This window comes from Acinetobacter sp. SFD, from assembly GCF_001647575.1.
Lineage (GTDB): Bacteria > Pseudomonadota > Gammaproteobacteria > Pseudomonadales > Moraxellaceae > Acinetobacter > Acinetobacter pecorum.
Genome location: NZ_LSZJ01000015.1, coordinates 141659 through 223308 on the forward strand (window position 1 = coordinate 141659; position 81650 = coordinate 223308).

68 protein-coding genes are annotated in these 81650 nt (G+C 41.5%); 48 read left to right on the forward strand and 20 right to left on the reverse strand.

Annotated elements, in window-relative coordinates; all coding sequences use genetic code 11:
* The 8 genes from AY605_RS12885 to AY605_RS12920 form a co-directional block, all read left to right on the forward strand.
* The coding region (locus AY605_RS12885) for a class II aldolase/adducin family protein (RefSeq protein ID WP_171254975.1) at positions 1-315 on the forward strand (315 nt) is incomplete at its 5' end.
* The gene (locus tag AY605_RS12890; RefSeq protein ID WP_064096777.1) at positions 312-1235 is read left to right on the forward strand and encodes a 2-hydroxyacid dehydrogenase; all 924 of its coding nucleotides are present in this window, start codon (positions 312-314) and stop codon (positions 1233-1235) included. The genes AY605_RS12885 and AY605_RS12890, both read left to right, overlap by 4 nt.
* Positions 1236-1271: 36 nt before the next feature.
* Positions 1272-2060 (forward strand): enoyl-CoA hydratase-related protein, encoded by a 789-nt coding sequence (locus tag AY605_RS12895; RefSeq protein WP_081406375.1) that lies wholly within the window; start codon positions 1272-1274, stop codon positions 2058-2060.
* A gap of 11 nt (positions 2061-2071) precedes the next feature.
* Positions 2072-3052, forward strand: a complete 981-nt coding sequence (locus AY605_RS12900) for an NAD(P)H-dependent flavin oxidoreductase (RefSeq protein WP_064096779.1) — start codon at positions 2072-2074, stop codon at positions 3050-3052.
* A gap of 212 nt (positions 3053-3264) precedes the next feature.
* Complete coding sequence (locus tag AY605_RS12905; RefSeq protein ID WP_064096780.1) at positions 3265-5067, forward strand: acyl-CoA dehydrogenase C-terminal domain-containing protein; 1803 nt, start codon at positions 3265-3267, stop codon at positions 5065-5067.
* Between the two features lie 129 nt (positions 5068-5196).
* Entirely contained in the window at positions 5197-6036 is an 840-nt protein-coding gene (locus tag AY605_RS12910; RefSeq protein WP_064096781.1) for an alpha/beta fold hydrolase, read from the forward strand.
* A gap of 12 nt (positions 6037-6048) precedes the next feature.
* Positions 6049-7545: a flavin-containing monooxygenase gene (locus AY605_RS12915; RefSeq protein WP_064096782.1), complete on the forward strand. Its 1497-nt coding sequence runs from the start codon at positions 6049-6051 to the stop codon at positions 7543-7545.
* Positions 7546-7620: 75 nt separating this feature from the next.
* A complete protein-coding gene (locus AY605_RS12920; RefSeq protein WP_064096783.1) occupies positions 7621-9303 on the forward strand; it encodes an AMP-binding protein in 1683 nt (560 codons plus the stop codon).
* Between the two features lie 70 nt (positions 9304-9373).
* Here the strand turns inward: AY605_RS12920 and AY605_RS12925 are convergent, their stop codons facing one another.
* Positions 9374-10597: a CaiB/BaiF CoA transferase family protein gene (locus tag AY605_RS12925; RefSeq protein ID WP_064096784.1), complete on the reverse strand. Its 1224-nt coding sequence runs from the start codon at positions 10595-10597 to the stop codon at positions 9374-9376.
* Positions 10598-10955: 358 nt separating this feature from the next.
* On the opposite strand from AY605_RS12925, the gene AY605_RS12930 reads away from it, so the two are divergent.
* Positions 10956-12227 (forward strand): MFS transporter, encoded by a 1272-nt coding sequence (locus tag AY605_RS12930; RefSeq protein WP_064096785.1) that lies wholly within the window; start codon positions 10956-10958, stop codon positions 12225-12227.
* A 75-nt stretch (positions 12228-12302) separates the two neighbouring features.
* Here AY605_RS12930 and AY605_RS12935 read toward each other — a convergent pair whose 3' ends face one another.
* Positions 12303-12794 carry a MarR family winged helix-turn-helix transcriptional regulator gene (locus AY605_RS12935; protein WP_064096841.1) on the reverse strand — a complete coding sequence of 164 codons (492 nt, stop codon included), beginning with the start codon at positions 12792-12794 and terminating at the stop codon, positions 12303-12305.
* A 503-nt stretch (positions 12795-13297) separates the two neighbouring features.
* On the opposite strand from AY605_RS12935, the gene badH reads away from it, so the two are divergent.
* The 4 genes from badH (at position 13298) to aliA (ending at position 17806) form a co-directional block, all read left to right on the forward strand.
* Positions 13298-14062, forward strand: a complete 765-nt coding sequence (badH, locus tag AY605_RS12940) for a 2-hydroxycyclohexanecarboxyl-CoA dehydrogenase (RefSeq protein ID WP_064096786.1) — start codon at positions 13298-13300, stop codon at positions 14060-14062.
* A 75-nt stretch (positions 14063-14137) separates the two neighbouring features.
* Positions 14138-14920: a 2-ketocyclohexanecarboxyl-CoA hydrolase gene (gene badI / locus AY605_RS12945; RefSeq protein WP_064096787.1), complete on the forward strand. Its 783-nt coding sequence runs from the start codon at positions 14138-14140 to the stop codon at positions 14918-14920.
* 12 nt (positions 14921-14932) lie between these two features.
* Positions 14933-16090: a cyclohexanecarboxyl-CoA dehydrogenase gene (gene aliB / locus AY605_RS12950; protein WP_064096788.1), complete on the forward strand. Its 1158-nt coding sequence runs from the start codon at positions 14933-14935 to the stop codon at positions 16088-16090.
* 48 nt (positions 16091-16138) lie between these two features.
* Positions 16139-17806 carry a cyclohexanecarboxylate-CoA ligase gene (aliA, locus tag AY605_RS12955; RefSeq protein WP_064096789.1) on the forward strand — a complete coding sequence of 556 codons (1668 nt, stop codon included), beginning with the start codon at positions 16139-16141 and terminating at the stop codon, positions 17804-17806.
* 110 nt (positions 17807-17916) lie between these two features.
* Here the strand turns inward: aliA and AY605_RS12960 are convergent, their stop codons facing one another.
* Both AY605_RS12960 and AY605_RS12965 read right to left on the reverse strand, forming a co-directional pair.
* Positions 17917-18594, reverse strand: coding sequence for a type 1 glutamine amidotransferase domain-containing protein (locus tag AY605_RS12960; protein ID WP_064096790.1), 678 nt, complete (start codon positions 18592-18594; stop codon positions 17917-17919).
* 169 nt (positions 18595-18763) lie between these two features.
* Positions 18764-19648 (reverse strand): LysR family transcriptional regulator, encoded by an 885-nt coding sequence (locus tag AY605_RS12965; protein WP_064096791.1) that lies wholly within the window; start codon positions 19646-19648, stop codon positions 18764-18766.
* 177 nt (positions 19649-19825) lie between these two features.
* Here AY605_RS12965 and AY605_RS12970 point away from each other — a divergent pair, with 177 nt between their 5' ends.
* The 6 genes from AY605_RS12970 to AY605_RS12995 all read left to right on the forward strand — a co-directional run bounded on the left by AY605_RS12970 (position 19826) and on the right by AY605_RS12995 (position 27061).
* Entirely contained in the window at positions 19826-21355 is a 1530-nt protein-coding gene (locus AY605_RS12970) for a CoA-acylating methylmalonate-semialdehyde dehydrogenase (RefSeq protein WP_064096792.1), read from the forward strand.
* 11 nt (positions 21356-21366) lie between these two features.
* Positions 21367-22257 carry a 3-hydroxyisobutyrate dehydrogenase gene (gene mmsB / locus AY605_RS12975; protein ID WP_064096793.1) on the forward strand — a complete coding sequence of 297 codons (891 nt, stop codon included), beginning with the start codon at positions 21367-21369 and terminating at the stop codon, positions 22255-22257.
* Between the two features lie 88 nt (positions 22258-22345).
* The gene (locus tag AY605_RS12980) at positions 22346-23995 is read left to right on the forward strand and encodes an AMP-binding protein (protein ID WP_064096794.1); all 1650 of its coding nucleotides are present in this window, start codon (positions 22346-22348) and stop codon (positions 23993-23995) included.
* Positions 23996-24053: 58 nt separating this feature from the next.
* Positions 24054-25181, forward strand: a complete 1128-nt coding sequence (locus AY605_RS12985; RefSeq protein WP_064096795.1) for an acyl-CoA dehydrogenase family protein — start codon at positions 24054-24056, stop codon at positions 25179-25181.
* Positions 25182-25200: 19 nt separating this feature from the next.
* On the forward strand, positions 25201-25974 hold the full coding sequence (locus AY605_RS12990) for an enoyl-CoA hydratase (protein WP_064096796.1): 774 nt from the start codon (positions 25201-25203) through the stop codon (positions 25972-25974).
* A gap of 25 nt (positions 25975-25999) precedes the next feature.
* Complete coding sequence (locus tag AY605_RS12995) at positions 26000-27061, forward strand: enoyl-CoA hydratase/isomerase family protein (protein ID WP_064096797.1); 1062 nt, start codon at positions 26000-26002, stop codon at positions 27059-27061.
* A gap of 82 nt (positions 27062-27143) precedes the next feature.
* On the opposite strand, the gene AY605_RS15130 is transcribed toward AY605_RS12995, so the two are convergent.
* Positions 27144-27314: a hypothetical protein gene (locus tag AY605_RS15130; RefSeq protein WP_004280276.1), complete on the reverse strand. Its 171-nt coding sequence runs from the start codon at positions 27312-27314 to the stop codon at positions 27144-27146.
* A gap of 168 nt (positions 27315-27482) precedes the next feature.
* Positions 27483-28352: an SDR family oxidoreductase gene (locus AY605_RS13000; RefSeq protein ID WP_064096842.1), complete on the reverse strand. Its 870-nt coding sequence runs from the start codon at positions 28350-28352 to the stop codon at positions 27483-27485.
* Between the two features lie 661 nt (positions 28353-29013).
* Between AY605_RS13000 and AY605_RS13005 the strand changes: the two genes are divergently transcribed.
* From AY605_RS13005 to AY605_RS13025, 5 genes are all read left to right on the forward strand, one after another.
* Entirely contained in the window at positions 29014-29787 is a 774-nt protein-coding gene (locus AY605_RS13005; protein ID WP_064096798.1) for a glucose 1-dehydrogenase, read from the forward strand.
* Positions 29788-30077: 290 nt separating this feature from the next.
* Entirely contained in the window at positions 30078-31130 is a 1053-nt protein-coding gene (locus AY605_RS13010; RefSeq protein WP_064096799.1) for an NAD(P)-dependent alcohol dehydrogenase, read from the forward strand.
* 267 nt (positions 31131-31397) lie between these two features.
* Positions 31398-33083 (forward strand): phosphoethanolamine transferase, encoded by a 1686-nt coding sequence (locus tag AY605_RS13015; RefSeq protein WP_064096800.1) that lies wholly within the window; start codon positions 31398-31400, stop codon positions 33081-33083.
* Between the two features lies 1 nt (position 33084).
* Entirely contained in the window at positions 33085-33756 is a 672-nt protein-coding gene (locus AY605_RS13020) for a response regulator transcription factor (protein ID WP_064096801.1), read from the forward strand.
* Positions 33757-33761: 5 nt separating this feature from the next.
* A complete protein-coding gene (locus tag AY605_RS13025; protein WP_064096843.1) occupies positions 33762-35081 on the forward strand; it encodes an ATP-binding protein in 1320 nt (439 codons plus the stop codon).
* 50 nt (positions 35082-35131) lie between these two features.
* On the opposite strand, the gene AY605_RS13030 is transcribed toward AY605_RS13025, so the two are convergent.
* The 4 genes from AY605_RS13030 to AY605_RS13045 all read right to left on the reverse strand — a co-directional run bounded on the left by AY605_RS13030 (position 35132) and on the right by AY605_RS13045 (position 39521).
* Positions 35132-35818 (reverse strand): phosphatase PAP2 family protein, encoded by a 687-nt coding sequence (locus AY605_RS13030; RefSeq protein ID WP_064096802.1) that lies wholly within the window; start codon positions 35816-35818, stop codon positions 35132-35134.
* Between the two features lie 38 nt (positions 35819-35856).
* Complete coding sequence (locus AY605_RS13035) at positions 35857-36243, reverse strand: diacylglycerol kinase (protein ID WP_064096803.1); 387 nt, start codon at positions 36241-36243, stop codon at positions 35857-35859.
* Between the two features lie 674 nt (positions 36244-36917).
* Positions 36918-37418, reverse strand: a complete 501-nt coding sequence (locus AY605_RS13040; protein ID WP_064096804.1) for an Hsp20 family protein — start codon at positions 37416-37418, stop codon at positions 36918-36920.
* A gap of 1044 nt (positions 37419-38462) precedes the next feature.
* Complete coding sequence (locus AY605_RS13045; RefSeq protein ID WP_064096805.1) at positions 38463-39521, reverse strand: aromatic ring-hydroxylating oxygenase subunit alpha; 1059 nt, start codon at positions 39519-39521, stop codon at positions 38463-38465.
* A gap of 312 nt (positions 39522-39833) precedes the next feature.
* Between AY605_RS13045 and puuE the strand changes: the two genes are divergently transcribed.
* From puuE to AY605_RS13070, 5 genes are all read left to right on the forward strand, one after another.
* Positions 39834-40796 (forward strand): allantoinase PuuE, encoded by a 963-nt coding sequence (gene puuE, locus AY605_RS13050; protein ID WP_064096806.1) that lies wholly within the window; start codon positions 39834-39836, stop codon positions 40794-40796.
* Between the two features lie 139 nt (positions 40797-40935).
* Positions 40936-41439 carry a 2-oxo-4-hydroxy-4-carboxy-5-ureidoimidazoline decarboxylase gene (gene uraD / locus AY605_RS13055; RefSeq protein WP_064096807.1) on the forward strand — a complete coding sequence of 168 codons (504 nt, stop codon included), beginning with the start codon at positions 40936-40938 and terminating at the stop codon, positions 41437-41439.
* Positions 41436-41756, forward strand: coding sequence for a hydroxyisourate hydrolase (uraH, locus tag AY605_RS13060; RefSeq protein WP_064096808.1), 321 nt, complete (start codon positions 41436-41438; stop codon positions 41754-41756). Before uraD ends, uraH begins: the two co-directional genes overlap by 4 nt.
* A gap of 30 nt (positions 41757-41786) precedes the next feature.
* Positions 41787-43145 carry a nucleobase:cation symporter-2 family protein gene (locus AY605_RS13065; protein WP_064096809.1) on the forward strand — a complete coding sequence of 453 codons (1359 nt, stop codon included), beginning with the start codon at positions 41787-41789 and terminating at the stop codon, positions 43143-43145.
* 126 nt (positions 43146-43271) lie between these two features.
* A complete protein-coding gene (locus tag AY605_RS13070) occupies positions 43272-43985 on the forward strand; it encodes an outer membrane protein OmpK (RefSeq protein WP_064096810.1) in 714 nt (237 codons plus the stop codon).
* Positions 43986-44041: 56 nt separating this feature from the next.
* Here the strand turns inward: AY605_RS13070 and AY605_RS13075 are convergent, their stop codons facing one another.
* The gene (locus AY605_RS13075) at positions 44042-44539 is read right to left on the reverse strand and encodes an ureidoglycolate lyase (RefSeq protein WP_064096844.1); all 498 of its coding nucleotides are present in this window, start codon (positions 44537-44539) and stop codon (positions 44042-44044) included.
* A gap of 12 nt (positions 44540-44551) precedes the next feature.
* Positions 44552-45556, reverse strand: coding sequence for an allantoicase (gene alc, locus AY605_RS13080; RefSeq protein WP_064096811.1), 1005 nt, complete (start codon positions 45554-45556; stop codon positions 44552-44554).
* A 212-nt stretch (positions 45557-45768) separates the two neighbouring features.
* On the opposite strand from alc, the gene hpxO reads away from it, so the two are divergent.
* The gene (gene hpxO / locus AY605_RS13085) at positions 45769-46926 is read left to right on the forward strand and encodes an FAD-dependent urate hydroxylase HpxO (protein WP_064096812.1); all 1158 of its coding nucleotides are present in this window, start codon (positions 45769-45771) and stop codon (positions 46924-46926) included.
* A 76-nt stretch (positions 46927-47002) separates the two neighbouring features.
* Here hpxO and AY605_RS13090 read toward each other — a convergent pair whose 3' ends face one another.
* A complete protein-coding gene (locus tag AY605_RS13090) occupies positions 47003-47926 on the reverse strand; it encodes a LysR family transcriptional regulator (protein ID WP_064096813.1) in 924 nt (307 codons plus the stop codon).
* Between the two features lie 279 nt (positions 47927-48205).
* On the opposite strand from AY605_RS13090, the gene AY605_RS13095 reads away from it, so the two are divergent.
* From AY605_RS13095 to AY605_RS13140, 10 genes are all read left to right on the forward strand, one after another.
* The gene (locus tag AY605_RS13095) at positions 48206-49261 is read left to right on the forward strand and encodes an aromatic ring-hydroxylating oxygenase subunit alpha (protein WP_064096814.1); all 1056 of its coding nucleotides are present in this window, start codon (positions 48206-48208) and stop codon (positions 49259-49261) included.
* 713 nt (positions 49262-49974) lie between these two features.
* Positions 49975-51075: a BMP family ABC transporter substrate-binding protein gene (locus AY605_RS13100; protein WP_064096815.1), complete on the forward strand. Its 1101-nt coding sequence runs from the start codon at positions 49975-49977 to the stop codon at positions 51073-51075.
* A 120-nt stretch (positions 51076-51195) separates the two neighbouring features.
* Complete coding sequence (locus tag AY605_RS13105; RefSeq protein WP_064096816.1) at positions 51196-52794, forward strand: ABC transporter ATP-binding protein; 1599 nt, start codon at positions 51196-51198, stop codon at positions 52792-52794.
* Between the two features lie 43 nt (positions 52795-52837).
* The gene (locus AY605_RS13110) at positions 52838-53935 is read left to right on the forward strand and encodes an ABC transporter permease (RefSeq protein WP_064096817.1); all 1098 of its coding nucleotides are present in this window, start codon (positions 52838-52840) and stop codon (positions 53933-53935) included.
* 33 nt (positions 53936-53968) lie between these two features.
* Entirely contained in the window at positions 53969-54889 is a 921-nt protein-coding gene (locus tag AY605_RS13115) for an ABC transporter permease (protein WP_064096818.1), read from the forward strand.
* A gap of 43 nt (positions 54890-54932) precedes the next feature.
* Positions 54933-56306: an amidohydrolase family protein gene (locus tag AY605_RS13120; protein WP_064096819.1), complete on the forward strand. Its 1374-nt coding sequence runs from the start codon at positions 54933-54935 to the stop codon at positions 56304-56306.
* Between the two features lie 152 nt (positions 56307-56458).
* Positions 56459-56815, forward strand: a complete 357-nt coding sequence (locus tag AY605_RS13125; protein WP_064096820.1) for a cation efflux protein, CzcI-like — start codon at positions 56459-56461, stop codon at positions 56813-56815.
* A gap of 48 nt (positions 56816-56863) precedes the next feature.
* A complete protein-coding gene (locus AY605_RS13130; protein WP_064096821.1) occupies positions 56864-58192 on the forward strand; it encodes a TolC family protein in 1329 nt (442 codons plus the stop codon).
* Between the two features lies 1 nt (position 58193).
* A complete protein-coding gene (locus tag AY605_RS13135; protein ID WP_064096822.1) occupies positions 58194-59429 on the forward strand; it encodes an efflux RND transporter periplasmic adaptor subunit in 1236 nt (411 codons plus the stop codon).
* On the forward strand, positions 59419-62580 hold the full coding sequence (locus AY605_RS13140) for an efflux RND transporter permease subunit (RefSeq protein WP_064096823.1): 3162 nt from the start codon (positions 59419-59421) through the stop codon (positions 62578-62580). The genes AY605_RS13135 and AY605_RS13140 overlap by 11 nt, the downstream gene beginning before the upstream one ends.
* Before the next feature lie 230 nt (positions 62581-62810).
* Here AY605_RS13140 and AY605_RS13145 read toward each other — a convergent pair whose 3' ends face one another.
* On the reverse strand, positions 62811-63755 hold the full coding sequence (locus AY605_RS13145; RefSeq protein ID WP_064096824.1) for a sensor domain-containing diguanylate cyclase: 945 nt from the start codon (positions 63753-63755) through the stop codon (positions 62811-62813).
* 130 nt (positions 63756-63885) lie between these two features.
* A complete protein-coding gene (locus tag AY605_RS13150; RefSeq protein ID WP_064096825.1) occupies positions 63886-64218 on the reverse strand; it encodes a hypothetical protein in 333 nt (110 codons plus the stop codon).
* A gap of 1017 nt (positions 64219-65235) precedes the next feature.
* Here AY605_RS13150 and AY605_RS13155 point away from each other — a divergent pair.
* Positions 65236-65487, forward strand: a complete 252-nt coding sequence (locus AY605_RS13155; RefSeq protein ID WP_228138657.1) for a hypothetical protein — start codon at positions 65236-65238, stop codon at positions 65485-65487.
* A 662-nt stretch (positions 65488-66149) separates the two neighbouring features.
* Here the strand turns inward: AY605_RS13155 and AY605_RS13165 are convergent.
* The 5 genes from AY605_RS13165 to AY605_RS13185 all read right to left on the reverse strand — a co-directional run bounded on the left by AY605_RS13165 (position 66150) and on the right by AY605_RS13185 (position 70568).
* Complete coding sequence (locus AY605_RS13165; protein ID WP_064096827.1) at positions 66150-66980, reverse strand: MetQ/NlpA family ABC transporter substrate-binding protein; 831 nt, start codon at positions 66978-66980, stop codon at positions 66150-66152.
* A gap of 83 nt (positions 66981-67063) precedes the next feature.
* Complete coding sequence (locus AY605_RS13170) at positions 67064-68272, reverse strand: acyl-CoA dehydrogenase family protein (RefSeq protein ID WP_081406377.1); 1209 nt, start codon at positions 68270-68272, stop codon at positions 67064-67066.
* A 21-nt stretch (positions 68273-68293) separates the two neighbouring features.
* Positions 68294-69121 (reverse strand): MetQ/NlpA family ABC transporter substrate-binding protein, encoded by an 828-nt coding sequence (locus AY605_RS13175; RefSeq protein WP_064096828.1) that lies wholly within the window; start codon positions 69119-69121, stop codon positions 68294-68296.
* A gap of 15 nt (positions 69122-69136) precedes the next feature.
* Positions 69137-69802, reverse strand: coding sequence for a methionine ABC transporter permease (locus AY605_RS13180; protein ID WP_064096829.1), 666 nt, complete (start codon positions 69800-69802; stop codon positions 69137-69139).
* Between the two features lies 1 nt (position 69803).
* Positions 69804-70568 (reverse strand): methionine ABC transporter ATP-binding protein, encoded by a 765-nt coding sequence (locus AY605_RS13185; protein ID WP_212839211.1) that lies wholly within the window; start codon positions 70566-70568, stop codon positions 69804-69806.
* Positions 70569-71270: 702 nt separating this feature from the next.
* Between AY605_RS13185 and AY605_RS13190 the strand changes: the two genes are divergently transcribed.
* The 7 genes from AY605_RS13190 to AY605_RS13220 all read left to right on the forward strand — a co-directional run bounded on the left by AY605_RS13190 (position 71271) and on the right by AY605_RS13220 (position 81342).
* Entirely contained in the window at positions 71271-72242 is a 972-nt protein-coding gene (locus tag AY605_RS13190; protein WP_081406378.1) for a LysR family transcriptional regulator, read from the forward strand.
* A 118-nt stretch (positions 72243-72360) separates the two neighbouring features.
* Entirely contained in the window at positions 72361-73449 is a 1089-nt protein-coding gene (locus AY605_RS13195) for an LLM class flavin-dependent oxidoreductase (protein ID WP_064096831.1), read from the forward strand.
* Between the two features lie 35 nt (positions 73450-73484).
* The gene (locus AY605_RS13200; RefSeq protein ID WP_064096847.1) at positions 73485-74480 is read left to right on the forward strand and encodes an ABC transporter substrate-binding protein; all 996 of its coding nucleotides are present in this window, start codon (positions 73485-73487) and stop codon (positions 74478-74480) included.
* A gap of 1 nt (position 74481) precedes the next feature.
* The gene (locus AY605_RS13205; RefSeq protein WP_064096832.1) at positions 74482-75036 is read left to right on the forward strand and encodes a cysteine dioxygenase; all 555 of its coding nucleotides are present in this window, start codon (positions 74482-74484) and stop codon (positions 75034-75036) included.
* A 17-nt stretch (positions 75037-75053) separates the two neighbouring features.
* Positions 75054-76637 carry a rhodanese-like domain-containing protein gene (locus tag AY605_RS13210; RefSeq protein ID WP_064096833.1) on the forward strand — a complete coding sequence of 528 codons (1584 nt, stop codon included), beginning with the start codon at positions 75054-75056 and terminating at the stop codon, positions 76635-76637.
* Positions 76638-77089: 452 nt separating this feature from the next.
* On the forward strand, positions 77090-78883 hold the full coding sequence (locus tag AY605_RS13215; protein ID WP_064096834.1) for a DUF262 domain-containing protein: 1794 nt from the start codon (positions 77090-77092) through the stop codon (positions 78881-78883).
* On the forward strand, positions 78880-81342 hold the full coding sequence (locus AY605_RS13220; RefSeq protein WP_064096835.1) for a DUF262 domain-containing protein: 2463 nt from the start codon (positions 78880-78882) through the stop codon (positions 81340-81342). Before AY605_RS13215 ends, AY605_RS13220 begins: the two co-directional genes overlap by 4 nt.
* Positions 81343-81650: the final 308 nt, after the last annotated feature.

Below are 81650 nucleotides of genomic sequence, written 5' to 3' on the forward strand. Positions count from 1 at the left end.
TTGTCAACAGATGAACAGGAACGCCTGATTGAGGACCTAGGCGGCCATCGCGCCATGATTTTACGCAATCACGGACTTTTAACGGCTGGCGAAACGATTGCACGGGCTTTTCATGAAATCTATTTTCTGGAGCGTGCCTGTCAGGCGCAGGTGAAGGCCTTAAGTGGCGGTGCCGAACTGCATTATCCAAGTGAAGATGTACGAATTAAAACTGCCAAGCAGTTCGCCAGTCCTTTAGTTGAACCGATTTTACAGCGTGCCTGGCAGGCTGCGTTATCCCTGATTGAGCATCAATATACGGAGTATGCATCATGATTGTGATATCCAGTACTGTGCCGAATATTGAAGCCATTCTGGTGAAGTCTTTTCAGAAATATGCGCCTGAGGGCAGTTTTTGTACACTGGACAGCCCGGAAGCTGAACAGGCGACCACAGCAGCTTCGTGGTTTCCAGATCTGGAAAAACTCCGGCAACTTCCAGAACTTGGTCTGATTCATTCGATTGCTGCAGGAGTCGAACATTTAAATTTAAACGAGATTAGAGCTGACCAGTCAGTCTGCCGGGTACTGGATCCACATCATCAAAAGGGCATGTTTGATTATCTGCTTTGGGGTGTGCTGTATTTTCAGCGTTATTTTGACCGCATGATCCAGCAGCAAAAGCAGCAGCTATGGAAACAGTATCGTCAAAGTTATAGTCATCATATCCAGATCGGGATTATGGGCCTTGGCCATATGGGTGGTTATGTGGCAAAACGTTTTGCCGACATGGGCTATCAGGTGTCTGGATGGTCCAATTCCCCAAAAGAGATTGCTCAGGTCAAAAGCTATGTAGGCCAAGAACAGCTTTCCGAGTTTTTGGCCCATAGCCAGATTTTGATTAATTTAATGCCTTTAACTGCAGACAATACTGGCATCTTATCTGAACAGCTATTTAAAAAATTACCCGACCAAGCTGCTCTTATTCAGGTGGGGCGTGGGCAGCATTTAATCGAGCAGGATCTACTCAATGCACTGGATTCCGGCCAGTTACGTGGTGCAATTGTCGACGTATTTGAAGAGGAGCCATTAGCTGCTGAACATCCATTCTGGCAGCATGAAAAGATCGTTGTTACACCACATGTCGCCTCACATGCGCCCATGTCTGTGGTGGTGGAACAGATTCTGGAAAATGACCGACGCTTAAATCTCGGGCTGGATTTATGCCATCAGGTAGATGTCAATAAAGGCTATTAATTGTAGGGATACAGGCAAAAAATAAGGAAATTGATGATGTGGGAAACGATTCAAACTCAGGTTCAGCAAGGCGTCGCAACCTTAAGCTTTAACCGCCCGGATTCACTCAACAGTTTTAACCGGCAAATGCATGAGGAAGTGCAGCAGGTGCTGAAAAACTGGAATACAGATCCGGATATTCGGGTGATTGTGATTCGCGGTAATGGCCGGGCGTTTTCAGCGGGACAGGATTTAAAAGAACGTGCTGGACAGCTCGGCAATGTGCCTTTGCCACCGCAAGGCTCACTGGCCAAATACTATAATCCCTTGATTAACCTGATCCGCCAGAGTCCCAAACCGGTAATCGCAGCAGTAAATGGTGTGGCTGCCGGTGCAGGTGCCAATATCGCACTGGCCTGTGATCTGGTCATTGCCAAGGAAAGTGCCCGATTTATTCAGGCTTTTTCTAAAATTGGCTTGATTCCTGATGCAGGTGGCACCTGGATGTTGCCACGTTTAATCGGTTATGCACGTGCCATGGCACTCACTTTTCTGGGGGAACCGGTGCATGCCAAAGAGGCCGCTGAAATGGGCATGATCTGGAAAATGCTTCCAGATATAGAATTTGATGCTTATATCGACGACATTGCACAGCGATTAGCTCAACAGCCGACCTATGCACTGGCTTTAACCAAACAGGCCTTGCAACGCAGTGCTGAAAATAACATGGACCAGCAACTGGAGCTGGAACAAAACCTGCAATATCTGGCTCTGAGCAGTCAGGACTACAAAGAAGGTGTACAGGCCTTTGTCGAAAAACGCCCCGCACAATTTACCGGACGCTAAGGAGAGCATTCATGAAAATTCAAACGCGTATTACCGAGCTTTTAGGCATTCGCTATCCGATTATTCAAGGCGGCATGATGTGGGTTGGTACCGCAGAAATGGCCAGTGCTGTATCTAATGCTGGTGGCTTGGGAACATTAACGGCATTGACTCAACCGACGCCTGAAGCCCTGGTCAAGGAAATTGCACGCTGCCGAGAAATGACCGATCAGCCTTTTGCAGTCAATCTGACTTTATTGCCCGCTGTAAATCCGCCGCCATATGCAGAATACCGACAGGCGATCATTGAAAGCGGTATCAAGATCGTAGAAACAGCAGGCAACAAGCCTCATGAACATATTGAGGCATTTAAGCAACATGGCATTATTGTCATTCATAAATGTACTTCCGTTCGTCATGCGCTTTCAGCACAAAGAATTGGTGCGGATGTTATTTCGATTGATGGTTTTGAATGTGCGGGCCATCCGGGTGAAGACGATATTCCTGGCCTGATTTTAATTCCTGCCGCTGCTGATCAGCTCACTGTGCCGATTGTGGCCAGTGGCGGTTTTGCTGATGGCCGTGGTCTGGTCGCAGCTTTGGCTTTAGGTGCTGAAGGCATCAATATGGGTACACGCTTTTGTGCCACTCAGGAAGCGCCGATCCATCCAAACATCAAGCAGTTCTATGTCGATAATGATGAAAGGGCGACACATCTGCTGTATCGACAGTTCAGGAATACCGCCCGTGTTGCCAAAAATGCAGTATCTGATCTAGTGGTTAAAATGAGTGAAGATCCAGATCTGGAATTTGAACAGATTCGTCCCTATGTCAGTGGCCTAAAAGGCAAGCTTGCTTTAGAAAATGGCGATATTGATGCAGGCGTACTGACTGCAGGCCAAGTGATGGGATTGATTCATGACATTCCGACTTGTCAGGCGCTGATCGATAATATCATGCAGGAAGCAGAGCAAATTGTTCAGCAACGTTTAGCTCAATTTTTTCCACGTTAATCAACTTTAGGGCAGTCGCTGAATAGAAAAGCCATTCCATCATGAATGGCTTTTTTTTCATCCTGTATAATTTTTATTTTTAAATGGGAAATTTCATCGAATGACTAGATTTTATTCTTTAAATTATATTATAGTGGATTTAAAACATAATTTCGTATTATGAAATTAATTGTCACAAATATACAAATTAGAACTCATACAAGGGAATTACGATGAGAAATTATATTGCGCCATTAAAAGACATGAAGTTTGTCCTAAAAGACCTGTTAAACGTTGAACAGAAATATCAGGGCTATGCAAAATTCGCTGACAAGGTTTCTATGGATATTATGGAGCAATATCTGGAAGTTGCTGCGGACTTTTGCCAAAACGAACTTCTACCGATTAATGCGATAGGCGACCAGCAGGGTTGCCGTTTGCAGGATGGTGTCGTAACTACTCCAGATGGGTTTAAAGCGGCTTATGACAAATATGTAGAACTTGGCTTTACCTCTTTAACCGGTGATGAACAATATGGCGGTCAGGGCTTCCCAACTTTATACCGGATTGCTATTTCTGAAATTATCACTGCAACTAACTGGTCGTGGGGGATGTACCCAGGCCTGTCCCATGGTGCCATGCGTACTTTAGAGCACCACGGTAGTGATGAACAGAAACAGAAGTTTCTGGTACCTTTAATTGCAGGTCGCTGGACTGGAACCATGTGCTTGACTGAATCTCATGCCGGTTCTGACCTAGGTTTAATCCGTACCAAAGCAGTGCCAAATGAAGACGGCAGTTACAGCCTCAGTGGTGAGAAAATCTTTATCTCAGCCGGTGAACATGATCTGGCTGAAAATATCGTGCATATCGTACTGGCACGTTTGCCAGATGCACCTGCGGGAACCAAGGGTATTTCGCTGTTTATTGTGCCGAAATACAATCTGGATGAAGCTGGCAATGTAGCTTCCCGTAATGGTGTGGTGTGTAGCGCCATTGAACACAAGATGGGCATTCACGGCAATGCGACCTGTGTGCTGAATTTTGATAATGCCAAAGGTTTCCTGATTGGGCCTGAAAATCGCGGCCTGAACTGCATGTTTACCTTTATGAACTCGGCACGTATCGGTACAGCCATTCAAGGCTTGGCAGCAGCAGAATCTTCTTATCAGGGGGCATTGGCTTATGCCAAAGACCGTCTGGCGATGCGTTCACTTGAAGGTGCAAAAGCGCCAGGCCAGCCTGCAGATCCGATTATCGTACATCCGGCAGTACGTAACATGCTTCTGACTCAAAAGGTGTTTGCAGAAGGTTCACGTGCACTTGCATATTATCTGGCGACCTATGCCGATATTGCTGAAGCCACTGACAGCCCGGAAGAAAAGAAAGCAGCTGAAGACCGTCTGGCATTATTAACCCCAATTGCCAAAGCATTAATGACTGAAACTGGCATAGAAGCGGCTAAACATGGTATGCAGATTTTCGGTGGTCACGGTTATATAGCTGAACATGGCATGGAACAGATTGCCCGTGATGCACGTATTGCCAGCCTCTATGAAGGAACCACTGAAATTCAGTCTATCGATTTACTGGCGCGTAAAGTTCTAGGTTCAAAACTGGGTCTGCTGACCGCATTAACCGATGAAATCCAAGCTTATGTGAAAGAGCACCAACAACATGTCCAGTTCAGCCAGCAAGTTGCACAAGTCAGCCAGTTGACTGAACAATGGCTGGAATTAACCAGAACCATTCAGGAGCAAGCTCAACAGTCTGCCAATGAAATTGGGGCAGCATCAGTTGACTACCTATATTTCTCTGGTTATGTCGTGTCCGCTTATCTGTGGCTGAAAATGGCAATTACTGCGCAGCAGAAAATTGAAGAAGGCAATACTGATCCGTTCTATGCAGCCAAGATCAAAACGGCACAATTCTTCTTTGCACGTATTTTGCCAAGAACTTCAACCCACTTTGCCAATATTCAGGCGGGTGGTGAAAGCCTGTTTTTACTTGAACCTGAAGAGTTCAAATTTGATTAAACCTTTTGACCCACGATACTCGTGTCGTGGGTCTTTTTTTAATAATTTTTGCATCTTCACTCCATTCAAATATTGAGATTTATTTTCGGGTGTTGAATAAACCATAAAACAACAAGATCAGGAGTCTATATGGATTTAGACATGATTACTCGACAGTTTCCTTATGCTGACCTGCAGCTTACTTTTCATGAAGTCGGACAGCGTTCTGCATTTCCCACCATTATTCTGATTCATGGCACCGGTGGAAATACCGACAAGCATTTCAGCTATATTTTTCCTATGCTGGGTATTCATCAGCGGGTTTTATCCATTGATTTGCATACCCCCGATAAAGCTGATCTAAAGGTGACTGATTTTAGCCAGCAGGTTGAAGCGCTGATTCAACATGTAGTTGCAGAAGATGAAACCATTACAGTGGTAGGCTATTCACTCGGTGCCGTGATTGCTGCACAAGTAGCAGCCAGTTTAAAACAGCGCATAGCGCGTTTGATCCTGTTAGCCGGTTGGGCCAAGACCAGCTCGGTGCAACAACTGCGTACGGTTATCTGGCAGCAATTATTTACTGAACAATCTGCGGCCTTGCCTCATTTTGTCAATTATTGCCTGTATAGCGATGATTATCTGTCTGCACGAAGCGAACAGCAGGTGTTGGATCTGGCACGTTTTGTTAAACCATCCCAGGATGCAGCCAAACAGCGTGAACTGAATTATCGCATTGATATTACATCGATCTTGCCTGAGATTCGTGCAGAGACGTTGATTGTGGCTTGCCGTGAAGACCGCATGGTGCCTGTAGCGCAAGCAAAACTGCTGTTTGCTTCAATTTTGAACAGTCGCTATATCGAAATTTCTTCAGGACATGCACTCAATATCGAAGCGCCAGCCGAAGTGGTGCAACTGGTAAACCAGTTTAGCCAGCATCCAGAACAGTATACTGCGAACCAAAAAATCCAGCCTTATATGCCTTAAAGGAGATAAATAATGCAAGCTCAAGGACAGCGCAGCAAGATTCTAATTGTAGGCAGTGGTTTTGGTGGATTAGGCATGGCAATCCGCCTTAAGCAGCAGGGCATCCACGATTTCAAAATCATTGAACGTGCAGCAGAAGTGGGCGGCACCTGGCGTGACAATACCTATCCCGGGGTCGCCTGTGATGTACCTTCCCATTTATATTCTTTCTCTTTTATTAAAAATCCGGACTGGTCTCGGGTCTTTCCGCAAGGAGCAGAAATCCAGCGTTATTTAATTCAATGCTGTGATCAGGAAAAGATCCGGCCACATATCGATTTTCATACCCAACTGGAAAAGGCCAGCTGGAATGCACGAGAGCGCATCTGGGAAATTCAAACCGCTACAGGTTTGTATCAGGCTGAGATCTTAATTACCGCAACCGGGCATCTGGCAGATGAGCATCTCCCACAAATTCCTGGGCTGGAAGAATTTGAAGGCCAGGTGATGCATTCTGCGCGCTGGAATCACGAAGTGAATCTGGAAAATCAGCGTGTCGTTGTGGTGGGTTCAGGGGCTTCGGCCATCCAGCTTGTACCGGAAATTGCCAAAACAGCAAAAAGTCTGACAGTATTGCAACGCAGTGCACCGTATATCTTGCCGCGACCAGACCGACCTTATTCTGAGTCAGAAAAACAGCTTTTCCGCAAAGATCCGGACAGTATGTCAGCCTTAAGACATTCCTTGTTCTGGGGTAATGAATACAATTTTGCCCAGCGCCGTAATCTGAAAAGCCAGATTGAGCGGGTCAAGAAAAACTGCCTGCAATTCCTAAAACATCAGATTTCAGATCCTGAATTACAGCAGAAACTCACACCGAATTATGAACCAGGCTGCAAGCGTTTATTGCTGTCTAATGATTATTATCCAACCTTTTTAAAACCGCATGTCACACTTGAAGACTCAGCTTTGGCCGAAATTACAAAAGACGGTGTAATCAGTAAGTCCGGTAATAAGTTTCCTGCAGATATCGTCGTCTTTGCTACCGGATTTGAAGCAGCACGACCACCTTATGCAGCAAAGGTCATGGGTAAACAGGGTTTAAGTCTGGAACAGCAATGGTCCAGCGGTATGCAGGGTTATCAGTCAACGACCGTACACAACTTTCCAAACCTGTTCATCCTGAATGGGCCAAATACAGGCAGTGGGCATAATTCAGCGCTTTATTTTCTGGAAACCCAGTTTGATCTGGTGCTGGATGCCTTGCAGTTTTTTGAGCAGCAACAGATTCAGGTCTTTGAAGCAGATCAAGAAGCTGAAAATAGCTATATGCAGGAGCTACAGCAGCTTTCCCAAGGTAGTGTCTGGTTATCGGAAAGCTGTAAAAGCTGGTATCTGGACCCGGTCAGTCGCAAGCTGACTTTGGTCTGGCCAGATTATGCTCATTCATTTAGGGATAAAAATCAGCATTTTATTCGTAGCAGTTATCACTACCAGTATGTTGAATCGAAACAGCAGAAAGTTGTTTAAAATATTTAATTAAAATCAAAATCTTATGGTTTAAATAATACAAAATAATTGTAAATCCAGGACAGGAGTATAGTCATGAGCAGTCAGCCATGGATGGAAGAATATAAAAAGTGGAATATCAATCCGGAGTTTACCCGGCCAGATCCTGAGAAAACGCTGAGCACGACAATTGCTGAGAATTTGGTGAAATTTCAGGATAAAACCGCATTTATTTATCTGGATCGTAAATTCAGCTATCACGATATCGATATGTATAGCCAGAAACTGGCAAGCTATTTACAGAGTCTTGGGCTGACTGCTGGCAGCCGTATTGCCGTGATGTTACCCAATATTATTCAGTATCCAATTGCGACCTTTGCCATTATTCGTGCCGGTTATGTGCTGGTCAATGTCAATCCCATGTACACCCAGCGCGAGCTCTATCATCAGCTACAGGATTCAGGTGCAGAAGCCTTGATTATCCTGGGGCAGACTTTGGAGCAATTAATAACATTAGATAAATGCCCTGAACTCAAGTATGTCATTTCAACGCATCCGCTGGATTTTATTCAAGAGCAGCCAAGTGCTATTTATAGTCAGGCAGCACAATATCCGGATAAACAGTTTTCTGACTTTAGACAGGCAATAAATCAGGTAGAGATTATTGATTTTGCACCGCCTGTACAGCATCAGGAAGATACGGTCATTCTGCAATACACGGGAGGAACCACAGGTGTTTCTAAAGGCGCAGAACTGAGCCATCGCAATATTTTATTTAATATCGCCCAGAACAGTACCGTATTTATCAGTCATTTTACTGACCGCTATGCCGCTGAAAATGAATATGTATTCTGTGCCTTGCCGCTGTATCACATTTATGGATTTACCATCTGCCTGTTCAGTTATGGTTTAAGCCGTGGTTTCGCCAATGTCTTGATTCCAAATCCGAGAGATCTGGATGCTTTGGCGGATCAATACCAGAAACATCCACCCACTGTTTTCCCCGGGGTGAATACCATGTTTAATGCCTTGGCGCATCATTCACGTTTTCGTGAACTCGATCACTCACGCCTGAAAACCACAACCGGCGGAGGGGCATCTATTCTGAAAAATACGGCTGAGTTATGGCATGAGGTCACAGGCTGCCAGATTTATGAGGGTTATGGACTTTCTGAAACATCACCGACTGCAACTTTTAACCCGCCTTTAAGCCGGCGATTTAGTGGCACGATTGGCTTGCCATTGGCAGGGACTGAAATTCTGATTCTGAATGATGAAGGAAAACCTGTAGAGCTTAATCAGGCTGGAGAAATCGCCATACGTGGTCCACAGGTGATGAAAGGATACTGGCAGCAATCCGAAGCAACAGCACAGGTATTTACCAAAGATGGATTCTTCCTGACAGGTGATATCGGTTGTATGGACGAACAAGGCTATATCACCATTCTGGACCGAAAAAAAGACATGATTCTGGTATCCGGATTTAATGTTTATCCCAATGAGCTGGAAGGCGTACTGTCCAGACATCCTAAAATACTGGAATGTGCAGTGATTGGTATTGATGATGAAAAATCTGGACAGGTACCCAAGGCATTTATTGTGAAACAGGATGAAAATCTGACCCAAGATGAAGTCATGACTTATCTGAGGCAGCAACTGACCAGTTATAAACTGCCCAAATACATTGAGTTTGTGGCTGGATTGCCAAAGTCAACAGTAGGCAAAATTCTGCGTCGTGAACTGCCTCGTACTGTTCAGCCGAGTGACAAAGCCTGCTAAGGAATAATCTAATTCATTAGATTTAAAATAAAAAAGGAATCGAAAGATTTCTTTTTTACTGCTTGCAGGCTTATCGCTGCTGGATGACTTTTTTGCTTTTTAGTTCTTCCATTTCAACAGGGCTTAAATATTGACTCAAAATGGCATCGGTATCTTCACCCAGACAAGGTGGGGCCTTTTTATATTCTACCGGTGTCTTGGAGAGTTTAATCGGTGAACCGATTGAGGTGTAATCTTCACGTAAGGTATGCGGCATCTGAATCACCATATCGCGTGCCAATACCTGTTCTTCTTGCAAAGTCTGTTTCAGGTCATTGATCATTCCTACCGGTACTTTAACCGCATGGATTAAATCCACCCAGGTTTTTGCAGGTCGAGTATAGAAATGAGCCTGTAGAACTGTGGTCAGTTCTTCACGATGTGTAACACGTCCTGAATTTTTCAAGAAGCGAGGATCTTCTGCCACCTTAGCCAGACCAACGGCCTGACACAAAGCTTGAAATTGCAGATCGTTGCCACAGGCAATAATAAATTCACCTTCCTGGGCTTTAAACACCTGATAGGGCACAATATTGGCATGCGCATTTCCAAAGCGACCGGGGACTTTGCCTGAGGTGAGATAATTCATGGCCAGAACAGAGAGGGAAGCTACCTGAGTATCTAACAGTGCCATATCAATATACTGACCTTCACCGGTTTTCTCACGGGACAACAAAGCCGCCTGAATGGCAATTGCGGCATATAAGCCGGTGGTCAAATCGGAAAAGGCCAGACCTGCTTTTTGCGGGCCACCACCGGGCAGGTCATCACGTTCGCCAGTGACACTCATCATGCCGCCCATTCCCTGAACGATAAAATCATAGCCCGGCTCTTGCGCACGCGGACCGTTCTGGCCAAAACCGGTAATAGAACAATATACCAGTCGCGGATTTAGCTGACTTAGACTTTCATAATCCAGCCCGTATCGTTTCAACGAACCGGCTTTATAGTTTTCAATGACTACATCGCTTTGTTCAGCAAGTTTTTTGATAATACTTTGACCTTCAGGTGTAGATAAATCGATTGCAACCGAATGCTTGCCACGGTTGGCTGACAGGTAATAAGCCGATTCATGGGTATCTTGCTGCTGATTGTTTTTAAGCCAGGGTGGTCCCCAGATACGGGTATCATCCCCATGATCCGGTTTTTCAATCTTGATCACTTCTGCACCCAGATCAGCCAGAATCTGGCTACACCAAGGCCCAGCCAAAATCCGGCTTAAATCCAGTACACGAAATCCTGTTAAGGCACCCATTATTACGCTCCCTGCTCGATCTTATTCAAATGACATATCGTTCTTATCCCTCTATTTAAAGCTATATGAAAATGAAAGAACAATCAACTTTATGATAATAAATTTCGCATAACAAAATAAAACATCTAAAATGATTGAATATTCATCTTATTTTCTTTAGCCTGATGCACATATAAGCATGAATGAGGAACAGGAGCTAACTGATAACAAGGAAAAAGGGATCTCCCAGACAAGATTAAAAAAGGAGTCAATCAGGTGAATTAAAAAAGGATTAGCCTTAAAGCATATTCATTAGCGGAATAGCTTTAAATATAAAAAGATCATGAAAACCTAAGGATAGGAAAACAGAGATTTAAATATGACGGATTTAGCTAGAGAATTAGAAAAGATTAAACCTACGACCAAACGAACCCAGCAAATTGCTTTTATTTTCGCCTTTCTGGCTTTACTGGTAGATGGCGCTGACATGTTGCTGTTGTCTTTCAGTTTAAATAGCCTGAAAGCAGAGTTTGGTCTCAGTAATCTGCAGGCGGGTACACTAGGCAGTTTTACCTTAGCAGGTATGGCGATTGGTGGCTTTATAGGTGGCTGGGCCTGTGACCATCTGGGCCGTGTACGTACCGTAGTCATTTCGATTCTGGTATTTTCCATATTGACCGCAGCCTTAGGCTTTGCACAAAACTTTGAACAATTTGCTGTTTTACGCTTTCTGTCTGCTTTCGGTATTGGCTCTTTATATATTGCAGCCAATACGCTCATGGCTGAATATGTTCCAACTGAATATCGCACCACGGTTTTAGGTACCTTACAGGCAGGATGGACCGTCGGTTATATTGTGGCCACTGTACTGGCAGGCTGGATCATTCCGGAATATGGCTGGCGAACCCTGTTTTTTATTGCCATTATTCCCTCGGTTATGGCGATTTTTATCCAGAAACTGGTTCCTGAGCCAGAATCCTGGCAGCGTGCACGTTTGCAGCGTCTATATGCCCCAGCTGAAATCACAGCACAGCAACCCGCCAAAAAAAGCACAGTCAAAGAGATTTTCGCGGATCCTGCGAATCGCAGAATGTTTATTTTATGGATCTTCACGGCCGGTTTTCTGCAATTTGGCTACTATGGGGTAAACAACTGGATGCCGGCATATCTGGAATCTGAATTGCACATGAATTTTAAATCCATGGCCGGCTATATGATTGGTACTTATGTGGCGATGATTTTCGGCAAAATTCTAGCGGGCTTTGCCGCAGACCGTCTGGGTAGACGCGCTGTCTTTGCGTTTGGAGCAATTGGAACGGCGATTTTCCTGCCCGTGATTGTGCTATTCAATACCCCAGATAACATTGCCTATCTGCTGATTTTCTTTGGCTTCCTGTATGGCATTCCATATGCGATTAATGCCACTTATATGACAGAAAGCTTCGCCACCTCGATTCGTGGTACTGCAGTAGGCGGTGCTTATAATGCAGGCCGTATTGGCGCCATGTTTGCACCTGCGATTATTGGTGCTGCAGCCAGCGGTGGTTCAATTGGCCTAGGCTTTCTGATTATGGGCGGTGCCTATTTCTTGTGTGGAGCAGTGTCCGGGATTTTCATCAAGGACCGTCAATACGATCCACAAAAGGCATAATTTCAACTTCAAAAAAAGAGCCTGAATACAGGCTCTTTTATTATATTCATCAATTAAAGCTGTATTTCTATTTGTTTATTCCTGATCTGTTTCTTTATGCAGATGAATACTTTTTAAACCATCATTTACTTTATTGAGCAGATGAATCAGTGTAATCACATCATCAAAAGCCAGCTTATTTAAGGCCTGACCATAAAAATCAAAGAAATCAGCTTGCAAATTGTCCCATGTTTCCAAGCCTTCAGCCGTCAGCGCAACAATTTTAGCGCGGCGGTCCTGTTCGCTAATGACCCGCTCCACCAGACCATCACGTTCCAGCCGTTTTAATACTGCGTCCAGGTTTTGCCGGCTCACCCCGAGATATTCAGTCAGATCAGAAAAGGACATTCCTGATTTAACTTTTGGACGGGACAAAGCACCCAGTACTGCCCAATGCACTGGGGATATTTTCAGCTCATTGAGGCATTTTCGGTCCAGGCTATTGCCCACCTGAAACAGCCGGAAAAAAAGCCGGTTATGAGCAGAGTATAAGGATTGATCATATTTTTTTGACAAAGTATCACTCACAATATTGGACATCCTCAAAACTGAAATAGCCGAGCCGCGCAGAGTATAGCCTAGCGCTTTTTCGCACAAATCAGTTTCTATTATAATTTGTTTTAAAAATCATAGTGTTTTTGCAGAAATTTTCCTATTTAAATTCTGAGTCAATCAGTTTTATGGTTTGGAAATCTCTCTTTTTCTCCTCACTTCCATTGCGCTCACTCGTCAAATATCTAAGGTTTTCTTCCTAATTTTAAAGGAATAAATTATCTGTCATGCAAAAGACATAATTTGGCCCTAGAGTGAAGTCGGATTCAAATTAATCTAAAGCCAAAAACCAATATAGGTCAATACATTGAATAAATAAAAATATTAAGTTAATGATAAATATATAAATAATAATTTATAAATATTATTTTATGTAAATATGTTGACATAAATTCAATCTCTTTCTATTTTAGATAAAACACACTGAATTAAAACAACAGCCGATTAAATTCGACAACAAAATAGCGTAAGGATGAGCAATGAAAGGATTAAAAGACAAGGTTGTGATTGTGACAGGCGGAGCAGGCGGAATTGGTTCAGCCACCTGCCGACGTCTGGCAGAGGAAGGCGCCAAAGTCGCCATTTTTGATATGAATCTGGAAGCGGCTGAAAAGCTGGCGAATGAAATCAATCAATACGGTCAGGCACTGGCAATTCAGTGTGATATTACCCAAAGTGATGTGGTTGAGCAGGCGGTTCAAAAAACAGAAACTGAACTCGGTCCAATTGATGGACTGGTCAACAATGCCGGCTGGGATATTTTTAAACCTTTTGTTAAAACCAATCCGCAGGAATGGGAAAAACTGATACAGATTAATCTGGTCGGTATGCTGAATATGCATTTTGCAGTGCTGAAAGGCATGGTGGAACGCAATTCCGGCAGCATTGTCAATATTGCTTCTGACGCAGCCCGGGTCGGTTCTTCAGGTGAAGCAGTCTATGCGGCCTGTAAAGGCGGCTTGTTATCTTTCTCTAAAACGCTGGCACGTGAGCATTCACGTCATAACATCAAAATTAATGTGATTTGCCCGGGACCCACCGATACGGCTTTGCTTGCAGGCGTGACTGAAGGCGCATCAAATCCGGAAAAATTACGTGAAGCCTTTATTCGTGCCATTCCACTGGGTCGCTTGGGTCAACCGGATGATTTGGCTTCTGCCATTGCCTTTTTCTTGAGTGATGACGCTAGCTTTATTACCGGGCAGGTACTCAGTGTCTCTGGCGGTTTAACCATGAACGGTTAAACGGACATCATCATTAAATCTCATAACAATCACAGTTCAACCAGATCGATAAAAACAGTACAGGATGTAAAGAAAATGAATTTTGAAGATATCTTATATGAAGTTAAAAACGGTGTTGCCTGGATCACGATTAACCGTCCAGAAAAAATGAATGCCTTCCGTGGCACCACCTGTGACGAACTGATCAAGGCATTGAATAAATCGGGCTATGACCGTAACGTGGGCGCAATTGTGCTGGCAGGCGCGGGTGAGAAAGCTTTCTGTACCGGTGGTGACCAGTCCGCGCATGATGGCAATTATGATGGCCGTGGCACGATTGGCTTGCCGATGGAAGAATTGCATACCGCCATCCGTGATGTACCTAAACCGGTAATTGCACGCGTACAAGGCTATGCCATTGGCGGTGGCAATGTGCTGGCAACCATTTGTGATTTGACCATCTGTTCAGACAAAGCCATTTTTGGCCAGGTTGGTCCAAAAATGGGATCGGTTGATCCGGGCTATGGTACGGCATTTTTAGCGCGTGTGGTAGGTGAGAAGAAAGCCCGTGAAATCTGGTATATGTGCCGTCGTTATTCTGGGCAGGAAGCTGTGGAAATGGGTTTGGCGAATAAATGCGTGCCTGCCGATCAACTGGATGCAGAAGTCCAGGCCTGGGCTGAAGAAATCTGTCAGCGTAGTCCGACTGCCATAGCAATTGCCAAACGCAGTTTCAATATGGATACCGCACATCAGGCGGGTATTGCTGGTATGGGGATGTATGCGCTGAAACTTTATTATGATACTGAAGAGTCTCGAGAGGGAGTCAATGCACTGAAAGAAAAACGTCAGCCTGAATTCCGTAAATATGCCAAATAAGGAGACTGATCCATGAAAAAGAATCCTTATATCACTGAAGAACTCGAGTTTCTGGCAGAAACGGCAGAAAAATTTGCCCAGAAATATATTGCTCCCGGCTTTCTGGAACGCGACCAAAGCCGAGTCTTTGACCGTGATCTGGTCAAAAAGATGGGCGAAATGGGCTTTATTGCACCTGAACTTCCGGAACAGTACGGCGGTCAGGGCATGGGCCGACTGGCGGCTGGAATTATCCATGAAGCGATTGCCAAGGCGGATTTAAGTTTCTCCTATATCAACCTGCTTGCTTCCCTAAATGGGCAGATTCTGGCCGAACATGGTCAGCCTGAAGTGGTTGAGCCTTGGCTGAAAAAACTCACTGCAGGCGAGGCTATCTTTTCAATTGCCTTGACCGAGCCACGAGGCGGTTCTGATGCAGCGAATTTACGTTTAAAGATTGAACGTGATGGCGATGAATATGTCATTAATGGCGAAAAGACCTCAATTTCTGCAGCCGATCAGGCAGATGCTTCTGTAGTGTTTGGCCGTACTGGTGCCAATGAAGATGGTGCGCATGGCGTGACAGCGCTCTTGGTTCCGATGAATTTACCGGGCATCAGTACCACACGATTTGACTGTCATGGTCAGCGCACCATTGGTCGCGGTTCAATCTTCTTTGACAATGTTCGTGTGCCAGTCAATCACCGTCTAGGGGATGAAAACAAAGGTTTTGTGCAGGTGATGCAGGGCTTTGATTTTTCTCGTGCTCTGATCGGTTTACAGGTTTTGGCCGTTGCCCGGGTGAGTCTGGATGAAGCTTGGGAATATGCTGCCCAACGTGAAGCTTTTGGTCAGCCATTGACTGCTTTTCAGGGAGTTTCGCATCCACTCGCGGAATACGAAACTCAGGTTGAAGCTGCACGCTTACTTTGCCTGCAAACCTTATGGCTGAAAGACAATCATCTCCCACATACCTCTGAAGCGGGCATGTGTAAATGGTGGGGGCCAAAACTGGCCTATGATGTGATTCATCAATGTCTGCTGACTTTTGGCCATGCCGGTTATGACCGTGGTGTGATGGAACAGCGGATGCGGGATGTACTCGGTTTCCAGATTGGCGATGGAACAGCACAAATCATGAAAACCATTATTGCGCGGCATAAGGCAGGACGTAAGGCTGTACCAGCTTAAGGAAAATAAGCACAGGCCTGAACTAAAATTATAATGAGGAGTAAGCGAATGGATTTCGATGCGGTTCTGATCCCGGCCAGAAAAGAGGCCATGCTTAAACAGGGATACTGGTTAAATCAAACGATTCTTGATTTTTTACGTAGTGCCGTAGAAAAGAATCCGGACAAAATAGCGTTGGTAAGCGTTAAGGTTGAGAATCAAACTGAACAGACTTTCAGCTATCAGCAGCTTTGGGACATGACCAATAACATTGCGCTGGGTCTGAAACAGCTGGGTGTAGCAAAAAATGACGTGGTGTCTTGCCAGCTACCGAACTGGTGGGAACTTACCTTGCTTTACCTGGCTTGTAGCCGTATCGGTGCCGTGCTCAATCCGCTTATGCCGATCTTCCGTGAACGTGAACTGGAATTCATGCTCAAACATGGTGAATCCAAAGTTTTTGTTGTACCGAAAATGTTCCGCAATTTTAATCATGAACAGCTGGCCAATCAGCTGCAAAACAAACTGGAAAGCTTGAAGCATGTAGTGGTGGTCAATGGTGAAGGCGAAAATAATTTTGATCGCCTGTTGCTCAATCATGGACTGGAACAAGATGCTTCAGCAGTTGCTGCGCTGGATGGACTGGAATCTGGCCCGGATGACATTACCCAACTGATCTTTACCTCAGGCACGACCGGTGAACCGAAAGGGGTGATGCATACCGCCAATACTTTATTTTCCAATATTGTGCCTTATGCGAAGCGGCTACATTTAACTGAAAATGATGTGGTGTTAATGGCGTCACCTATGGCGCACCAGACCGGTTTTATGTATGGCCTGATGATGCCAATTCAGCTGAATACCAAAGTGGTGTTACAGGATGTCTGGGACGTAGCCAAAGCCGTAGATTTGATTCATCAGCATCAGGTGAATTTCACCATGGCCTCGACCCCATTCTTGAATGACCTGTCCAATACCGTGGCGGAACAGCATGACAAGGTTGATTCACTGAAAATTTTCCTGTGTGCCGGCGCACCCATTCCAGGTCCATTGGTGCAAAAAGCCCGGGAAATTCTGGGTGTTAAAGTCATATCAGCCTGGGGTATGACTGAATGTGGTGCGGTGACGCTAACCCGACCTAAAGATGAAGATGAGCGCTCTTTCAATACTGATGGCATCGCTTTACCAGGTGTAGAAATCAAGATCGTGGATAAAAAAGGTCAGAGCAAAGCCCTGAATGAATCCGGTCGTTTGATGATCCGTACCTGTTCAAATTTTGGCGGATATCTAAAACGCCCCCATTTAAATGATACAGATGCCGAAGGTTGGTTCGATACTGGCGATATTGCCTATCAGGACGAGCAGGGCTATATCCGGATTTGTGGACGTAAGAAAGATGTGATTATTCGGGGCGGGGAAAATATTCCGGTCGCAGAAATTGAATCATTGCTGTATAAACATCCGAATATTGCAACAGTGGCTTTAGTGGCTTATGCAGATGAGCGAATGGGCGAGCGTGCCTGTGCAATCATCAAGCTGAAAGATCCGGCTCAACCTTTGAGCTTCAATGAACTGGTAGAGTTCCTGAAAACCCATAATCTGACTATGCAATATCTTCCAGAACGTTTGGAGATCTGGGCTGAAATTCCGATGACGCCATCCGGGAAAATCCAGAAATTTAAACTCAGAGAATTACTGGCTCAGCATATTGCCTCAACGGCAGTTGAAGCGAACTAAATCTGGGAATAAATAGATAAATTAAACCCTGAATAATATTGCTTTATTCAGGGTTTTTCTTATTCAAAAAGAAGCGATCTAAAAGGTTAATACGAATTTTAGATTAACTTCTACTTTAATAATTTTAATAAAGCTTCAGCCGTTGCAGCAGAAGAGGCCGGGTTTTGTCCAGTAATGAGCAGACCATCTTGTTGCACGTATACCTGCCAGTCCTCAGCTTTGGAATATTTCCCACCTTTTTCTTTCAGCATGTCTTCAACTAGAAACGGAACTATATCTGTCAAACCCACGCCGTCTTCTTCAGTATTACTGAAACCGGTGACTGTCTTGCCTTCTACAATCGAACGGCCTTCGGCATCTTTCACATCACGCAGGACACCTGGTGCATGACAGACCAGCGCAACAGGTTTATCTGCCTGCAAGGTTTGCTCAATTAAAGAAATGGAATTCTGGTCTTTGGCCAGATCCCATAGTGGTCCATGACCACCCGGATAGAATACGGCATCAAAATCCTGATTTAAGACTTCACTCAACTTATGTGTATTGGCAAGAGCCTGCATAGCCACTTCATCTGCTTCAAAGCGTTTGGTGGTTTCGGTTTGCGCATCCGGCTCATTACTTTTCGGATCTAGTGGTGGCTGACCACCTGCAGGAGATGCCAAAACTACCTCTGCGCCTGCATCAACAAAGGTGTAATAGGGTGCAGCCAGTTCTTCCAGCCAGAAGCCGGTTTTTTTGCCAGTATCACCCAGCTGGTCATGTGAAGTCAGTACCATCAAGATTTTCATATTATTTTCCTGTATCTCGTTAAACATCGTGAATAATCGACTGTTAATTTAACAAGCCACAGAGGTCAGGAGTGTTGTGATACGTTCATTTGCTGTATCGATACGTTGTTAATTCAGTTGATTTAACTTAAAGAGGTGACTCTATATACAGCACAGTTGTATTTAATATTCATCTACCCATTAACAGATCTTGCTGAAGATCAGCCTGCTTGCGCAGGAAATCCCAGACCAGTTTTATTTTTGGTTCATGTTGCAGATCGACCAGCGTTAGCATCCAGAAAGTGTGGGTAAAACTGAGCTGATGACCCAGCACCTCTTTCAGTTCACTTTTATCATTGACCAGAAATTTCGGCAAAATGGCCAGTCCAGCGCCTGCACGCACGGCAATTTCCTGCGCCAGAATGCTGTTACTGCGAAAACAGGCACTGACTTGCAGTGGAAGACGCTCTAGCGAATAGAGTGCAGTGCTATAGACCAGATCATCAATATAATCGACAAAACGGTGCTGCTGGAGGTCTTCCAGTTTTTTAATTTCCGGATTTTGCTGTAAATAATGCTGACTGCCATACAGTTTTAAGCAGTAATTGCTCAGCCGGGTAATGATATAGGGCCCAGATTTGGGCCGGTCAATCGCAATCACAATATCGGCTTCACGATGTGAAAGTTTAATCGTCTTCGGTACCGGAATCAGGTCAATGGTCAGCAAAGGATAATGTTGGGAAAATTCTGCCAAAAGACGAGCTAAAAATGCCGTACCGAAACCTTCTGGTGCGCCAATCCGAACCCGGCCTTGCAAGGGATTATGGCGCTTGTCAATCTGGATAAAGGACTGTTCCATCTGTTCGACACGTGGCACCAGTGCCAGACCTTCCGAGGTCAGCTCATAACCGGTGGCTTCGCGCTTAAACAGTTGCGTACCTAGGGTATTTTCCAGGGCCTGAATCCGCCTTGCCACGGTACTGTGTTCCACTCCGATCAAGCGTGCGGCATTGGTGAGCGTTTTAGCACGTGCCAAAACCAGAAAAAAGCGTAAATGATCCCAATCTACTTTCATTTTCTATTTAACGTCCTGTTAAATCCCTGTGCATATTTGCACAACCATCGTGCATCAATTTCTATTGGTGGTCAAAGTGTTCTTTGTTAGTCTGCTAAAACAGCGCAAAAATTATACGTTAAATAAAAGCCATTAAAGGCTCACACAACGACAATAACAAACCAGCACGGAGCGATCATGAACGCTATTTCTCATCCCCAGCAAAGCACCGGATTCACCACCGCAAAACTCCTGATTAATGGTGAATTTGTCGAATCAAAAACCAGTCATTGGCAAGATATTGTTAATCCTGCCACTCAGGAAGTCTTGGGGCAGGTGCCATTTGCTACTGCTGAAGAAGTCAATGCTGCGATTGCTGCCGCACAAAATGCCTTTGCCAGCTGGCGCCAAACCCCGATTCAGGCACGTATGCGGATTATGCTGAAGCTGCAGGATCTGATTCGAACCAATTTAAAAAGTATTGCCCAGGTCTTAACTGCAGAACAGGGCAAAACCCTGGCCGATGCTGAAGGCGATATCCAGCGCGGTCTGGAAGTGGTCGAGCATGCCTGTTCAATCGGTTCATTACAGATGGGTGAGTATATTGAGGGCGTGGCACGCGGTGTCGATACCTATACCTTGCAGCAACCACTGGGTGTCTGTGCAGGGATTACGCCGTTTAACTTCCCGGCGATGATTCCACTCTGGATGTTCCCAATGGCGATTGTCTGCGGCAATACCTTTGTCTTAAAGCCTTCTGAACAGGATCCATTGTCGACCATGATGCTGGTTGAACTGGCGATTCAGGCAGGTGTACCGGCGGGTGTGCTCAATGTGGTGCATGGCGGCAAAGAAGTGGTCGATCAATTGTGTACCCATCGCGATATCAAAGCGATTTCTTTTGTCGGTTCGACCGCAGTCGGCACGCATGTCTATAACCTCGCGGGCCAGCACGGAAAACGTGTGCAGTCGATGATGGGCGCCAAAAACCATGTGGTAGTGATGCCAGATGCCAATAAAGAACAAACCTTAAATGCGTTGGTCGGTGCAGCTTTTGGCGCCGCTGGTCAGCGTTGTATGGCACTTTCAGTGGCGGTGATGGTCGGTGAGACCAAGCACTGGGTCGATGAACTGGTCAATAAAACCAAAACTTTACAGGTGAATGCCGGGCATGAACCGAATACCGATGTGGGACCGGTGATTTCAACCCGTGCCAAAGCACGTGTCATCGATTTAATTCACAGCGGTGTCGAACAAGGTGCTGAACTGCTGCTGGATGGCCGTGATGTACAGGTTCCAGGCTATGAAAAAGGCAATTTTGTCGGGCCAACGATTTTTAATCAGGTTACGACCAATATGCGCATTTATAAAGAAGAAGTATTTGGTCCAGTACTGGCCATCATGCATGTCGATACTTTAGAGCAGGCAATTGCGCTGATTAATGCCAATCCATTTGGTAATGGCGTTGGACTGTTTACCCAAAATGGTAATACTGCGCGTACCTTCCAGAACCAGATTGATATCGGTCAGGTGGGCATTAACATTCCAATTCCTGTCCCTGTCCCTTTTTTCAGCTTTACCGGTTCACGCGGTTCAAAGCTGGGGGACTTAGGACCTTATGGCAAACAGGCGGTGCAGTTCTATACCCAGACCAAAACCATCACCAGCCGCTGGTTTGAAGATGATCAGGAAAATAGTGGTGTGAATACCACAATCAGTCTGCGTTAAGGAGCATCAGTATGAAGATTGCATTTATCGGTTTAGGCAACATGGGTGGTCCGATGGCGCAGAATCTGCTCAAGGCGGGTCATCAGGTTTTTGGTTATGACTTAAGTGCAGTGGCTTTACAGCATTTTTCAGAAGCGGGCGGTGTAGTCTGCGACAGTCCACAAGCTGCCGCGAAGCAGGCGGAGATCGTGGTCAGTATGTTGCCCGCAGCCAAGCATGTGCGTGAAGTCTATTTAGGTGAAAATGGTATTTTAGAGGTACTTCAATCGGGCAGTTTGTGTATCGACAGCAGCACCATTGACCCGCAAACCATTCAGGACATTGCTGCAGCAGCTCAGTCCAAACAGATTCGCGTCTGTGATGCGCCGGTATCCGGCGGCACTTTAGGTGCCAAAGATGGCACTTTAACCTTTATGGTCGGTGCAGATGATGCCACCTTTGAGGCCGTCAAACCGGTTCTCGGTTGTATGGGTAAAAATCTGGTGCATTGTGGGGCGGTGGGAACAGGACAGGTAGCAAAAATCTGTAATAACCTGATTCTGGGCATTTCCATGACTGCTGTTGCAGAAGGAATGGCGCTCGGAGCCAAACTGGGTATTGATCCACAGGCCCTGGCTGGCGTGATTAACAGTTCCACTGGACGTTGCTGGAGTTCTGAAATTTATAATCCATGGCCAGATATCTGTGCCAATGCACCGTCATCGCGGGGTTATACCGACGGTTTTGCCGCACAATTGATGCTCAAAGATTTAGGTTTGGCGGTCGATGCAGCGCAACAGGTGGATCAACCGGTGGTTCTGGGCAGCATGGTACAGAAACTCTATCAACAACTGTGTCAGGAAGGTGATGCCCATCTGGACTTCTCCAGCATCATGCATCAATACACCATGCCACCTGCTTAAAACCTAAAATATTCAGATGGAGCAAGGATTCGCTTCAATAACTACACACCTTGTCATTAATAACGATAAATTCAGGCTGAGGTTTAACATGTTAGATTATCAAACAACGGTTCAAGACTTTGATTTAAATACGGTTGCAAGCCAGTTTCTCTCCGGTTCAATGCAGGCAGTGAATGCCTGTTATGAGTGTTGCGACCGTCATGCCAATTCCGATGCCATTGCCTTGTACTGGCATGGTAAAGATGGCAGAAAAGAACAATATAGCTTTGCCGAACTCAAAAAATATTCCAGCCAGTTTGCCAATTTTCTTAAGTCTCAAGGCATTGGTAAAGGTGATCGTGTTTCCGGATTATTACCGCGTACCCCGGAGCTGATCATTATCATTTTAGCGACCTGGCGGATTGGTGCGGTCTATCAACCGTTATTTACTGCCTTTGGTCCCAAAGCCATTGAGCATCGCATTCAGCTGGCGCAAAGTAAGCTGGTGGTGACTGATCTGGCGAATCGGGACAAATTATCCGAGATCAGCAACTGTCCACCGATTGTGACGGTGCATGCCGAAACCGAGGCAGAACGCTATCCACACGACCTAAGCTTCTGGACGGTATTAAACCGTCAGGCTGAAGCTTGTGAGCTGGAAATCCTGAATGTTGATGATCCATTTTTATTGATGTTTACCTCGGGCACCACTGGACCAGCGAAACCGCTTAAAGTCCCGTTAAAAGCGCTGATTGCTTTTGCAAGCTATATGCAAAATGCCATTGGTCTGACTCCTGAAGATGCTTTCTGGAATATTGCCGATCCCGGCTGGGCCTACGGGTTGTATTACGCGATTACTGGCCCCTTAATACTTGGACACTCGACCTTGTTTTATGAAGGCGGTTTTAATGCGGAAAGTGTCTGCGACATTGTTAAGGAATATGGCATTACCAATCTGGCTGGTGCACCGACCGCTTACCGCATGATGATGGCAGCCGATCCTGCTCAAATGGCAAAACTGCGCGGCCAGTTACGGGTCGTCAGCAGTGCCGGTGAACCGTTAAATCCGGAAGTGATCCGCTGGTTTAAAGAGGTACTGGATGTGCCGATTTATGACCATTATGGCCAGACTGAAGTCGGGATGGTGGTGTGTAATCATCATGCCCTGGAACATCCGGTCCGTTCAGGTTCGGCAGGCTTTGCCAGCCCGGGTTACCGGATTGCCGTTGTCGATGAACAGGGGCATGAATTAGCAGCTGACGTCCCGGGCATCCTGGCAGTGGATATCAGCCAATCGCCGATGATGTGGTTCTCTGGTTATGAAGAAAGCCGTAAATCTCCATTTGTCGGACAGTATTATTTAACTGGGGATACCGCAGAGATTCATGCTGATGGCAGTATGAGCTTTGTCGGGCGTAGTGATGATGTCATTACAACGTCAGGCTATCGGGTGGGTCCATTTGATGTGGAAAGTGCCTTGCTGGAACACGATGCCGTGATTGAAGCTGCGGTGATTGGCGTGCCTGACCCCGAGCGCACTGAAGTGATTAAAGCTTTTGTGATTCTGGCGAATAACTTTACAGCTTCGGCCCATCTGGAAGAAGAGTTGGGTCAATTTGTGAAAAAGCGTTTGTCTGCGCATGCCTATCCGCGCCTGATTGAATTTGTGACCGAATTGCCAAAAACCCCAAGCGGTAAAATTCAACGCTTTTTACTCCGGAATCAGGAAATCAACAAGCAGCAAGCCAAGACTGCATAACAGCCAAAGCCAACAGATTGAATAAGAAGATTAAATAAAGAGATTGAAGGAAGCATCGATGCAACTAACGGAAGAGCAACAACTGATTCAGGATATGGCCAAAAGCTTCGCCCAGGAACAGATTAAACCCTTTGCCGGCGAGTGGGATCAAAAAGGTATCTTTCCCAAAGATGCATTGGCCCAAATGGGAGAGCTGGGTTTTTTAGGTATGCTGATTCCCGAGGAATGGGGCGGCTCGGGTACAGGTACACTGGCTTATGTTCTGGCCTTAGAAGAAGTCGCTGCGGCCGATGGTGCAACATCCGCGATTATGAGCGTACATAACTCGGTGGGTTGTGTGCCGATTTTCAAGTTCGGCACAGAAGAGCAAAAGCAGCAATTTTTAAAGCCTTTGGCTCAAGGTGAAATGATTGGGGCCTTTGCGCTGACCGAACCGCATACAGGATCGGATGCTGCCGCGATTAAAACCCGAGCGGTCAAGGAGGGCGATCATTACATTCTGAATGGCGCCAAACAGTTCATTACCTCAGGCCACAATGCCGGGATGATTATTGTGTTTGCTGTGACTGATCCAGCTGCGGGCAAAAAAGGCATGAGTGCATTTTTAGTGCCGCGAGACACACTTGGCTATGAAGTGATCCGGGTCGAAGAAAAACTGGGCCTGCATGCTTCGGATACCTGTCAGATTGCCTTAACCGATGTCCGCATTCATGAAAGTTTAAGACTCGGTGCCGAAGGTGAAGGTTTAAAAATTGCCTTGGCCAATCTGGAAGGTGGACGGATCGGCATTGCGGCACAGGCTGTGGGTTTGGCGCGTGCCGCATTGGAAGAAGCAACGGCCTATGCGCATGACCGCGTGGCTTTTGGCAAACCGATTTTTGAACAGCAGGCGATTTCCTTCAGGCTGGCCAGTATGGCGACTGAAATTGAAGCGGCACGGCAACTGGTGCATTTTGCAGCACGCAAAAAAGAAGCCGGTGAAGCCTGTTTAACCGAAGCCTCCATGGCCAAGCTATTTGCTTCAGAAATGGCAGAACGGGTCTGTTCCAGAGCGCTGCAGATTTTTGGCGGCTACGGTTATCTTAAAGATTTTCCGATTGAGCGGATTTATCGCGATGCGCGGATTTGTCAGATTTATGAAGGCACCAGCGATATTCAGCGCCTGGTGATTGCACGCAGCCTCTAATTTTAAAAGGACTTATTTCATGCAGTGGCAAACGATTTTATTAGAACAACGTAATGGTGTCGGGCTGATTACTTTAAACCGTCCGCAAGCATTAAATGCACTGAATAACCAGCTGATTTTTGAAATGAATCAGGCACTGGATCAACTGGAAAAAGATCCGGCAATTGGCTGTATTGTGATTGCCGGTTCGGAAAAAGCTTTTGCTGCCGGTGCCGATATTAAGGAAATGGCAGATCTGAATTTTCCACAAATTTATCTGGATGATTTTTTCAGTCTGGCCGATCGAATTGCCCAGCGCCGTAAACCTTTAATTGCCGCAGTGAGTGGCTATGCCTTGGGTGGTGGTTGTGAGCTGGCATTGATGTGCGACTTTATTTACTGCGCCGACAATGCAAAATTTGGTTTGCCTGAAGTCACCTTAGGCGTGTTGCCGGGCATTGGCGGTACCCAGCGTTTAACCTTGGCGATTGGTAAGGCCAAAGCCATGGAAATGTGCCTGACGGCACGGCAGATGGGGGCGCAGGAAGCGGAACAAAGTGGTTTGGTGGCTCGGGTATTTGCCAAGGAAGAATTGCTGGAACAAACCCTGCAAGCTGCCGAAAAAATTGCTGAAAAGTCGCTTACTGCCGTGATGATGATTAAAGAATCAATTAATCGGGCCTTTGAAGTGAGCCTGGCTGAAGGCCTGCGCTTTGAACGCCGGGTATTCCATTCCATTTTTGCAGGTTCCGATCAAAAGGAAGGCATGCAAGCCTTTGTGGAAAAACGGCCAGCCAAATTTACCCATCAATAAGAAATTCATACCAGGAACAAAAATAATGAGTGATGAAAATAATTTAGCGATTCGGGTCGCAGGAGGTCTGGGCATCATCAGCCTGGACCGCACCAGCCATTTAAATGCCTTAACCTTGCCAATGATCCAGGGCATTCAGGCGCAACTCAATCAGTGGCGCCATGAGCCAGAAGTGCAAGCCATCCTGATCAATTCCAACAGTCCCAAGGCGTTCTGTGCCGGAGGAGACATCCGTTATCTGTATGACAGCTATCAGGCCGGCAATACCCGGTATCAGGATTTTTTTGCCACTGAATATAAGATGCTGAGCACCTTGCGTAATTTCCCAAAGGCCGTGATCGTGATGATGGATGGCTATGTACTGGGAGGCGGCTTTGGACTGGCTGAGGCCTGTCATATCAAGGTCGCCAGTGAAAAATCACGTTTTGCCATGCCAGAAACGGCGATTGGTTTTTTCCCTGATGTCGGTGCAACCCATTTTCTGTCCCGACTAGATGAAGTCGGTGTCTATATGGCATTGACCGGGGAACAGATCAGTAGCAGTGATGCGCTGTATCTGGATCTGGTGGATTATCATGTGCCGAGTGAGCGTTTTGCTGAATTGGAAGCGGCATTGATTGCAGCGCCGGTATTAAACCCGATTGAGATTCAAAAGATCATTAGTTCCTATATTACGCATCCTGTAGAAAGCGAGCTGCAAAAACGTGCAGATCTGATTAATCAGCATTTTGGCTATCCAAACCTCGAGGAGATTGAACAGAGTCTTGCACATGCAAGTAGTGTAACTGATCAGGAATGGGCCAATAAAATGCTGGCAATTTTGCAGCAGCGTCCGGTCATGGCCAAGCAAACCAGCCTGAAGTTACAGCAAGCCGGACAGAATTTGTCGCTAGAAAAATGCATGCAGTTAGAACGCGACTTGCAAGATGTCTGGTTAGAGCAGGGCGACTTTATTGAAGGGGTTCGTGCGCTGATTATTGATAAGGACAAAAATCCGCAGTGGCGAACTGAGAATGCAGAATTTGAACAAACACTGGAAAAGCTCTGGCCAGCATGGACTCAGCAGCGTATTGAAAACATTACTTAAAGCTGATGGCAAAAGACTCTCTATAATTAAATTATAAAGAGTCTTTATATGTATCTTATCGCATCATCAGTATGAATTCTGATTAATGAGAGGTTTTCTTTTTCTTGCCGCCACCGTCTTGTTTATTGACTGTTGACCAAGCGATACGTTCGGCTTCTTCTTCAGAATGCCCACGCTCTTTTTCGCTTTCTTCAATATGTTCGGCCTGCCGTTTCTGCTTATCGGTATAGGCTGATTTGTCACCTCTAGGCATCTTGATATCCTCCTCAGGTTTGGCTGAAATTACTATAACAAGGGCTGGTTTCTATAAAGGTAAGTATTCGTTTGACTTATTTTATAAAAGATTTCTTAAGAATAGATGGGCCTGAAATCAAGGAGATGAAGATAACGGTCAGCTAGAACCATTATCTTCTTTACTTGATTAGCCGTTAATAATACTGCCGCCATTCACATGAATCACCTGACCTGAAATATAACTGGCTTCTTCACTGGCCAGGAATAAATAGGCTGGTGCCACTTCACTTGGCTGCCCCATACGACCCATTGGGGTCTGTTTACCGAAATCCTCAAGTTGCTCTTCGTCAAAGCTGCTTGGAATTAACGGTGTCCAGATTGGGCCAGGTGCGACACCATTAACCCGAATCCCGGTTTTATTTTTCAACAAATTGGTAGATAAACTACGGGTGAAGGATGTAATAGCACCTTTCGTACTTGCATAGTCAATTAACTGGTCATGTCCATGATAACTGGTGATACTGGTAGTATTGATGATGCTATCACCGGCTTGCATATGGGGAATCACTGCCTGAGCCAGATAAAACATGGATAGAATATTCACGTTGAAAGTTTTAAATAATTGTTCAGGTGAAATATCGGTAATACTTTCTTGCGGATACTGAACCCCTGCATTATTGACCAGAATATTAATGGTTTTAAATTCCTGTAGGGTCTGTTCAACCATTTTCCTGATTTCTTCTTGATCCTGTAAGTCACATTTAATCAGCAGGCATCGTCGCCCTTCATTTTCCACCATTTTTTTAGTGTCCAGCGCATCGCGATCTTCATCCAGATAACAAATAGCGATATCAGCACCTTCACGGGCAAATAGGACCGATACAGAGCGGCCAATCCCGCTATCACCACCGGTAATCAAGGCAACCTTGCCTTTTAATTTTTCGCTGCCTTTATATTGCGGTTTTATCACTTCCGGTGCAGGATTCATTTCATTTTGTGCACCCGGCTGATGGTCTTGTTTTTCACTTGAAGCTGGGCTTTCAGGATAATGATTCATATCTTTTCCAATTCCAATGATTTTAGCCATATGAGAACAAAATATATTAGTGGCTTTTGGAAAAAATAAGATTGCATTCAACATTTCATAACAGAATGTATTCGAGATTTATCAATTATTCATCCAGATTATCATTGGTCTAATAACTTAATTACATTAAATAAAGATATATAAATATTATGAGAGGAGATACGTTTTATTTGATGTCGGCCCATTGCCCGTACAACTTCAAGCAAATCATGATCGACTTCTTTTGGGCAATCCTCTGTAGCTTATCTCTTATGCGTTGCATAGATAATAAAAAGTGCAAAAATAAAAGTCTTTATTGAAACCAGACTGAATAAAATACATTTTCCATAACAATTTTCTTTGATATTTAAATGAAAGTTATACTAATTATTTTAATAAGATGGAATATTTTAAAATAGAAGAATCCTAAAGAATAATAATCTTAAAAATAAATAATAGTCGTGTATTAAATTGATATTATTTTTATGAATAAAATTGATATTTATAAGTAAAAATTACAATTACACCTACTATTACAATTAAAAATAAATTCTAAAGTAAATATATTACTTTTAGAGTGCTGAAAATTTATGATAGGGAAAAATCTTAACCTCATAAAGTTATATGACAATGTATTAATACGAGGTATCTCATGCAAAACTCTCTAATAGATTTAACAGGAAAAGTGGCTTTGGTTACGGGAGGGGCGGCAGGGATTGGCCATGCCTGTGCTCTTACTCTTGCTCAGGCGGGAGCTAAAGTCATGATTGCGGATTTAAATCAGGAGAAGGCTAAACAGGCTGCTCAAGAAATCCATGAAAAAACAGGAGGTGAAGTCCAGTGTGTAGCCTGTAATATTCTGGAAGATGATGACCTCGTAAACGCCGTAGAAACCACCCGAAATACTTTTGGAGCTATCCATATATTAGTAAATAATGCGGGCGGTGGAGGTGGTGGCCGGGAATCACCTTCAAAAATTACAGTTGACGACTTTATCAGAGACTTCAAATTAAATGTATTTGCAGCCTGGCGACTTTGCCAACTGGTTGTTCCTTATATGAATGAAGCCGGATATGGCTCAATCGTCAATATTACCTCAATGAGTTCCATTAATAAAAGCCCAGCCATGAGTGGCTATGCCTCTTCAAAAGCTGCCCTTAATCATATGGGCGCTAACTTGGCCCATGATTTTGGGCCTATCGTCAGAATTAATGCCGTTGGGCCAGGAGCAGTACGTACTGCTGCATTAGCAAAAGTACTTACGCCGGAAATTGAAAAAAAAATGTTAGCTCATACTCCTTTACAACGACTGGGTGAAGCTGAAGATATTGCAAACGCAGTATTATTTTTTGCTTCTCCAATGTCTTCCTGGGTTTCTGGGCAAACATTGTTTGTAAATGGTGGGGGAGAGCAAACTCTTGACTAATTTTTAAAATATAAAATTATTATAGTATTTTAATGATTTATTTTATAAAGATTGGCTGAGATGTTATTTTCAGGCTTAAGATAAACGGACTGATTGATCATTTTTAATGAAAATTCAGTCTATATTTTAAAGCCATCAGATCAGACATAAACTTTTTGATTTTTATACTATTTTAATAATACCAGTCCTTGATTTTTTATTGAAATTTTAGCGACTATTCAAAATTAATACTTCAGGATAAATATTTATTTATCAGATTTTATCCTGACCACAATATACGAGAAAAAAATATGAACACCGAAGTATTGGGATATGCCGCACATTCATCACAAAGCCCTTTAGTACCTTTTAAGTTTGAACGCCGAACGCCACGTGAAGATGATGTGGTGATCAAAATTGAATATTGTGGTGTCTGTCATTCCGATTTACATCAGGTTAGAAATGACTGGGGATTTAGTTTTTATCCCATAGTTCCAGGTCATGAAATAGTAGGACGCATCATATCGACGGGTTCTGGAGCTAAAAAATATAAAGAGGGTGATCTGGTAGGAATTGGCTGTATGGTCGATTCATGTCGTACCTGTTCAGCCTGTCATTCAGGATTAGAACAGTATTGTGAACAAGGAAATATTCAGACCTATGGCAGCCTGGATCGTTATGACCAGCAGCCTACTTATGGCGGTTACTCACAAATAATTGTTTGTAGTGAAGATTTTGTATTGAAAGTACCTGAAAATCTGGATACTAAAGCTGTGCCTCCACTTCTGTGTGCAGGCATTACCACCTGGTCACCTTTACGTCACTGGAATATTGGCAAGGGCAGTAAAGTAGCGGTTGTGGGCTTAGGTGGTTTGGGACATATGGCAATTAAGCTGGCCAATGCCTTGGGCGCAGATGTGACCTTATTTACCCGTTCAGTCAATAAAGAGGGGGATGCAAAAAAATTAGGTGCCCATCAGGTAGTGCTATCAACAGATGAAGCTCAAATGAATTCCGTCGCGAATCAGTTTGATTTAATTATAGATACGGTACCTTACAACCATGACTTGGAGTCATATATTCCAACATTAACCTTAGATGGAACCATTGTTCTGGTGGGATATCTAGGAGAGATTAGTGCAAATTCAGTTCCACTGATTATGGGAAGAAGATCAATTGCCGGTTCAGTAATTGGTGGCATTAAGGAAACTCAGGAGTTACTGGATTTCTGTGGGGAGCATAATATTGTTGCTGATGTGGAAATGATTGAAATGCGCAATATCAATGAAGCTTTTGAACGCATGTTAAAGAGTGATGTGAAATACCGTTTTGTGATCGATATAAAAACTTTAGTCGAAAATTAATTCTGGTTTTCTGCTCTATATCCTCTTATGTGCGAACAACCTTATCAAGGTTTGACTTGTAATCCTTACGTGTATATAGGATAGTTTGAAAAGACATCCAAAAATAATTGGATGCTCTTTTTATTCCTGAAGCATATAAAACAGGTAGATTAATAGTGACGGACTATTAAGCAATCAAAAAATATATTGTCTATATACATCTCTTTAAGCCATTTTTAAGATTCAAATTATAAGCTGAAACATCTTAAAGTCTTTGAGCCATGGATTATGCTGAAGCTATTTTCCCATTCTTCTTTTTTTAGTCAACAACCGAAAAAGTCGATCAGTCTTTTAGGTTTTAACGTGTTGCTGGCTATTTGGTTGGGATTGATCCTAAACTTTGCTTTCTATCAGAAAATCCATGAATTTACGCCTTATACCAATCTAAAAGCAGGTCTGTTACTGGCTGCCACGGCACTGATCATTATTGCGTTTTACAATCTGATATTACAGTGGCTGAACTGGAAATGGAATGCCAAAATACTGGCCAGTGTCCTGATTATTTTAGGTGGTTTTAGTGCTTATTTTGTCAATAGTCTAGGGGTCGTTATCACGCCTGACCAGATCCAGAATATGCTGCAAACCGATGCCCGTGAAGTTCGAGATCTCTGGTCAATGCGATTAGTCATCTGGACATTGGTGTTTGTGATTTTTCCCCTCTGCGTTGTGTGGATGCTGAAAATTAAGCCTGCATCGCTTGGACATCAGCTAGTACATAAGAGCCTGAGCAGTGTGCTCTCAGCTGGCTTGATTCTGGGATTGTTATACTGTTTTTATGTCGATTATGCAGCGATCTTCCGAGAACATCGCGATCTGAAAGGCATGCTTTCGCCACAAAACAGCATTGCGTCTACTTTGTCTTATTATAAAAAGAAAGCACCTAAAGCAAATTTACCTTTGGTGGTTTTCGGCGAAGATGCACATCTGTTACAGCAGGCCCAAATGCAGGATCATCCTAAATTGATGGTGCTAGTTGTGGGAGAAACTGCACGTGCTGAGAGTTTCGCTTTAAATGGCTATGCGCGCAATACCAATCCTGAACTGAGCAAGTTATCGGTAATTAATTTCAATCAGGTCAGCTCCTGTGGAACTGCAACAGCCGTTTCAGTCCCTTGTATGTTTTCGGGCATGTCACGTAAAACCTATGATGAACAGCTAGCCAGCCACCGAGAAGGTCTGCTGGATATTGCGCAGCGGGCCGGTTATCAGGTGACCTGGATTGATAATAATTCGGGCTGTAAAGGTGCCTGTGACCGGGTACAAAAATACCAGATTCCGGCACAACTGAAACAGAAGTGGTGTGATGCCGGTGGTGAATGTTTTGATGAAATCCTAGTGGATAGCCTGAAAGATTATCTGGCACATCTGGATAAAAACAACCCGACCCCACAATTAATTGTACTGCATCAGATGGGTAGTCATGGCCCCGCATATTACAAGCGTTCCAAAGCGCCATATCAGCCATTTCAACCGACCTGTAATACCAATGCTATTCAGGGCTGTAGTACAGAAGAATTAAAGAATAGCTATGATAATTCGATTGTATATACAGACCATGTTCTTGCCCAGATCATTGAAACTTTAAAGCAGCAGACTCAATATCAGACCGGTTTCTGGTACCTGTCTGATCATGGAGAATCCACCGGAGAGCATGGTTTATACCTGCATGGTGCTCCTTATAGCATGGCGCCCACTCAGCAAACCCATATCCCAATGCTGATGTGGTTTTCCGATACCTGGCAACAGTACAATGCCCGGCAGCTAAGCTGTTTAAAAACACAGACCGGACAGGCACGCAGTCACGACCATCTTTTCCCCAGCTTATTAAGTATGCTGGATATAAAAACGCAAGTGATTGAAGCTAAAAATGATATGCTTGCACAATGCTCATCATCATTAAAAAACAGAGCTTGAAATGCATAAAATACTGATTATTGAAGATGACTTTATGATTGCCGAGTCGACTGAAACATTGCTTAAACTGCATCAGTTTGAGGTGTACTGGGTCAATAATGGGATTGAGGGTTTAAAACAGTTACAGCAGCAGGTCTATGATATTGTCCTGCTCGATTTAGGCTTGCCGATGATGGATGGCATGCTGGTGCTAAAGAATATCCGGCAGAAGTTTCCAAATTTACCGGTACTGATTATCTCGGCTCGGGATCAATTACAAAACCGGGTAGATGGGCTGAATCAGGGAGCAGATGATTACTTGATTAAACCCTATGAGTTTGACGAACTGCTGGCCCGTATTCATGCCTTAATGCGACGTACTGGCTTCAAAAATACTGTGACAGATATAAATAAGAAATTATCACACAGTGGGCTGGAACTGGACCTGGAACAGCACATCGCATGCTTTAATGGTGAACCGATCGAGTTGTCTAATCGAGAATGGTCTATTCTCACTGCACTCCTCATGCATCCTAGCAAAATTTTTTCTAAAAACGATTTAGAAGACAAGCTTTATGATTTTGATAGTGATGTCAGCAGTAATACGGTAGAGGTCTATATTCATCATCTGCGGGCAAAGCTAGGAAAAGACTTCATCCGCACCATACGTGGGCTAGGGTATCGCTTAGGATGAGCGCCATGCAAAAACGTTATTCCTTGCAAAAACGTCTGGTTATTTATATTTCATTATTTAGCCTGGTATTAGGCTGTGTGCTGATCTTTGCAGCATACCGGATTGCACTCGAAGAAATTAATGAAGTACTGGATAAACAGATGCAAAGTCTGGCAGAGCGCATTGCAGAAAATCATCCGCAGCCCCTGCAGAGTCAAATCGATCTGGCAAAACAGTACGGTGAAGAAGATTTATTTGTAGATATCTGGTCCTATACAGATACAGCCACTTCCTTGCATCCGCACAATGTTCTGGTTGCACCGGTCAGGAAAGCAGGTTTCTACAAGCATCAAATGCCGTATGGAACTTGGTTAACTTATATTATTCCTGGTAAACAACTACAGATTCAGGTGAGCCAGCAGCAAAATGTCCGGCAGGAACTGGCGCTGGAACTGGCAGCCAATATGTTTCTTCCCTATGTGCTTTTTTTACCTTTTGCATTATTCGGTTTAGGCTGGATGATCCGGAAAAATTTTCAGCCTCTTAATGATTTTAAAACTGAATTGGCCAGCCGCAAGGCACAAGACTTAAAGCCGATTGCAATGAAAGATTATCCTCTGGAGCTGGAACCGACCATTCAGGAAATGAACCACCTGTTCGGTCGAATTTCCCTGGCCCAACAGGAACAACGTCAATTTGTGGCGGACTCCGCACATGAGTTACGTACGCCACTCACGGCCTTGAATTTACAGCTACAAATTTTGCTACAGCAATTTCCGCAAAGTAAGTCTATCCATAACTTGAGCCAAGGCATTTTGCGCATGCAGCATCTGGTTAACCAGTTATTAAGTCTCGCCAAACAGGATGTAAGCGAAGGTTTAAGTGAGCCGGTTCAATTGCTGTCACTGAATCAGATGACTGTCACTTGTATCGAAGAACTGATTCAGTTGGCACTGCAGAAAGAGATAGATTTAGGGGTGGAGCAGCAGCAGGAACTGTTGATTCAAGGCCAAGCTTCGGCCTTGCATTCAATTATTTATAACCTGATCGATAATGCGATTAAATATAGTCCGAAGGATGGCGTAATTAACGTATCGATTTTCCAGCAAGGCCAGCAGGCAGTTTTACAGATCGAAGATAGCGGAACCGGGATTGATACGGCTCAATTCAATCAGATTCGGCAACGCTTCTACCGGATACATAATCATGCAGAAATTGGCAGTGGTTTGGGTTTGTCTATTGTAGATAAAGCCACCGAACGCCTGGGTGGAACGCTCGAATTTTCCCGAAGTCTCAATCTGGGTGGCCTTTGTGTACAGGTCAATTTTCCTTTAGCCGAAGCCTAATGAGATAGGCTTCGGATTATTTTGGCGTTGAGGCTGTTTGATTTAACATGCTAAAGAACAGTTTCTTCTATCTCTAATTTGTGGCTAAACAGCGCATAGCCGATAACATTCAGGCACCAGATAATCCAGCCAGTCCAAAGGTTATGACTCAGGAAATGCGCTCCACGCATCATTTGTGCCCAGCCCATGGCTAATCCTAAAATTACTGCAGCGATCAGAAAGAAATAAGCCCGCTTGGGATTAGACATACGATAAACAAAATAGCCAGCCACCAAGGCAAAACCGCTAGAGGCATGCCCCCCAGGAAAACAGTGGCCAGCAGTAGCACTAAAATCCCATAAAATACCATCATAAGTGGGAATAACCATATTCCAGGGACAGGCATGGGCCGACTGGGATTTTAAAATTCCGATCGAGGCTGTGGTCACTGCCACCATGCTAAAGAAATAGCCAAATTCCCAGCGGCGTGTATGCCAGTTCTGCCATTTTAGTGATACCTGCCAGCCCAGAAATAATAGGATATATACCAGAATTAGCATGTCTTTAACATAACGGTGATTAAGTTCTGCCAATGCCCAGTGTTGTCGAAGGGGGAAGTGCCCCTGATCATCGATAAAGGGATAGATAAGCTGTAAATCAAGCACTCCTCCAATATCAAAGAAGTTCAAAAGAACCAAAAAACTGAATATCAAAAGTAAGGTTTGGGTCAATAAAAACCGGGAACGGTCAGTGATCATTTTTAATGGTCCATTTCAGGCAGTAGCAGGCGCAGTGGTCAAATCGAATGACCAGCCAAAATGATGCCCCAAGTCACTGTAATTAGACTGAGTGCTACAAACTGGGCAGCACTGCCCATGTCCTTGGCATTTTTAGACAGCTCATGCCGTTCCATGGAAATACGGTCTACCACAGCTTCTATGGCTGAGTTAATCAGTTCAATGATCAGTGCCAATAGACAAACAGCCACCATGAGTGCTTGCTCAGCTGGACTAACCGAAATCCAAAAGCTTAATGGAATCAAAATAAGGTTGATGAGCAGGATTTGCCGAAAGGCGGCCTCATTTTGAAAGGCTGTTTTAAAACCAGCAAGGGAATAACGTGCTGCATTCAAAATACGCAGGATTCCCGAGGTACCTTTATAAGGTGATCGGTAGGAGGACATAGAACAGATTCGGTCAATCAGAGATGAAGTAAAGCATAAATTTCCAAGCTTAAAACTCTCTTAAAAAATCCAAGGCCTTATAGAATTTTTATACATGGTGTTTACATTTTTTTGCGCGAAATTAAGCGATTTTTAAGCTTGGACTTTTATATTAAGAATGAAGTGAGATGTCGTGTTGATATAGTTCCCCTAGAGTAGCAGGTCGCCAATTCTTTTAGGCACCTGCTTTTTTTTAGCTTAAATAAATTATGAGTAAAAAAATTGGCAATAAACAGCTAGCATAAAGCCCCCGGACGAGCCTGTTCAAAACAGCGTTACGTGCGGACTCCGTAAATCTGAATAAATCAATGTGCCATGAAGTCTAGACCAGTGAGAGCTAGAGTTTAAGAATTGACAGCCAAATTGAACGATTTGTTGCTGTGATCAATTGAGTGATATTAATCACACTTTCTTATAAGTCAGTGATCGGATTTATGAAATTTAGGGGTGATTATCTTGTTAAAAAGTGATCTAATCAGTCTCATAATAACAATAAATAATTATAAAAAATCAGAGGTAGGGAAGATTTAACTCTCTAATTCTTGAACATAAAAAGAATTAAAATAAAGAATTAGAGAGTTATGCTTTTCTTGACAGATGAGTCCGAGGCTATACCAGGAACCGAAAATTTTAAGTTATTCCGCTTTAGACTGTGATTGAGATTCCGAGTTAGAGTCTGCTTTAGAGTCATCTAACATCTTTTGTTCATTAGACTTACGCCCAATTGGAATTTGACGTGACATATTTTCTTCATCAATGTTGCGTTTCAAGTCTATGGTTAGTAAACCATTTTCATAATTGGCCTGTTGTACTTCCATATTATCATCTAAACGCAGCGATAGTTTGAATGACCGCTTAGAGATTCCTTTATGTAAAAATTCAACCGTAGATTCTGAGCTTTCTTCTTCAACATTCCCAGTTATAATCAATAATTGATTTTCTACATTAATTTGAAGCTGATCTTCATTGAATCCTGCCGTAGCAACAGAAATGCGATAATCATTTTCTCCTACCTTTTCAACATTATAATAGGGATAATTAGGCGTAACTGTTTGCAGGGCATAGTCGAATAAATCATTGAAACGATCAAAACCCATGCTTCTGCGTAATAGGGGTGAAAGATTTGAATTGCTCATCAAAAGTTCTCCAAAAAAATATTAGAACCAGTATTTTTATACTGATATTCATAGATTTAATAAATACAGATAGAAAGCAACATCTAAAAATATTAGATTGCCTTTAATTAATATAGGGTAATAATATTTATACTCAATAATTTTAATGTTTAATAAAACATAATTTTGTAATAAATCTTATTAAATAAGATTTATTAAATTCCCTATTGAATTTAAAAATTTATTTAAAAAAATTTTGTTAATTTTATTCATTTAAATCAATAGCTTTAATCTTAAATAAATATTTATTAAAATCTTAAAAAATAATTTTTTATTATTATCAATAATTTGATTAAATATAGATCTAAATTTTATATAAAAAAATTATTTCCAATGCACTCACATTTATTTATTTATTTTTAAAAAAAGATGATGACCTACAAAACATTCGTATCTAAAAATAAATCGGAATTTTTATTCAACATTTTAATTAATAAATAATATTAATTATAAAACAAACAAATGTCTTATCATTATAATTATTATTAAATTAATTTTTTATATTTAATAAATCACGACTTGAGTTTCTTGGTTTTTATTTCGTAATTTACATTATTCTATATACTATAAGATGCAATTAAAGCAATACTTTTATTTTAAATCCGCATTTTTAGAAATTAAACCAAAGCGCTGATGAGGGAGGGAAAATATCCTCATTTTTTTGCAATATCTTTTTATACATACGAATCGGAACGACTTAATCCAAAAATGATGGTGAAATTGGTCTCGCTCACAAGAGTGAAGTGAACGTGGCCGTATTGATATAGCAATTACTGGCTCACCGAACAAGGATTGAGTGGAGATGAAGTTGCTGTATGTTCAGCCAGCAACGCTCATAGTTTTTAGTTCTGAACACATATTATGCTCGGAAACAATTCAATCCGCTAAAGTCAGATAAGATACTTATAACACAGGCCCATCCCGGAAAAGTATTATAGGGGGTTATAGAGAAAAAGAGACATATTGAAAAACCTGTCTCAAGTCGCTTCTCTTGTGCTTAAGTTTCTACATCGCAAATAAAGGGCTGAATCCCTGTTTACGTAACAGTTTTCGATACATGCTTGAACTCCGATCTGCCGGAAAATGCGCTTCTAAAGATAATTCCAAAGGTAAATATTCAGGTTTCTGGTTTTCCACAATGACACGATCTTCTTCAAAGATTTTCATATTGAATGCATAGGCATCTTCAATCGGCAAATCTTTATCATAATTGCGGCAAATAGGTGCAAAAAGTCGTGTTGAACGTGCAGTCATCGGTGAAGCCGCATTCATGATGACCTGCTTGGCATCATTCGGAAAATGAATCGTAAGTGTTGCAGTAAAGGGTAGGCTGACTTCGAAATGACGTAACCATTTAAAATCTTCCTGGCCACGTTGTTCGGTTCCAATCGGATAACGTCCTACACTGCTGATGTAATCTGCGTTAAAACCGAACTCCGTTTCTGTCGTACTATACTCAGGAACTTCTACATCGTCCGGATCGCCAAAAGTATCTGGATGCACCCAGGCAAAATGTGCCACATCAATAAAACCTTCGAGCTGTCTTCCTGCAAAACATTGAATGTCTATCTGAGGACAGACCAGTTGCTGATACTCAGCATCATCCCAAAAAGGCATATGAGGAATATGAGGAATATGAGGTTCTGCATCCTTTTCAGCGCTTAACGAACACCAGATCAGACCATACTTTTCTACCGCAGCATAAGTTTTCAGATGGAAACGCTCCGATATTTTATGCTGAGGATGGGCAGGAATACGGTTGCATTTACCTGTACTGCCAAAGCGTAAACCGTGATAACGACACACCACGCCTTGGCCGTCATTTTTCCCCAAGCTTAAAGGTACACCGCGATGCGGACATGCATCTTTCGCTACCACCAGTTCATCATTCATTTTATAAATCACCAGCGGCATATCCAGCAGCATGCTACTTGTTGGCTGGTCTGTAACATCGCACGCAAGTGCAATCGGATACCAGTACTGAGCCAAGAGGTGCCAGTCATGTTCCTCGAATGTCATATGGACTGGTAAGTCGGGACTAAAAGTGGCGATATTTGTATTCATGATGGATTCTGTGTAGTGACCTTTAGCTGGACTATAAAACAGCAAGGTGTTCTATGAAATTTCAATTAACAGGACATAGGATTGTGTAAATCAGAACACTGACAGGCGATTAAAAATGAACATACGCCTCTATTCCAGTTTTTTATATTCAACCACGCAAATATTGAGATGGGATATTTCTAAGCTTAAATCTCGCTGAAAATATTTTTTTAAAAAGCGTGCTCTCACTTTCAATGCTCTACTTTGGCGCATAAATTGCTTATCACGCGTATAGACCATTGATCATTTACTCAGAATCCACAAGGAATTGATGTGACGACTAGCTACTTATGCGGACAAGAACTTATTGACAGCATTCGCAGTGCACCTTATTCGCGTGATCTGATTGGTTATCATGGCGAACCACCAAAAGTGCAATGGCCAAACGGCGCGCGTGTCGCGGTACAGTTTGTACTGAATTATGAAGAAGGTGGTGAAAACCACATTGAACATGGTGATACGGGGTCAGAACAGTTTTTATCTGAAATTATTGGTGCTGCCAGCTTTCCAGATAAACATATGTCGATGGATTCGATGTACGAATATGGTTCACGTGCAGGCTTCTGGCGGATTCATCAGGAATTCCAGAAACGTGGTTTGCCGATGACCATCTTTGGAGTCGGCATGGCCTTAATACGTAATCCTTATGTAGTCGAGGCGATTAAAGCAGCTCATTATGATGTCGTTTCACATGGGCAGCGCTGGCTACATTATCAGGACATGCCGATTCAACTCGAACGTCAGTATATGGATCAGGCAATCAGTGTCTTGGAAAGCCTGTTTGGTACAGCACCTATTGGGTGGTATACCGGTCGGGACAGTCCGAATACCCGTCAACTTCTGGCTGAATTTCCTCAAATCAAATATGACGCTGATTACTATGGGGATGACTTGCCATTTTGGAGCACCTTGACCAATCAGGCAGGGGAAACACGTCCGCATTTGATTATTCCTTATAGCCTGGATAGCAATGACATGAAATTCAGTTCACCGGGCGGTTTTAATAGCGGGGAACAGTTTTATCAATATCTCAAAGATGCTTTTGATGTGCTCTATGCCGAAGGTGAAACTGCGCCAAAAATGCTGTCGATTGGCATGCACTGCCGTATTTTAGGACGGCCGGGACGTTTTAAAGCACTACAAAAGTTCCTCGACTACATTCAAAATCTTGACAAGGTCTGGATTTGCCGCCGTGGGGATATTGCCGAGCACTGGTATAACCATCATGCGCCATAATCATAAAATATGTTTGAAAATATCAGTTTAAATGCTCTTTTTTGAGTCATGCACTTTATGAAAATCATGAAAACTCAGATTTGGCACTGTTATTGCAAAACCAGCTAATAACCAAGCAATATAATCAGGCGATTGAATAGTGCAACTCTTTGAATTTAATCAAGCATCAACAGAAGATGCGATGATCTTTTTAAAGCACTGCGTGCAAATACCCAGCTGGTCGACCGAGCTTGTCGCAAAGCGTCCTTATGCCTCGATTGAAGAGGTTTTGACTGCAGCGAATCAACAGGCGGCGACCTGGCGCTGGGATGAGATTAAAGCTGCGCTGGATAATCATCCCCGTATAGGCGAGAAAAAAGCACAAGCTGAATTGAGTGAAATCGAAAAGAGCTTTTCTAACCGTGAACAATCCGGCATTGCCGCAGATGACGATACCCGGCTTGCACTGCTTAAAGGCAATCTTGCCTATGAAAAAAAATATGGGTTTATCTTTCTGATCAAAGCTGCTGGATTGAGTAGTGAAGCCGTTCTTCACGCCCTGACATCTCGCTTGCAGAATGATCCAGAGATTGAGAAATGTATTGTGCATCAACAACTGGCAGAAATTGCCTTGTCACGACTGGCTCAGGAGCTTCATGCATGATTAGCACACATATTCTGGATACGCATCTGGGAAAACCTGCAACAGATGTGGTCGTTCGACTTTTTTCAGAAGACGGTCGCCTGATCAGGGAAGCAAAAACCAATACAGACGGCCGCGTCAGTGATTTTGGCATGGTCGATTTAAAAACAGGTATCTATAGTCTTGAGTTTTTTACATCTGCCTATTTTGAAAATTTGGGTTTAGAAACTTTTTTTCCTAAAGCAGTCATTCATTTTTATATAAAAGATGCATCACAGCATTTTCATATTCCTTTACTGATCAGCCCATTCGCGTACTCCACATATCGCGGAAGCTGATTTTATATTTAGACTTTGAGGGTGAGAAAAATGACAGAACAAAGTAAAACAATATCACCTGAACATGAATATTTAGGTGCGGGAAAAAGTGCAGCTTATGGTTTGCAACACGTACTGACCATGTATGGTGGAATTATTGCACCACCTTTAATCGTGGGAACGGCAGCCGGCCTAGAAGCCTATCAAATTGGATTATTGATTGCAGCGGCGCTATTTGTGGGTGGTTTAGCTACAATTTTGCAAACAGTTGGGGTGAAATATATCGGCGCGAAATTACCTTTGGTGCAGGGAGTTTCTTTTGCCGGGGTTGCGACGATGGTGGCGATTGTGACTACAGGCGGTGGTTTGCAAGCCGTCTACGGTGCAGTCATTGTCGCCTCATTGATCGGTTTTTTTCTGGCACCTTATTTTTCCAAAATTATCCGTTTCTTTCCTCCTGTAGTGACCGGTTGCGTCATTACTATCATTGGTTTGTCTTTATTACCTGTAGCAGTCCGCTGGATGATGGGCGGCAATCCCAAGGCACCAGAATGGGGAAGTGTCGAAAATATTGGTCTGGCACTGATGACATTGGCTTTAGTGATTTGCCTGAATCTGAGCCGACATGCCGCGATTCGTCGTTTGTCCATTCTTCTGGCAATTGTTTTTGGTTCAGTACTGGCCTATTTATTTGGTTTTGGTGATTTCTCTAAAGTTGCGAATGGAACATGGATTCAGGTACCCAGCTTCTTCGCCTTTGGACTACCGACTTTTGAGCTCACTGCCATTATTTCCATGCTCATCGTTACTCTCGTGATTATGACCGAAACCACAGCAGATATCATTGCAGTGGGTGAGATTGTAGGTACCCAAGTGGATGCGGATCGTATCTCGAATGGCTTGCGTGCCGATATGTTATCGAGTGCGGTGGCACCGGTTTTTGGTTCCTTCATGCAAAGTGCTTTTGCGCAAAATGTTGGCTTGGTGGCGATTACCGGAATTAAAAGCCGTTTTGTGGTCGCTGCGGGTGGCATGATTTTAGTCGTACTGGGTTTACTGCCAATTATGGGACGTTTAATTGCTGCCATTCCTGTACCTGTATTGGGCGGTGCGGGTCTGGTGCTTTTTGGAACTGTTGCTGCGAGCGGAATTCGTACCTTGGCTAAAATTGATTATAACGAGCAAAAAAATCTCATCATTGTTGCGACTGCCATTGCAGCAGGCATGATTCCAATTATTGATCATTCCTTTTATGCCAACTTTCCAAAATGGGTGCAAACCTTATTTCATTCGGGGATTAGTTCAACCTGCTTAATGGCCATTTTACTCAACCTTTTGTTCAATCATCTAAACTTATTTAAAAATAAAAGTACGGCAACCGCCGAAGTCGTGGCAAAGCTTCCACATTAGAAAATTTAAACCAGAATAAAAGCAGCCCGGAAAATGGGCTGTTTTTTTATCAAAAATTAAAAAAGTTGGCTTTGTTCTTGCTTAATTCAGAACGTGATTTTTTCATTCCACTGGGGACCCTTATTTATGAAATTCACTCAACTTACTGCTGCAACATTACTTGTATTAGGTGCGGCATCCGCACAGGCAAAACCGGTCTGGCAAGACTTCAGTGTCACCGGACTTTATGGGGAAAACTATGAGGTGGTCGATGAAAAACAGGCGACTGCCACCTTTGAGTATGTGGCAAAAGTAAAATATGCAGATGTATTTTTCTTCATTGACCGCATGCGTGGTGCAGATGATGTTAAATCCAGTTATTTTGAGTTTTCACCACGATTAAGTTTGGGTGAAGTATCAGGCCAGAAGCTTGCCTTTGGTCCGGTTAAAGACGTATTGATTGCAACAACCTGGGAAGGTGGAGAGGGTTTTGATAATTTCCTGTATGGGGTAGGTTTCGATCTGGATATTCCATATTTCCGTTACGCCGGTATTCATCTTTATCGAGCTAATAATGAGAGTATTGATGATGATTACCAGTTGACACTCACCTATGCCGTGCCATTCAAACTGGGTACTGAAGAATTCCTGGTGGATGGCTTCCTAGATTGGTCAACAGCAGAAGATGATCATAAAAGCGAAATGAACTGGACGACACAATGGAAATGGAATGTTGGCAAACACATTTCGCCAGAAACTAACCTGTATCTGGGGGTTGAACATTCTGTCTGGAACAATAAATTCGGAATCCCGAATGCTGATGAAAATAATGTCAGTGCTTTGGTGAAATATCACTTCTAGGCAAAGTGATGAAAAAATAAGTAAAAGCCCTGATAATAAGGGCTTTTTTAATCCATTTAAAAGGTTATCTGGATTTTTTCAGGAAAAGTATAAACATCACAGTTTGATCCGCTACCTATACGATCCACCACCACAAACTCACTAGGGGCTTCAAGCGTCAATAAAGGATGATGCCAGGTTCCGGCATGATAATTCACGCCTTGCGAACCATCACTGATAAATACCTGAATCTGACTGAGATCGGGCTGTGTATGATCAAGTTCAGGTGCTACAACGATTAAAAATTGCTGGCCGTGCATTGGAATAAAAGCCTGTGAACCCAGAGGATGTCTTTCCAGCATCGAGATATGAAGGGGAATTGCCGTGGCTTGCGTATTTCTAAAAATACTCATTCCGACCTTGGTGTCACTTTCTACTTCAGCCAAGGCATGATAACGCTCAGTCTGCTGCTCATTGATATGAAAATAATGATTACCCTGACAGGCAATGACTTCTCCAAAAGGCAGAAAGTTTTCCGTGCTTAAAGGCTGTATTTTTATACTTTGCATAGACATATCATTCATCACTCAAGCCAATTTTCCCCAGAGCCGAATCCGGCTGATGCCACCGTCCGGAATCATGTTGACACGAATATGGGAAATTTTTTCGTGCTGTAAAATTTCATTGATGTAATGATGAATATAATCCATTTGCATGGGCTGGGCTTCTAACAAAAAAGGCCAGAACATGCTTTGTGGAATGAGTTGCTCATCGGTTGCATCCTTAACATAGATGGCTTGAATAGAAACCTCGGCAGGGAAATTACCTTTAAAATGGGCGGTATCAATTTCAATTTTCTCGATTCGGGCACTGGCACCTAAGGCCAAAATGCACCAGTCAAATCCTGGCGCGCGGCGACGTTTGGTTTCCCAACCATCGCCCATATTAATGCCACGCCCCGGATTAATCAGATTGCGTGGATGTCCAAAATGCGCATCGCTATAGGCAACGACACGGCCACCATGTTCGAGTGCCAAGACATCCAGCACTTGATCATAATCTTGCAGATCGATTTTTACCTGACCATAGACCTTAAAACGTGCAATCCCACCGTCAGGATAAATATTCAAACGGACATGGGTAAATATCTGCTTTGCTGAAATCTGAAAAATATGATGTTGGCTGGGTCCCAGGACATTATTTTCCAGAATGCTGATCCATTCTGCCTGATCAAGATTTCCATCTGGCGCATAACATGCTTGTACAGCAGCAGAGGCCGGATAATTGCCGCTAAAAAAAGTCGTATCAATATCCAGTGCCTGGATTTGACCTGTAACAGCAAGTTTAATGATGGCCCAATCATAGCCCGCGTGGCGCTTGCGACGGGTTTCCCAGCCATCCATCCATTTACCATGCTCATCAAACTTGTCTTCGATAAAGACGGGTGCCTCAAACTGCAACATGCGTTTCGCTTCAGCAAAAAACTCATCTGAACATTCAAGAATTTCTGCGCCAATTCGCGCATCTGCAAGGTTAGTTAACTGCTGTACTGGAGCAGGCAGATCAAAAATTGGAGCTAATAAGGTCGCCATCTTAAATTTCCATCATCATTGTTATACGTCACATGAATATGCACTTTTATAAACCCAGATTTGATTCTGTATTTATAAAAATAGGACATTGAAGGAATTTAAAAGCACAGCGTATGCCAACTTTCGCAATTTTTTTAGTGCATTTTTTTTCAAGGATGGCACGTTTTTAGCATTTTAGCTGGCAATGAAGATGAAACAGCCAGGAGAAATAGATGGAAATTGCAATTATTGGGGCAGGCATGGGCGGATTAACCACAGGAATTGCACTAAAAAAGTTCGGACATCAAGTCACTATCTATGAGCAGGCAGAACAGATTTTACCTGTCGGTGCTGCAATTTCCTTGTGGTCAAACGGGGTGAAATGTTTGAATTATTTAGGCTTAACTGAGCAGGTTGCAAAGTTAGGTGGCCAGATGAATGACTTAGCCTATATCGATGGTTTGAATGGTGAGGTCATGACGCAGTTTAGTCTGGCGCCGTTAATTGAAGAAGTCGGTCAACGTCCATATCCGGTATCGCGTGCTGAATTACAAAATATGTTAATGGATGAGTTTGGCCGGCAGGATATTCAGCTCGGTAAAAAAATGGTGTCTATTGAGGATAAGGGGCAACACGTCGAAATCGGTTTTCAGGATGGCAGCACTGCTTCTGCAGCATTATTGATTGGCGCAGATGGTACCCATTCCATAACGCGTCAGTATGTCTTGGGCAAACAGGTTGAGCGTCGTTATGCCGGTTATGTGAACTGGAACGGACTGGTTGAGATCTCTGAAGATTTAGCGCCTGCACAGCAGTGGACCACGTTTGTCGGTGAAGGCAAACGTGCTTCACTGATGCCTGTGGCAGAGCATCGCTTTTATTTCTTCTTTGATGTGCCATTGCCCGCAGGTCTGGAAAATCAGCGTTCGGAATATAAGACCCTATTAAAGCAATATTTCTCTGGCTGGTGCCCACAGGTTCAATACCTGATTGAGAGTATTGATGAGCAGAAAACCAATCGTGTCGAAATCCATGATATTGAGCCTTTTACCCAGTTTTATAAGGGCCGTGTGGTAATTTTAGGGGATGCGGCACATAGCACCACACCGGATATCGGGCAGGGAGGTTGCCAGGCAATGGAAGATGCGGTCTATCTGGCACGTGCCTTACAAATTAATACGCTAGGTCTGGAAGATGCCCTGAAACGTTATCAGAATAAACGCAATGAACGCGCCAATGAATTGCTGCTACGTGCACGTAAGCGTTGTGATGTCACGCATATGAAAGATGAGCAAATTACCAAAGACTGGTATGCAGACCTGCGTAAAGAGCAAGGCCCACATATTATGAAAGGCATTATTAGCAATATTGTGGGTAATCCATTGGATTAAGCCTCATTAATGGCATCACATATCTAGAAACCGCGATTTTAACCATCGCGGTTTTTGTTATTTAAGTATGAAAATACTACAGTTGCTGCACCTTGCTTTTTAAGGCTTCCATTTGTTCAATAATATGCTTGATCATCAACTGGGAAACACGTGAAATCTGGCGTTTTGGCGCCACACAGAGGGCAATGGTCAGCGGATGCAGCCCTTTTTCAGAGATAGGTTTAAAGACCACTTCATCTCGCTCTACATAGGGTAAAACATCGAGATAACTAAAAATTCCAATCCCGGAATTCGCCTGAATAAGAGTATTCATCAGGTGGATATCATTCGATTCCGTTTTACGTGCAGGTATAAATTGATGATGTTTATATAATGCCTGTACATAATCATGAATAATCAGGGGGTCGGCCGGAATAAAATGGTTGTCGTTCAAGGTATCTGAAAAATAAATCTTTTCTGCTTGAGCAAGAGGATGTGATTTACCCATTACAAAACCTAAAGGCAGCTCCAGAAAATGGAGGACTTCAATATGTTGATGGGATTTTGGATTCAGGATCAGGCCAAAATCCAGTTCTGCCTCAATCACTTTTTTGGCTACAATTTCACTGTCTGCGACCCCGATATTAAAATTAATCCAGGGATAATGTTCATACATATATTGCACGGACTGCATGACAAAACCATCATTTAAGGCAGAAATTAAACCAAATTCGATGGTCCCACGCGTAAGCCCCTGAATTTCATCAAAGCGAATCCGGGTTTGCTGGAATTCTTTTTGCCATTTTATAACATCGGCATAGAGCAATTCGCCCGCCAGTGTCAGTTTTAAACCATTGGGCAAGCGCTCAAATAACACAATTCCCAGTTCTTCTTCAGCCAAGGCAATTTGCCGATGTACTGCAGACACGGAAATGAATAATTGATCTGCGGCCTTGCGTAAACTTCCCGTTTTCGCCACCGCGATAAAATATTCTGAAAATCGGGAAAAAGGCGTATTCATTAATTTAGTCAAGCGAAGAACCACCGTTTATTTATATCAATATTTGAGATAACCGTGTTTATGCGAGTTTTATGCCAAAGAAGGCTGCTTTAATCGGCAAGTACATTTGTACATGGTTGATGTGTTCTAATTTTAAGAATGAATAGTACGAATCATTCTAATAGACAGAATGACAATAAATTAAGTAATTTCAATCATAAGCAAAGCCAAAATTGCACAGTTCTGCAATGTTCAAGGCCTGTAAAAAGAGACCATCCACAGTAAGAATATAGGTTTGATATGAACGCAATTCCAGTCATTAATTTATTCAACAAACCCTGCTATAGCCAGTTTGATGATCAGGACTGGGATATTCTGGCTCGTCACTGGTATCCGGTTGCACGAATTCAGGACGTTTCTATCCAACCGCAACAAGTGACCCTGCTTGATGTCAAACTGGCATTGTACAAAACAGAAAGTGGTGATATTCATCTGGTTCGTGATCTCTGTCCACACCGGGGTGTACCTTTAACCAAAGGCTGGGTTTCGGGTGAAAACCTGATCTGTCCTTATCATGGTCTACACTACAATGGCCAGGGTAAATGTATCAAAATTCCTGCACAACCCGAGCTGACCAACATTTCTGAGCGTTTTTCTCTGACCAAATTTCCTGTAGTGCAAAAATATGGCTTGATCTGGACCAGTATTTTTGGCCGTGACGAAGCAAAAGCCAATTTTCCTGTTTTAGATACCTGGGAGATGCCAGATCATCAGGCAATTTTACCGCCGTTTGTGGATATTGCCGGTTCGAGTGGCCGTCAACTGGAAGGCTTTATTGATGTTGCACATTTTGCCTGGGTTCATCAGGGCTCTTTCGCAGATCCTGAAAATCAGGTTGTACCCAAATACACGACAGAACGTACAGATTACGGCCTGCATACCGAATATGTCAGCAGTGTCAGCAACTACCCACATGGTATGCAAGATTTGGCACCGGAAGGCTTTTTGTGGAAACGTGTATTTGATGTCTATCCACCGTTTTCTGCAGTGCTTACCGTACATTTCCCAGAACAAGGACAATTAAAAATTCTCAATGCCTGTTGTCCGATCTCACACAATAAAACCCGTTTATTTGTGCCACTGACACGCAACTTCGATACCACAGGAGATTTACAGGCGGTATATGACTTCAATGCACAAATTTTTGCCGAAGATCAGGACATGGTGGAAAGCCAGAAACCTGAAGAATTACCGCTCGATATTTCTATGGAAGCACACTTTGAAGCGGATCGTTCTTCAACCACCTATCGTCGAATCTTAGCCGAGTGGGGATTAAGTAAACGTTATGTTGTCTAATATATCTTAAAATTTTAAAATTTAGATTAAATTTTGAATAGAAACCCTATATTCTAATATAGTGGTTTTTATTTATATTATTTTTGAATGATCAAAATATTATTTATATCTCCTTATTCTTTAATTAAAATTGATTAAGATTTTCAAAATTTGGAAATTAAAATAAATCAATCTAGGCAAGCTTCGATTGGCGATTTCCAACCTCCTTCAATGAGGAGAGAAAAGAACAATATCTGTAAAACATCAACCTTTCAGTGCATTACAAGCTAAATCGAATTATTAAAAAATATTAAATTTTTAATATTAATAACTTATATAAAAAAATTCCAATCCCTCAATGAAGCTCAATACATGGTTCTATCATTTAGATTTATCTTTGCTCATGAAAAATATGAAGCTTGAATTAAAAAAAGGAATGCGCAAATTTAAGGCATTTTATTTTATCGCACTACTTGTAAGCAAAAATAAAAAAATCCTTTTATAAAATTAAATTTTAGGATCAATTATAAAATTAGTATTTATAAATTTAATAACAGTACGCTTTTATTAAATATAAAAAACAAAAATATCTTATTTTAAAACCCTCTTTTTATTATTTTTGATAAAACTGGAATGCTTATTGCTAATTATATATTGAACAGACTGGGCACATTTGAGTGAAGTCATTTTAAAGCATGTGTTGCATGACACAGAACAACCAAGAGCAGAATAGAATGAAAGAAAAAAATAGCTTGAAAACCGGATTGAAAAAATTGGTAGGGGTATTAATGGCAAGTGGTGTGATGAGCATGGCCGCTGTCGCCAATGTCCAGGCCCAAGATAAAGCCGCATTTGTTTATATTGGCCCAACCAGCGACCATGGCTGGACTTATTCTCATGACCAGGGTCGCATCAAGGCTGAAAAAACACTAACTGGAAAATATAAAACCTCTTATATCGAAAATGTCCCTGAAACAGCAGATGCCGAACGTGTGATCCGTAACCTGGCACAGCAAGGCAATAAAGTCATTTTTGCGACTTCATTTGGTTATATGAATGCGATGGAGAAAGTATCCAAGCAATTTCCAAATACTGTATTCATGCATGCAACCGGTTATAAGCAGGGCAAAAATTTAGGGGTCTACGATGTCCGTACCTATGAAGGTGCTTATATGCTGGGTGTGGTCGCCGGTCAAAAAACCAAAAATAATGTATTGGGCGTAGTCGCGTCTTTTCCGATTCCTGAAGTCATCCGTAATATCAATGCCTATACCCTCGGCGCACAAAGTGTAAATCCAAAGATTAAAACCAAAGTCATTTGGGTGAATTCATGGTTTAACCCGGGGAAAGAACGTGATGCAGCCTTGGCCTTGATTGCTCAAGGCGCGGATGTGCTGATGCAAAATACCGATTCTCCGGCAGTGGTACAGGCTGCTGAACAAAAAGGTGTCTTTGCTTTTGGCTGGGACTCTGATATGAGCAAATTTGGTCCTAAAGCGCATCTTGCAGCATCCGTTCTACATTGGGAGAAAATCTACACTCCGGTAATGACGCAAGTCAGCAATAAAACCTGGAAACCAAGTGCCATGTGGTATGGCGTAAAACAAAAAGCAGTAAATATCGAAAGCTTTGGTCCTTCAGTATCTGCAGCCTCTAAAGCAAAAGCGCTGAGTGTACGTGATGGCCTTTTAAAGGGCACAGTACATCCATTTACTGGTCCGCTTCATAAACAGGATGGCACATTGGTATTGGCAAAAGGCAAGCGCCTAGATGATGCAGCACTAAGCAAAATGAATTACTACGTGAAGGGCGTAGAGGGCTCATTACCTAAATAAAGCTTTGTCATTTTGCAATTCAAAAAACTTTAAATACTTTGATGTACTTTTCTGCATCCATTTGCATGCCTGACAACCATCGATGGATGCTGCATTACTACAGCATTGAATAGGGCACTGATGATGACCTCTCAACACGATAGATCTGCTCATATACAAAAGAGGAACATGGCTTCTTCAGGTGTACCGCGTTTACAGCTCATCAATATCTGTAAAAGTTACAATTCATTGAAAGCGAATGACCAGATACATTTAACCGTTCAACCCGGACAGATTCATGCCATTCTGGGTGAAAATGGTGCTGGCAAAAGCACCCTGATGAAAATTATTTATGGGGCAACCAAGGCCAACCAGGGACAAATGCTCTGGAACGGTAAAGAAGTTCATATTGATAATCCGTCGATGGCAAGAAAGCTCGGGATTGGCATGGTCTATCAGCATTTTTCTTTGTTTGAGACTTTGACCGTGGCGGAGAATATTTCGCTGGGACTGGATGAAAAAATTCATTTAAAAGTCCTGAGTCAAAAAATTATTGCAGTTTCAGAGCAATATGGTTTACCCATTGACCCACGCCGCGAAGTACATTCTTTATCGGTAGGTGAGCGGCAACGTGTCGAAATTATTCGCTGCCTTTTGCAAAATCCCGCTTTAATTATTTTAGATGAACCCACCTCGGTACTGACACCACAAGCGGTGCGGCAACTGTTTAAGACCTTGCGTTTATTGGCCTCCCAAGGCGTTTCAATTTTATATATCAGTCATAAATTACATGAGATTAAAGAACTCTGTGATGAAGCGACCATCTTGCGTAATGGCCGTGTGACCGGAAATGTTAATCCCAAAGACAACAGCACCAGTGATTTAGCGCGCTTAATGATTGGCCGTGATTTACCGACCTATGTACGCCCAGAATATACAGGTGAAAAACAGGTGCTATTTCAGGTCGAGAATCTCAATTACCAGTCCGATGATCCTTTTGGTGTATCGCTGAAAAATATCAATTTAAATATTTGTGCCGGTGAAATTGTAGGAATCGCCGGGATTTCTGGCAACGGGCAAGCAGAATTGCTGTCTTTATTGTCGGGAGAAAACAGCCTGAAACATGGCCGGATGGTTCTGGATCAAATCGATATTTCCCGATTCAGTCCCGGACAACGGCGTGACTTGGGTCTGGGCTTCGTACCTGAAGAACGTCTGGGTCGAGGAGCAGTCCCGAACATGACGCTGTCCCAGAATGCCTTACTGACTGCATTTCGGCAGAATCTGACGCAATGGGGATTAATCAAGTTTTCACAATGTAAGCTTTTTGCCCAGCACTGTATTGAAAAATTCGGGGTTAAAGCCAGTGGCCCAGAGGCAGAAGCACGTTCCTTGTCCGGTGGAAATTTACAAAAATTTATTGTGGGCCGGGAAATTTTGCAAAACCCGAAATTCCTGATAGTGGCTCAACCGACCTGGGGTGTTGATGTAGGTGCGTCCATGTTTATCCGGCAAACCCTGATTGACCTCTCTCGACAAGGTGTTGCTATTTTGGTGATTTCAGAAGAATTAGAAGAGCTGTTTGAAATCAGTGATCGTCTCTGTGTGTTGGCCAATGGTGAACTATCTCCAGCGATACCTATCCATGAAACCAATACTGAAAATGTGGGGGTCTTGATGTCAGGTATTCCAGTCCATGACACTGCGATCATAGTAGAGGAGCAGCAAGCTCATGCTTAATATAGCCAAAAAAAACAAATATACAGGTTGAGAGGAGAGCGACATGCATTTACTAGAACCGCGTGAACATCCATCTCAAATCATGAAGTGGCTTTCACCGCTCATTGCACTGCTGGCCATGCTGATTGTCGGCAGTATTCTGTTTTTAATGTTGGGGATTAATCCCGCGCAAGCCCTGTACATCTTCTTTATTGAACCGCTGACATCATCTTATGGCTGGAGTGAACTGGCAGTGAAAGCCGGACCTCTGATTCTGATTGCCTTGGGACTGGCAGTCGGATTTCGGGCGAAATTATTCAATATCGGTGCTGAAGGTCAGCTTACGATCGGGGCAATTTTTGGCGGTGGTATTGCGATTTTATTTCACGACCAAATTGGCTGGTGGATTCTCCCGCTAATGATCGTCATGGGCGCACTCGGTGGGGCACTCTGGGGCGCAATTCCTGCCTTACTGAAAACCCATTTTAATGCTGAAGAAACCCTGACCACCCTGATGATGAATTATGTCGCAGTATGTGTGTTGCTATACCTGGTCAATGGTCCCTGGCGTGATCCGGAAGGGATGAACTTCCCTCAATCGGTGGTTTTTAATGAGAGTGCTACGCTGCCATTCATTGTAGAAGGCACCCGCATTAATGCCTCTATCTTTATCACTCTTTTTGCAGTGGTCCTGTTCTGGGTTTTTATGCGCAAAAGTCTGACGGCCTATAAACTGGAAGTCAGCGGTCAGGCACCTTTAGCTGCCAAATACGCAGGTTTTTCTTCCTCCAAAGCTATCTGGATGAGTCTGGTGATTTCCGGAATGATGGCAGGTATTGCCGGACTCTGTGAAGTGGCTGGACCTATTGGACAGCTAAATCCGAACCTGTCCCCAGGCTATGGCTATGCAGCGATTATCGTGGCTTATCTAGGGCGTTTGAACCCCATCGGTATTGTGCTGTCAGGCTGTTTTATGGCGCTGATTTATCTGGGCGGTGAAATGGCACAAATGCAGCTCCAGCTTCCGGTCGCGATTACCGGTATCTTCCAGGGTCTGCTGTTATTTTTCCTGCTGGCTTCCGATGCATTAATTGAAAACCGTTACCGGTTTAGCAAAAAAATGGCGTCACCGGTCCCTCAGCCCACAGCAACTACCCTTTAACCCAATGTTGTCTACAGCAAAAGGAAGCATGATATGGCTTTAGAAATAACTGCAATTCTTGCAGGTACTGTTGCAGCAGCAACACCACTGATTTTCGCAGGTCTGGGGGAATTGGTCACACAGCGGACTGGTGTGATTAATCTTGGAGTAGAAGGGATGATGCTGGTCGGTGCAATTGCAGGTTTTGCCTTTGCTGCGCAATATGATGCCAGTGTGTTAAGTGCCTTATTGATGGGTGGTCTGGCAGGCATGCTGATGGCCCTGATTTTTGCCTTTTTTACCTTGTCTTTAAGTACCAATCAATCCGCGTGTGGTTTGGCTTTAACCATTTTTGGACTCGGTATCTCTGCATTTTTGGGTCAGAACTACGTCAGTATGGCTTTACCGGGTCTGGCTAATTTTAATATTCCACTATTAGCGGATATTCCAGTATTGGGTCCGATTTTGTTCCAGCAAAACTATGTGGTGTATTTGTCGATCTTGATCTTCTTTCTGGTGTGGTTTGTCTTGGCGAAAACCCGTTTAGGCTTATTGCTTAAAGCAGTTGGAGAATCACCGGAAAGTGCGCACGCCATGGGTTATCACGTGTTGGCGATTCGTTATGGCGCAGTACTCTTTGGCGGTTTGATGGCAGGGGTTGGCGGGGCATTTTTATCAACCGTTTATACACCAATGTGGATCGAAAATATGGTGGCTGGTCGCGGCTGGATTGCCATTGCACTAGTGGTGTTTGCGGTGTGGAAACCCACACGTTTAATGCTCGGCGCTTACCTGTTTGGTGGCGTAACCATTTTACAATTTCACGCCCAGGCGCTTGGAATCAAGGTTCCGAACGAGCTGCTTGCCGCATTGCCCTATATAGCCACCATTGTGGTACTGGTCATGATTTCGCGGAATAAAAAAGTACTCAAAATGAATTTGCCATCTTCTTTAGGTAAAACCTTCGTGCCATAACCGCAGCCATTCATCATAAATAGAATAGATTTGAGTATAAATCATGAAAATTTTAACAGCTTCCTATGTCCTCACCATGAATGTGCAAAATGAATGTATTAAAAATGGCGCGATACTGATTGATGGAGACCAAATAAAAGCAGTTGGTACATTGGCACAGTTAACCCAATGCTATCCAGAGGTGCTCATTGAGGATTATCCACAAACGATCCTGATGCCGGGCTTGATCAATACTCATTGTCATTCCGGTTTATTACGTGGCACGGCAGAAGGATTACCGGTTTGGGATTGGTTACAGCAGTATATTGACCCGATGCACCGGGTGTTGACACCAGAGGATGCGAAGATTGCCTCTTATTTGTGTTATGCCGAGGCACTTTTGTCGGGAACCACCACCATTGTCGATATGTGGCGCTATATGGACGGAAGTGCTGAAGCTGCGCAAGCGTTGGGAATTCGTGCTGTTCTTGTGCCTTATGTCGCAGAGCATCCGGATCACAATTATTTTGAAACCTTAAAAAGTAATGAGGCTTTAATCAACCGTTGGCATCAGCAGGCGAATGGACGTATTCAGGTTTGGGTGGGTTTAGAGCACCTGTTTTATGCTGAAGCTTCAGCATTAAGCCGTATTGAAAAACTTTGTCAGGATTATCAAACCGGTTTTCATACCCACAGCAATGAAAGCCAATTTGATGTACAGGAAAACCTGCGCCGTTCAGGCGTTCGTCCGATTGAAAGTCTGCAAAAACTGGGCTTGCTTGATCTGCCCAAAACCTTATTGGCGCATTGCGTCTGGGCAGATGAAAATGAGATTCAGATTTTAAGGCGACATGCGGTGGGTGTCGCCCATAACCCTGTATCCAACATGAAATTGGCCTCTGGTGCAGCGCCTGTCGTTGAAATGCTACGCCAAGGCGTTGCGGTGGGTCTGGGTACTGATGGAGAAAAAGAAAACAATAACCTGGATCTATTTGAAGAAATGAAAACGGCATCATTATTGGCCAAGTTTTCGAATTTAGATGCGGCCGCCCTGGATGCCTGGTCAGTCTGCCAAATGGCTACGATTACAGGAGCAAAAGCCTTGGGTATGCAAGATGAAATTGGTTCATTAGAAGTCGGTAAGCAGGCTGACCTGATTGCAATCAAACTGGATACACCACGGATGACGCCGTTGATTGATCATGGAAAATTATTTAATTTGCATACCAATTTAGTCCATGCAGTTCAAGGCCAAGATGTGGTCATGACGATGGTAGCGGGACAGACTGTGGTTAGAAATGGCTGTTTGATCAATGCTGATTTACAGGCTTTGATCGATCAGGTCAATCACGCGGCACCACGTTTATTTGGACGTCGTGATCAGTGGTTTGCCAAGCAGGAGCAAACGGTAAATGAATTACAGTGGGAAGAATTTTAAGATTTATATGGAGGTTGAGGTTATCTATCGCATATATATATCAAAAAATCGATTGACCTTAGAGCTAGCCCAAGCTTTATAATGCAATAAAATTACTTGCTCATCTTCATATGCGTGCATCAACATGGATCACAGTCTTAGTGGGATTATTCATGTTCCAAAGCCTTTGGAATGTGGCAGCCGCTTTTTGTGTCCATGAAGAAACCATTATGGTGACTCAAGCCTATCATTTTGGGCATCATACAAATTCTTTATGTGTGAGTGAAAACCAAAAACATAGTCATAAAATATCTGAAGAAAAAGACCATGCTTTAGACTTTGCTGAGGATCATCAAGATCATCTTCCATCAATGAATCACTTGATTCTCGGACAACGCCAAGTTCCGCTTAAGCAAAAACTGTTTTCCTTTGCTGTTGTACCAACGTACTTTTGGCGAAATGACTACAGATCACCGGACTTAATTTCACAAAGTCCGCCTCCCGAATTTTCCCCGCTAATGGTGGGTTAGCCTAAAACATTCCCACCACTTTTATCTTTAAATTAGTGGGAAACATCTATGTCTTTTCAAAACAAGACTTTTATCAGTCAATGGATAGCTGCTGGGCTATTGCTGCTTGCTATACCAAATGTTAATGCTTCGACGAATGCAGTCACAAATTTCCAAGACGCATTAACCAAGGTGCAGCAATATCAAGCACAATCCGAACTACAAACTCAGCGTCGGAAACTTGCGACATTAAATATTCAAAACAGCCGTCTATGGCAAAATCCAGTATTCTCCATTGAACAAAATGGATTTGATTCCAGTCAGGAACAAGAACTGAGTATCGGTATTAGCCAGCTACTCGATGTTTTTGGCCAACGTAAGATTAATCAAAAAATAGCAACACTTTCAGAACAGCAACTTCAGTTGAAAGAACAGCTTTGGAAGGCTCAGGGTGAACTGATCGTAAAGCATGTTTGGGCACAGTATATTTTGTCAGAAACTGAAAAGGCTATTTTTGCAAAGCAGATAAAAGCAAGCCAAGCCAATGTAGACAGTGCTAAAAAACGTTATCAGGCTGGCAGTATCGCTTTAGTGGATTATGAACGTGCTCAGATTGAGCATTTGGACATTCAAAGACAATCCCAGCAGGCTTTATTAACGCGGCAAACATCACAAAGACAACTGTCCAGTTTATGGGGTGAAACCCAGGTCAGCTTAAAGGTTCAACCAGAAAATTTAGTATGGCCAAGTGAAATTGGACATGCCGTTGAAAAAAATATCCAGCAAGGTTGGTTAGAAAAACTTTATATCTTGAATTTGCAACAATCTCATCAGCAGGTTGAGCTTTTAAGAGTTAAAAGCCGTCCTCAACCGACCTTGAATCTGGGGATGACACAGACCAAAGCACCTCTACAGGACAATGAAACCACCGTGGCACTGGGTGTTGAAATTCCCTTAAATATTTTTAATCGTCAACAATATGCCATTCCCATGGCCGAGCGCCAGCAACAACTCTTGAACCAAATACAGCAAAGAGAGTTGAAACAACAAATTCTCGATATTGCCAATCGGCTCAATGAGCTAAAAGGCTTGCGCCAACAATTTGATGCCATTGCTACTCAAATACAGCTCTCTGAAAAGGTTCAATCCAGAACGCTTCAGGGCTTTCAGGCAGGTAAATTTTCTATCACGGATATGCAACAAACATCATTACAGCTACAAAATTTACGTGTCTCTCAACTGCAGATTCTAAAGCAGGCATGGAAAATCGGACTCAGTATTGAAGCCTTAAGTCTGGGCACAAGCTATGAGGATATTAGTCAGTCTAATGCATACACACAACTGATGAAAAATGCCTTTGCGGAAATGCAAAATCTTATCAATGGTCAGGGAGAATAAAATGAATAAACATCCCTCTGGAAAAATCTCTCAACCAGTTTTGACCGGTGTATTGATAGGCCTTACCGTTTTGCTCAGCGTATGGATCTGGCTGAGTCATCAAAATAAAAAAAACGGTCATCATGAGCATGAGGGTGAAACTGAACAGCATGATGGCCACGCTGAAGAGGGTAAAGAGAAAAAGGAACACAGCGACGAGAGAGAAATAAAACTCTCAGCGCAACAAATAGTTGAACATGGTCTCAAAATTGAACAAATAACGCGGGGTCATGTGGAAAGCTACATTTCACTTCCCGGAAAGCTCGTTGTAAATACCGACCAGCAAGCACATATTTCACCGAACTTCAGTGGTCATGTCGAACAAGTCAATGTTGCTTTAGGTCAAGCTGTAGAGCGAGGTCAAACACTTGCTGTGCTCTCGGTACCTGAACTGATTGACCAGCAAGCTAACTTAAATATAGCGCAGTCTAATCTGCGTCTGGCCCAACAGGAATATCAGCGTGAGTACCAGCTTTGGACACAAGGCATTTCGGCAAAACAAGACCTGCAACGCGCTGAAAATGCCTATCGCCAGGCAAAAATTACCGTACAGTCTCAGCAAGCGCGTTTACAGGCTTTGGGGGCGACAGGTCAAAATGGACGTTTCGTCATACGCGCACCCATTTCAGGAATGATCAGCCAAAAAGACATTGTTGTCGGTGAGAACGTCCAACTGGCCGATCAGCTTTTTGTGATCGAAAACCTTAATGGCCTCTGGTTAGAGTTTAATATTCCAAATAACTCGTCCATCCCGCTTCAAGCAGGACAAGTTTTAAACTTTAAAGCCAATGGTTCTGATCAAAACTACCAGGCGAAAGTACAAACCTTCAATGCACAAGCAGATCAACAAACTGGACGTTTACAGGTTCGCGCCAAAGTCACCACCCATGCAGAAGTCCTACGTCCAAATGTTTTGGTGAATGTCTTGGTCAATGATACACCAGCAAAAACGGCATTAAGAATTCAGAAAAAAGCTCTACAGCAGATTGAAGGAAAGTCTGTGGTATTTGTCATTGAATCTGAGGAAAAGGGCCAGCTTCATTTGAAAGCACAGCCCATTGAGGTGGGGATGGGCAGTCATGATGGACAATGGCTAGAAGTGATTTCTGGATTGGGCGAAGGGCAAAAATATATTGCCGATGGTAGTTTCCTACTGAAATCTGAATTAGAAAAAGACGAGGCAGGTCATGAGCATTAATCAAGATTTACCTCGTCCTGAAGGCTTGTTTGAGCGCATTATTCAGTTTTCGATTCAAAATGCAATTTGGGTGATGCTCTTTGTCTGTACATGGATTGCAGTAGGTATTTATAGTTATCAGAAATTGCCGGTAGATGCTGTTCCCGACATTACCAATACCCAGGTACAGATCAATACCCAAGCCAATGGCTTCACTGCGCTTGAAGTTGAACAACGAATTACTTATCCGATTGAGAATGCGATGGCAGGTATTCTAGATTTGGAACTGACCCGCTCCATCTCGCGATATGGATTATCCCAGGTCACAGTCGTATTTAAAGATGGGACAGATATCTACTGGGCAAGACAACAGATCAATCAGCGTGTGCAAGAAGTACAGGCTGATCTACCCAAACAGGTCTCACCATCCATGTCACCGCTATCCACAGGATTAGGTGAAATCTATCAGTGGGTACTCAAAGTAGAACCCAATGCAAAAAAAGATGATGGATCAGGCTATACCGCGATGGATTTAAGGGAAATTCAGGATTGGATTGTTCGACCACAATTACAACGTGTCAAAGGCGTTGCTGAGGTTAACAGCATTGGTGGATTTAATAAAACCTATGTGATTTCACCCGATCTCAGCCATATGCAACAATTGAATATCAGCTTAGATCAATTACAGCAAGCACTGACACTCAACAATGAAAACCGTGGTGCAGGTTTTATTGAGGATAATGGACAACAACTGACAGTACGTATACCAGGTACGCTCGATACTGTTAATGATATTGAAAATACCATGATTGTAAGCCCGAACGGTAGTCCAATTCGAGTGGGTGATATTGCTCAAGTGCTGATCGGACATGACTTAAGAACAGGGGGGGCAACCTATAACGGCGAAGAAACTGTTCTCGGTATTGCGATGATGGCGATGGGTGAAAATAGTCGCACCGTATCGAAAGCGGTAGATGCCAAGATCCAGGCTATTCAAAATAGCCTACCTCAGGGCGTACAGATCGAAACGGTTTATGACCGCACAGGTTTGGTGGAAAAGGCCATCAAAACGGTACAAAAAAACCTGATTGAAGGTGCCATTTTGGTCATCGTCATTCTATTTTTATTCCTTGGCAATATCCGTGCAGCCTTGATTACGGCCTGTGTGATTCCTCTTTCCATGTTGTTCACACTCACAGGCATGGCACAAAAAAATATTAGCGCCAATCTCATGAGTTTAGGTGCTTTGGATTTTGGCATTATCGTGGATGGAGCCGTGGTGATTGTCGAAAACTGTATACGTCGTTTGGCCGATGCTCAACAACAGTTAAAACGAGAGCTTACTCAAGAAGAGCGCTTTAAAGAGGTGTTTCTAGCTGCACGACAAGCAAGACGCCCCCTCATTTTTGGGCAGTTAATCATTTTAGTAGTCTATTTCCCCATCTTTGCCTTGAGCGGTGTAGAAGCAAAAATGTTCCATCCAATGGCACTGACTGTGGTTTTAGCACTTGTTGCTGCAATCATTTTGTCGATTAGTTTTGTACCCGCTGCGGTTGCTTTGTGGGTGGAAGGCGACATTCAGGAGCAAGAAAGTCGCTGGATGCTATGGCTAAAATCAAATTACCAACAGGTTCTTGATCTTGCTTACCAATACAAGGCAGTTGTACTGACTTTTGCATTGTGTTTACTGGTTATTACAGCTTTGATCAGTACCAAACTTGGCAGTGAGTTTGCGCCACAACTGAGTGAAGGTGATTTTGCGGTACAACAGTTACGATCACCAAGTACAGGTTTAGAGGAGTCTCTACGCATTCAGGAAAACACAGAAAAATTATTGTTAAAAAACTTCCCTGAAATTAAAGCAGTATTTGCAAGAACTGGGACAGCTGAAGTCGCAACAGATGTGATGCCACCCAATATCTCTGATGGTTATATCATGTTGAAAGCACGTCATGAATGGCCAACTCCTAAAGAGAGTCTAGATAACTTACGTAGCCGTATGGTGGCATATTTAGAAACAATTCCTGGCAATAATAGTGAATTTTCACAGCCGATTGAATTACGTTTTAATGAGTTGATTTCAGGTGTCCGCAGTGATGTCGGGGTGAAAATTTTTGGTGATGATATGCAAGTCCTCAATAGTGAAGCTGCTAAAATCGCCAAAATTATCCAGAAAATTTCTGGCAGTAGCGCCGTAAAAGTGGAGCAAACCTCCGGGTTGCCTTTACTCAATATCGAGATTAATAAGGAATTAGCTGCACAATATGGCTTGAGCGTACGCTCAATTCAAGATCTCGTTGCAGCAAGTATCGGCGGTCAAAGTGTAGGCGAGATTCTAGAAGGTGACCGACGCTTTGACTTTGTGGTTCGTTTAAGTGATCAAGACCGTAATCTTGCAAGTGTTGCTCAGTTGCCATTACAGCTTCCGAATGGTGGACAGATTGTATTGGCGGATGTTGCGATGGTGAGTACGATTGAAGGTGTGAATCAGGTCAGTCGTGAAAATGGTAAGCGTCGTATTGTCGTGACGACCAATGTTGAAGGCCGTGATTTAGGATCATATGTCGCAGAACTACAAAAGCAAGTGAAAAATTATGAGCTGCCAAGTGGTTACTGGATTGAATATGGTGGGCAATTTGAAAATCTGGCTTCAGCCAGATCACGTATGCAAATAGTGATTCCACTTGCCTTACTGACAATCTTTATTCTACTTATGGCTGTTTTCCATAATGTTAAAGAAAGCCTTCTTGTTTTTACCGGTGTACCTTTTGCGTTGACAGGTGGAGTATTGTTCCTTTGGCTTCGTGATATTCCATTATCGATGTCAGCAGGTATTGGATTTATTGCATTGTCAGGTGTCGCCGTACTGAATGGACTTGTAATGTTGACGTTTATCAAAGAGTTAAGATCTCAATACAGTTTGGAGGAAGCCGTTTGGAGAGGGGCGATCTTACGTTTACGCCCCGTATTGATGACCGCTTGTGTGGCTTCACTTGGTTTTGTACCCATGGCTCTTGCCACAGGAACTGGTGCGGAAGTACAGAGACCCTTGGCAACTGTGGTGATTGGCGGGATTATTTCATCAACTTTGCTTACTTTAGTCCTGTTGCCGATACTGTATCTCTGGATAAATAAGCACCAACAAAACTCTAAACTATTGGTGCGCCAGTAATATCCATAATACGAATTAGATCTTATAAACGATAGGCATTATAGAAACCTGTTAAATAATTATTTCTATCAGTGCCATCTTTTTTTCAGAACTGCTTAAAAACAAGCCGACATATATTAGGGTCGGCTTGTTGCTACGGGGAGGGTGGCTGAACTATTTATTAAGCAATGTTTCATTGGGAACCAATTAGGTTAAATTTAAACAGGCTTCTATCGGGTGGGTGGCTTTGATCAATAATTACCAGATTTGATTAATGATTTATTCTTATACATATTTTCATCTGCTTCAATAATGGCAGTTGATAACCCATATGTCGGATTACGCATTGCCAGGCCAATTGCAGCACTAATACCAGCTTCTGCGAAAGCCTTTTGAATTCTTGATACAAGTCTTTTAGCATTTTCCAGATTGGTTTCTATGCTGAGTACAGCGAACTCATCACCACCTAAGCGAGCAACAATATCATTGCTACGGACTATATCCTTTAGAGTGAGTGCCATTCTCTGGATTAGATCATCACCCGCCGTATGTCCCAGGCTATCATTTGTAATCTTAAGATCATTAAGATCTATCATTAATACAGCGGTAGGATGCCCATAGCGTTTGCACCGCTCTTCTTCTAATTCAATTAAACGGTCCCAAGCACGGCGATTAAAAAGCCCAGTCATTGGATCAGACAATGCTTCCAATTCAAACCGTTCAGCTCTACGCACATGTTCAGCCGCTTTTAATTCAGCCTGAATCGTATAACTAAGCACTTTGGCTATGAGGTCGAATAGTGGAGTATCTTCAACAAGAATTTTAGATTGAGGTTCAGGATCAATCGCACAGAGGGTACCAAACAGTGAGCCATCTTCTTTTAAAAGAGGTTGACCAATATAGGCTTGAATAGTAACTAGCTGATTTATTGGTGCATTCGCATATATTTGAATATCAGGTGAATAGGGAACTATACGCGGCGCATTATTTAGTACCATTTGTGAGCAGAAAGAATCAGCCCAATTAAACACTTGCCCAGGCTTAATGTCATAACCATTGTCTTCACTCAACAGTACAATCCAGTCATTACCCTCCGTACGGGTAATCATCCATAACTTAAATCCAAATCGTTGAGATAAAAATTTTAAAATGGCTTGGCCAGCTTCTTCAAAATTCTTGAAATTTGCATTGTGCATAGAGAGAACCTATTTCCGTATAGTCTGATAATTTACTGTTATTCTAACCAACCCTGATATTCACCAATAATTTAATTTACTAAAAATAAAAAAGCTAAAATACTGTTTTGACAAGAGTTCTACATGTTGGCTAGCATTGAATATTCTTAAGATGTTTATAATAGCTTAAATTTAAATTTAGATCTTTTAGGAGGCTCTCTTTTGTGTATTCAGAGGACTCAAGCTTAAGCATATTAGATAAGAAATTGGTTTCAAATTCACGAGGATAATCTTCACATAAAATTATTTTCTTCTTTTCAACTGAGATAATATCTGATTCAAGCTGATTTATATAACCAGCGAGAGTATTTTCTGATTGTTCTATGGACGTAATAATTGAATTTACCTTATCTTCAGGCTGTGATCCTTGGCAAGCACAAACGGAAAAGGATAGCAGTAAAACAGGTAAAAGGTTCACTTTCATGGTCTATTCATCTCTATCATTTTAATTAAAGTATAACTATTATTTTTCCAAATAAAACCAAGTGTTTGCATCAGGTATTTTCAACTTATGCTCAACATAAAGACGCAAATTTCCGGAAATGTTCAATAGCTTTGTTATTAAAGGTCATTTTTTATTTGACCTTAAACCAACAGTGTTATTTGGATGCGATAAAATAAATAAAATCAACCAATTAGATTGTTTAAATTATGAATTTACAGGTTTGTCAGGAATTTTTACAATATTTTTCGAATACTGATCCATATTTTTTAATTGCTAAAGTTGAATATTAACACCATATATTTAATTTTGACCCCTACTAAGTCAACTTCTCAAGTCTCAAGCATAATTGAATAGGTTGATGATATTGATAAAATTGATTTCGCTTATATTAATTTCAATCTAATAAAAAATCAAAAAATTGCTCTCCAAGAGAGTTTTATAATTTAAAACCTTGTAACGCTTTAATTATAGGTCTTTCTTTTTTAATTATATAAAATATAGCTGTAGAAGTCGGAGAGCTTCCTAATGACAAAAATTGAGATCTTATTAATTATTTTAGCTGTCATGATTATATCCATGATGATTTACGCCGTAGGACAAACATTCAATTAGGTAAAGCCACTCGAAAGAGTGGTTTTTAATACCGAATATATAATGTATTTGTAATATACTGCTATTCTAATTAACTCAGAATAATCGTATAAAATATATTCTAATGAGATTAAGAATATAACCATGATGACTAAAATAGAAATATTTATATCCATATTGGCGGTGATAGGGATTGCTAGTACTATCTACATGGTTTGCCAACCGGTTAACTGAATTATTTGATCTTGCACGAGATTTTCTAGAGAAAGATTTTTGGTTGTTACGTAATATCAATTTCAGTAAAATTTTGGCCGATCTAACATAATCTTACAAAGTTATTTTCTCACTCCTTAGTATAAGTTGAAATATAATGTAAAGTTTCCCCCTTATACAAAGGGGAACATCATGAAAAATCTAGGTTTTTTTCTAGTTATTGCAATTTTATTTGGTTGCAATCAAAAAGAGTTTGATGATCCACCCTCAGATTCAAAAGTAGCGAATGAACAAAAACTCAGTGCTATAAGAGAAATAACAAAAAACTTCATTCCTAATCCTGATTCTGCAAAATTTCGCAATCAGATAGGGGACTGCGGAGAAGTGAGCTATGCTATATGGAAAAGCCTGACTCCTACAGTTCTTATAGTCGATTTGTTGTGATTGATGAAAATATAGTACTCATTGAACATCAGATAGACTCAAACCAGTTTGAACTGTCTTGGAACAGTAGCTGTATTCAAAGTTGGAAATAGAAGAATGAAGCCTTCGACTGAAGGGGCTATTCATCAGATAGATCTATTTCTGGTCTTTCTGATCTCCATAATCTTGAGCAACCTGTTGTGCCTCGGTTGCGGCAGTTGCCTCTATTGGAATGGATTCATCTGCATTAGTTAAGGTGCTAGTAAATCCGAATAAAGTTAGAATTAGAATCTTTGAATACGTTTCCAGCTGAATTTCCTCTATCTTTCTAAAACTTGTGTAGATACTCTGGCTAAATTGAGATGTATTAGCTATGTCTGTAAATGTAAGCTGAATTCTCATAATTAACTAGTCATTGCAATAGCAGAGTGTAAGATAAATATGAAGTTATGATATGGTGTATCGGATTTAACTTATGTTCACCTAAAGTCTAGTTCATAATAAAAAAATAGTTAATGATTAATAAAAACATGTATTTATAAACATTATTTTTATATCTTATTTTTTATGGTTCAGGAACTTGGTGAATTCTAGGTCGTTTTTAGAGTAAAAGATGGAAATTGCTAGACCTCTACCATGTCAACGTAGAGGTCTCAGTAAAAATAAAAATTTATGAAGTAGTTTTATCGTTTTGGCCAGGTAACCGTATCGGCATAATTTTTTAAAACAAATTCACGCGTATCTTCTGCGATAAAGGCCTCTTTAACGAGTTCTACTTCAGGTCTCTGAGCAGCTTTGCTATTGGATACAAGCACACTGTCATATTCCTGGTTATCTTGTTCAAGATAAATTGAATCACGTTTGGGTATCAGGTCAGCGTGAATAGTATATGCGCCTGCCATAATTGCTAAGTCTGAATCATTAAAGCTAACGGGCACTAATGCATGTTCAACTTCTAAGAATCTTAGTTTTTTGGGATTAGCAGTAATATCTTTTAAGCTGGTTTTCGCACCTGTATTAGACTTTAATTCAATCAATTTAGCTCGTGCTAATAAATTTAGTGCACGTCCTCCATTTGATGGATCTGATGGAATTATGACTTTAGCTTTATCTGGTAGCTCATTAATATTTTTATATTTAGGTGAATATGCCCCAAACATCCCATTAAAAGTAGAGGCTATCGCTACTAAATCCCAATTATTTAACTCTTTTGCTGACTGCATATAATACTTATGCTGGAAATAGTTCAAATCAGCCTCATCATCTGCCACTGATTTGTTCGGAATCAGACCATCATTGGCATATTTAATTTTCAATTCAATATTTTGTTCTTTAACTTTATTCTTTACATATTCAGCAACTTGTGGATATGGAGGATTATCTCGTGTAAGTAAAGTAACTACTTTAATTTCACTGTTCGCAGTAGTAGCTGTTTTATCTTGTTTAGCACAGCCTGACAACCCAAAACCAATTGATGCTGCAAGAGCAGCAGTCAATACATTTTTAAATTTCATAGATATTCCATTATATGCGCTGTTTGCGCAGTTGTATTAAATAGCGCCTTAAATTTTTAGGACGCTTAACGTACAGTGCTAGGTTAGAAATAGCCGATATTTGGTACAGTTTTTTTATTGACTAAAATGTCACCTAATACTTTAGCTTTCAGGCTGACTGAGTTATGCGTTGATAGCGTACGAATATTGCGCCAGTGACGATCATTTAATGTATCTCGTCCCATTGCGGAAGCACCGATAACTTCGAACATCAGATTGGCAGCTTTTAGGGCTAGCGGATCAATTGCGACTTTTACTTTTGCTGCATCTGCCGCTGCTAGCTGCAGTACAGAATCATAGCTAGGAAGGTCTAAATGCTGGATCACACGATCTAATGAACGTGCTGCCCGTAAAACGGCATTTTCAACAATAAAAGAAATAGAAGAAATTTCACCCGCTTTTTCCAGAAAAAGCGGTTCATCATGCGCTTGTTCAGCATTGCCATAGCTGAACGTGCGACCACGAGTGGCCAGGAGCACAGCAGTACGATCTTCTACAGCTTTGGTTTGGCCTGCAATAATGGCTTGAATGTACAGCTGTGCAAATGGCTTATTCACTAAACCATTTCGTTTAGGCCAACGGATTTCATCTTCGGAGATGGCAACCCTTTTAAATAACGTAGTACCACTGGCAGTGTTACGCTGGCCGATGCCAATCCAGTCATCAAGAATTTCTACTCCTTCACGATTTGTCGGCACAACTACATGGCATAAAGAATCTAGGTGACTTTGTGCCCATACCAATACGTAGTCAGCATGCAAGGTACCAGTAGTGAAGTATTTTTTTCCGTTTAAAAATAGTTTGTTATTTTCATTTAGGATATGGGTTATCAGCTTGCCGTTGCCAACATTATGTGAAGATGGTTCAGCCAGGGCATTACTAATAATTTTTCCACTAGCAATACGCTCAAACCATTTTTCACGGTATGAAGGATCGGGATGTCTCAACACATCTTCAGTAAACTGAAAATGTGAGTGGAAAATATGTGCTACATCAGAATCTGCGCGTCCTAGCTCTATAATCACAGCAAACAGTTCTTCAATGCTGAGTGCTTGACCACCATATTGTTTCGGCAGACGGAGTGCACCCAATTTTTGTGATTTCAGATATTGAACAATCTGAACTGGTGGCAGTTCACCATTAGCATCACGTACTTCTAAATCAGCTTTAACTGCATCAATCAATGCAAGAAATTCTGGACGCTCGTGGTAGGGAAGTGATGCATTTGAGACCTCCTTAACTTTAATATTCATAAAACTAGACTTCCTATATACTTATTGTTTTTCCCAAGTGACTGTTCCTGAATAGTTTTTCAGTACGTAATCACGAGTATCATCGGCCGTAAATGCATCTTTAATTATTTGCACTTCAGCTTTTTGCTGTGACTTGGAATTCGCTACTAAAACCGCATCGTAATTGTGATTATTTTCTTCCAAATATAGGGCATCTCGCTTTGGCACAAGGTTGGCATGGACTGTATAGGCACCGTCCATAATTGCTAAATCTGAATCTTTGTAACTCACTGGCACTAATGCATGCTCTACTTCAATAATCTGTAATTTTTTTGGATTAGCTGTAATATCTTTAACACTACTTTTTGCACCGGTATTTGGCTTCAGCTCAATTAAATCAACTGAAGCCAAAAGATTTAATGCTCGACCACCATTGGATGGATCTAAAGGAATAACAACTTTAGCTCCCTCCGGCAAATCCTTTAGACTTTTATATATCGGTGAATAAGCGCCAAAAATACTGTTAAATGTGGTACCTATAGCATTTAGATCCCAGTTATTTATTTCTTTTGCAGACTGCATATAAGTTATGTGTTGGAAATAATTTAGATCAGTTTCATTTTCAGATACTGATTTATTAGGAATCAAACCGTCAGTGGCATACTTAATTCTTAATTCAATATTCTGTTTTTTAACTTTATCTCTTACAAATTCAGCAATTTGTGGCAAGGGTGGATTGTCACGTGTGAGTAAAGTTACTACTTTGATAGCGTCAGCATCTGCTTTTGTATCTTCCTGTTTTACACAGCCTGCCAAGCCTAGACCAACAGATGCACTCAACATTGCATTCAATGCATATTTAAATTTCATATATAAATTAATCCCTTAAAAACGTTTATCTAAACGCTTCACAAAATAGTTGCCAGTAAATTGAATGATCTGAACAATAAAAATAATGATAAGCACAGTGAAAATCAGAATATCTGTTTCAAAACGATGGAAACCATATCTAATAGCAAAGTCGCCAATACCACCGCCTCCTACAATTCCAACAATCGTGGAATAGGAAAAATAACTTACTGTCACGATAGTGATTGAGTTAACAATTGCTGCACGTGCTTCTGAAAACAGCACTTTATGTACAATTTGAAATTTAGTTGCGCCCATTGCTTCCGCTGCTTCAATTACCCCACGGTTGACTTCTAGCAAAGCTGCCTCAACAAAACGGGCAAAATATGGAATACAACTAATTGTCATAGGAACAATGGCGGCTGTTGTACCAATTGAAGTTCCCACAATTAAGCGTGTTAAAGGCACAATAGAAATAGCGAGAATTAAGAAAGGGAAAGAACGGATGAAGTTCACCACCGCATTTAAAATCCCATTTACTAAATTATTGCTAGAAATTGAACCCTCACGAGTTAAATACAGCGCAGTGCCGACTATTCCACCAAAAATAATGCCAAGAAAAATCGTCACAGACAGCATATAAAAGGTTTCGCCCAGTGCTGTTTGAATTTCAGGCCAAATACCAATTACTTTTTCGTACATATTAAGAAGTCTCTTTTAAGCTGGTACTGACATCATTGAGCAATAGTTTTGAAATAATAGATTTGACCGGTTGCTGGATTGGCTGATTGAGGTCAAACTCTTCAATTACTTGGCCTTGTTCCATTACCGCAACACGGTTGCAGATTTTGTGTACTAGTTGCATTTCATGAGTCACGATCACTATCGTAATACCAAACTGTTTATTGATCTTTGACAGGTAATGCAGAATCGATTCTTTAGTTTGTGGATCGACAGCAGAAGTTGGCTCATCGCAGAGCAGAATTTTGGGCTGGGTCACAATGGCGCGGGCAATTGCAATACGCTGTTTCTGTCCACCGCTAAGTTGACTTGGATAAGCATCTTTTTTATCTAATAAATCAACAATTTCTAGGCACTCTAAAGCACGTTTATGACGTTCTGCTTTTGGCACACCTGAAAATTCTAACGGCAACTCAATATTTTCTAGAGCAGTGCGGTTGGTCAGCAAGTTAAAATGCTGAAAAATCATACCAATGGATTTACGCTGTTCGAGTAATTGCTTTTTTGATAATCGTAAAAGGGAAATACCTTCTATTTTAATATCACCAGTATTGGGGCGTTCTAGCAGATTAATCATGCGCAATAATGTTGATTTTCCTGCACCACTAAAACCGATAATGCCAAATACATCGCCTTGATGAATATTTAGACTAACATCGGAAACAGCCGTGAATTGACCATCCTTTTGTATAAATGTTTTCTTAAGATCCTGTAGTTGTATCATCATTTATTCTCTATGTTTAGCTCAGCATCACTGATGCAGTAGTCCTATGCAGCTCAACATAAATGAGAATTTAATATGTTTAAAATAAATATTTTTAATAAAATTATATAAAAATAATGAATACTAAATTTAAGATTGATCTATTATCCACCCTTTACAGAAGATTTATATCAATAATTCTAATAAAATTATAATGAAAAATTATGATTTTGTATGAAATTTATCAATTATATCAGTGTGTTAGTAATATTTATTAAAAAAATTTCTGTAATTTATTGATTGAGATAATAACGTTACTTTTATTCTTTTATAAACAAAACATAGCTTATTCTGAATTTTATCTTTTCATATGAATTATATTCACTTCGCTTTAAATTAGAGAGAATCTAGAATCCGCGAAAAATTAATATAGATCAATTTATAGCTAAGAATTTGTTTTTTAATATCTTTTTTTGTAATTTAATCTAAATATTCAAAGTTAATTTATAAGATAGTCACTTGCAACATCTACTTTAGATACTCAATTTAGGTGAATAGGGGTTTTGATTCGTTCTGTTAAAAACTAGAAACCCTTAATTCAGTATTTTTTGTTAGAAAATTTCTTTTGTATGAATGAAGAGAATACTGATCTTCCTAAATAATGCATATTAAATTCACATAGAATAAGCTCCTGAATTTTTAAATAAATTTGATAGCCAGTATGATATGAGCTATTCAAATATCAAATTAGATTTCAAGCAGACAGCTGTGCAGCGCGATTATGCCGAGGTTAAATTTTTAATGAAGATTGAAGACATCCATGCTTTTATTGCTTTTGTTAAATTGCAATCCACGAGTCTTACTGCTCAACAATTAGGTATCACACAACCTGCAGTTACACGTCGTATCCAGAGTCTAGAACAAGCCTGTTCAGTGCAACTTTTTGACCGAAATACTCGCCCTTTAAAGTTAACCGCAAAAGGACGAGAAATATATGAACAGTGCTGTATTATCGAGCAAGAGTTCAATAGATTGAAGCAGATTATTGCTTTGCAAAGTGCAGATTCAACACATCTTAGGATAGGAATTCCAAATAGCCTGTCAGAGTCTGGTATTTTTGGAATGATACAAGACCTCCAAAAAGATTTTCCCTCTGCAAAAATTGAAATTAGTACAGGGTGGGGTAAGGAATTATTATCTAAATTAGCTCACGATGAACTTGATGGCGTGATTTCTACTGCAAAAGAACATAATGCTTTTCCAAAAGATTATTCTCTGAAAATTATGGGTACCTTACATATTAGGCCTGTAGTATCAAAATCTTTAAGCAGATCAGGTGTTTCAACATGGGAAGACTTGCAGGATCTAGGTTGGATTTTAAATAATAAAGGATGTGGATTCAGAGAATTTTTAACTGAACAATTAGAAAAACAGCATAAACAGCTAAATTTAAAAATTGAAGTTACTGGAACTAGAATCCAGTTGGATTTAATACAACAGGGAGTTGGTGCTGGTTTCTTGGCACAGGAATTAATCTTTCAAACTCCTCATTTTCACCAATTATCAATTATAGATACTGAAGAACTAAATCTAGATGTCATTGTTTACAATGCACGTCGAGAAAACTTGAGCCATGCACAAACTGAATTATTTGATGTAATTATGGAACGTTTTAACCAAAAATTGCATTTAGCGTAATCTAAAAACCATTCTTATGCGTGAAATTAATATTAGTTTATGATAAATATTTATTTAACGCATACTAATTTTTAAATTACAGTTGTTTCAAGTTCAAAAAAATATTTTGGAAATTGAAATGACAATTCAAATTTTAGGCATGATTGGCCATCGTCTTGCTTCGGAAACGATCCCAGCAGAAGGCCCAGTATTTAATCCAGATTATGTTGCAAATTTTGCTAAAGCCCATGAGGATGCTGGATTTGATCGGGTATTGATTGGTCAATGGTCAGATCAGCCCGATGGCTTTATTGTAACGGCTCATGCAGGTGCAAATACTTCGAAATTAAAGTTTTTATTAGCACATCGTCCAGGTTTTATAGCGCCAACTTTAGCTGCACGTAAGTATGCAACTCTAGATCATTTACTTAAAGGTCGTTTAGCAATTCATGTTATTACCGGGGGAAGTGATCCAGAACAACAGCGTGATGGTGATTTCTTAACTAAAGCCGAACGATATGCCCGTACAAAAGAATTTTTAGACATCGCTAAGCTTTCCTGGTACAGCGATAACCCCTTCCAGTACAGTGGTAAATACTATCAAGTCAAAGATGGTTTCTCAGAAATCAAACCTTATCAATCTCATTTGCCAGTATATTTCGGAGGTTCTTCTCAAGAAGCATTAAATGTAGCTGCTAAACATGCAGATGTATTTGCACTTTGGGGTGAGCCTTTAGCTGGTGCTGAAGAGCTTATAAAAAATATTCGAGCAAATGAAGTAAATTTTGAGCGTAAAAATCCACTGGATTTTAATATCTCTTTCCGTCCAATTATTGCAGATACCGAAACACAGGCTTGGGAAAAGGCACAGGATATTTACAGTCTGACTCGAGAGCAAATTGAAAACCGCGGTCTGCGCAAAGATAAACAAAGTGCTCAAAGTGTAGGAGCCCAGCGTTTAGTGGAGTTGGCATCACAAGAAGTGCATGACACTAATTTATGGACTGGCATTTCTACCTTAGTACATGGCAACCATAACTCTACAGCTTTAGTAGGTACACCCGAGCAAGTAGCAGAATCTATTGCAGAATATTATAAGCTAGGTATTAACAGCGTATTGATTCGTGGTTTTGACCCATTAAATGATGTCATTGAATACGGCAAAGAACTACTACCGAGCATCCGTTATAAAACAGCCGAACTGGATAAATTAAACAAGATTGCCTAGGCCTTGCTGACAAAATATTAAAAAGTGTGATTGAAATGAAAAAAATATTAGTTGGCATTATTAGTGCTGTTTCAATAAGTTTAGCTGCTTGTAATAAACAGGTTAATCAAGCTGAAAATACAAAAGAAGTGACTAAACTTAAAAATTCAGCACAAATTGAACTCAAAATTGGTGATCAAAAAGGAAATATGCGTGCCCAGCTAGAGGCTTCAAAACTTCTAGATGGTATCGATTATAAAATTTCATGGTATGAATTCCCGGCAGCAGCTCCAGTTGCCGAAGCATTAAACGCTACCGCGATTGATATTGGTTATCTTGGAGATGCACCATTCATCTTTGCAAATGCAAATGGTGGTCATGCACGCGCAATTGCGGTTAACCGATATGATCCCTATGCAGTAGCTTTACTCGTACCTAAAGATAGTCCGATTAAATCCATTCAGGATATCAAAGGAAAAACTATTACAGCGAATAAGGGCTCGATTGGTCAGCTGGTTACATTACGTGCTGTAGAACGTGCTGGCTTGAAAGCTTCTGATGTAAATTTTAAATTTTTGCCACCAGCAGATGGCAAACTTGCTGTTGCAAATGGCAATGTTGATGTATGGGCAGTTTGGGATCCATACACTGCCTATGCTGAAGTCATTGATGGTTTTCGAATCATTGAAAATGGACGTGGATTATATTCAGGTTTTACATTCCTTGCCGGTACAGAGCAAGCTTTAAATGATCAGCAGAAGCGTGCAGCTATTCAGGACTTTATCTACCGGCTTGAAGAATCTCAGGAATGGGTAAATAAAAACTATCAGTCATTTGGTAAAGAACTTGCAAAAATCACCGGAATTCCAGAAGAACCAGCCACATTAGCATTCAAACGAAAAAATGCCACATGGACTAGTATTACTGATGATGTAATTGCCACTTCGCAAGACACAGCAGATTTCTATCATAAACACCAATTATTAAATCAGAAAATTGATGTAAGCGGTCTGTTTGATCGTGAGTTTAATACAAAGCAGGCAGGAAATTAATATGGCTAAATATCTGAATGTTTTAGCACCTGTAATTAATGCTATTGAGCAAGGATTGATAGAACAACTGGATGAGCAAAACTTAATTCAGCGCTTTACACCTGAGTTTAAAAAGCTCCTCCAGGATTCAACCTGGCTTGAACCAGAGTTTAAAAAACCGCATCCAGAATATTATCAACAATATCTATTGTATCTAGATCCTGAAGAGCGTTTTTCCATTGTCAGCTTTGTTTGGGGACCAGGTCAAAAAACACCAATTCATAACCACGAAGTATGGGGTGCAATTGGTGTGCTTGAAGGTGCAGAAGTCTCTACACCTTATACCTGTGATGAGGCAGGTTTACATCCAGTTGCTCAAGGCGATTATCTCGAAGTGGGAGATATCGACTGGTTTACACCAACTACGGGAGATATTCATGCTGTTAACAATGCCTTTGAGGATCAAGTCTCAATCAGTATCCATATTTATGGTGCAAATATAGGCAAAGTTGAGCGTTTTACCTATCAACTAGACGGTACAGCTAAACCATTTATTTCTGGTTATTCAAATTTTTAAAGAGTGATGTTAAAAGAATGAAAACTATCGTTTATCAAGAAATCCGTGAAAAATTACTGGCTGGCGAGGAAGTTGCTATTGTAGATTTAAGGGAAGAGCATATCTTCGCCCAAAATCACCCCTTATTTGCGACAAATATATCTTTATCACGTCTCGAAATTGAAATTTATAACCGTATTCCTCGTCTAAATACACTCACGGTTATTTATGATGATGGTGATGGTCGTATTGAGCGCGCCTATAAAAAACTTAGCGAGTATGGTTATAGTAACATTGCAGTTTTAGAAGGTGGCGTAGAAGCATGGCAACGTGATGGTGGTGAATTATTCATTGATGTTAACTCTGCCAGTAAAGCATTTGGTGAGTTTGTAGAGCATCATAAGGGCACACCATCTCTTAGTGCCGAGGAACTAAAAGCAAAAATTGATGCTCAAGAAAATATCGTCATTTTAGATGCTCGACGTTTTGATGAATATCAGACTATGAGTATCCCAACTGGGATGAGTGTTCCAGGCGCAGAATTGGTTCTGCGTGCACCTTCATTGGTTAAAGATGAAAACACCCAGATTATCGTAAATTGTGCTGGTCGTACTCGCAGTATTATTGGTACTCAATCACTAATTAATGCTAAGTTGCCTCATGAAATTTTTGCATTACGAAATGGAACGATTGGCTGGACACTAGCTGGACAACAACTAGAGCATGGTCAGCAACGTTCATTTGTAGCTCTTGATACCCAGATCGATGCGCAAGCAAAACAAAATGCTGCAGAATTGGCAAAGCAAGCAGGTGTAAAGCAAATCAGTTTAATTGACTTACAGAATCTACAGGCACAGGAAGATAAAACCACTTATATTTTTGATGTACGTACTGAACAGGAATATGCAGCAGGGCATTTACCTGGTAGTCGTTGGGTAGCAGGTGGTCAGTTGGTACAGGAAACTGACCATTATGCTGCAGTGCGTGGTGCTCGTATTGTTTTAGTTGACGATCAACTTATTCGGGCATACATGACCGGTTCTTGGTTAGCACAAATGAACTGGGATGTTTATGTGCTAGAAGATGATTTTACGAAACTTTTGGCTGAAACTGGAGTATGGAAACCTGCTACACCACAGATAGATGTTGACTTATTTATTTCTCCAGAAGAGCTGCAACAACTTTCAGCAACACAAAATATTGCTATTTGGGATTTCACTACTGCAGCCAATTACAAAAAAGGGCATATCCCAAATGCACAATGGGTTTTGAAAGCAGATGTACCTAAACTGATCCAGCAGTCAGAATTTACAAACAAAGATGCCATTGTTGTGACTTGTGGTTCTAGCTTGCTTGCTCAATATGCAGTTCCAGAAATTAAAGCTCAAATCAAATCAACTCAAAAAGTGTATATCTTAAAAGGTGGTAATGCTGCCTGGGGGCAGGCAGGTCTGCCATTATCACAAGAATTAGATTTACTTTCAGAAGAGATTGATCGTTATAAACGACCTTATGAAGGTACCGATAATTCAAGAGAAGCAATGCAAGCTTATCTTGATTGGGAGTTCGGTTTAGTCGATCAGCTTAAGAATGATGGCACACATGGGTTCTTTGTAATATAAGATATTAAGTTTATTCAAAATAATAACCATTCTAGGCCAAGAAATATATTTTCATATTTCTTGGCTTAATTAATATCCGGTTCATGTAATTCATAACTAAATATTAAAAAATTTGACGTTATCACTAGTAATCTTTAATCTATATCAATATTAATGAACTTATTATCAGTTGTTATCTATTTAACTTATGTTCACCTAAAGTCTAGTTCATAAATAAATTACAATATATTTTAATATTATTTAATAACTTACATGAGTTTTTTGGTTTATTTAAAAAACCTGATTCATGAACTTCTTTAAAAAACCATTTTTGTTGTATCTTAAATTTGAAAGGGTTGGACTAAGTTTAGTTTTTAAATATTTATGTAACAAAATCATATAAGATTATGATGATGCGTAAGTTATTGATAAGGGAAAAATGTCTTTTTCTGACCTAAAAATAAGGGAACAAAATGCTTGATCATAATGAATTAACCCTCAAAACAATTAACGATTTGTTGACAATGTCATTTTTTATTCCAGCTTATCAGAGAGGTTATCGTTGGTCTGCAAGACAGGTTATTGAGCTATTAGAAGATGTTTATGAATTTTGCGATAGAAAAATTAAGGTAGACGAAGATTTTTACTGTTTACAGCCTGTTGTTGTAAAACAAAGAGGTGAGCAATGGGAGCTCGTGGATGGTCAACAAAGATTAACAACAATTTTGTTGATTCTGGGTTATTTCAATAGCCGTTTTGCCGAGGATTTTAGAAAACAACTGTATACACTAGAATATGAAACTCGCCCAGAAAGTCGTGAGTATTTAGTTTCATTGGATGAAAATAAAAGAGATCAAAATATTGACTTTCATTTTATCTTTGAAGCCTATTCAAATATCAGAGCATGGTTTAAGGATAAAGTACATAGAATTAATGATATCGAATCGGTGTTCTTAAATAAGGTGAAGATCATTTGGTATCAACTAGCTGAAGCAGAAAATGTTACCGATGTTTTTACCCGTTTAAATATGGGGAAAATTCCTTTGGTGAATGCCGAGCTAGTTAAAGCACTATTTCTAAAATCCAGTAATTTCTCAAGCGCAGGTCAAACTGTAAGATATCTGCAACAGCTCAATATCGCTCAAGAGTGGGATGCCATTGAAAAGCGCTTACAGGATGATGCATTTTGGTATTTTGTAAGTAATCAACCAATCGCCTCTAACCGTATAGAGTTTGTATTGGCGTTGGCAGCGAGAAAGCTTAGCAGTGAAGGGATTCTTGAACACGATAAACTCAAAGTCTTTCTGCAGTTTAATAAACAACTGCAGAACAATGATAATGAAGTTGATGTGGTCAAAGAATGGCTAAAGATAAAACAATGCTTTATGACCCTAGAAGAATGGTTTAATGATAAAGCATTGTTCCATTTAGTCGGGTATTTGGTTTCACAAAAGGTAGCTGTTGAAACAATATTCGATTTAAGCGAAACCTGTAAAAGTAAATATGCTTTCCGCCAAAATCTTATAGAGCAGATATTTGTAAAAACTTTTGCTAATAAAAACTTAAATGATGTATCTAAGGCATTAATTGAAGCTGAACTATCTGAGCTGAATTATGAGACTGACGCCAAGAAGATAAGATCGATTTTGCTCCTGTTTAATATTGCCAGCTTGTTAGCAAACCCTATAACTAACTCACGTTTTCAGTTTAACAAATACAAGCAGGACAATTGGGATATTGAGCATATACGTTCTGTGGCTTCAGATATGCCGAGAGATAAAAATAAACAAATAAAGTGGCTGGAGAATGTTGTTGACTATATTTCTGACGTTAACACGATTCATATTGAAGAAAGATCGACAGGAAATAGTGAGACTTCGCATGCCATTAAAAAAGATGCAACTGAGTTAGTAAAAACGGACTTTAATGATCAACAGTTTGAGGCGATTTATTTGCGTATTTTGTCTTTCTATGACCCAGGAGGCGATAATATAGTCGATAATTCGATTGGTAATTTAACCTTGTTGGATAGCACAACAAACCGCAGCTATAAAAATGCAGTATTCCCAATTAAACGCTCAAAAATCATTGCACTGGATAAAGAAGCGACTTTTGTTCCGCTATGTACCAAAAATGTATTTTTGAAATATTACAGTAAGCAGGTCGATAAGATGCTGTATTGGGAATCGAAGGACAGTCAAGATCATCAGCAAGCGATGATACACAGTCTTTATGGCATTTTTTGTGGGGAAGGAGTGCATATATGAGTGGCAGAAGTTTAACTTTTTATAGCTTGTTTAACCAAGTTGATTCAGTAGAAATTCCAATTTTGCAACGCGACTATGCACAAGGTCGATCAGAAGAAGAAGAAGTGAGGACACTGTTTTTACGCTCATTATTCAATGCACTAAACCAGCAGGATGGTCCTGTGCGACAACCGCTAGATCTAGACTTTGTTTATGGTAATTACGAAAACAGCGAGAGTAAAGTTTTTTCTGTACTAGATGGGCAACAACGTTTAACCACTTTATTCTTGTTGCATTGGTACCTAGCTGCAGCCAATGGTCGCCTTGAAGATTTTAGAGCACAGTTTGTTTCTAAAGATGGGCAATCACGCTTCACATATAAAACAAGACCTAGTACTACAGAGTTTTTTAATGCCTTGGTGGCCAGTGATTTTGTGAAAGGTGATATTACTAACAGTAAGAAAATTTTTATCAGTAAGCAAATCATTGATTGTCAATGGTTTTATTTGTCTTGGAAACAAGATCCAACTGTTCAGGCATGCCTTTGTATGCTTGATGCTATTCAGGACATGTTTGCTGATCGAGAAAATGACTTCTTTGAGAAACTATTAGTGATAGATAAGCCATTTATCACTTTCCAATTTTTGGATTTACATTCGTTTGGTTTATCAGATGAGCTATATATTAAAATGAATGCTCGTGGAAAACCGCTTACTGTATTTGAAAATTTTAAGGCAAAACTTGAACAATTCATTGAAAGCTGTGCTGAACCATGGCCAGAATATCGTCTCTCCTTCAGAGAAGGAAAGGTAAATGGCTATGACTATTTTATTCATAAGATCGATACTGATTGGGCTGATTTATTTTGGCCTTATAGAAATGTATGCTCAGATGACAATACATTTGATGATGAATTTATGAACTTTTTTCGTCTGATTATCATGTATCAATGCTTGTTGAATAATAGAGCATCAACTGATTTCTTAACTCAGGCAACGGATGCACTTTTGGGTGATCAGGGGCGTTTAAAAGAACCAAGTCTGTCAAAATATGAAGAGCTGAACTGTTTTAATCAAAATTTGATCATCCGCTTTATACAAATCATCGATCTGATTTGTGATAAAGGATTGAAGAATAATAAAATTCGACTCTATATGGCAGAAACCTATTATTACGCGGAAGAAGAAACCTTTAAACGAATTATCAGCAATGGCGCAAGTTATGATGATAAATTACGTTTTTTTGCTTTTTATTCTTACTTGGTAAAGGGTGAGGATTTGGGTGAATTAAAGAATTGGATTCGTGTAATCTATAACTTGGTAGAAAATACGGTTACGGATTCTGCGAGTAAGTTTTACCAAGCACTGTTTGTCATTGATGAATTAAGTAAGATAGATTTACCAATTTTGGATGCCCTAAAGGCAGATTGTAAGGTACCCGCTTTTTTACAAGCTCAGGTACTGGAAGAAAAGATAAAAGCACATCTAATATTGAAGTCTGATGAATGGCATGAGGTCATTATCAAGGCGGAAAAACATCATTTCTTTAATGGACAAATTGGCTGCATTTTAAATTTTGCAGGTATCTTGGATTTTTATAGAAAGTACAAGCATTGTGATTGGGAAGATACTTTTAATAAACAGTACTTTGAAAGATTTAACCGATACTTTCATTCGCTTAGTTATGTCTTTAATGTAATCGGAAAAAGTTCTTCATCGATTGGATACGCATGGGAAAGGGCTGTATTAAGTAAAGGTGTTTATTGCACTTCAGCCACTTGGGATAGGTTAAATCTACTCAGTAGCAGAAGTACTAAAAGTAACATACCGCGAGACCATAGCTGGCGCCGAGTATTGCGTATAGGTGATGAAGCTATTGAGAAAAAGCAAACGTATGTTAAGGCAGTATTAGATGATCCGTTGTTTACTACCAATAATTTAGCTGTTTCTTTGCAAGCAATTTGCGACGAAGCATTACATAATACCGAATTGGATGCTTGGAGACATGAATTAATCAAACATAAGGAACTCTTTGACTGCTGTGAACAAGGGTTTATTTCACATAATGCTTCTGAGACCATATTGCTTGGTAAGTCTCAGCGTAATCATTATCACTGTGAGTTTTTCACTAAAGCTTTAGAACTTGAGCTTCAAGCAAGCAAAAACCTAATTTTTCCTTTTACATTGATAAACTATGAGGCTGTTAAGTCCCGTGAAGAAGATGCTGGAATCGTCATAAAAGTCTTTGATAAAAAGGACTATCTCATAGAGATTAAAAGACCTGCAGCCAATTTTACTCTCTATTTTAAAGATGTTAGTCAGGCAGAATACCCAGATAAGCTAAAATATATTCTTGAAAATCATGGTTTTAATTGGGGCGGAGATAGTTCTGTTTTTCATAATGGACAGATGAATATGCAGCAAGTCAAAAATAAGCTATTTAATTTATGCGATGCTTTAAAGGGTCTGCAGGATGAGTAACGTTGGTTAGTCAGTATCGTTAAATTTTTTCATATCCTGCTCATAATGGAGCAGGATATTCTCTCTTAGTATCTTGTTCTGATTCTAAGCTTATCTACTTTAGCTAAAGCTTCTTTTAAAAAATCTGCTCTCTTTACAAACATTTTAAAGCTTCAGTGGCTGCATCAACTAATACCTCGTTTTCATTTTCTGTTGTTCTTTTAGGCGAAGAAACAATACCTGAATAGCCACCGATTTTGTAGACACTCTTTAGTTAGATAAAATGGCTAATTAACGAGGTGTTTATGAGCAGTAGCAAACGATATCCT

What these genes read in the sequence shown, in the direction of transcription:
- AY605_RS13185 (WP_212839211.1), bottom strand. Translation starts at nt 70,568, where the DNA reads ATGATGATACAACTACAGGATCTTAAGAAAACATTTATACAAAAGGAT.
- aliA (WP_064096789.1), top strand. Translation starts at nt 16,139, where the DNA reads ATGGATTTCGATGCGGTTCTGATCCCGGCCAGAAAAGAGGCCATGCTT.
- AY605_RS12920 (WP_064096783.1), top strand. Translation starts at nt 7,621, where the DNA reads ATGAGCAGTCAGCCATGGATGGAAGAATATAAAAAGTGGAATATCAAT.
- mmsB (WP_064096793.1), top strand. Translation starts at nt 21,367, where the DNA reads ATGAAGATTGCATTTATCGGTTTAGGCAACATGGGTGGTCCGATGGCG.
- AY605_RS13150 (WP_064096825.1), bottom strand. Translation starts at nt 64,218, where the DNA reads ATGAAAGTGAACCTTTTACCTGTTTTACTGCTATCCTTTTCCGTTTGT.
- AY605_RS13105 (WP_064096816.1), top strand. Translation starts at nt 51,196, where the DNA reads ATGATGACCTCTCAACACGATAGATCTGCTCATATACAAAAGAGGAAC.
- AY605_RS12925 (WP_064096784.1), bottom strand. Translation starts at nt 10,597, where the DNA reads ATGGGTGCCTTAACAGGATTTCGTGTACTGGATTTAAGCCGGATTTTG.
- AY605_RS13210 (WP_064096833.1), top strand. Translation starts at nt 75,054, where the DNA reads ATGAAAACTATCGTTTATCAAGAAATCCGTGAAAAATTACTGGCTGGC.
- AY605_RS13015 (WP_064096800.1), top strand. Translation starts at nt 31,398, where the DNA reads ATGCTGAAGCTATTTTCCCATTCTTCTTTTTTTAGTCAACAACCGAAA.
- hpxO (WP_064096812.1), top strand. Translation starts at nt 45,769, where the DNA reads ATGGAAATTGCAATTATTGGGGCAGGCATGGGCGGATTAACCACAGGA.
- AY605_RS13040 (WP_064096804.1), bottom strand. Translation starts at nt 37,418, where the DNA reads ATGAGCAATTCAAATCTTTCACCCCTATTACGCAGAAGCATGGGTTTT.
- badI (WP_064096787.1), top strand. Translation starts at nt 14,138, where the DNA reads ATGAATTTTGAAGATATCTTATATGAAGTTAAAAACGGTGTTGCCTGG.
- AY605_RS13200 (WP_064096847.1), top strand. Translation starts at nt 73,485, where the DNA reads ATGAAAAAAATATTAGTTGGCATTATTAGTGCTGTTTCAATAAGTTTA.
- AY605_RS13025 (WP_064096843.1), top strand. Translation starts at nt 33,762, where the DNA reads ATGCAAAAACGTTATTCCTTGCAAAAACGTCTGGTTATTTATATTTCA.
- AY605_RS13035 (WP_064096803.1), bottom strand. Translation starts at nt 36,243, where the DNA reads ATGTCCTCCTACCGATCACCTTATAAAGGTACCTCGGGAATCCTGCGT.
- AY605_RS12900 (WP_064096779.1), top strand. Translation starts at nt 2,072, where the DNA reads ATGAAAATTCAAACGCGTATTACCGAGCTTTTAGGCATTCGCTATCCG.
- AY605_RS12930 (WP_064096785.1), top strand. Translation starts at nt 10,956, where the DNA reads ATGACGGATTTAGCTAGAGAATTAGAAAAGATTAAACCTACGACCAAA.
- AY605_RS13130 (WP_064096821.1), top strand. Translation starts at nt 56,864, where the DNA reads ATGTCTTTTCAAAACAAGACTTTTATCAGTCAATGGATAGCTGCTGGG.
- AY605_RS12965 (WP_064096791.1), bottom strand. Translation starts at nt 19,648, where the DNA reads ATGAAAGTAGATTGGGATCATTTACGCTTTTTTCTGGTTTTGGCACGT.
- AY605_RS12960 (WP_064096790.1), bottom strand. Translation starts at nt 18,594, where the DNA reads ATGAAAATCTTGATGGTACTGACTTCACATGACCAGCTGGGTGATACT.
- AY605_RS12910 (WP_064096781.1), top strand. Translation starts at nt 5,197, where the DNA reads ATGGATTTAGACATGATTACTCGACAGTTTCCTTATGCTGACCTGCAG.
- alc (WP_064096811.1), bottom strand. Translation starts at nt 45,556, where the DNA reads ATGGCGACCTTATTAGCTCCAATTTTTGATCTGCCTGCTCCAGTACAG.
- AY605_RS12915 (WP_064096782.1), top strand. Translation starts at nt 6,049, where the DNA reads ATGCAAGCTCAAGGACAGCGCAGCAAGATTCTAATTGTAGGCAGTGGT.
- AY605_RS15130 (WP_004280276.1), bottom strand. Translation starts at nt 27,314, where the DNA reads ATGCCTAGAGGTGACAAATCAGCCTATACCGATAAGCAGAAACGGCAG.
- AY605_RS13205 (WP_064096832.1), top strand. Translation starts at nt 74,482, where the DNA reads ATGGCTAAATATCTGAATGTTTTAGCACCTGTAATTAATGCTATTGAG.
- AY605_RS13090 (WP_064096813.1), bottom strand. Translation starts at nt 47,926, where the DNA reads ATGAATACGCCTTTTTCCCGATTTTCAGAATATTTTATCGCGGTGGCG.
- AY605_RS13165 (WP_064096827.1), bottom strand. Translation starts at nt 66,980, where the DNA reads ATGAAATTTAAAAATGTATTGACTGCTGCTCTTGCAGCATCAATTGGT.
- AY605_RS13095 (WP_064096814.1), top strand. Translation starts at nt 48,206, where the DNA reads ATGAACGCAATTCCAGTCATTAATTTATTCAACAAACCCTGCTATAGC.
- AY605_RS13075 (WP_064096844.1), bottom strand. Translation starts at nt 44,539, where the DNA reads ATGTCTATGCAAAGTATAAAAATACAGCCTTTAAGCACGGAAAACTTT.
- AY605_RS13145 (WP_064096824.1), bottom strand. Translation starts at nt 63,755, where the DNA reads ATGCACAATGCAAATTTCAAGAATTTTGAAGAAGCTGGCCAAGCCATT.
- aliB (WP_064096788.1), top strand. Translation starts at nt 14,933, where the DNA reads ATGAAAAAGAATCCTTATATCACTGAAGAACTCGAGTTTCTGGCAGAA.
- AY605_RS12990 (WP_064096796.1), top strand. Translation starts at nt 25,201, where the DNA reads ATGCAGTGGCAAACGATTTTATTAGAACAACGTAATGGTGTCGGGCTG.
- AY605_RS13045 (WP_064096805.1), bottom strand. Translation starts at nt 39,521, where the DNA reads ATGAATACAAATATCGCCACTTTTAGTCCCGACTTACCAGTCCATATG.
- AY605_RS12905 (WP_064096780.1), top strand. Translation starts at nt 3,265, where the DNA reads ATGAGAAATTATATTGCGCCATTAAAAGACATGAAGTTTGTCCTAAAA.
- AY605_RS13030 (WP_064096802.1), bottom strand. Translation starts at nt 35,818, where the DNA reads ATGATCACTGACCGTTCCCGGTTTTTATTGACCCAAACCTTACTTTTG.
- AY605_RS13120 (WP_064096819.1), top strand. Translation starts at nt 54,933, where the DNA reads ATGAAAATTTTAACAGCTTCCTATGTCCTCACCATGAATGTGCAAAAT.
- AY605_RS12890 (WP_064096777.1), top strand. Translation starts at nt 312, where the DNA reads ATGATTGTGATATCCAGTACTGTGCCGAATATTGAAGCCATTCTGGTG.
- AY605_RS13215 (WP_064096834.1), top strand. Translation starts at nt 77,090, where the DNA reads ATGCTTGATCATAATGAATTAACCCTCAAAACAATTAACGATTTGTTG.
- AY605_RS12895 (WP_081406375.1), top strand. Translation starts at nt 1,272, where the DNA reads ATGTGGGAAACGATTCAAACTCAGGTTCAGCAAGGCGTCGCAACCTTA.
- AY605_RS12995 (WP_064096797.1), top strand. Translation starts at nt 26,000, where the DNA reads ATGAGTGATGAAAATAATTTAGCGATTCGGGTCGCAGGAGGTCTGGGC.
- badH (WP_064096786.1), top strand. Translation starts at nt 13,298, where the DNA reads ATGAAAGGATTAAAAGACAAGGTTGTGATTGTGACAGGCGGAGCAGGC.
- AY605_RS13010 (WP_064096799.1), top strand. Translation starts at nt 30,078, where the DNA reads ATGAACACCGAAGTATTGGGATATGCCGCACATTCATCACAAAGCCCT.
- AY605_RS12970 (WP_064096792.1), top strand. Translation starts at nt 19,826, where the DNA reads ATGAACGCTATTTCTCATCCCCAGCAAAGCACCGGATTCACCACCGCA.
- AY605_RS12985 (WP_064096795.1), top strand. Translation starts at nt 24,054, where the DNA reads ATGCAACTAACGGAAGAGCAACAACTGATTCAGGATATGGCCAAAAGC.
- AY605_RS13005 (WP_064096798.1), top strand. Translation starts at nt 29,014, where the DNA reads ATGCAAAACTCTCTAATAGATTTAACAGGAAAAGTGGCTTTGGTTACG.
- AY605_RS13070 (WP_064096810.1), top strand. Translation starts at nt 43,272, where the DNA reads ATGAAATTCACTCAACTTACTGCTGCAACATTACTTGTATTAGGTGCG.
- AY605_RS13135 (WP_064096822.1), top strand. Translation starts at nt 58,194, where the DNA reads ATGAATAAACATCCCTCTGGAAAAATCTCTCAACCAGTTTTGACCGGT.
- AY605_RS13110 (WP_064096817.1), top strand. Translation starts at nt 52,838, where the DNA reads ATGCATTTACTAGAACCGCGTGAACATCCATCTCAAATCATGAAGTGG.
- AY605_RS12980 (WP_064096794.1), top strand. Translation starts at nt 22,346, where the DNA reads ATGTTAGATTATCAAACAACGGTTCAAGACTTTGATTTAAATACGGTT.
- AY605_RS13125 (WP_064096820.1), top strand. Translation starts at nt 56,459, where the DNA reads ATGTTCCAAAGCCTTTGGAATGTGGCAGCCGCTTTTTGTGTCCATGAA.
- AY605_RS13115 (WP_064096818.1), top strand. Translation starts at nt 53,969, where the DNA reads ATGGCTTTAGAAATAACTGCAATTCTTGCAGGTACTGTTGCAGCAGCA.
- AY605_RS13220 (WP_064096835.1), top strand. Translation starts at nt 78,880, where the DNA reads ATGAGTGGCAGAAGTTTAACTTTTTATAGCTTGTTTAACCAAGTTGAT.
- AY605_RS13180 (WP_064096829.1), bottom strand. Translation starts at nt 69,802, where the DNA reads ATGTACGAAAAAGTAATTGGTATTTGGCCTGAAATTCAAACAGCACTG.
- AY605_RS13195 (WP_064096831.1), top strand. Translation starts at nt 72,361, where the DNA reads ATGACAATTCAAATTTTAGGCATGATTGGCCATCGTCTTGCTTCGGAA.
- AY605_RS13170 (WP_081406377.1), bottom strand. Translation starts at nt 68,272, where the DNA reads ATGAATATTAAAGTTAAGGAGGTCTCAAATGCATCACTTCCCTACCAC.
- AY605_RS13100 (WP_064096815.1), top strand. Translation starts at nt 49,975, where the DNA reads ATGAAAGAAAAAAATAGCTTGAAAACCGGATTGAAAAAATTGGTAGGG.
- AY605_RS13155 (WP_228138657.1), top strand. Translation starts at nt 65,236, where the DNA reads ATGAAAAATCTAGGTTTTTTTCTAGTTATTGCAATTTTATTTGGTTGC.
- AY605_RS13190 (WP_081406378.1), top strand. Translation starts at nt 71,271, where the DNA reads ATGAGCTATTCAAATATCAAATTAGATTTCAAGCAGACAGCTGTGCAG.
- AY605_RS13140 (WP_064096823.1), top strand. Translation starts at nt 59,419, where the DNA reads ATGAGCATTAATCAAGATTTACCTCGTCCTGAAGGCTTGTTTGAGCGC.
- AY605_RS13000 (WP_064096842.1), bottom strand. Translation starts at nt 28,352, where the DNA reads ATGAATCATTATCCTGAAAGCCCAGCTTCAAGTGAAAAACAAGACCAT.
- AY605_RS13020 (WP_064096801.1), top strand. Translation starts at nt 33,085, where the DNA reads ATGCATAAAATACTGATTATTGAAGATGACTTTATGATTGCCGAGTCG.
- AY605_RS13065 (WP_064096809.1), top strand. Translation starts at nt 41,787, where the DNA reads ATGACAGAACAAAGTAAAACAATATCACCTGAACATGAATATTTAGGT.
- AY605_RS13175 (WP_064096828.1), bottom strand. Translation starts at nt 69,121, where the DNA reads ATGAAATTTAAATATGCATTGAATGCAATGTTGAGTGCATCTGTTGGT.
- uraH (WP_064096808.1), top strand. Translation starts at nt 41,436, where the DNA reads ATGATTAGCACACATATTCTGGATACGCATCTGGGAAAACCTGCAACA.